The 84,754-nt window shown below is 59.6% G+C and carries 69 protein-coding genes and 5 pseudogenes; 45 read left to right on the top strand and 29 right to left on the bottom strand.

The window, feature by feature from the left end:
- Positions 1–116 precede the first annotated feature (116 nt).
- Positions 117–1,004 carry a LysR family transcriptional regulator gene (locus AC07OG_RS08670; protein WP_218423275.1) on the bottom strand — a complete coding sequence of 296 codons (888 nt, stop codon included), beginning with the start codon at positions 1,002–1,004 and terminating at the stop codon, positions 117–119.
- Between the two features lie 215 nt (positions 1,005–1,219).
- Between AC07OG_RS08670 and AC07OG_RS08665 the strand changes: the two genes are divergently transcribed.
- From AC07OG_RS08665 to AC07OG_RS08645, 5 genes are all read left to right on the top strand, one after another.
- A complete protein-coding gene (locus AC07OG_RS08665; RefSeq protein WP_060543660.1) occupies positions 1,220–1,918 on the top strand; it encodes a CoA transferase subunit A in 699 nt (232 codons plus the stop codon).
- Positions 1,919–1,954: 36 nt separating this feature from the next.
- Positions 1,955–2,620: a CoA transferase subunit B gene (locus AC07OG_RS08660; protein ID WP_060543661.1), complete on the top strand. Its 666-nt coding sequence runs from the start codon at positions 1,955–1,957 to the stop codon at positions 2,618–2,620.
- 11 nt (positions 2,621–2,631) lie between these two features.
- The gene (locus AC07OG_RS08655) at positions 2,632–3,813 is read left to right on the top strand and encodes an acetyl-CoA C-acetyltransferase (RefSeq protein WP_495066766.1); all 1,182 of its coding nucleotides are present in this window, start codon (positions 2,632–2,634) and stop codon (positions 3,811–3,813) included.
- A gap of 219 nt (positions 3,814–4,032) precedes the next feature.
- Positions 4,033–4,827 (top strand): hypothetical protein, encoded by a 795-nt coding sequence (locus AC07OG_RS08650; protein WP_495066765.1) that lies wholly within the window; start codon positions 4,033–4,035, stop codon positions 4,825–4,827.
- 92 nt (positions 4,828–4,919) lie between these two features.
- A complete protein-coding gene (locus AC07OG_RS08645; protein WP_060543664.1) occupies positions 4,920–5,486 on the top strand; it encodes a DcrB/PsbP domain-containing protein in 567 nt (188 codons plus the stop codon).
- Between the two features lie 3 nt (positions 5,487–5,489).
- On the opposite strand, the gene AC07OG_RS08640 is transcribed toward AC07OG_RS08645, so the two are convergent.
- From AC07OG_RS08640 to AC07OG_RS08625, 4 genes are all read right to left on the bottom strand, one after another.
- Positions 5,490–6,206 (bottom strand): alpha/beta hydrolase, encoded by a 717-nt coding sequence (locus AC07OG_RS08640; RefSeq protein WP_060543665.1) that lies wholly within the window; start codon positions 6,204–6,206, stop codon positions 5,490–5,492.
- A gap of 170 nt (positions 6,207–6,376) precedes the next feature.
- Complete coding sequence (locus tag AC07OG_RS08635; RefSeq protein ID WP_495066764.1) at positions 6,377–7,489, bottom strand: succinylglutamate desuccinylase/aspartoacylase family protein; 1,113 nt, start codon at positions 7,487–7,489, stop codon at positions 6,377–6,379.
- A 287-nt stretch (positions 7,490–7,776) separates the two neighbouring features.
- Positions 7,777–8,556 carry an ABC transporter substrate-binding protein gene (locus tag AC07OG_RS08630; RefSeq protein WP_060543667.1) on the bottom strand — a complete coding sequence of 260 codons (780 nt, stop codon included), beginning with the start codon at positions 8,554–8,556 and terminating at the stop codon, positions 7,777–7,779.
- A 316-nt stretch (positions 8,557–8,872) separates the two neighbouring features.
- Positions 8,873–9,307, bottom strand: coding sequence for a rhodanese-like domain-containing protein (locus AC07OG_RS08625; RefSeq protein WP_060543668.1), 435 nt, complete (start codon positions 9,305–9,307; stop codon positions 8,873–8,875).
- 102 nt (positions 9,308–9,409) lie between these two features.
- On the opposite strand from AC07OG_RS08625, the gene ftrA reads away from it, so the two are divergent.
- Complete coding sequence (ftrA, locus tag AC07OG_RS08620; protein ID WP_495066763.1) at positions 9,410–10,378, top strand: transcriptional regulator FtrA; 969 nt, start codon at positions 9,410–9,412, stop codon at positions 10,376–10,378.
- Positions 10,379–10,515: 137 nt separating this feature from the next.
- On the opposite strand, the gene cobF is transcribed toward ftrA, so the two are convergent.
- On the bottom strand, positions 10,516–11,271 hold the full coding sequence (gene cobF, locus AC07OG_RS08615) for a precorrin-6A synthase (deacetylating) (protein ID WP_495066762.1): 756 nt from the start codon (positions 11,269–11,271) through the stop codon (positions 10,516–10,518).
- On the bottom strand, positions 11,271–11,843 hold the full coding sequence (locus AC07OG_RS08610; protein ID WP_218423281.1) for a histidine phosphatase family protein: 573 nt from the start codon (positions 11,841–11,843) through the stop codon (positions 11,271–11,273). The genes cobF and AC07OG_RS08610 overlap by 1 nt, the downstream gene beginning before the upstream one ends.
- 467 nt (positions 11,844–12,310) lie before the next feature.
- Between AC07OG_RS08610 and AC07OG_RS08605 the strand changes: the two genes are divergently transcribed.
- The 3 genes from AC07OG_RS08605 (at position 12,311) to AC07OG_RS08595 (ending at position 15,474) form a co-directional block, all read left to right on the top strand.
- Entirely contained in the window at positions 12,311–13,327 is a 1,017-nt protein-coding gene (locus AC07OG_RS08605; protein ID WP_495066761.1) for an arginine N-succinyltransferase, read from the top strand.
- 49 nt (positions 13,328–13,376) lie between these two features.
- Entirely contained in the window at positions 13,377–14,411 is a 1,035-nt protein-coding gene (astA, locus tag AC07OG_RS08600; protein ID WP_060543673.1) for an arginine N-succinyltransferase, read from the top strand.
- Positions 14,412–14,604: 193 nt separating this feature from the next.
- Positions 14,605–15,474 (top strand): isocitrate lyase/PEP mutase family protein, encoded by an 870-nt coding sequence (locus AC07OG_RS08595; RefSeq protein WP_060543674.1) that lies wholly within the window; start codon positions 14,605–14,607, stop codon positions 15,472–15,474.
- A 151-nt stretch (positions 15,475–15,625) separates the two neighbouring features.
- Here AC07OG_RS08595 and AC07OG_RS08590 read toward each other — a convergent pair whose 3' ends face one another.
- Entirely contained in the window at positions 15,626–16,699 is a 1,074-nt protein-coding gene (locus tag AC07OG_RS08590; RefSeq protein ID WP_495066760.1) for a diguanylate cyclase, read from the bottom strand.
- Between the two features lie 260 nt (positions 16,700–16,959).
- Between AC07OG_RS08590 and AC07OG_RS08585 the strand changes: the two genes are divergently transcribed.
- The 3 genes from AC07OG_RS08585 (at position 16,960) to hglS (ending at position 20,880) form a co-directional block, all read left to right on the top strand.
- Positions 16,960–18,414 (top strand): flavin-containing monooxygenase, encoded by a 1,455-nt coding sequence (locus AC07OG_RS08585; protein ID WP_495066759.1) that lies wholly within the window; start codon positions 16,960–16,962, stop codon positions 18,412–18,414.
- A gap of 22 nt (positions 18,415–18,436) precedes the next feature.
- Complete coding sequence (locus tag AC07OG_RS08580; RefSeq protein WP_060543685.1) at positions 18,437–19,393, top strand: alpha/beta fold hydrolase; 957 nt, start codon at positions 18,437–18,439, stop codon at positions 19,391–19,393.
- 110 nt (positions 19,394–19,503) lie between these two features.
- Positions 19,504–20,880: a 2-oxoadipate dioxygenase/decarboxylase HglS gene (gene hglS / locus AC07OG_RS08575; protein WP_495066758.1), complete on the top strand. Its 1,377-nt coding sequence runs from the start codon at positions 19,504–19,506 to the stop codon at positions 20,878–20,880.
- 388 nt (positions 20,881–21,268) lie between these two features.
- Here the strand turns inward: hglS and AC07OG_RS08570 are convergent, their stop codons facing one another.
- The 5 genes from AC07OG_RS08570 to AC07OG_RS08550 all read right to left on the bottom strand — a co-directional run bounded on the left by AC07OG_RS08570 (position 21,269) and on the right by AC07OG_RS08550 (position 26,581).
- Positions 21,269–21,847, bottom strand: coding sequence for a hypothetical protein (locus AC07OG_RS08570; protein WP_060543687.1), 579 nt, complete (start codon positions 21,845–21,847; stop codon positions 21,269–21,271).
- 222 nt (positions 21,848–22,069) lie between these two features.
- A complete protein-coding gene (locus tag AC07OG_RS08565; protein ID WP_218423288.1) occupies positions 22,070–22,312 on the bottom strand; it encodes a hypothetical protein in 243 nt (80 codons plus the stop codon).
- A gap of 64 nt (positions 22,313–22,376) precedes the next feature.
- Positions 22,377–23,450 (bottom strand): lipocalin-like domain-containing protein, encoded by a 1,074-nt coding sequence (locus AC07OG_RS08560; RefSeq protein WP_495066757.1) that lies wholly within the window; start codon positions 23,448–23,450, stop codon positions 22,377–22,379.
- The gene (locus AC07OG_RS08555; RefSeq protein ID WP_495066910.1) at positions 23,440–25,911 is read right to left on the bottom strand and encodes an ABC transporter permease; all 2,472 of its coding nucleotides are present in this window, start codon (positions 25,909–25,911) and stop codon (positions 23,440–23,442) included. The genes AC07OG_RS08560 and AC07OG_RS08555 overlap by 11 nt, the downstream gene beginning before the upstream one ends.
- 1 nt (position 25,912) lies before the next feature.
- A complete protein-coding gene (locus AC07OG_RS08550) occupies positions 25,913–26,581 on the bottom strand; it encodes an ABC transporter ATP-binding protein (protein WP_218423290.1) in 669 nt (222 codons plus the stop codon).
- A gap of 467 nt (positions 26,582–27,048) precedes the next feature.
- On the opposite strand from AC07OG_RS08550, the gene AC07OG_RS08545 reads away from it, so the two are divergent.
- The 20 genes and pseudogenes from AC07OG_RS08545 (at position 27,049) to AC07OG_RS08450 (ending at position 49,942) form a co-directional block, all read left to right on the top strand.
- Entirely contained in the window at positions 27,049–28,989 is a 1,941-nt protein-coding gene (locus AC07OG_RS08545; protein WP_495066756.1) for an acyltransferase family protein, read from the top strand.
- 526 nt (positions 28,990–29,515) lie between these two features.
- Entirely contained in the window at positions 29,516–30,868 is a 1,353-nt protein-coding gene (locus AC07OG_RS08540) for a UDP-glucose dehydrogenase family protein (protein WP_495066755.1), read from the top strand.
- Entirely contained in the window at positions 30,865–31,869 is a 1,005-nt protein-coding gene (locus tag AC07OG_RS08535) for an NAD-dependent epimerase (RefSeq protein ID WP_218423293.1), read from the top strand. The genes AC07OG_RS08540 and AC07OG_RS08535 overlap by 4 nt, the downstream gene beginning before the upstream one ends.
- A 49-nt stretch (positions 31,870–31,918) precedes the next feature.
- Positions 31,919–32,665, top strand: a complete 747-nt coding sequence (locus tag AC07OG_RS08530) for a sugar transferase (protein WP_495066754.1) — start codon at positions 31,919–31,921, stop codon at positions 32,663–32,665.
- Positions 32,666–33,313: a CpsD/CapB family tyrosine-protein kinase gene (locus AC07OG_RS08525; protein WP_495066753.1), complete on the top strand. Its 648-nt coding sequence runs from the start codon at positions 32,666–32,668 to the stop codon at positions 33,311–33,313.
- 22 nt (positions 33,314–33,335) lie between these two features.
- Entirely contained in the window at positions 33,336–34,361 is a 1,026-nt protein-coding gene (locus AC07OG_RS08520; RefSeq protein WP_495066752.1) for a polysaccharide biosynthesis/export family protein, read from the top strand.
- A gap of 16 nt (positions 34,362–34,377) precedes the next feature.
- A complete protein-coding gene (locus tag AC07OG_RS08515; protein WP_495066751.1) occupies positions 34,378–35,970 on the top strand; it encodes a GumC family protein in 1,593 nt (530 codons plus the stop codon).
- A complete protein-coding gene (locus AC07OG_RS08510; RefSeq protein WP_495066750.1) occupies positions 35,967–37,061 on the top strand; it encodes a glycosyltransferase family 4 protein in 1,095 nt (364 codons plus the stop codon). Before AC07OG_RS08515 ends, AC07OG_RS08510 begins: the two co-directional genes overlap by 4 nt.
- Positions 37,058–38,425 carry an O-antigen ligase family protein gene (locus AC07OG_RS08505; RefSeq protein ID WP_495066749.1) on the top strand — a complete coding sequence of 456 codons (1,368 nt, stop codon included), beginning with the start codon at positions 37,058–37,060 and terminating at the stop codon, positions 38,423–38,425. The genes AC07OG_RS08510 and AC07OG_RS08505 overlap by 4 nt, the downstream gene beginning before the upstream one ends.
- Positions 38,422–39,390, top strand: a complete 969-nt coding sequence (locus AC07OG_RS08500) for a glycosyltransferase (RefSeq protein ID WP_495066748.1) — start codon at positions 38,422–38,424, stop codon at positions 39,388–39,390. The genes AC07OG_RS08505 and AC07OG_RS08500 overlap by 4 nt, the downstream gene beginning before the upstream one ends.
- Entirely contained in the window at positions 39,383–40,519 is a 1,137-nt protein-coding gene (locus AC07OG_RS08495; protein WP_495066747.1) for a glycosyltransferase, read from the top strand. Before AC07OG_RS08500 ends, AC07OG_RS08495 begins: the two co-directional genes overlap by 8 nt.
- Before the next feature lie 12 nt (positions 40,520–40,531).
- Positions 40,532–41,530: a polysaccharide deacetylase family protein gene (locus AC07OG_RS08490; protein ID WP_495066746.1), complete on the top strand. Its 999-nt coding sequence runs from the start codon at positions 40,532–40,534 to the stop codon at positions 41,528–41,530.
- Positions 41,527–42,831, top strand: a complete 1,305-nt coding sequence (locus AC07OG_RS08485; protein ID WP_495066745.1) for a lipopolysaccharide biosynthesis protein — start codon at positions 41,527–41,529, stop codon at positions 42,829–42,831. Before AC07OG_RS08490 ends, AC07OG_RS08485 begins: the two co-directional genes overlap by 4 nt.
- On the top strand, positions 42,828–44,747 hold the full coding sequence (locus AC07OG_RS08480; protein ID WP_495066744.1) for a hypothetical protein: 1,920 nt from the start codon (positions 42,828–42,830) through the stop codon (positions 44,745–44,747). Before AC07OG_RS08485 ends, AC07OG_RS08480 begins: the two co-directional genes overlap by 4 nt.
- An 84-nt stretch (positions 44,748–44,831) precedes the next feature.
- The gene (locus AC07OG_RS08475) at positions 44,832–45,518 is read left to right on the top strand and encodes a GNAT family N-acetyltransferase (RefSeq protein ID WP_218423305.1); all 687 of its coding nucleotides are present in this window, start codon (positions 44,832–44,834) and stop codon (positions 45,516–45,518) included.
- A gap of 4 nt (positions 45,519–45,522) precedes the next feature.
- Complete coding sequence (locus tag AC07OG_RS08470) at positions 45,523–46,695, top strand: GNAT family N-acetyltransferase (protein WP_495066743.1); 1,173 nt, start codon at positions 45,523–45,525, stop codon at positions 46,693–46,695.
- Between the two features lie 33 nt (positions 46,696–46,728).
- Positions 46,729–47,520, top strand: a complete 792-nt coding sequence (locus AC07OG_RS08465) for a ChbG/HpnK family deacetylase (RefSeq protein WP_495066742.1) — start codon at positions 46,729–46,731, stop codon at positions 47,518–47,520.
- A 219-nt stretch (positions 47,521–47,739) separates the two neighbouring features.
- Positions 47,740–48,426 (top strand): GNAT family N-acetyltransferase, encoded by a 687-nt coding sequence (locus AC07OG_RS08460; RefSeq protein ID WP_495066741.1) that lies wholly within the window; start codon positions 47,740–47,742, stop codon positions 48,424–48,426.
- 220 nt (positions 48,427–48,646) lie between these two features.
- Positions 48,647–49,213 (top strand): annotated as a pseudogene (locus tag AC07OG_RS08455) (pyridoxal-phosphate-dependent aminotransferase family protein); the annotation flags it as partial.
- A gap of 273 nt (positions 49,214–49,486) precedes the next feature.
- Positions 49,487–49,942 (top strand): GNAT family N-acetyltransferase, encoded by a 456-nt coding sequence (locus AC07OG_RS08450; RefSeq protein ID WP_495066740.1) that lies wholly within the window; start codon positions 49,487–49,489, stop codon positions 49,940–49,942.
- Positions 49,943–50,136: 194 nt separating this feature from the next.
- On the opposite strand, the pseudogene AC07OG_RS08445 reads toward AC07OG_RS08450, so the two are convergent.
- Positions 50,137–50,927, bottom strand: a pseudogene (locus AC07OG_RS08445) (transposase); the annotation flags it as partial.
- Positions 50,928–51,343: 416 nt separating this feature from the next.
- On the opposite strand from AC07OG_RS08445, the gene AC07OG_RS08440 reads away from it, so the two are divergent.
- On the top strand, positions 51,344–52,840 hold the full coding sequence (locus AC07OG_RS08440; RefSeq protein ID WP_495066739.1) for a Fic family protein: 1,497 nt from the start codon (positions 51,344–51,346) through the stop codon (positions 52,838–52,840).
- Between the two features lie 55 nt (positions 52,841–52,895).
- Positions 52,896–53,138, top strand: a complete 243-nt coding sequence (locus tag AC07OG_RS08435) for a hypothetical protein (RefSeq protein ID WP_495066738.1) — start codon at positions 52,896–52,898, stop codon at positions 53,136–53,138.
- Positions 53,139–53,216: 78 nt separating this feature from the next.
- Here the strand turns inward: AC07OG_RS08435 and AC07OG_RS08430 are convergent.
- A pseudogene (locus AC07OG_RS08430) lies at positions 53,217–53,402 on the bottom strand (MFS transporter); the annotation flags it as partial.
- 224 nt (positions 53,403–53,626) lie between these two features.
- Between AC07OG_RS08430 and AC07OG_RS08425 the strand changes: the two are divergent.
- Together AC07OG_RS08425 and AC07OG_RS08420 are read left to right on the top strand one after the other, a co-directional pair.
- A complete protein-coding gene (locus AC07OG_RS08425) occupies positions 53,627–54,196 on the top strand; it encodes a lipid-binding SYLF domain-containing protein (protein WP_060543696.1) in 570 nt (189 codons plus the stop codon).
- A gap of 387 nt (positions 54,197–54,583) precedes the next feature.
- Positions 54,584–54,976 carry a hypothetical protein gene (locus tag AC07OG_RS08420; protein WP_495066737.1) on the top strand — a complete coding sequence of 131 codons (393 nt, stop codon included), beginning with the start codon at positions 54,584–54,586 and terminating at the stop codon, positions 54,974–54,976.
- A 132-nt stretch (positions 54,977–55,108) separates the two neighbouring features.
- Here the strand turns inward: AC07OG_RS08420 and AC07OG_RS08415 are convergent, their stop codons facing one another.
- Positions 55,109–57,613 carry a bifunctional diguanylate cyclase/phosphodiesterase gene (locus AC07OG_RS08415; protein WP_495066736.1) on the bottom strand — a complete coding sequence of 835 codons (2,505 nt, stop codon included), beginning with the start codon at positions 57,611–57,613 and terminating at the stop codon, positions 55,109–55,111.
- Between the two features lie 548 nt (positions 57,614–58,161).
- On the opposite strand from AC07OG_RS08415, the gene AC07OG_RS08410 reads away from it, so the two are divergent.
- On the top strand, positions 58,162–58,707 hold the full coding sequence (locus tag AC07OG_RS08410; protein WP_495066735.1) for a DinB family protein: 546 nt from the start codon (positions 58,162–58,164) through the stop codon (positions 58,705–58,707).
- 97 nt (positions 58,708–58,804) lie between these two features.
- Positions 58,805–59,032 (top strand): annotated as a pseudogene (locus AC07OG_RS08405) (GNAT family N-acetyltransferase); the annotation flags it as partial.
- A gap of 206 nt (positions 59,033–59,238) precedes the next feature.
- On the opposite strand, the gene AC07OG_RS08400 reads toward AC07OG_RS08405, so the two are convergent.
- From AC07OG_RS08400 to AC07OG_RS08370, 7 genes are all read right to left on the bottom strand, one after another.
- Positions 59,239–60,477, bottom strand: a complete 1,239-nt coding sequence (locus AC07OG_RS08400; RefSeq protein WP_495066734.1) for a serine hydrolase domain-containing protein — start codon at positions 60,475–60,477, stop codon at positions 59,239–59,241.
- A 5-nt stretch (positions 60,478–60,482) separates the two neighbouring features.
- Positions 60,483–61,439: an ABC transporter ATP-binding protein gene (locus AC07OG_RS08395; protein WP_495066733.1), complete on the bottom strand. Its 957-nt coding sequence runs from the start codon at positions 61,437–61,439 to the stop codon at positions 60,483–60,485.
- A 24-nt stretch (positions 61,440–61,463) separates the two neighbouring features.
- Positions 61,464–62,495, bottom strand: a complete 1,032-nt coding sequence (locus AC07OG_RS08390) for an ABC transporter ATP-binding protein (protein WP_495066732.1) — start codon at positions 62,493–62,495, stop codon at positions 61,464–61,466.
- Positions 62,495–63,292 (bottom strand): ABC transporter permease, encoded by a 798-nt coding sequence (locus tag AC07OG_RS08385; RefSeq protein WP_495066731.1) that lies wholly within the window; start codon positions 63,290–63,292, stop codon positions 62,495–62,497. Before AC07OG_RS08385 ends, AC07OG_RS08390 begins: the two co-directional genes overlap by 1 nt.
- Before the next feature lie 83 nt (positions 63,293–63,375).
- A complete protein-coding gene (locus AC07OG_RS08380) occupies positions 63,376–64,392 on the bottom strand; it encodes an ABC transporter permease (protein ID WP_495066730.1) in 1,017 nt (338 codons plus the stop codon).
- Between the two features lie 184 nt (positions 64,393–64,576).
- Positions 64,577–66,127 carry an ABC transporter substrate-binding protein gene (locus tag AC07OG_RS08375; RefSeq protein WP_495066729.1) on the bottom strand — a complete coding sequence of 517 codons (1,551 nt, stop codon included), beginning with the start codon at positions 66,125–66,127 and terminating at the stop codon, positions 64,577–64,579.
- Between the two features lie 223 nt (positions 66,128–66,350).
- Complete coding sequence (locus AC07OG_RS08370) at positions 66,351–67,178, bottom strand: helix-turn-helix domain-containing protein (RefSeq protein WP_495066728.1); 828 nt, start codon at positions 67,176–67,178, stop codon at positions 66,351–66,353.
- Positions 67,179–67,849: 671 nt separating this feature from the next.
- Between AC07OG_RS08370 and AC07OG_RS08365 the strand changes: the two genes are divergently transcribed.
- Entirely contained in the window at positions 67,850–68,305 is a 456-nt protein-coding gene (locus AC07OG_RS08365) for a hypothetical protein (RefSeq protein WP_060543727.1), read from the top strand.
- 208 nt (positions 68,306–68,513) lie between these two features.
- Positions 68,514–68,690 (top strand): annotated as a pseudogene (locus AC07OG_RS08360) (addiction module antidote protein); the annotation flags it as partial.
- Here the strand turns inward: AC07OG_RS08360 and AC07OG_RS08355 are convergent.
- The gene (locus AC07OG_RS08355) at positions 68,675–69,517 is read right to left on the bottom strand and encodes a class I SAM-dependent methyltransferase (protein WP_495066727.1); all 843 of its coding nucleotides are present in this window, start codon (positions 69,515–69,517) and stop codon (positions 68,675–68,677) included. The pseudogene AC07OG_RS08360 and the gene AC07OG_RS08355 sit on opposite strands and share 16 nt — an antisense overlap.
- Positions 69,518–69,706: 189 nt before the next feature.
- Between AC07OG_RS08355 and AC07OG_RS08350 the strand changes: the two genes are divergently transcribed.
- The gene (locus AC07OG_RS08350) at positions 69,707–70,090 is read left to right on the top strand and encodes a hypothetical protein (RefSeq protein WP_495066726.1); all 384 of its coding nucleotides are present in this window, start codon (positions 69,707–69,709) and stop codon (positions 70,088–70,090) included.
- A 3-nt stretch (positions 70,091–70,093) separates the two neighbouring features.
- Here AC07OG_RS08350 and AC07OG_RS08345 read toward each other — a convergent pair whose 3' ends face one another.
- From AC07OG_RS08345 to AC07OG_RS08325, 5 genes are all read right to left on the bottom strand, one after another.
- Positions 70,094–71,524 carry a sigma-54-dependent transcriptional regulator gene (locus AC07OG_RS08345; RefSeq protein WP_495066725.1) on the bottom strand — a complete coding sequence of 477 codons (1,431 nt, stop codon included), beginning with the start codon at positions 71,522–71,524 and terminating at the stop codon, positions 70,094–70,096.
- Positions 71,493–72,986, bottom strand: coding sequence for a sensor histidine kinase (locus tag AC07OG_RS08340; RefSeq protein ID WP_495066724.1), 1,494 nt, complete (start codon positions 72,984–72,986; stop codon positions 71,493–71,495). The genes AC07OG_RS08345 and AC07OG_RS08340 overlap by 32 nt, the downstream gene beginning before the upstream one ends.
- 111 nt (positions 72,987–73,097) lie before the next feature.
- Positions 73,098–74,183: an SCO family protein gene (locus AC07OG_RS08335; RefSeq protein WP_495066723.1), complete on the bottom strand. Its 1,086-nt coding sequence runs from the start codon at positions 74,181–74,183 to the stop codon at positions 73,098–73,100.
- Positions 74,184–74,199: 16 nt separating this feature from the next.
- Entirely contained in the window at positions 74,200–77,007 is a 2,808-nt protein-coding gene (locus AC07OG_RS08330; protein WP_495066909.1) for a multicopper oxidase domain-containing protein, read from the bottom strand.
- Positions 77,008–77,194: 187 nt separating this feature from the next.
- Positions 77,195–78,640, bottom strand: coding sequence for a sensor histidine kinase (locus AC07OG_RS08325; RefSeq protein WP_495066722.1), 1,446 nt, complete (start codon positions 78,638–78,640; stop codon positions 77,195–77,197).
- Positions 78,641–78,909: 269 nt separating this feature from the next.
- Here AC07OG_RS08325 and AC07OG_RS08320 point away from each other — a divergent pair, with 269 nt between their 5' ends.
- Genes AC07OG_RS08320 through AC07OG_RS08305 form a run of 4 tightly spaced genes read left to right on the top strand, consistent with a single transcriptional unit; the run spans position 78,910 to position 84,524 of the window.
- The gene (locus tag AC07OG_RS08320) at positions 78,910–80,256 is read left to right on the top strand and encodes a hypothetical protein (RefSeq protein WP_495066721.1); all 1,347 of its coding nucleotides are present in this window, start codon (positions 78,910–78,912) and stop codon (positions 80,254–80,256) included.
- Between the two features lie 35 nt (positions 80,257–80,291).
- Positions 80,292–82,526 (top strand): Ig-like domain-containing protein, encoded by a 2,235-nt coding sequence (locus AC07OG_RS08315; protein ID WP_495066720.1) that lies wholly within the window; start codon positions 80,292–80,294, stop codon positions 82,524–82,526.
- Between the two features lie 60 nt (positions 82,527–82,586).
- Positions 82,587–83,048 carry a curlin gene (locus AC07OG_RS08310; protein ID WP_495066719.1) on the top strand — a complete coding sequence of 154 codons (462 nt, stop codon included), beginning with the start codon at positions 82,587–82,589 and terminating at the stop codon, positions 83,046–83,048.
- A 27-nt stretch (positions 83,049–83,075) separates the two neighbouring features.
- Positions 83,076–84,524, top strand: a complete 1,449-nt coding sequence (locus tag AC07OG_RS08305) for a curlin (RefSeq protein ID WP_495066718.1) — start codon at positions 83,076–83,078, stop codon at positions 84,522–84,524.
- The last annotated feature ends 230 nt before the right edge of the window (positions 84,525–84,754 follow it).

Genomic DNA, 84,754 nt, shown 5'->3' with positions numbered 1-84,754 from the left:
GGATACTTCCTCGAATCCATAATCGATGACATGTATCAGGTCGCATAATTTCCTGAGACAACTCGGTCGGCTCCCTCTCCCCCTGGGAGAGGGCTGGGGTGAGGGCTTTGCTTTAACTACAGCGCAAAATCCTCAGCCCTGAGCACATCAAACAACGCCTGCGCCGCCGCCGACAGCTCGCCGCCCGGCAAGGTCAACACCCCGATCGCCCGTTCCACCACCGGGTCGCTCAGGGTGATGCAACGTGCACCCAGCTCACGCATCTGCCCGGCACACAACGCCGGCACCGCGCTCACCCCCAGGCCACTGGCGACCATCCTGCCCACGGTCGCCAACTGATGGCTTTCAAATTCCACCGGCAGCTTCATCCCGCGCGCCTGCAAATGCTCCTCCAGCATCACCCGCAACGTCGAGGGGCGCTGCAGGGTAATGAACGGTTCCTTGAGCAAGGTCTGCCAGTCGATTTCATCGAGTTCGCAAAGCGCCGAGTCCAGCGGTACCACCGCGACGAAGCGGTCAATGTACAGTGGCGTGAACTGCAGCGAAGAGCTCTGGGTCGGTTCGAACGCCACCCCCAACTCAACCTGGCGATCGCGGACCATTTCCAGCACTTGTTCGTTGATCACGTCATTGACCGTGACGTTGACCTTTGGATAACGGGCCCGGAAGGTCTTGAGGATCGGCGGCAACAGGTTACCGGCAAACGACGGCATCGCCGCCAGGGTCACGCGACCGCGCTGGAGGGTAAAGCGCTGGCGCAGTTCATCCTCGGCATTGTCCCAATCGGCAATGAGCCGGCGTGCCAGCGGCACCAGCGCTTCGCCTTCGGCAGTGAGGGCGACGTTGCGCGTATTACGGGTGAACAAGCGTCCACCCAGCCCCTCTTCCAGCGCCTTGATGGTCAGGCTCAAGGCCGACTGCGACAAGTGCAGGCGCTCGCAGGCCACGGCGAAGCTCAAACTCTGGGCCACGGCCAGAAAGGCACGGATCTGCTTGACGGTCATGGTCGCTCTACTCCAGTGGTAAGCTGCAAGCTTGTAGCCGCAAGATGGTGCCAGCCGAGGGCTACGGGTGCGTTCGGATAGTTTGTTGATTTTTTCAACTATTGAGTTTTATCTATCAATTAACCTTAAAAATCAACTTAACAAATCAATCTCCCGGCGAGACACTTCAACCATTACGGCTAGCCAGCCGCCCACAAAGAATAAAAGAGGTGCATATGGCAGGTTTCGACAAGCGCGTGAGTTCCTACGAGGAAGCTCTGGCCGGTCTGGAAGACGGCATGACCGTCATCGCTGGCGGCTTCGGTATTTGCGGTATCCCGGAAAACCTGATCAACGAGATCAAACGCAAAGGTACCCGCGACCTCACCGTGGTTTCCAACAACTGCGGCATCGACGGTTTCGGCCTCGGCGTGCTGCTCGTAGACCGCCAGATCAGCAAGGTGGTGGCCTCCTACGTCGGCGAAAACAAGTTGTTCGAAGAGCAACTGCTCAGCGGCGAGATCGAAGTGGTCCTGACGCCCCAGGGCACCCTGGCGGAAAAAATGCGCGCAGGCGGCGCCGGCATCCCGGCCTTCTTCACCGCGACCGGCGTCGGCACCCCGGTGGCCGAAGGCAAGGAAGTTCGCGAATTCAATGGCCGCCAGTACCTGATGGAAGAATCCATCACCGGCGACTTCGCCATCGTCAAAGGCTGGAAAGCCGACCATTTCGGTAACGTTGTCTACCGCCACACCGCCCAGAACTTCAACCCGCTGGCCGCTACCGCCGGCAAGATCACCGTGGTCGAAGTCGAGGAAATTGTTGAACCCGGCGAGCTGGACCCGACCCAGATCCACACCCCTGGCATCTACGTCGACCGGGTCATCTGCGGCACGTTTGAAAAGCGCATCGAACAGCGCACCGTGCGTAAGTGATCCCCTGCCCCCGGACCGAATGAAGGAATAACAACAATGGCACTTTCCCGCGAACAAATGGCTCAACGCGTCGCCCGCGAAATGCAGGACGGCTTCTACGTGAACCTGGGCATCGGCATTCCGACCCTGGTCGCCAACTACATTCCCGAAGGCATGGAAGTCATGCTGCAGTCGGAAAACGGCCTGCTCGGCATGGGTCCGTTTCCGACTGAAGACCAGGTCGACGCCGACATGATCAACGCCGGCAAGCAGACCGTTACCGCACGCATCGGCGCATCGATTTTTTCTTCCGCCGAATCCTTCGCAATGATTCGCGGCGGCCATGTCGACCTGACCGTGCTGGGTGCCTTTGAAGTAGACGTGCAAGGCAACATCGCCTCGTGGATGATTCCCGGCAAACTGGTCAAGGGCATGGGCGGCGCCATGGACCTGGTAGCTGGTGCAGACAACATCATCGTCATCATGACCCACGCGTCCAAGGATGGTGAATCCAAGCTACTGGACCACTGCAGCCTGCCGCTGACCGGTGCCGGCTGCATCAAGCGCGTGCTGACCGACCTGGCTTACCTGGAAATCGAAAATGGCGCTTTTATCCTCAAGGAACGCGCGCCAGGCGTCAGCGTCGAAGAAATCGTCGCTAAAACCGCTGGTAAACTGATCGTGCCGGAGCACGTTCCGGAGATGCAGTTCGCTGCCCAGTGAGGAATCATTCCATGCAAGAAGTCGTCATTGTTGCCGCCACGCGTACCGCGATCGGCAGCTTCCAGGGTTCCCTGGCCAATGTGTCTGCGGTAGACCTGGGCGCTGCGGTGATCCGTCAGTTGCTGGCGCACACTGGCCTGGACCCCGCCGAAGTCGATGAAGTGATCATGGGCCAGGTGCTCACCGCCGGCGCCGGGCAAAACCCTGCGCGCCAGGCCGCGATCAAGGCCGGCCTGCCGTTCGCCGTGCCGGCCATGACCCTGAACAAGGTCTGCGGCTCGGGCCTCAAGGCCTTGCACCTGGGCGCCCAGGCCATTCGCTGCGGTGACGCAGAGGTGATCATCGCCGGTGGCCAGGAAAACATGAGCCTGTCCAACTACGTCATGCCCGGTGCCCGCACCGGCCTGCGCATGGGCAATGGGCAACTCGTCGACACCATGATCAGCGATGGCCTGTGGGATGCGTTCAACGATTACCACATGGGCATCACCGCCGAGAACCTGGTGGAAAAGTACAACCTGACCCGTGAGCAACAGGACGCCTTCGCGGCCGCCTCCCAGCAAAAAGCCGTGGCTGCCATTGAAGCCGGGCGCTTTGCCGAGGAAATCACGCCGATCCTGATTCCCCAGCGCAAGGGCGACCCTCTGTCCTTCGCCACCGACGAGCAGCCACGGGCCGGCACCACCGCCGAATCCCTGGGCAAGCTCAAGCCGGCCTTCAAGAAGGACGGTTCGGTGACCGCCGGCAACGCTTCGTCGCTCAACGATGGCGCCGCTGCAGTGATCCTGATGAGCGCGGACAAAGCCAAGGCCCTGGGCCTGCCGGTGCTGGCAAAGATCGCCGCCTACGCCAATGCCGGCGTCGATCCGGCCATCATGGGCATCGGCCCGGTTTCGGCGACCCGCCGTTGCCTGGACAAGGCCGGCTGGTCGATCGGCCAACTGGACCTGATCGAAGCCAACGAAGCCTTCGCCGCGCAATCGCTGGCGGTGGCCAAGGACCTGGAATGGGATCTGGACAAGGTCAACGTCAACGGTGGCGCTATCGCCCTCGGTCACCCGATCGGTGCGTCGGGCTGCCGGGTGCTGGTGACCTTGCTGCACGAAATGCTCAAGCGTGATGCCAAAAAAGGCCTTGCCACCCTGTGCATCGGTGGTGGTCAGGGCGTCGCCCTGGCGCTCGAAAGGGCGTAAGCCAACAGCGTTCAACAGACTGCGCGGGGACCCACGAAGAACCGCTGCAGCCTGGAAAAACACCCGGTGCGATTAACGTCGCACCGGGTTCTTTTTTTCTGCGACACAATGCGAAGCTGCTCCTCCTACCGGCACTTTAGAACTTTGTATACAACCCCTGAGAATCTATAGAGCAATCAGTGCTAACGTTACGGTTCCCAAAAGGCCGGAGACGTGCGCGTGTTGATCCTCAAACTGCTGGTGATCCCAGGTTTTCTGCTGCTGATTTCCCTTGCCGGCAAACGTTGGGGGCCCAGTGTTGCAGGCTGGTTATCGGGGTTGCCGGTGGTGGTCGGGCCGATTCTGTTCTTCCTCGCCATCGAACAAGGTGAAGTATTTGCCGCGCAATCGGCAATGGCCGCACTGTCGGCCATGTTCGCGATGATCGCCTTCTGCGTGACTTACGCCCAGGTTGCGCAACGGGCCGGGTGGCCGCTGGCCCTGGTGGTATCGCTGGCAGTCTGGGGCGCGGCGGCCATCGCGCTGTCGCTGATGCCCCCGTCCCTGGTGTTGTCCGTGTGCGCCGCCGCCACCGCGCTGCTCGCCGCGCCATACCTGTTCCCCGCCGCTCAGCCGTTGGGCAGCGGACCGGCGCCGAAATCCGACAAGCTGGTACTGCGCATGATTGCCGGCGCCGTGCTGACCCTGGTCGTGACCCTGCTTGCCAGCACCGTCGGCGAGCGCTGGAGCGGCCTGCTCGCGGTGTTCCCGGTGTTGGGCAGTGTAATGGCGGTGTTCTCCCAGCAAACCCGCGGCCCGGCGTTTACTGCCGCATTGCTGCGTGCCACCGCCACCGGGATGTATTCGTTCGCCGCGTTCTGCCTGGTACTGGCGCTGGCCTTGCCTAGCATGGGGCTCAACGCGTTCGTACTGGGTGTCGCCGTGTCGGTGGCCATGCTCGGCGTGACCCGGCGCTTGCTGGCGCGGCCGGTCGGCACGACCGCAGCCACGGATCGCACGGCAATCAAGCGCTGATCCGCATCGACCCGGACATCGGCGCTGGATGCATCAATCACTCCATGGGATGATTCGCGCCTCACCGCGCGCCCCACCCCTGGAGTCTTCCCATGTCACTGTTGAGTAAAAAAGCCCTGGTCCTGTTGCTGGCTGCCGTCACAGGTATAGGGGCTTTGAATGCGCAGGCCGCCAAGGCCGCGTCCAGCGACGCTCCGGCCCAGAAAGTCTCGATGCTTGGCGGCAAATTCACCTTCAATCTGCCCAAGGGTTTCATTACTACCGCACTGCCCGACAGCCCTACCGGCGCCAGCGGCACCATGTACAGCAACGAGGCCACCAAGACCGTGGTGATCGCCGCTGAAAACAATCTGCCCGAGGGTGTCAGCGTCAAGGACAACGACGGTAAATTCCTCGACGACACGCTGGCCGACTTCGACACCGCTCAACGCAAATCCCTGCCGGATTACAACAAGCTCAGTGAAAAAAGCATGACATTGAAAACCGGGCTGGGCCTGCGCCAGGTCGACGGCACCGCCACTCAGGGTGGCGGGCTGACGCTCAACACCACGCTGATGGCGGCGTCCGGTACGCGCATGGCAGTGGTTCAGGTGATTTCCCGTCCGCGCGACATGGCCGCCCACGAAACCCTGGTCAAGCAGCTCGTCAGCGGCAAATAGCAATCAAGGGTTGAGGCGCTGTAACCAGGCGCTCAAATCCTCTATCTCGGCGGCGCTGATGCTGTGACCGAGGCCCGGATAAGCGTGGAACTCAGGCTCCAGCGAGACGCTCTGCAACAGGCTTCTGGCCTCGGTACCATCACTGATGGGCAGGCGTTTGTCCTCCTCGCCATGCCCAATGAAGATCGCCAGCGACTGGCGTTTTTCATCCGGTTTGAGCTCGGACTTGAGCACCGGCAAAATGCGCCCGCCCAATGCTGCAATCCCGCCCACCGCCTCGGGGTGCCGCAAAGCCACTTCGTAGGACATGATTGCGCCCTGGCTGAAACCCACCAGGTACACCCGCTCAGGCTCGGTGTGATATTTCTTCGCCGCGCCTGAAATGAAGTCCAGCAACAGCTGACTGCTGTTCTTCAGATCATCGGTCTCACCGTCGTAGGCGCCTTCGCCTTTTTTGCGAAACCACTGATAACTGCCCTCTTCAATCACCATGGGTGCGCGTACCGACAGGTAGGTGTATTGCGCGGGTAAATCGTCCTTGATGCCAAACAGGTCCTGCTCGTTGCTGCCGTATCCGTGGAGAAAAATCACCAGGGGCTGATTCTGCGATTCGGCTGTGGTTTGTTCCAGGTACTTGAGCGCAAGATCTGACTGCAGCGGGGTTTGAGCGTGGACGGCGGCGGATGCCAGCAGCGTGAGCAGAGCGAGAAATTTCAACATAAGCCTTCCTTCACAGAGCGCAGGATTCGGTTCAGAGCCTAACACTTTTGTCGCTGCTCCATTCCCCCCTGTGGGAGCTGGCTTGCCAGCGATGGGGCCCTCACAGCCAACATCCATCGCGACGGGCAAGCCAGTTCCTAAAGGGGGGGATATCACACAGGGTTGCGGGATCAGTCGTTGATCAATTTCCCCACCCGAATCGGCTCGCGTCCGGCTACTTTTGCCTGCCAGATCCCCGGCTGGGTGTAGCGTCCACGGTCGATGGCAAACAACACGCCGCTGGTGCCGGCCCGCACCGTCGTGACCTTGTCGGTCAAGGGGTCGACCACTTCAAACAGTGCGTCGCCCTTCTCCACCCATTCCCCCGCCTCACGCAGGAAGCTGACCACGCCATGATGGGGGGCGAACAGGTACTCGGTGCCCTCGAACGGCATGCCTTCACAGCAGTCGCTCGGTGCCACTGGCCAGTCGCCGCCGATGAAGCCCTGTTCGGCGAGGAACCCGAGAATGGCCTCGCAATTGGCCAGGGCCTGGTCGACCCGGGTGTCGCCCATGCTGCCCAACTCGAGCGTGGTGGCGAGGTTGGCCGCCGGGATCGCTGCGTCAGGGTACGCCCTGGCCAAGCGCAACCATGGCGAGGAACAGGACTCGTCGAAAGAGCTGCCGCCGGAGTCTTCACAAAGCAAGGCCACCCCGGCTTTCAGGCGCGCGGCCAGGGATTGCCATTGCGGCCAGTGTTGCGGCAAGGCGTAGAGATGAATCGCCGCGTCGAAATCGCAATGCAGATCGAGGGTGATGTCGGCATCGCACGCATGGCGCAGCAACAGGCGGTGCATGGCTTCGAGTTGCGAAGCAGCGGCCGGCAAGCTGTCGAGGACCTGGCCCATGGCCTGGCGAATCAGGGCAATGTTGGCCTGTGCATCGGTGCCCAGGCGCTCGCCGAGCAACTCGGCGACCGGTGCACTGAGCTCGACGAACGAGCGGTTGAAGTTCTTGCCGCTGCCCAGCTCGAAGCGCCCCATGTGGCTGCCTTGAAGGTGCTGATCGAGGCCGATGGGATTAGCCACAGGGACCAGTTCGATCACGCCTTGCAATTGCCCCAGGCTTTCCAGCTCGGCCAGGCGTTTCTTCAGCTCCCAGGCCGTGCGCATGCCCGGCAACTCATCGGCATGCAGGCTGGCCTGGATGTAGACCTTGCGCGGGCCAGCGCCATAGCGAAACACGCTAAGGGTGCGCTCGGTTCCCAGGTGGCTCCAGGGCAGTGGATGGTCGATGCGTTGCATGGCTGAACTCCTGATGTCTGTACGGCGCAATGACCTGTGGGAGCGAGGCTTTTGTGGCGAGGGGGCTTGCCCCCGTTGGACTGCGCAGCAGTCCCATTCCCTAGCGGCTTCGTAGCTCAACGGGGGCAAGCCCCCTCGCCACAATAGCCCCGTCGCCAACAAGCCCTCTTGCCGAACAAGGCCACTTGCCACATTGGCTCGCGCCTACAGGTCTCTTAGCGCTGAAAATGATTGCACAAAAAAAATGGCAACCGCATCAACGGTTGCCATTTTTTTGAACGGCGCGATTACTCGCCGTAAACGTCAAACTTGAAGTACTTGTCTTGCACTTGCTTGTACTTGCCGTTGGCGCGGATTTCGGAGATGGCGGTGTTGAACTGCTCGGCCAGGGCGGTATCGCCCTTGCGCACCGCAATGCCGGCGCCGCCACCGAAGTATTTCGGATCGTTGTACTCAGGGCCAACGAAAGCGAAACCTTTACCGGCGTCGGTTTTCAGGAAACCGTCGTCCAGGTTGACCGAGTCGGCCATTAGCGCGTCGATGCGACCGGACACCATATCCAGGTTGGCTTCCTGCTGGGAACCGTAACGCACCAGGACAATGCCTGCCGGTTGCAGCACTTCGGTGGCGAAACGGTCATGGGTACTGGCGCGCAGTACGCCGACTTTCTTGCCCTTGAGTTCGGTCAGCGGGTCCTTGACGTCGGAACCTTCCTTCATCACGAAGCGCGCAGGGGTGTGGTAGTACTTGTTGGTGAAATCGACGTTCTTCTTGCGATCGTCGGTAATGGTCATGGACGACAGGATGGCGTCGATTTTCTTGACCTTGAGTGCCGGGATCAGGCCGTCGAATTCCTGCTCGACCCAAGTGCACTTCACTTTCATCTGCTCGCACAGGGCATCGCCGATGTCCACATCGAAACCGGTGAGTTTGCCGTCAGGGGTTTTCATCGAGAATGGCGGGTAACCGGCTTCGATACCGATGCGGATCGGCTTGGCGTCTTCGGCCACGGCGGTCAGGGACAACATCGACAGTGCCAGGGCACCGAACATCACTAGCTTTTTCATTTATAACTCCTGCGTGCGGAGGCTTTTATTGGCAGCTTTCGACTCTCAGCTTTCGAACGTCGCCTTGTGAGCGAAAATCGAAGTGGCCGGCAGTCTAGAGCGGCAACAGGAGGCTAAATTGCGTGCAAGCGACAAATACTTATGAAAATCGGCTTGTGTGATGCAGCATTCAAAAGTACGCGCCATGGCGGTGCAAAAGACTGTCAGATAATTTCCCGCTTTAAGCAAAAACTGCCCATTTTCGGGCAGTTCTGAGCGGCAACGTCAAAAGACCGTCCGCAGCTGCGGGAAGCCTTCTGATGATCTATGTGCTACCTCAACATTCGCATCCGATAACGGCTTTGGCAGATGGTTGCGCCGCAACATTCAACTCAAACCCCTCATCCAGCCACCCAGTCACCCCGCCGATCATCTCTTTGACGGGGTAGCCGAGTGCCGCCAGCTTCACCGCAGCCTTGTTCGCGCCGTTGCAGTGGGGCCCGGCGCAATAGACCACGAACAAGCTCGACTTCGAATAATTCGCCAGACTTTCGGCAGTAAGCTGGCGCCCCGGAATATTGATAGCTCCCGGTACATGACCCCGTTCGAACGCCAGCGGGCCACGTACGTCCACCAGGATGAAATCGACTTCGCCGGCCTCCTGACTGGCGTGGACGTCGGAACAATCGGTTTCGAACGTCAGGCGGTTGGTGAAGTGCATCAGGGCAATGGCCGATGGGGCGGCAGGTATCTCGCGGACCAGGCTGGGCATGGGGGGTGCTCCAAAGTGTCGGTGGGTGTGGGAAGACTTTATCTGCCTGCCACTTGCAGCTACAGTGGCGCACAAGACATCGACCGGGAACTTTCCGCCAATATGCAATCTGCCCCAGGACTCGTCGCGATTCTGGCCTACGACGGCCTCTGTACCTTCGAGTTCGGCATCGCCGTGGAGATCTTCGGCCTGTGCCGGCCGGAGTTCGACTTCCCGTGGTACGAGCACCGGATCGTCGCCGTCGATCAAGGCCCGATGCGTGCGATGGGCGGCATCCAGGTGCTGGCCGATGGCGGTATGGAACTGCTCACAGAGGCTCGCACCATTATCATTCCAGGCTGGCGCGATCGCAGCGCGGCGGTGCCCGAGGAACTACTCGACGCCCTGCGCCGGGCCCATGCCCGCGGCGCTCGATTGCTGTCGATCTGCTCCGGCGTGTTCGTGCTCGCGGCCAGCGGTCTGCTCGACGCCCATGGCGCTACCACCCATTGGCGCTATACCGATGAACTGGCCGAGCGCTTCCCCAATATTCTGGTGGACCCGGACGTGCTCTATGTCGATTCCGGCCAGTTGATCACCTCTGCCGGCAGCGCGGCGGGCATCGATGCCTGCCTGCATCTGGTGGCGCGGGATTTCGGCACCCAGGTCGCCAACTCGGTGGCGCGGCGACTGGTCATGTCGCCCCAGCGCAGCGGTGGCCAGGCGCAATTCATTCCAACCCCTGTAAGCCCTGCGCCGCGCAGCGATCTTTCCCGGGTCATGCAGTGGGCGCGCGAACGCCTGCATGAACCGCTGGAAGTCCGCGACCTGGCCAGCGAAGCGGCCATGAGTGAACGCACGTTCCTGCGCCGCTTCAGCGAAGCCAGCGGCCAGTCACCGAAGACCTGGTTGCAGCATGAGCGCTTGGGTCGCGCCCGCGAATTGCTCGAAAGCACCGACCAGAACACCGAGCAGATTGCCCAGCGCTGTGGTTATCGCTCGGTGGAAAGTTTCCGGGTGGCGTTTCGCAGTGTGGTCGGGGTGCCGCCATCGGTGTATCGGGAGCGGTTTGGGCACAAATCCTGTATTTGAGGTGACTTCAAGGACCCCCTTCGCGAGCAAGCCCGCTCCCACACTGGATCTGTGGCGAACACAACATTTGTGTGCAACGAAGATCCAGTGTGGGAGCGGGCTTGCTCGCGAAGGGGCCAGACTGACCACTGCGAAATTCAGGGCTTGCGCAGCAGATAAGTATCCATGATCCAGCCATTGGCCAGTCGGGCCGCCTTGCGCACCCGCTCGATTTCATCCGCCACATCCTTGAGTTTGCCACTGATAAGGATTTCGTCCGGCGTGCCCAGGTAAGCTCCCCAGAAAATCTCCGTCTCCTGATCCACCACCTGCCGGTAGGCATCCTGCGCATCGAGCATCACCACCAGGCTGTCGGCATCGCTCACCTGCCCTGCCGCCAGGCGCCGCCCCGTGGTGATCTCGACCGAGCGGCCGATCTGATTGAGCGCGACCTTGTGTTGCGCCGCCAGGGCCTGGACGCTGGTAATCCCGGGTATCACTTCGAACTCGAAAACACAGGCACCTGACGCCACAATCGCCTGCAGGATGCGAATCGTACTGTCGTACAACGCCGGGTCGCCCCAGACCAGAATACCTGCACACTGGTCATCAGCCAGTTCCTCGTTGATCAGGCGCTCGAAGGTTTTCTGCTTGCCAAGGTTAAGATCATCGACACTGGACCTGTAGTCCGGATCGCCGCGTTCGCGCTCAGGGCAGAGCGCTTCGACAAAACGGTATGGATGACCGCTGATATAGCGCTCGCAGATCTCCCGGCGCAGGTCCATCAGCTTGTGTTTGCGCTCGCCTTTGTCCATGAGAAAAAACACGTCGACCTGATTCAACGCCTTCACGGCCTGCATCGTGATGTAGTCGGGATGACCGGCGCCAATGCCGATCACCAATAGTCTTTTCATCAGTGCCTTTCCTCGGGATCGGTGCCGGGCAAGCGGAGCCGCCAGCGACCATGGAACCTCAACTCGACGGTCGCCAGCGGTTCGACGTCAATCTGATTGGCGCAGGCGCCCTGCAACACCTGAGTCAACGCCGCGCGAATGACAAAGGGGTGGGTGATGGCAACGATCCGTGCCGATTGCCCCTGCAAGGAAGTCAGCCAGGCGGCCACCCGCTCGCCGAGTTGAGCCACCGACTCGCCTCCATGGGGTGCCGACGCCGGGTCGTCGAGCCATTGCTGGAGTACCAGCGGTTCGGTTTTTTGCAAATCACCAATGCGCATGCCTTTCCAGCGTCCGAAATCACAATCCCTCAGCGCCTCGACAACCTGCGGGTCACGGCCAAACAAGCCAGCGGTTTGCCGTGTGCGCAGTTCCGGGCCGCACAGCAAAAGCGCTGCGTCATCGAACTGATGACGACGCGAGCCTTGAGCCCCTTGCCAATCCGGTTCCAAGGGTTCGTCCACAGGAAAACGCGCCAGTTTCTGTGCGACTGTTCGAGCGTGACACATCAGGGTCAAACGGGTCGCCTGCACAAAGATCACTCTATCCACGTGAAGGGAAACGGCATTGCACCATCATTGATTATGCAATTGTGCCGCAAGAAGGTCGTACCGGGTGTTTGCTTTTGCTGATCGACGCCGCTGCATTTCGCCCCATTTTCGGGCACGCGTAACCCGAGCGTAAATTAACTAGACAGGCAATACTCGATAATTAAATACTGTTTTCAACGGATTGTAGAAACGTACTTTCCCCTCATCCAGCAGGAGCCCGGATGCCCTATCTCAATGATTCGATCAGCAGTTCCACCACGCTATCGCCTCAACCTGAATATTCTGGCGTCCGCCAGGTTCAACGTCGTTAAACCCGGAAGCGTCTGACAAGAAAAAGAGCAGCGCCTGACAAACGTTCAGACGACTGCCGATTTAATGTGTGGAAAACCGACAGTGATAGTCGGGTTCGGCGGCTAGACCACCGAATCCATTGATACAGGAGTATCTCCATGCTGGTCTTGCGTCCCGTCGAACTGACCGACCTCCCCCAGTTGCAGCGTCTGGCTCGCGAAAGCCTCGTGGGCGTCACGTCGCTGCCCGACGATAGTGAACGGTTGCGCGAGAAGATTCTCGGCTCCCGTGCCTCTTTCGACCAGGACGTGCAGCATCAGGGCACGGAAAATTACCTGTTCGTGCTAGAAGACCTGACGACTCGGCGCCTGGCGGGCTGTTCGGAAATTCTCGCCACAGCCGGCCCCGGCGAGCCGTTCTACAGCCTGCGCAACCGCGACTTCACCAGCGCCTCGCGGGAGCTGAACATCGAGCACGGCGTCTCGGCGTTGTCGTTGTGCCAAGACCTCAGCGCTCACACCTTGCTGCGCGGTTTGCATATTGACCCACCGCTCTCGCGAACGGCGTATTGCGAATTGCTGTCGCGGGCGCGCCTGCTGTTCATCGCAGCCCACGCCCGGCGCTTTGCCGAGGCGGTGATTACCGAAATTGTCGGCTTCAGCGACGATCAGGGGCAATCGCCGTTCTGGGATGCCGTGGGCAAGCATTTCTTCGACCTGCCTTATGTGGAGGCCGAACGGTTGTGTGGCCTGGAGAGCCGGACGTTCCTCGCCGAATTGATGCCGCAATACCCGATTTATGTGCCCATGCTGCCTCAGGCCGCACAGGACTGTATCGGTAGAATCCACCCCGATGGCCAGGAAGCCTTCGATATCCTTGAGCGTGAAGGCTTCGAAACCAACAGCTATGTCGATCTTTTCGATGGCGGCCCGACGCTGTACGCGCGCACCGCGAATATCCGTTCCATCGCCCACAGCCAAAGGGGGATTGCTCAGCCTGGAACGATCATCGATGCCACGGGCACCTACCTTGTCAGCAATGAATCCCTGGGTGATTACCGGGCCATCGTCGCCGACCTGGGCCCCATCGCTGGCCAGTCGGTGACCCTCGATGCAGCCATGTGCGCAGCCTTGAAAGTCACCGCGGGCAGCCCGGTCCGCCTGATCGCCCTGTGAGCATGACCCGACAGGTACAACCACGCATTCATGAAGAAGGAACTGCAGCATGATTGTTCGCCCGGTTCAGATCACTGACCTGCCCGCCTTGCTGATGCTGGCGCGCCAGGCCGGCCCGGAATTGACCAGCCTGCAAGCCAGTGAAGAACGCGTGACCCACCGGGTTCGCTGGGCCCAGCGGACCTTCGCCGAACAGGTCGATCGTGCCGACGCCGATTACCTGTTCGTACTCGAAGACGACGAGCAGCAAATTCTCGGCGTCAGCGCCTTGACCGGCGGGATCGGGATGCGTGAGCCCTGGTACAACTACCGCGTCGGGTTGACGGTCAGCTCATCACCGGGCCTGGGCATCCAGCGTCAGATCCCGACCCTGTTCCCGAACAACGAAATGACCGGGCAATCGGAAATCAGCTCTTTATACTTGCGGCCCGATCAGCGCCACGGGACCAACGGCCGGCTGCTGGCACTGGGGCGCCTGTTGTTTGTCGCCGAATTTGCCCACCTGTTCGGCGATAAACTCATCGCCGAACTGCGCGGCTGCGCCGACGAACAAGGCTGCTCGCCGTTCTGGGACAGCCTGGGCCGGCATTTTTTCAAGATGGACTTCAAGCACGCCGATCACTTGTCGGGGCTGGGCAACAAGTCATTCATCGCCGAACTGATGCCCCGCCAGCCGCTCTATACCTGCCTGCTGACCGAACAGGCCCAGGCCGTCATCGGCAAGGTCCATCCGGACAACGCAGCGACATTGAAGATCCTCACCGACGAGGGTTTTACCCACCAGGGCTACATCGACATCTTCGACGCCGGCCCGGTTATCGAAGCCCCGGTTTCGGCTATCCGTACCGTGCGTGACAGTCAGGAGCTACTCCTGGCCGTGGGTTCAGTCGATGAACATTCGCCCCACTGGCTGATCCACAACCGCCGGCTGGAAAACTGCCGCATTACCACTGCCCCTGGCAGGCTGGCGGGCAACAGCCTGATGGTTGATCGCCAGACCGCCAAGCGCCTGCAACTGCAGCCTGGCGATTCGGTACGCGCAGTGCCGTTGCTCAACCAGCGCCAGCGAGCGGTGGCGGCATGATCGCCGCCCTGTAGTGATTGTCCAGATACGCGAAAGGCAAGACTCTCCTCTTGCCCGCTGTCACAACGGTCGGGCGCATTCGGTCGAGGCTTGCAAATTCGTCATCATGGTTGCCCCCCCCTCGTGATAGCCTTTTGTTCCTTCGGCGTTGACACTTTTGCTCAAGCCTTTCCATTCCATTGGTGGAACTCATATGTCCAGGCTTTCTCATCAAGATTTGCGCCGTAATTTTCGTCAACTGTTCGCGTCCAACACCTGCTACCACACCGCTTCGGTTTTCGACCCTATGTCGGCGCGCATCGCCGCCGATCTGGGCTTCGAAGTCGGGATCCTCGGTGGCTCGGTCGCGTCGTTGCAAGTACTTGGGGCACCCGACTTTGCCTTGATCACCCTCAGCGAATTCGCCGAGCAGGCCACCCGCATCGGCCGTGTCGCCCAACTACCGGTGATTGCCGACGCCGACCACGGTTATGGCAATGCACTCAATGTCATGCGCACCATTGTCGAGCTTGAACGCGCCGGTATCGCCGCCCTGACCATCGAAGACACCCTGCTGCCAGCCCAGTTCGGGCGTAAATCCACCGACCTGATCTCGGTAGCCGAAGGTGTCGGCAAGATCCGCGCCGCGCTGGAAGCCCGTGTCGACACGGAAATGGCGATCATCGCCCGCACCCACGCGGGGATCCTGCCGGTCCAGGAAATCATCAGCCGCACCCGGCAATATCAGGCGGCCGGTGCGGATGGCATTTGCATGGTTGGGGTAAAGGATTTCGATCACCTGGAGCAGATCGCCGAGCACCTGAGCGTGCCGCTGATGCTGGTGACCTACGGCAACCCATTGCTGCGCGATGACCAGCGCCTGGCGGAACTGGGTGTGCGCGTGACCATCGACGGCCACGGCGCCTACTTCGCGGCAATCAAGGCCACCTACGACTGCTTGCGTGAACAACGCCAGATCTTCACCCAGGCGTCGGACCTGAACGCGACCGAACTGACTCATACCTACACCCAGCCGGAAGAATATATCCGTTGGGCGAAGGAGTTCATGAGTGTGAAGGAATGACAGCCTGATGCAGGTGTAAACCGGTCAGCCGCCTTCGCGAGCAAGCCCGCTCCCACACTGGATCTTCGTTGCGCACAAATGTCGTGTTCGCCACAGATTCAGTGTGGGAGCGGGCTTGCTCGCGAAGGCGTCGGTTGCTACATCTGATCACTCACAGCAAATCCAGCAGTTCAGGCTCGGATTTGCCATCCCCACAGCAGATCACGCGGTTACGCCCGGTGGTCTTGGCTTCGTACAGCGCGTGATCGGCGTCGTTGAGCCAGAGGGTGGCGTCAGAATGCTGCGGGTCAAACGCCGCCAGCCCGATGCTCAGGCTGACCTTGAGGGCCGGATCCTGCTCATAGCCCAGTGTCGCAAAGCGATTGCGCAGGGCATCCATGACCGCCGCCGCACGGTCCAGTGGCAGGTCGGGAAGGATCACGCAGAACTCGTCACCACCGTAACGTCCGCCGACATCGGCCGCGCGCAGGTTCTGCCTGAGCATTTTGCCGAGCTGGCGCAATACGATGTCACCGGCCACATGGCCATAGGTGTCGTTGATGGCTTTGAAATGGTCGATGTCGATCAACGCGATGGCCCCGCCCTTGTGCTGGCGCTTGCAGCGCTGGAATTCGATTTCCAGCTGATCCTTCCAGGCACCGTGATTGAGCAGCCCGGTCAGGCTGTCAGTACGGCTCAGGGCCAGCAATTCGCGCTTCTGACGGCCGAGCGTGTGGGCTTGCCGAAAGCAGATCCAGCCCAGCAACAGCGGATAAAAACACAGCAAGGGTAAACAGGCGTAAAGCTGCAGCGGGCTGGTCGCCGGAATGAAGGCCGGGGCGAAAATCTGCAGGCCGACGCCAATCCCCAGCACCTGGGCTGCAGTGCCCGCCAGCAGAAAACGCAGGCCGCCAATGGCCACGTTGTTCATTGCCATCATGGAAATGGTGGTGGCGCTGGGCAGCGGGTTGAACTGCATCGCGGCAATCCAGAAACCACCCATGAAGGCATCTATCAGCAGATTGCGGTGCTCGGCGTGATAAGGCGCCCGGGCACGACGTGCCCATTGGTACGCCAGATGGGGCCAGAGCAGCGCATTGACCAGCATCACCCCCCAGGCCCAGGGTGGCGGGTCCAGCGGGTACATTGCCGCGCCCACGCACAGCAATCCAAGGAGAAGCCCGAGGGTTCGCGACGTATAGAGCCTCCTGGCCAGGGAAATTCCTTGTACTGCAGCTTTTGCCATGGGGCCTCTGTGCCACTGGACGGAACCGGATCACTGTGCCTCTTTCATGCTGGAGTTTATCAGGGCGAGGTTAAATAGCCATCACCGGCTGGCGGCCGCCCCCCCTGGGCACGAATGGCTAGCGCAGGCTGTGCTCTTTCGAGCGTTGGGGACGCTCAAAGCGCCAAAAGACAAGATCAAAAGATCCCAGCCTGCGACAGCGCCTACATCGGTCTATACATGAATGTGGAGTTGGGGAAAAAACAATAAAAAGGAAGACCATGCAGATCTTTCAAGTGTTGATCATCGGCAGCGGATTTGGCGGCCAGTGCGCAGCGATCAATTTGCTCAAGGCAGGCATCACCGATTTTCGCCTGCTGGAGCGGCGGGACTTCTTCGGTGGCACCTGGTGCCAGAACACCTATCCCGGCGCGGCGGTCGACGTACCCTCGCCCCTGTATTCGCTGTCGTTCGCGCCCTACCGCTGGACGCAGATGTTTGCCGGCCAAGCCGAACTGCACCGCTACACCCACCATGTGGCCAAGCAGTTCGGCCTGCAGGACAAGGTCGAACTGGGCGCCGATGTGCTGGGCGTCGAATGGGACGAGCAACAGCGCCACTGGACCGTGCACACCGCCGGCAAAGGCACGTTCTGCGCGCAATTTCTGATCAATGCCAGCGGGCCGCTGAGCCAACCGGTGATACCGCATTTCGACGGCCAGGAGCGATTTCAGGGCAAGACGTTTCATACCAACAACTGGGATCATTCCTACGACTATCGGCAAAAACGCGTGGCCATTGTCGGCAGTGGCGCCAGCGCGGCACAGGTGATCCCGGCGATTGCCCCGGACGTCGAGCACTTGCACGTCTTCCAGCGCACGCCGCACTGGGTATTACCCCGTGCTGACCGCACCTTCGGGCGCTTCCAGCGTTGGCTGCTCGGCCTCAAACCCGCCTACAAGCTGCTGCGCTGGATGATCTACTGGCAGTTCGAAACCCGGGTGATCGCCTTCAAATACTCGAAACCGGCCGTGCGCATGGTTCAGCAGCATGCCCTGCGCTTTATCAAGCGCCAGGTGCCGGACGCTGAACTGCGGCGCAAACTGACGCCGGACTACAGCATCGGCTGCAAACGGGTGATTGTTTCCAGCACTTTGTACCCGGCGCTGGGCCGCAACAATGTGACGCTGCACAGCCGCGAGCAAGGCATCGCCGCCCTCGACGAAACCGGCATCATCACTCGGGACGGCCAGCATATCGATGTCGATCTGATCGTCTGGTCCACTGGCTACGACGCCACCGACGGGGTGATTTCCTACCCGGTAACGGGAAAAAACCGCACCCGCCTCAAGGATGTCTGGGCGCAGTACCCGCGTGCCTACCTCGGCACCGCCCTGCCGGACTTTCCCAACCTGTTTATCGTGAGCGGCCCGAACACCGGGATTGGCCATACATCGGCGCTGTTCATCATCGAATCCCAGATGAACTACATCCTTGATTGCATTCGCACATTGCAAACCCGGGGTTTGCGCTCCATCGAAGTTCGCCCCGAGGCGGAACGTACCTACACTGAAATGATTCACCGGGAAATGGAGCGCACTGTATGGAAATCCGGTGGATGCCACAGTTGGTATCAAAGCAGGAGCGGTCATGTGATCGCCATGTTTCCGGGGTTCAGTTTCAGCTACCACCGCTTGACCCGAGCCCTGAAACCCGCCGATCACATTTTGTCCTGAGCACTGAAAAGGGAGACGCGTGATGCTTTTACTGGTCGTCGTTATCGCAGTTTTCGCGGCCTGGAGCTGGCTGACTTACCCGGCCATAGGCTACTGGCTTTATGACTTGAACATGGCGGCCGAGGCCAAGCTGTATCGGCTGCATAAAATCGTCGTGCCCATTGCCGAGATGACCGTTTCGACCTGGCAAGGGGGGCCCTATGAAGCTACCAGCAATGTCCTGATGCTCCACGGCTTCAGCGCCGACAAGAACATCTGGCTGCGCTTCGCCCGACACTTTGTCGGCAGCCACCGGGTGATTATCCCGGATATCGCCGGCCACGGCGAAACCGGTTTCAAGGCCGGCGGCGGCTACGACATTGCGCTGCAGGCCAAGCGCATGATCCAGTTGCTTGATGTCTGCGGGGTCGAGAAAGTCCATGTGATCGGCAATTCGATGGGCGGCTACCTGGCTGCCTGGCTGGCGGCGACGTACCCGGAGCGGATCGTTTCGCTCGCCCTGATCGACCCGGCCGGCGTGACCTCCCCGGAGCCGAGTGACCTGGAGCGGCATTTGGCCAAGGGCCACAACCCGTTTCTGATTCACTCACGCGAAGAGTTCCGCAGCTTCTACGCCATGACCATGGCCACGCCGCCATGGGTGCCCAAGGTGGTGCTCGACGCCATCGCCCAGCGCTACGAACAATCGCGCGATGAACTGGAGGAAATCTTCCGCGATTTTCGCGCCAGCCCGTCGATGGAACCCATGCTGCCCGACATTACCGCGCCGGCGCTGCTGCTGTGGGGACGCAAGGACCGGCTGATCGACGTCAGCAGCGTGGCGATCTGGAGCAAGGGTATCGCCGACCTGCGCGTACACATATGGGATGCCGTCGGCCACATGCCCATGGTCGAAGCGCCTTCCGGGACGGCGCATCTTTATCGCGAGTTTTTGGCATCGCTGCGTTCGGAGAGCCCGCAGGATCAACGACTGCACTGAGCATTCAGTCGTTTGCAGAATGAAGTTCGTCAGAAACTTCGTTTGTCGGCGTCGCTGAAGGCTGCGATCTTTTGCGCATACTTTACGTCACCGTGCCAGGAATCCTGTTCATGAACCAGCCAAGCTTCGTCAGCCCTGACCTGATCCGTCAACGCTTCTCCAAGGCGATGTCCGACATGTACCGCGAAGAAGTGCCGTTATACGGCGCGTTGATGGAACTGGTGGAGCAAACCAACCGCGGGGTGCTCGATAGCACCCCGGACATCGCGCGACAACTGCACAACACCGGTGAAATCGAACGCCTGGACCTGGAACGGCACGGGGCGATTCGCGTCGGTACCGCCGCCGAACTGGCCACCCTCGCCCGCCTGTTCGCGGTGATGGGCATGTTGCCGGTGGGCTATTACGACCTGACCCCGGCCGGGGTGCCGGTGCATTCCACGGCATTTCGCGCCGTGCATGAGGCGTCGTTGCAGGTCAGTCCGTTTCGCGTATTCACCTCGCTGCTGCGCCTGGAACTCATTGAAGACCCGCAGCTGCGGGCGTTCGCCCAGTCTGTACTCGACCAACGCTCGATCTTTACCCCGGCGGCACTCGCCCTCATCGAGCGGGCCGAAAACCAGGGAGGCCTGACCGAACAGGAGGCCGCAGACTTCGTCAAAGAGGCACTGGAAACCTTCCGCTGGCATCACAGCGCCACCGTCACCGGCGAACAGTATCAACAACTCAGTGCCCAGCATCGCTTGGTTGCCGACGTGGTGGCGTTCAAGGGCCCGCACATCAACCACCTCACGCCGCGCACCCTGGACATCGACATCGTCCAGACGCAGATGCCGGCCCACGGCATCACCCCCAAAGCGGTGATCGAAGGCCCACCTCGCCGGCAGTGCCCGATCCTGCTGCGCCAGACCAGTTTCAAAGCCCTGGACGAGCCCATCGCCTTCAACGATCAAGCCGATGCTCGCGGCAGCCACAGCGCCCGCTTCGGAGAAATAGAACAACGCGGCGTCGCCCTCACCCCCAAGGGCCGAGCGCTTTACGACCGCTTGCTCAATGCCGCCCGGGACGAACTCAAGGACTTCCCCAACGAAGCCAACGCCGCGCGCTACAACGCACTGATGGCGCAACATTTCAGTGAATTCCCCGACAGCTACGAAGGCATGCGCCAACAGGATCTGGCGTATTTCCGCTACTTCGTGACGGATAAAGGCCTGGCCGCAAGCGACCTCAAAACCTTGACTCTGGAGGCTTTGCTGGAGAACGGTTATCTGCGGATAGAACCCCTGGTGTACGAAGACTTCCTGCCGGTCAGTGCGGCGGGGATATTTCAGTCGAATCTGGGAGACTCGGCGCAAACCCATTATGGCGTGCACTCCAACCAGCAAGTGTTTGAAACGGCCCTGGGGCGTTCGACCATTGATGAACTGGGGTTGTATGCCGAAAGTCAGCGGCGATCGATCGAACAATGTTTCGCGTCGCTGAATTGATAGCGTTTGTAACTGCCATGGAGATCGCTGTCCCAAGGCACTGCAAAAACACGAAATGAAAAAAGGGCGATTTCAAAGTCGTCCCTTTATATGCCTGAACTTTCGATAATGTTTTTGAAGAAAAGGGTTCGCCCAGTGTATTGGCCTCGGCAATCCATGCACTGGTAAAGAGCCATGACACCGGGCGAACGAAAGTATCTTAGTAGAAGTCTCTAATCATGTCCGTGAAAATAAACATGAAATTTTCGACACACTCCGTAATAAAATGTTGATAGACATATTACATGGAGATAACTACTGCTAACTCACTGGATAGAACATCAAAGTTGATAGTTCCTGTACAAAAAACTGTACAAGAACTATCAAGCTATAAGCTAAGTCGCAAGGCTTAGTGCGAGGTGGTCACTTTCAGAATGTCGGTGTAGGTCACCAGGACGGTTTGCCCGACTTTCAAATCTTTCAGTTTCGCCTGAACCTCTGGCTTTTTGACATCAACGGTCTTGGTCTCGCCAGCCGGGTTTTCAAAAGTCACCTGGTTTTTCTTCACGTCAATCGCGGTGATTTTCAGCTGTACTTGCACCTGGCGGTAAGCTTCGCCGCCTGGACTGTCGCTGCCTGGTGCGGCGCGAACTTCTCCGGTTTTTTCAACGGTACCCGGCAGGCCTTTGTCGACATCGGTGTCAAAGTCGGCTACGACGGCGCTGGCGACCTCGATGTCGACTTTGTCGCCGGCTTTCAGTTTGTCGAGGTTTTTCGCCTTGTCGGTCAACTGCACGGGGAACTCATTACCGTCCGGTCCCTTAAGCACCACATGATGCTTGGCGGCATCAACCGAAACGACTGTGGTAGTGACCTTTTCAGCTACCACTACGGAAGACAGCGGAATATTTTCAGCAACCGCAGCGAAGCTGGTGGCAGACAGCAAGGTAGCGAGAGCGATGGCTTTGGTCAGTGCGTGACGTTTCATAAGGTGAACTTTCCCTGTGGTAAATGGCAACAAACCGCGCTGTACCTAGGTTCAACGCGGCGTGTGGGATGAGCATAGACGGTGTTTCGGGAGTTTTCGCTGTTTCTTGCGCGAGGGAGTCGCCACAGGGGTGTTTTCAGCGTTTTCCTTGCTTCAGGTCAGGTTAGTGGATCGCAGCGTACCGTTACCGTGTGGGATTTGACCAAGGCCCGAGGTATCTCCTCAGGCTTGAGGGTCATTCACTTGCTCGGTGACATTGATGGCGGGCGAATCTTTGTGGGACTGCTCGGCCTTGTCCTTAAGGGCCTGCCACTGTTCGAGGTCGATGGCGCCCTGCCCCAGCAAATCATCGGCCAGCCGTTGCAGTTCGCTGAAGTGCGCATCGGGGGATTGTTGCCAGTAGGCCCTGTCGTCGAACAGGCGCTGCCACGAGGCGAGGTCGGGTGGCTTGAGGTCGTCGCTCATGAAATGGGCTCCCGTGGGGTTCAATAGGGTAGAGATTGTGCGCAATGGGGAGTTCCGGGGAAAATCAGTGCCCCGTCATTTCCAGGTACCCCTGCCCTGCATGACTGCCACTGAGCCGCACCGGCCCCTCCCAATACGCAATGCGCAAATCCATCCAGGCATTCGGATTGAGCGCGGTAAGGGTGATATCGACGTGTTTTTCGGGAATGCTGATCGACCAGCGAATGGGCATCTTGCGTCCGGCCACCGTGGCGGTTTCTTGCGGCGTGAGATGGATGTCGCGGGCGCTCAATAGCTGTGTCTGGCCCTGGGCGTCGATCCAGGTGCCGGTGATGTATGGCTCACCGTCCTTTTGCCGCATGCGATAGAGCATCAGCTGTTCGCCGCCGGCCAGGTGCAGGGAAAACCAGTCCCAGCCAGTCTGGTTGGCCGTCAGCGGTTGGCTGCTCCATTCGCGGTCGAGCCAGGCCGGGCCGTTGACCTGGAAGGTTTTGCCGTCGATCTCCAGGGTGCCGCTGGCCTGGAAGAACGGCTGGCTGTAATAGTACGAGGCCTGGCCCTGTTCGGATTTCTGGCTGAATCCCTTGACCCCCTGCAGCACCAGAGGGAGCGTCGAGGTCAGCCGCAGTTCGTAGCTGAACCCCTTGTCACGGGCGCTGAGTCGCACATCGGCCAAGGGATTGTCGGCAGACGCCTGACTGCTCAAACTCCAGTCGTCGATCCACGCGATCAACGGATGCAGGCTGACCCCGGCCTGGCCCACGCCACCACGGGCGTAGCGTTGCGCGGCGTGATGCACCGTAGCCGAGGTCACCGCCGCGTGGCCGAACCAAATGGTCTGATTACTCCAGCCGCAGGTTTGTGGAGCGGCGCTCAGGGCGCTGCGAAACAGCGTCCATTGCGCACCGAACTCACGGCCCTGATCGTCCTTCAGGTTGGCGGTGACGTACCACCACTCGATGCGAAAACCTTCATGCGCGCCATGGTCCGCCGGAAAGCTGAACACTCGACCGGGCACTACCGGATTGAATGTGGCGGCCTGGTCGCCCAGCCCGGCGAAGCCTTTTTCCGGCGGCTGCACTTGATCGCAACCGCTGGCCAGCATTGCCAACAGCAGCAGGCCAATTCTAATCCTCATGGGCAAAGGTCCTCAGCAAGTCCGCCGGTTGCGTGCGGTACAAGCTGTACAGCGGCCACGCCGAAGCCAGCAGCGTCGCCATTATCGCCAGCCCCATCAACTGCAACAATTGCACCGGGTACACCCGCAACGGCAGGCGCCAGCCAAAAGCCTGCACGTTGATCACCGTATCCAGGCACCAGGCCAGGACGATGCCCAACGGCAATGCCAGGACCAGGGTCAGCAGCGCCAGCAACCAGGTTTGCCCCAGATTGAGCAGCATCAGTTGCCGACGCGTCACGCCCAGCGCCCAAAGTGGCGCCAGTTGCCCGAGACGGCTCTGGCTTTGGGTCAGCAGACTGATGAACAATGCTACCCCGGCCACGCACAGGGTCAGACTGTTGAGTGCAGCGGTAGCGGCGAAGGTGCGCTCGAAAACCTGGCTGGACCAGTCCTTGAGCCGCGCCTGATCGACAATGCGGCTGTCGTCCAGGTTGAAGCGCGCCTGCAGCGCGGTGACGAACACCGGGATCGCCGCCGGCTCGATACGCAGGTTGAAACGCTTGGGAGCAAGCTGCGGCCAGTGGCGCAGCAGGTGGTTGGCATTGACCAGGATGTGCCCCCCGGGATTGCCGTAATCGGCGTAGATGCCGACGATCCGTGGTGACCAGGATCCGTTTGGCGTCGGCAGCGTCAAGTGGTCGCCCAGATGCAGGCGCAGCCGCCGCGCCAGTTGTTCACTGAGCATCAGCGTATCGTCGCCGGCCAGATGATCCCAAGGCCGCTCGTCGAGGGTCTCCAATAGCGGCCAGTGCTGGCGATAGGTCGGGTGGTCGATCACGCCGAACACCTCTGCAGGCCAACCCTGCAACTGGATCGACACCTGCCAGTTGGGCAGCACCGCGGTCAGATGCGGCTGCTGTATGAGCCAGCTGTGCAGCTCCCGGGCCTGTGCCGGGTCCTGAGGGTTGAGGTACAGCTCGGCGGTCAGCCGCTGTTCGAGCCAGTCGCTGAAGGTCTGGCGAAAACCGCCGGTCATGCTGCCGGCGCCGATGTTCGCCGCCAATGCCAGCAGCAGCGCCATCAAGGCCAGGCTCAGGCTTGGCAATTGCTGACGGCAATCGGCGAGAAACCATTGCCCGAGCACCGAGCGACTGCGCTGCAACCCAAGGTTGAGCACGCTACTGAGCAGCACCGGCAATGCCAGCGCGGCCCCGATCAACAGTGCAGCCATCAACACGAAGCCGCTGACCAGGCTGTCGCCAAAAAACAGTGCCAGCACCGCGATCACTCCGGCCAGGCACGCCGCCCAGGCCTGGCGTCGCAACCATCGCGCATGAGCCTGATGCCACGCTTGCGGGGCGGCCAGGGCCAACAAGGGCAAACGCGCGGCGCGCAGCAGACTGCCCGCCCCGGCCAGCAAGGCACCCAACAGGCTCAGACCGATGCCGCTTAACCACCACAAGGGGCTCAGGTTCAACTGCCCCGCCACTTCGGCGCCGTACAACCCACGCAAACTGGCAGCGACGTCCGGCAACAGCATACCGGCCAGCAGGTAGCCGCTGACGACCCCAGCCACACCGCCGATCAAGGCCAGGGCGCCGAGTTCGACAGCGAGGCAGGTGATCAACATCCGCGCGCTGACGCCGCAGGCGCGCAAGGTCAGCAGCAGGCCCCGGCGTTGCTCCAGCGCCAGGCCGATCGCGGCATGCACGATGAACAGCCCGACCACGAACGACAGCACCCCCAGGGCATCGAGGTTGAGGTGGAAGCTTTCGGTCAGGCGCGCCAGATTGTTTTCTTCGCCGCCGGACCTGAACTGCAGTTGGCCTTTGAACGGTTCGGGCAGTGGCGCGTTGAAGTCCTTTGGCAGCAGCAGACGCGACAGCTGGCCCGGCCACTCCAGCACCTGTTGGGCGAAACCAATGTCCATCAGCAACAGGCCGGGGGCCATTTCAGCTTGGACCTGCAGGGGGGGCAATGCCTGGCCATTGGCAGCGACCGGGCGCTCGCCCTCATGCATGGCCAACGCCTGCAGGGTCTGCGGCGCAATCCAGGTGCGCCCCGGCGCACTGAAGAAACCAACGACTTGCTCGATGGCCAGAGCCTGTCCTGCCACCGCCGCCCCGCTCGGCAGCGACACCGGCTCGATGCCCATCAGCTGCAAACGCTGCTCCTCATGGCCCTTGAGCGTGACCCGGCCTTGCAGCAGTGGTGACACCGGCCACCCTGCGCGGCGCAGATCGACGAACAGTTGCTGGGAAAAGGTCCCGCCCCCCGGCGCGCTGAGGCTGGCCTGGGGTTCACCGCCGATCAACTGGCTGGCCCGGGCATAGCTGTCGCGCGCCTGGCTGTTGAGCGCCTGCACACCCGCCAGCAGACTGGTCGCCAGCCACAAACCGGTCAGCACGCTGAAAAACTGCACCGGATGCCGCCGCCAATGACTGAGCAGCGCCTGCAGGGTAACGCCGAAGATGCGCATATCAGTGTTCAGCCACAGCGGCCAGGCGACCACCGTGCAGCACCACCTTTTCCGCCAGGCGCGCCGCTACAGCGGGACTGTGGGTGACCATCAGCAGGGTCGTGGGACTGTCGTCGAGCAGCTCCAGCAGCAACGTCAACACCTCGGCACTGGTGGCTTCATCAAGGCTGCCGGTGGGTTCGTCGGCCAGCAACAGTTCAGGTTGCGAGGCCAGGGCGCGGCCCAGCGCTACCCGTTGCTGTTGACCGCCTGAGAGTTGTTCCGGGTAACGCTGCAGCAAGTCGCCCAGACCCAGGCGGTGTACCAGATGCGCTTGCCAGCGTGGGTTGTGGCGCCCCGCCAGACGCGCCTGAATTGCCAGATTGTCTTCGACGCGCAAGCTGCCGATCAGGTTGAATTGCTGGAACACCAGGCCGATCTGGCTGCGCCGCCAGTTCGCCAGTTGCCCTTCATTCATCTGTTCCAGCCGGTATTCGCCACTGCGAATGCTGCCGGAGTCGACCTGGTCGAGCCCGGCGATCAGGTGAAGCAAGGTGCTTTTGCCGCTGCCCGACTCGCCCATCAGCGCCAGGCTGCTGCCGGGCCTGAGCGTCAGGTCGACGCCTTGCAGCACCGGCAACGGCCCTTGGGCTGTGGCGTAGCTTTTGAAAACGCCGCGGACTTCTAGCATGGGATGACCCGTTCAATAAGCCTGGGCCAAGGATAGCGGCCCTGAATGGTTTTTGTCCGGTGACGCTTTTGCCAGCCCCTGACGACGGCGGCCCTGGCGATGAACGATGCGGTGCTGACCGTTGGGCACCCTATCCCCTGTGGGAGCTGGCTTGCCTGCGATGGCGGCCTGTCAGTCAGCAGTGATGTCGAATGTGCCGGCCTCATCGCGAGCAAGCCCGCTCCCACAGTTTGATCTTCGGTGAATGCCAAGCCTGTGCGCGCCACAGATCCCTTGAGCGAGCCTGCTCACGATGGCGGTGCCTGAGGTGGCCGGGAAATTAAGCGCGCCGATTCATGGCCGCTGATTTTGCGTACTGCCATTTTCCAGCTACAAATGACCAGTGGTGAAGTGTCCTGGATCCAGACAGTGAATGTCACGGGGGCGGACGTCGATGGATAGTTCCACTGAGAAGGATGGTCAGGCGCATGACTCAAGGCAAATACCGCTCCGACATCGACGGGCTGCGGGCTGTAGCGGTGATTGCGGTGTTCTTGCATCACCTGGGCAGCAGCTTGTTACCCGGCGGCTTCGTTGGCGTCGATATCTTCTTTGTGATCTCCGGGTTCCTGATCACCTCCCAGGTGTTTTCCGAAGTCAAACGCAATGCCTTCTCGCTGAAGGGCTTTTACCAGCGCCGCATCAACCGCATCGTTCCGGCGCTGGTCACAGTGTTGTTGGCGACAGTAATCCTGGGCGCCTTCATCCTGTCTCCGGTGGACCTGGTCCGGCTCAATGTCAGCGCCCTGCTCTCGCTGTTGGGTGTTTCCAACGTGTACATCTGGGTCAAGTACGGTAACTACTTCGCCGCCGATGCCAGTGAAGCGCCGCTGCTGCATACCTGGTCGCTGGGTATTGAAGAGCAGTTCTATGTGATCTGGCCGCTGTTCATCGTCTTGCTTTATCGCCTGGCGCCGCGCTACGTGCTGCCGGTGCTGGCCATTGGCGTGGTGGCTGCGGTGGGCGTTTCCGAATATGCCACCGGGGTCTTCGCGACGGCCGCCTACTACCTGCTGCCCACGCGCTTTTTCGAACTGATGCTGGGTGGATTGCTTGGGATCTATCTGCACCAGCCGCGAGTCATCGGCAAACTGGCGGCCCATGGTCTTGCCCTGGCGGGTTACCTGTTGATCGGCTTCTCGCTGTTTGCCCTGAACGCCAATTCCACCTTCCCCGGGTTCAACGCCCTGATTCCCTGCCTGGGCGCTGCCTTGCTGATTCTCGCGGGTAGCGGTGACCGGCATTCACGCCTGCTCACCAGCCGGCCGATGGTGTTCATCGGCCTGATTTCCTATTCGTTGTACCTGTGGCACTGGCCCTTGATTGCCTACCTGAACTACCTGGGCATCGCCATCGACCTGCCAGTGGCGACGCTGCTGATCGCCGCCTCGATCCTGCTCTCGTGGCTGTCCTGGCGATTTGTCGAGGTGCCTTTTCGGCGCAACGGGGCGACATGGCAGTTTTCCCGGGTGTTCACCCGCCGCTTTGCCCTGCCGGCCCTGGGGCTGGCCGCAGTGGCGGCGCTGAGTCTGCAGTTCAACGGTTTTCCACAACGCTTCGGTCCGGGGGTTTCGGCGCTTGAGGCCATGACCCTGAGCAAGCCCAGCGAGATTCGCAGCGGCTGTCACGTCCCCAATGCGCTGTACAACACAGCCCCCAACGACAACTGCCGCCTGGGCGCGAAAAAGGACAAGGTGGACGGCATCATGATCGGTGACTCGTTCGCCAATCACTTCACCGGCATGGTCGATATCCTGGCCAGACCGAACGACATCGCGCTCATGGATTACACCATGGATTCGTGCCCGCCCATCATCGGCTATACCGCCGACATGCCCCCGGTGTATGCCGCCCATTGTGCGAAACGCAATGAACGGGTGTTCAGCCTGATCGAGCAGAACCATTACCGCTATGTGGTGCTGGCAGCGATCTGGCCCAAGGATTCCAAGGCCCGCGACCTGGTCGAAGCCAGTATCAAGCGCGTGGTCGAGAACAGCGGCCAGGTGATTGTCATTCTGAGCAACCAGCACATTGAAAAGGCCGCGAGCTGCCCGATCCGTCGCCTGATGTTCAACTCCAAACGCAGTTGCGCGGTGCCCCAGAGTGCCTTGGCGCCCTATTGGGCGGACGTGCAGGCGAAGTTCCCGCAGGTACGATTTATCGATCCCAATCAGGTGATATGCCCGGCAGGCGTATGCAGCCCGATCATCCAGGGCAAGTTGTTGTACCTCGATGATTCGCATTTGAATGAAGTGGGGGCGCGCTTCATTGGCGACACCTTGCTCAGCCGGGGTTTCACCCTGCTGCACGACCCGGTGAAGGCGGCGCGTACCGCCGACGTGCGCCCAGCAGATGCCAGCGTCAATTGAGTCGACTGGCGCTCTCGGTGGGCGCCATCTCGACCTCAACGCAATCAGATCGAGGCGCACTTTGTGCCTGCCTCCACCCACTCTCGCGGCCAGAGGCCGACAGATTTTTCGCCCAGCTTCAATGGCCTGATCATTGTCTTTGCAATGACCAAAAACCTTAACCGCCAATAATTTGTCGGCCCGTTTTTGGCAGTAGCATTACGCCACCCAGGAACAACAACAACCGAACTATTTAGTAAGGCGCCAAAAAAACGGTGACTCAAATCTGACACACTCGACCAGCTACAACCCTTGAATATCCTCGCTTACGACCGTCCATCGATTAATTCAAAGGTCTCACAAGCCAGCAAAATCATGGCAAACCCAAGACCAGCAGGCGTTTAGTGGCACATAGCCCCAAACCTGGGGGAATGTCTTACCGATTTAACATGCCATTTTGCTGACGCACTTTCCCGAGGCTGGTCTATACCCCTTTTGGCACACATGTTTCCTCTCTCTTCTTCACCGTCTTGTGAGGCACGCCAAAATGGACGTGAGCGTTTTTGGTACGGGCTACGTCGGCCTGATACAAGCAGCGGCACTGGCCGATGTCGGACATCGGGTGCTATGTGTCGACATTGATCCGAACAAGATCAAGCAACTGCAACAAGCCGTACCGCCGATCAGTGAGCCGGGGCTGTCCAGCACGCTGGAGGAAAACATCAAGGCCGGCCGGTTGTTCTTCACCACCCAGGCCAGTGATGCGGTGGAGCACGCCGAGCTGATTTTCATTGCCGTCGGGACGCCCGCCGATGAAGACGGTTCAGCCGACCTCAGCCATGTGCTCAACGTGGCCAGGCAGATTGCCGACTACATGGAGGCCGACCGCACCCTGATCATCAAGTCCACCGTGCCGGTCGGCACCGCCGACCAGGTCAGTGCCACCGCCCTTCAGGAGTTGCAGCGCCGGGGCAAGAGCGGGTTGAAAGTACGGGTGGTCTCCAACCCGGAGTTTCTCAAGGAAGGCAGCGCCCTGGCCGATTGCATGCGCCCGGACCGCATCATCATCGGCACGGCTGACGATGAGGCCCGCAGCCAGATGGCCGAGCTCTACGCGCCGTTCTGCCGTAACCATGAAAAACTGATGTTCATGGACAACCGCAGCGCCGAGCTGACCAAGTACGCAGCGAACGCGATGCTGGCCACGCGCATCAGCTTCATGAACGAACTGGCCAACCTCACCGAACTGCTCGGGGCGGACATCGAATCGGTGCGCAAAGGCATCGGGTCGGACCCGCGCATCGGTTATCACTTCATCTACCCGGGTTGCGGCTTCGGTGGTTCGTGTTTCCCCAAGGATCTGCGCGCCCTGCTGCATACCGCAGAAAACAATGGCATGCCGCTCAAATTGCTGCGCAGTGTCACGGACGTCAACGACAGTCAGCGGCATATCCTGTTCAGCAAACTGCGGGCGAAATTTCCCGAGGGGCTCGCCGGCAAGTCCATTGCGGTCTGGGGGCTGGCCTTCAAACCCAACACCGATGACATGCGCGAAGCACCCAGCCGCTATCTGATGGAAGCACTGTGGGCCGAAGGTGCGAGCGTGCAGGCCTACGACCCGGAAGCCATGTCCGAATGCCGACGCCTCTACGGCTATCGCAATGACCTGCACCTGTGCGCCACCCGCGACGACACCCTGGAAGACGCCGACGCCCTGGTGATCTGCACCGAATGGAAAAACTTTCGCGTCGTCGACTTCGATCTGCTGGCGGGCAAACTGCGCTCACGAGTGATCGTCGACGGACGCAACCTGTACAACCCGGAACAAGTCGCGGCGGCAGGCCTGCATTACAGCGGCATTGGCTTGCGCCACATCGTCCCCGAGGCCGTACGCCCATGAAGATCCTCGTCACCGGAGCGGCCGGCTTCATTGGTGCCCATTGCGTATTGCGGTTGTTGCGCGACGGGCACCAGGTGTTCGGTCTCGACAACTTCAACGACTACTACGACCCGCAACTCAAGCACGATCGCGTGCGCTGGGTGCAGGAGCAGGCCGGCCCTTTCCAGCTCTCGACGATTGACCTGGCCGATGCCACGGCCATAGAGACTCTGTTTGCCCAGGAGCTACCCGAGGTGGTCATTCACCTGGGCGCCCAGGCGGGGGTGCGTTACTCCCTGGAAAACCCGCGAGCCTACGTCGACAGCAACCTGAGCGGGTTCCTCAACATCCTCGAAAGCTGCCGCAAGCACCCGGTCAGGCATTTGATCTACGCCTCGTCCAGTTCGGTGTACGGCGCCAACCAGCACACCCCGTACTCGGTGCAGGACAACGTCGATCACCCGCTGTCGCTGTACGCCGCAACCAAGAAATCCAACGAACTGATGGCCCACAGCTACAGCCACCTGTTCGGCATTCCTTGTACCGGCCTGCGTTTTTTCACCGTGTACGGTCCGTGGGGCCGCCCCGACATGTCGCCGATCCAGTTCGCCCGGGCGATTGCCGAAGGCCAGCCACTGAAGCTGTTCAACTACGGCGAGCACCAGCGCGACTTCACCTATATCGACGACATCATCGAGAGCATCGCCCGCTTGATCGACCGTGCGCCACAGGCCAATGCGCAATGGGACCGCGAGCTACCGGACCCGGCCACCAGCATGGCGCCCTGGCGGATCTACAACATCGGCGGCCAGCATCCGGTGGAACTGAAGGATTACCTGGCGCTAATGGAGAAACACTTGGGGCAAAAAGCCCAGGTCGAGTTGCTGCCCATGCAACCCGGCGACGTACTCAACACCTGCGCCGATGCCAGCGACCTGGCACGAGCGACCGGTTTCCAGCCGCAAATCGAGCTGGATGAGGGACTCGGGCGGTTCATCGCCTGGTTTCGCACTTACTACTGATAACTACCCATCGACCATGCTGCTCGCGGCGAAGACTGCGGAGGACCCTATGACTGGACATGAGAAAAGTGTGCCGCTAAATCAACTGCGCCCCGACAAGCGCCTGGATCCCGAGCAGCGCATGCGCATCGATGCCGCCATTCATATGCAGGGCCGTGGCTGGGTTACCGGTCGAGACGGTGGCCGCCCATGGACCTTGTCGCGCACCAATCGCGTGCTCGCCTGCCTCGGTGCGCTGTCGATCCTGTTGATCATTTCGCCCGTATTGCTCGGGCTGGCACTGGTCGTCAAATTCACCAGCCCGGGCCCGGTAATGTTCGTGCAAAAACGCACCGGTTACCGCGGCCGCATGTTCGGCATGTACAAGTTCCGCACCATGGTGGCCAATGCCGAGGAGCTCAAGGAGTCCCTGCGGCACTTGAACAAACACGGGGCCGACGCCATCGATTTCAAGATCGACAAGGACCCGCGCATCACCCGCATCGGCGGGTTCATGCGCCGTACCAGTCTCGACGAACTGCCCAACCTGTTCAACGTGGTCACCGGCGACATGCGCCTGGTAGGCCCCAGGCCGACGTCGTTCAACGCCTACCGCTACAAGGACAGTCATCTCGCTCGCCTGAGCATTTACCCCGGCATGACCGGCCTGTGGCAAATCTCCGGGCGCAGCAACATCGACTTCGACCAGCGCGTTGAGCTGGACCTCAGCTACATCGCCGAGCAGAGCCTGCTGCTTGATCTGAAGATTCTTTTGAAAACCCCCTTCAAAGTGTTCAGCGGACACGGAGCCAGTTAAATGGACGGTTCAATTGCCAAAAGTCTCAGCATTGCCAACCCGAGCGAGTCCAACCTGACTTCGGCCGTACTCGATCAAGATCTGCGGATCCTCTTTCTGACCGCCGCCAACCCCGGCACGGGTACCACCACCAGCGCCCTGGCGCTGGCCAGCCAGCTGGCGCAAATGAGCGGCGGCCTGGTGTTGCTGGTAGACGCGAGCCAGTCGGCGACCAACCTCACACAACAGTTGGGGCTGACCAGGGAGCTGGGGTTTCGCGACCTGCTGTTCAATGATCAGAGCCCACCGCTATTGCAGGACTGCGTGGTCAACGTGTCCAGCCTGCCCTTCCACATCCTGCCGTTTGGTCGTTACTCGCGCAGCACCGAACACCTGACGCCGGAGCGCCTGAGCCCGCTGTTCAATCAGCTTGGCAGTCAGTACCGCTTCGTGGTGATCGACGGCGACGCGGTGTATTCGGCCGCCGATACCCTGGTCATCAGTACACAGGTCGATGGCGTGGTGATGGTCGTGCGTTCTGAAGACACCCGCTGGGAAGTCGCCCAGGCGGCGGTCCAGCGCCTGAGCCAGGCCGGGGCGAAACTGGTCGGCAGCGTGTTCAACCGACGCAAGTACTACATGCCCAAGTGGCTGTACAAAAACCTGTAAGCAATCAGAAAAGGATGACGCCATGAACGCCAGAATGCTTGTCCTGCTGTTGCTGCCGCTTGCAGGTTGCTCCAGCACCTCCGATAACGCGCAAAGCATGCCGGTGCAGATTCTCACTGCCGCACCGGCCAATGCCCAGGCCACCGATGTACCCAAGGTCGAGCAAACCCTGCGCCCTCAGGATGTGCTGGACGTGATCTTCCACATCAGCACCAGTGGCTCGAATGCCTATCGCGTGCAGTCCGGCGACACCGTCGCGCTGAACTTCACTGCCGCCAGCCAGCTCAACGGCACCCAACTGGTGATGCCTGACGGCACCATCGAACTGCCCGGTGCCAACACCTCGGTGAAAATCGAAGGGCTGACCCGTGATGAAGCCCGTCAGGAGATCCAGCGCGCGTACGAGCGCAAACAGTTGTTCCAGCCCAACCGCAATCAGCTGTCGGTGGTCGTCACCACCCCGCTGACCAATGAGCAGAACCTCAGGTCCGTACTCAACCACCCCGGCACCGGCATGAGCCGTGAGATCACCGTGGGCACCGACGGCTACGCCAGCTTTCCGGAAATCGGTTCGGTGCCGCTGCAAGGCATGACCGTCAATCAGCTCGAAGACTTCCTCAACAAACGCTACGCCCAACTGCCCGGGCGGATGACCGTGGACGTGCTGCTCAAGTCCACCGCCGGAAACGAAATCTATGTACTGGGTGAAGTCGGGCAGCCGGGGTCCTACCCCATCCGCCGTCCGGTGTCGGTCCTCGAAGCCCTGACCATGGCACGTGGCTCCAACATCAAGGCACGCCTGGACTCGGTGATGATCATGCGGCGCAACGGAAATCAGGTGGTCGCGCACCGTTACGACGTGGGAAAAGCCTTGTCTGGCGACGCCACCCAGATCGCCTACCTGCAAGCCGACGACATGCTCTATGTGCCCAAGACCAAATTGGCCAGCGCCGGTGAGCTCGCACGGCAACTGGCAGACGTGGTGTTGTTCCAGGGCGTGGGCATGAGCTTCAGCTACCGCGTCGACAACAAAGACAGTGATGACTAACTCACAGGTGACCGTTATGAATCCAAAGGAAAACTACCTGCACGAGTTCTTCAGGATCTTCTTCGCCAACAAGCAGTTGGTGAAACGAGTCTTCCTGGTCTTTGCAGTGATCGCCCTGGTCTTGCCGCTGTTGCTCAAGCAGACCTTCGACATCACCGCCCAAGTGATTGTGCAATCCAAGAAACTCTCCCAGGGCGATGCCACTACCTCGCTCAATCAGGAGAATGCGTCCTTCATTCCACCTTCGTTGGCGGACATGGAAACCGAGAGCAATATCCTGCGCTCGCCAGCCTTGATCCGGCAGACCATCAGCCAGTTGCGCGACAAGGGGGAGTACGATCCCCCTGTCAGCGTGCTCAACAAGCTGGTACTTGAGCCGATCCAGCGTTTTGTGACCCACCCGATTCGCGAACACCTGGTCAATCCGGTGCGCAATATGCTCGGCCTGGAAACCGATCCGGTACGTGACACCCTGCTCGATGCCCTGACCCAGGAAGCGTCCGACGATCTGAAGATCGAGACCTTGCCTGGCTCCAACGTGATTTCCATCATCTACAGTTTCCCCGACCCGGCCCAAGGCACCCGGTTTGTCGCGGCGCTGCTGCAGAACTACCTGGTCAGTCGTCAGGAACTGCAGTCCATCGACCTGCCGCAGAGCTTCTACGAAACCAAGAAAACGCAGTACCAGACGCGCCTCGATGGCCTGGAAAACAATCGTCTGACGATGCTCGAAAGCATTGGCTCGTCCGATCCCCGGGAAGAAATCACCTTCCGCCTCAACGCCATCAACACCGAGGAACAAGCGCTGAACCTGTATCAGGATCGCCTGCTGCAGAGCCAACGCTGGCTCGACTACCTCAAGACCAACCTGGCCGCTGCCAGCAATGCCAGATTCAACGACTACACCTTCCCCTATACCTTCACCACCACCGTGGATAACGTGGCCTTCGAAGACCGTGAGGTGAAGCAACTGGGCGAGCAACTGACGACCCTGGTCAGCCGCTACATGAGCGACCTGGCGATCTTCCAGCCCAGCAGTGAACCGATGTTGCTGGCGCGTGAGCAAATCACCCGCACCCGCGCCCAGTTCCTCAAAGTGGTGAGCAACCGGATTCAGGAACGCACCAACGACCTGGCGGTTGTCAGCTCGGTGATCGACCAGAAAACCGCACGCATCGCCGAGTTCAAGAACCGCATCCACCAGTTGCAGGAAACCCAGAGCAAGCTGCGACAGATGGACACCGAGATCGACGCCCTGCACGCGGCGTTCTCCACCTACGCCCAGCGTTTTGCCGAAAGCAGCACCGCACGGGCACTGGACAACGACCTGTCTAACGCACGGGTCCTCAGCCCACCGTTTGAACCGACTGAAGCGGCGTTCCCCAAGCCGATGCTGATTATCCCGTTCGGCCTGTTCACCGGCTTGCTGTTGGCGATTGCCCTGGTCTACGTGCGTGAGTTCTTCGATCACCGCTTCAAGCATCCAGCGCAAATCACCCATGAACTGGGCCTGCCGGTGCTATTGGTGATCAACGAGCAGAACACCCTGCCAAGCAATCCGCACAAGAACTGGAGCGTTCCGGGCCTGCTGCATTGGGTGCGCAATTGAACGTGCCGCTCGGTACCCCTCGCGCCCTGCCGATCATTCACTTGCTCAGCAGCGGCGGCTTCTATGGGGCCGAGCGGATGCTGCTGGACCATTGCCTGGCAACGCCGGGACAGCACCAGGTGCTGTTTCTCGATGCGCCGCCGGAACTCGTCGCGCGCTTTCGCCAGGCCGGCGTCGATTGTCAGGGCTGCGCGGGTTTGGGTCAGTTGCTGGGGTATTTGCGCCAGCGGCGAGACCAGCGGCCGCTGATCAATACGCACAATTTCAAAGGGCTGTTGTTCGGCTGGGTCGGCGCCACGCTGTTGCGCCTGCCGCTGGTGATTACCCAACACGGCTTCACCCCGCGCAGTCGCAAGCAGAAGTTCTACACCTGGCTGAGCCTGCAACTGTGTCGCACCGCATCGGTGGACCGCGTGGTCTGCGTCGCCGAGAGCATCGCCGTGCTGCACCGCCAGGCCAATGTGCGCACGGAAAAACTGCAGGTCATTCCCAACGGCCTGCCGGCCGCCAACGAGCCGCCGCCAGCGGTCGGCGTACGCCAGCGCTGGCTGGCCGGGTACGTCGGACGATTGAGCAGTGAAAAAGGTCCGGACCTGTTTCTCGATGCATTGATCCCGTTGTGTCAGCAGTACCCGCAACTGGACGCCGTGATGCTCGGCGATGGCCCGGAGCGGCAAAGCCTGCAGGCGCGGATCGAAGCCGCCGGGTTGCGCGAACGCATTACGTTGCCGGGCTACCAGACCGAGATGCGCCAGTGGTGGCGGCAACTGGATGCGCTGGTGATCAGCTCGCGCACCGAAGGCACGCCGATGATTCTGCTCGAAGCGATGCAGGCCGGCGTGCCGGTGGTGGCGTTCGGGGTCGGTGGCATTCCCGACGTGCTGCAGGATCGGCACAACGGCTTGCTGGCGACGCCCACCGACAGCGTCGCCCTCGCCCGCCAGATCGACACGCTGCTGGCTGAGCCGGCCCTGGCCCGGCAACTGAGCGACAACGCCAGGCGCACCCAACTGGACCGTTACGACCTCAAGGCCCTGGCCGAACGCTGGTCGCAGCTTTATATCCGTACTGCACGGGAGGCACGCGCGTGATTTTTCCGCTCTCGATCGTCAGTTTGCTCGGTCTGGTCTGCCTCGCTTTGCTGGCCAGCCCTTATCCCTTTCTGGCGCCAGGAGCGGTGCTGGGCCTGGTGGGCGTTGCGCTGCTTTACCGCAAGCCGACCTGGGGCCTGTTGGGCATTGCCGCCATCCTGCCCTTTGAAGGCCTGTTCAAGGACAACGCCTTTTCCGGTTCCAAGTTCCTCGGCGCATCGCTGGTGCTGATCCTGATGCTGCAACTGGCGATGCACCAGATACCCTCCGAGCGTCTGCGCAGCAACATCTGGCGCTACCTGGTCGGCTTCATGACCCTGTACCTGCTGAGCTTGCTCAACACCGACAACATGGGCATCTCCCTTGGCCATCTGCGCGAACTGAGCGTGGGCGTGATTCTGTTTGTCATCACCCTGCTGATCGGGCGCGAGATGAATCTGGCCCTGTTCTCGCGGCTGGTGGTCGTCAGCATCGCCGTGACCTGTGCCATGGCGATATTCTCGGCCAAATATCAGGAAGCGGGGCGAGCTTCGGGCTTGCTCAAGGACCCGAACAACTTCGCCCTGTTGATTGCCTTCGCCGTGCCTTTGGCCCTGCTGCTGGTGATCCGCAGCCCAAACCTGTTGCAGCGGATTTTCTGGGGTGGCTGCACGCTCCTGCTGCTGGGCGGCATGACCAAGACCGATTCCCGTTCCGGCCTGGTGGTACTGTTCCTGAGCCTGATGATCGGCGCATGGCACTATCGCGCCTATTTGCCGCGCATCCGCCCGCGCCACCTGGGTTTCGCCATGCTGGGCCTGGCGATCGTGATTCCACTGGCGCTGTATGCGATGCCGGCCGGATACGTGGCGCGCATTCAATCGCTGAGCATCCTCAGTTCCGGCGCCAAGAGTCAGGACCCCTCCCTGGGACGTCGCTCTTCCTACATTGTGGTCGGCAGCGCGATGATCGCCGAGAACCCGCTGCTGGGCACCGGCCCCGGCACCTTCCCGCTGCACTATGCAACCACCGGCTACGCCAAGGCGTTTTCCAACACCGGCAAGCCCGAGGACCTGTACCGCCGCGCCCACAACACTTACCTGGAAATCTTCAGTGAACTGGGAATACCCGCCGGCCTGATGTTTGTAGGAATGTTGGGCCTGGGCTTGTACAACCTGGCCCGGGCCCGACGCGCCTGGATGCTGCGGCGCAATTGGGATCAGGCCAATGTGCTGACACACCTGGGCATGAGTTTCCTGTCGTTGACCTTGTTCCTGATGTTCCTCAGTGCGCCGAACCATAAGTACCTGTGGATCATGCTCGCGCTGACCAGCGTGCTGCGCACCAAAGCCGAAGAAGCACCATTGATGGAGGCCAGGGCATGAAGAGCATCAGTATCGTCATTCCGATGTACAACGAAGCGCGGCACATCAGCCGGACCCTGTTTGCCGCGCAACATGCCGCCGATGCTGCCGGCCTCAAGTGCGAGTTGATCGTGGTCGACAACGGCTCCACCGATCAGGGCCCACAGATCGCCCGCCAATTCGGCGCCGAGGTACTGGTGATGCCCGGGTTACTGATTGGCGCCCTGCGCAATCGCGGCGCAGCCATTGCCCGCAGCGAATGGCTGGCGTTCATCGATGCCGATATCGAAATGCCCGAGGACTGGCTGGTGCGACTCATCGAGCTCGAGGCCGATGGCCAGGCCGACGTGATCGGTCTGGACTTGCACACCCCGACCGAGGCCCCGTGGTTCGCCGATGCCTGGCAACGCCGCACAGCGCGCCCCGACGCCCAGCCGCTGCAGGTCGTGCAATGGTTGCCCACCTCCAACCTGCTGATGCGCCGTCGCTGGTTCGAAAAGGTCGGTGGCTTCAATGAACAGTTGCGTACCGGCGAAGACAAGGAACTGACCATGCGCCTGGCCGAGGCCGGCGCGCGCCTGCTCGCGGTCAACCAGAGTGTGGCGTTGCACTGGGGTTACGAAGCCAGCTGGCGCGAGTGGATGGGCAAGGAACTGTGGCGCCAGGGCAGCCATCTGCAATTGCTGCGTACCCATGGGGCGAGCCTGCGCCTGCTGCGCTTTCCGATGCTGTCGCTGGTGGTCTGGCTTTTGGATTTTTTGGCGATCTCCGCCCTGTTCGATGGCTTCCCTCATCACGCGCTGTTGATGGTGTTGGTGACCACCCTGCCGGCACTGGTCTTGAGTGTGCGCCAGAGCGCCAAACACCGTGACCTGTCCCTGACCCTGCAACTCTGGGGCCTGCACTGGGTGCGTCTGCACCTGGCCGGCGCCGCGTTCATCCTCAGCCTTTGTCATTGGAATGCCAGGAGGCCCGCCCGTGGCTGAACTCATTTTCTGGTTGTGCCTGCTGTTACCGGTGTATGCCTACCTCGGCTATCCGCTGCTGCTGACCTTGCTCGCGCCCCTGTATCCGGCGCCACGTCACGGCCCGGCACAACCGATGGACGTGAGCATCGTGATTGCCGCGCACAACGAAGCACGGCATATCGAAGCCAAGTTGCGCACCGTGCTCGCCCAGGATTATCAGGCGCGTTCGCTGCAGGTGATTCTGGCCAGCGATGGTTCGACCGACGACACCGTGGCCTGTGCCCGCAAAGTCATCGACCCGCGCATCAGCGTGCTCGACCTGCCACGCCAGGGCAAGACCACCACGCTCAACGCAGCGGTGACCCTGTGCAGCGGCGAGACTCTGGTGTTCACCGATGCCGACAACCAATGGTCGAACGACACCCTCGGTCACCTGCTCGCGCCCCTGGTCGATCCGCAAGTGGGCGCCTGCGCCGGGCACATGCTGATCCCCGTGACCGGCAAAGGCCTGAGCATCGGCGACAGCCTGTATCGGCACTACGAAGGCTGGCTGCGCAAGGTGGAAAACCGCACCGGCTGCATGGTTTCCGCCGATGGCGCCCTGCTCGCCTTGCGCCGCGAGTTGTTCCAGAACATCCCGGCGGAGGTCAACGACGATTTCTTTATCAGCACCTGCGCGCCGGCGGCGTCCAAACGCATTGTCTACGTGCCCGAAGCCCGGGTGACCGATCAGGGCGTCGACGAAGCCGACAAGCAGTTCCGTCGGCGCCAGCGGGTCACCGTCGGCGGCCTGCAAAGCCTGGCCCAGCGCCGGGAACTGCTGAACCCGTTCAAGCATGGCCTGTATGCGATCGCCCTGATCAGCCACAAGCTGATCCGGCGTCTGGCGCCGGTCCTCTTGCTGCCGTTGCTGCTGAGCAACTTTTGGTTGTGGGACGAGCATGCCTTCTATCGCCTGAGCCTGATCGCGCAACTGTGCGGTTACACGGTGGCCATCGCCGGCCTGCTGGATTCGCAACACCGTTTGCCCAAACCCTTTCGCCTCGCCGCGTTTGTCCTGGTGACGCTCGCCGGGATGAGTATCGGTCTGTGGCTATTCCTGCGTGGCCAGCGCTATGCCCAATGGAACCCCGAGCAAAATCGATGAGAGGCGCAAGCCATGGCGATTAAACAACTGCTCAAGCGCACCAGCGGCTGGCTGTACCTCAACTCCCCGGTGGGGCGCAATCAACTGCACGGCGCCGGGGTGATCCTGATGCTGCACCGGGTGCTGGCCGACGACAGCGCGGCCGAACTGCCCCATCGCAATGAGCTGTGCGTCGGGCCCAAGGCTTTCGAGCACCTGCTGGTGTGGCTGAAAAAACACTTCGACTGTGTGCCGCTGATGGACATCCTGCAGCCGGCGCTAGCCTCGCAACGGCCGAAAGTGACGCTGACTTTCGACGACGGCTGGCGTGACAACGCACTGCACGCCTTCCCGTTGCTGTACAAACACCAGGTACCGGCGAGCGTTTTTCTCTCCACCGATTTCATCGGCAGCCGCCAGCGGTTCTGGTGGGAAAGCGTTGGCGAAACCCTCTGGGGCAGCCATGGCGAACAGGCGCGCCTGCACCTGATCGAATGCCTGCAGAAGATGGGCCGGCCATTGCCGGGCCTGTACGATGATCCGGATAGGCAACGCCGCAGCCTGGCCCTGCTGCACTTTTTGCAGAACCTCAAAACCCTGTCACCCCTGGACCTCAATCGCCTGACCGACGAGTGCCCGCAGGAGTCCTTGCCCCAGGCGCTGGACTGGCAGCAGGTGCGTGCGCTGGAGGCGTCCGGCCTGGTGCGCTTCGGTCCGCACGGTGCCAGCCACGCGATCCTCACCGGGCTCGACGATCAACGTCTTGCGCAAGAATTGAGCCGCAGCCGCCAGGCGTTGATCAACGGGTGCAATCGGCCCTTGCCAGTCTACTGCTACCCCAATGGCGATAACGATGCGCGGGTGCGCCGGCAGGTGGCCGATCACGACTACCCGTTTGCCCTGGGTACCGGAACCGGAATCTACCGGGGCACCGAAGAACCGCTGAACCTGCCGCGTTTCGGCGTCAGCCAGCGCACTGCACGCAATCCTGAGCTGTTGTCCTGGCGCCTCTACCGTGGGGCCCGCCCATGAGTCGCAACCGTTACCTCAAACACCTGGCCCTGAGCATGGGCACCAAATTGGCGATGATTGCCCTGCGCCTGCTGCGCAATGTACTGCTGGCACGGATACTCGGCCCCAGCGAACGCGGGCTGTTTGCCTTGCTCAGCACCCTGCCCGACCTGATCAGCGCCGCCACCAGCGGCGGGCTGAATTCGGCGGTGGGTTTCCAGGCGGCCAAGCAACGGCCGATGGGTTTGCTGTTGAGCCAGGTATTGGTGTTCGGCTGTCTACTGGCGGGCTTGCTGACATTGCTGGTGGTTGCGCTGACGCGCGAGTTCGGTGCCGAACTGGAGATCACCACGCAACTGGGCCTGCTCGCCTGGCTGCTGTTGCTGGCCGTGCCGCTGACCGTGCTCAAGAGTGGCTTGCTGACCTTGCACAATGCCTCGGGCGGTGTGGTCGCCTTCAACGCCCTGCGCCTGATCGAGTCATTGACCCCGCTGCTGCTGTTTCTGGCGATGTTCTGGATGTGGAAAACCGCCGCCCTGGAAGCGGCATTGATCAGCTGGCTGGCGGGTATCAGCCTGGTGGTGATCGCCGGCTGGGTCTGGCTCAAGCGCGATCAACCGCTGACCCTGCAATGGGACCGCAGCAGCCAGAAGGAACTGCTGCGCTACAGCGCCCGCAGCCATCCCGATCTGTTGTTCCAGCAAGTGATCCTGCGCTCCGACTACCTGTTCATCGGCGCCTTGCTCGGCACCACCGCACTGGGCCATTACGCCATGGCCAGCGCCGCCGCCGAGTTGCTGCTGATTGTCCCGGAAGCGGTGACCACGCCGCTGATGAAACGCTTGCTGCAACAGGAAGAAGGCATCGAAAAAGTCACGCCCCTGGCCCTGCGCCTGACCGCCACGGTGATGCTCGGCGCCTGCCTGAGCATGGCTGTGATCGGGCAATGGCTGATCGTCACACTGTTCGGCGCGGCCTATCAACCGGCCTATCCGGCCTTGCTCGCGCTGCTGCCGGGCCTGCTCGGCCTGTGCTACGCGAGCATCCTGCGCCTGGACCTGCTGGGCAAGAACCGTCCCGGCACAATCTCGCTGTTGATGGGCATCGGCGCCCTGCTCAACCTGGCGCTGAATCTGCTGCTGATTCCGCTCTATGGCATCGTCGGCGCCGCCGCCGCATCGTCCATCGCCTATCTGGCGGTGACCGTTGCCCTGTTGGTGATGTATTGCCGGCTGAGCCAGGTACCGGTCTGGCAAACATTGATCATTCTGCCCAGCGACGTCGCGCCGATGCTGCAGATGCTGCAACGGAAATCGGCATGAGAGGCCTGCTGTTGCTGGTGAGCCTTGGCCTGGGCCTGGAGGTCCAGGCGGCGCCCATGCGTTGGGCCGACATCCGCGACGGCAGCCTGTACCTGCAAGCCGATCGCCCGGACATACTGAAAGTCGTGTGGGCGCCGGCGTGGCAGGCCGAGGCCAATGAAGAGCGCCTCTACCTGCTCGACGGCCAGGGCAAACTTGCGGGCGAGCGCAAGATCGCTGCCAGTGAAGTGCGCGGCAGCCAGAGCTGGCCCCTGGCACCGAGTGCCGCCAGTTACCGGCTGGAGGTTCCGGGCTACAGCTTCCGGCGCTATACCCTTGAACACGACGATCGCACAGTGGCGCTGTTCGCTCCGGCCAAGGTGCATTTCAGTGCCGAGCCCCGGGACGGCGACGAACTGTTTTTCAAGGTCGCGGCGGGCGAGCACGCGGTGCTGGCCGGCAAGTACCATGGCGGCGTCGGCGGTTTGCAGGCACAGCGGATCGGTGACGGCAAACAGTTGTCGCTGTCGCTCAAACCCTACCCCGCCTATTGGCAGTTCGACAAAGTCGAGCTGCCCGTGGCCCCGGTCGATCAGGTATGGCGCCTGCGCCTGCGCGGCAGCGGCAAGGTGGCGTTCTGGCTCGACGGTACCGCCAACCTGTTCGCGCAGAACCCACAGCAACTCAAGCCCCTGCGCGAAGACGACGGCCAGGTGCGGCTGACGCTCAGCCAGCAGGTAATCGGCACCACGCCGAACCTGGGCGTTGCCCTGCCGTACGTGCTCCCGCCGGCCTCCAGTTTCGCCGTGCTCGATGCCCTTCAGGTCAAGGCTGCCACCTATTACAGCCTGGTCGACATCATGGCGACGCGGCCGCACTACGAAGACAAATTCCGTCGGCTGTATCAGGACCGTTTCGGCATCACCCAGGACATCACCCTGCTGGCCGGCAGACAACGCCAGGCTGATCTGCGCGCCGACAACACCAGCAACGCCGGTCTCGACGCCTGGCTTGCAGCGACTCGTGCACTGGGTGGCAAGGGCACCCACTACATCGGTTTTGCCGATGAACCGAACCTCAACTACCCGGACTACGCCAGCTATCAGCGCATCTTCGACAGCATGGCCCGGCAAGTGCTCAGCAACCCGGAAAACGCCAAGGCCGGCGTACGCATCGCCATGCCGGCCAGCTCACGTTTCGTCAACGGCCCGTTCATCAACAACGCCGCCGACAAGCGCGGCATCGACTGGGCCCGGCGCCTGCTGGCCGAATCAGGCGACAAGATCGATGCCCTGGCCTGGCATGAATGGATGATTCGCGACCTGCTGGCCACCCGTGTCTATCGCGAAAGCGTGCGCCGCGCCGCGGACCTGGTGGGGCTCGACGCCCAGGGCCGGCCGCGCAAGGCCTTGCTGCTGGACCAGACCAACATGTCCAGCGGTGCCAGCCTGAGCCCTTACGATCAGGAAACCCACTACGCCTCTTTGTGGTGGGCCTCGGTCGTGATCAATTCGTCCCAGGACGGCTTGCTCGACATGCTCGCCTTCTTCCAGGCCGCCGATGAGCCGGAGTACCCCAAGGGCATGCTGCGCGTGCTCGGTGACAATCACTTCGAACTCAAGCCTGTGGGCCTCGCGCAGCAATTCATTGCGCAGCACTGGCTGCACGATGTGATGCGCCTGGAGAACGAATCCTTCGAAGTCGACGCCCTGGCCATGGCCACCGAGCTGCAACGCAGCCTGCTGGGCGTGAACAAAGGCGCACGCTTGCAGCGTGTGAGCCTGGCCGGCGTGGCGTGCCCGCTGACCAAAGGGGCCCTGCGCTATTTCGGCGCCGACAACCGCAGCCGCGACGCACCGTTCAACTGTCAGGACGGTCGCGTCAGCTTTGATCTGCCAGCAGAAACCCTGTTCGCCCTGAGCTGGAGCGCCCCATGAAGGTCATTGGTTGTTTTGCCGCGCAGCCGACAGCTCGCGCTTTGAGTCACTCCACTCACGGTCAACGCCGTCAGGAGTCAACACATGAATATTCTGCAAAAACTCAGCGAACACATCAGACAAAAAGGCCTGCGTGCCACCTTCAATAAAGTCTGGAAGCACTACGTGTTTTTCCACGAGGAGCTGCTGTGGATGGAGCGCGACCTGGTCAGCCCGGTACCGCCGCACAAACTTCGGGCCTACAAGCCGCTGCGCCTGGAAACCATCACCGCGCAAAACGCCGTGGCGTTCACCCGGCACTTCGGCGACCGCGTGGGCACCATGGCCGAACTGGCGCGCGAGGGCCATACCGGGCAAATGTACCTGGATGAGAACGGCGACACAGTGGCCTTTATCTGGGGCAGCAAGCGCGATTACCACGACCGCCACTACTACGGTTGCCTGTTCCCGGTGAAGCCCGGCGAGTTCTTCGAATTCGGCGGTGAACTGACCCGGGCCTATTGGGGCACCACGCTGTCGGTGGACTTGCAACTGGACCTGTGGAAAACCATGGCCGCACAGGGTTGCAACAAGGTGGTGGACGTCTGCGAGTCGCACAACATACCGGCCCTCAAGCTGCACATGCGCATGGGCTATCGCGAGCAAGGACGAATCATGAACGTCTACAGTCTGTTCGGTTGGCGCTTCTACCGTGAAACCCGTTACAGCGACTCACGCCTGGATGCCCTGCGCAAACCGGCACCCTCTCCCGTTACAGCCGAGGCGACCTGACCTTATGTCTGCACGATTCGAATGGCGCACTTCACTGTGTGCCCCCGACTTTCCGGCAGCGGCTTACGAAGCGTTGCGCTTGCGCGTAGCCGGGCACACGCCATTCAACACCCTGGCCTGGATGTGCGCCTCGCAACAGGCGCTCAGAACCGGGGAGCAGTTGCACGTGTTGCTCGCCTGGCAGGGCGATGAACTGCTGCTGTGCCTGCCATTGGTGGCGTCCGTTGAGCGCTTTGCGCGTTTGCCGTTTCGGGTCCTGCATCATCTGGGTTATCCACTGGCCGACCGCCTGGCACTGCTTTCGAGGCTGGACGGCGAATCATTGGCAAAAGCGCTGACGCAGATCCGCCAGCGCTTGCCCCACGCCTTGTTGCAACTCAATGAACTGCCCGGCCTCACGGGCGAGCAAAGCCCCCTCCAGGCATGGGTGGCGCGCAGTTCGACCGCTGAGCAACGCCTGAGTTGTCGGGTGCCGGTGCATCTGATCAGCGAGGCCGATCACCAGGAAGTCTCTGGCGATCCCCGCTACAAACTGCGCCGGGCGCGCAAACGCATCGCCGCCTGTGGCGCGCAAATCCGCCGCATCACCCCGGACGCGTCGACCATGGGGCCGCTGCTCGAGGCCATCGCCGAAGTCGAAGCGGTGAGCTGGAAAGGCGACGAAGGCGTGGGCATATTTTCCGATGAGCGCCATCGCCAGTGCATGCACCGCGCCTTCACCGCCCTCGCCGCCCAGGGCCTGGTGCGCGTGGTGCTGCTGGAACTGGAGGGGCGGTGCATCAGTTATCGCCTGGGTTTGCTGGAGCAGGGCCGGCTGTACGACTACAACCTGGCGTTCCTGCCGCAGTACGCTGATCTGGGCAGCGGTCGGGTGCTGCTCGAAGAATGGATTCACTGGGGCCTGGACGACCACTGGCAATGGATCGATGCCTCGCGGGTGAGCCTGGAAAATTCCAGCCACCAATTGCATGAGCGCATGACCGGGCTACTGCAACACTGGCGCTGGAGCTTCTATTCCTGGCGCCCCGGGGGACTCGCGCTGGGTCTGGCCCTGCGCTTCTGGCAACGTTTCAAGCCCTGGTTGCAACAGCGACGCGCCCGGCGTGCAGCAGCCGCGGCAGCGTCTCCGGCGCCCGTCACCACACCGGCAGTCAAAGTCGCAGCGCCTACCGAATAGCGGCACCTAACGAACAATTGATGGAGGGAGAACATGCCTCGACAAGTCATAGTCAACGCTGACGATTTCGGCCTCAGCGCCTGCGAAAATGCGGTGATCCTCGGCGCGTTCCAGGCCGGGATCATCAGCTCCGCCACCGCCATGGCCAACATGCCGGCGTTCGAAGCAGCTTGCGTGCTGGCCCGCCATCCTTTGCTCGAAGGACGCATCGGCTTGCACTTCAACCTGACCTACGGCAGCCCGCTGAGCCAGGCCATTGCGCAGCGGCCAGCCTTTTGCGACCGCACTGGGGTATTCGACCTCAACCTGCCGCGCAGCCGCCTCTGGCTTGGCCGCCAGGATCGCGAGGCAGTGCTGCAGGAGCTCGAGGCGCAATGGCAACGTTGCCTGGACAACGGCCTGCGCCCCAGCCATCTGGACTCCCATCAACACGTACACAACATCTGGCCGATCGGCGAAATCGTCGCGCGTTTCGCCGCCCGCCAGGGCGTGCCGGTGCGTCTGGCGCGCAATCTGGGACAAAACCTGAGCCTGCCCAAGCGCGTGTTCAAGGACTTGCTCAATCGGCGCCTGAACAGCCTCGCCGGGGCGACTGCCGACTACGTCTGCACCCCGGTGGATCTGCGCAACGGCGAGCCACCGCTCGACGGACTGCTGGAAATCGTTGCCCATCCCAACCAGCTCGGGGCGGACTTCGGCGATGCCTATCTGGAACCGGGAGAATCCCTCAGCGCGTTATTGGCGCAGCGCTTGCCGGGGGTGCCAAGGGTGGCCTATGACGTCGCCCGCAGCAGCGAAAGCGAAGCCGCGCAGGCAGTGCTCTAGTCATCGCCCAGCGCTTTTCACCGGCGATTCAGGTCATTGAAAACCTGCGAAAAACCCGCGGGGATGGTGGCTTTTCTGGCGCCGGAAAACCGCGTCAAGACTGAAACATAAGTTGATACAAATTGCTTTCAGTGGGGGTGCCATGCAATTGCCATTGGTGATCTATACCCATCAACAACCTTCACCACACACGACCCAGCCTTTGCAACGGAGGGCTTCATGAACGTACTCGACAAGCTTCGCGAACTCATCAAACGAAAGGGCCTGAGCCGCACGTTCAGCACGCTGTGGAAGCGCTATGTATTCTTCCACTGGGAGTTACTGTGGATGGAGCGCGACCTGGTCAGTCCGGTTGCGCCGCACAAATTGCGTCCCTACCCTGCCGTGCGCCGGGTCACCATCACACCGCAGAACGCCACGGCCTTTGCCAAGCACTTTGGCGACCGCGTCGACACCATGGCCGAACTGGCCGCTGAAGGCCATACCGGGCACATGTACCTGGATGACGAAGGCAACGCGATAGGCTTCATCTGGGGCAGCACCCGCGACTACCACGACCGTCACTACTACGGTTGCTGGTTCCCGGTGAAGGAAGGCGAGTTCTTCGAGTTCGGCGGCGAAATGATCCGCGCCTTTTTCGGCACCTGCCTGTCGGTGGACGTACAAGTGGCGCTCTGGGAAGCCATGGCCGCGCAGGGTTGCAACAAGGTGGTGGACGTCTGTGAAACCCACAACATTCCAGCGCTCAAACTGCACATCCGCATGGGCTATCAGGAACAGGGACGCGTGACCCACGTCTACGGCCTGTTCGGCCGCTGGCGCTTTTTCCGCGAAACCCGCTACACCGGCTCACGCCTGGAACCGCTGCGCAAACCGGGGCGGCCGGTGGTGACTGCGCCGGCTTGAAATTGATTCAGGGGGCCCCGGCAAGACCGCGTCGCCCCCTCCAGGTCAGGTGGCTGCATGCAAAATCCCGCGGCTCCCAAAATCACTGGTGGAGCTGCCGCAGGCTGCGATCTTTTGATCCTGGCTGCTTCATGTGAAATTGCATTCCACTAGACCACCCCTTTGCGTTCGACCTGAACAGTCAGTTGGATGCGTCAAGAACGACAGGTACTCGAGCAACGATCGGTCGCTCAACCACATGTCGCAGTCGTTTCAAGGCGTGATGAAGAACATTTCCACGACCTTGAAGCAGGTCTACAACGCCCAGGCGGTTGCAGTGGTCCCGGGCAGCGGCACGTTCGGCATGGAAGCGGTGGCGTGACAGTTTGCCACCGACCAGCAATGCCTGGTGATACGCAACGGCTGGTTCAGTTATCGCTGGAGCCAGATCCTCGAGATTGGCAACATCCCGGCGGCCACCACGGTGCTCAAAGCCCGTCCGGTCGACACGGGTCGCCAGGCTGCCTACGCCCCCCCCCTCTGGACGAAGTGCTGGCAGCCATTGCGGCTTCGAGGCCGCAGATTGTCTTCGCCCCCCACGTTGAAACCTCATCCGGGATCATCCTGCCCGACGAGTACCTGCGGGCCGTCGGCGACGCCGTGCATGCGGTGGGTGGCCTGTTCGTGCTGGATCATGCAGGCCTACGAACAGGGCGGACATGCCTACCACGCGACCATGCCCAGCGATTCCCTCGCGCGATTCAACGAAGTGATGAAAGAGACCCAAGCTTACGGTTTCGACAAGGTCTTCGACGGATATGACGCTGGTCGTCGGGATTTCGTGCCAGCCCCGTAAGGGAAGGCAGGCGCACGCTTCTAACGGACACGTGCGCCTTCAGCGTTATCAGAAAAGGCTTCCAACGAAGCCTTTCACGGGCGAATGATTGGCGAGTGCATGACTTGGATCGACCCAAAGCTGACTGTGGCGATAGGCAGAAATCGGCCAGAAGCAGCCCTTCATGCTAGCTAGTAGGGCCGCATCTCACTAGGATCAAGTAATCACATGGAAGGAGATGCTTGAATGGAATGCCTAATTCGAAACGCAATGTATGCGGATGCCCCAGCCATCAGTCGAGTCATCATTGGCACCCTTCGCGAGTCCAATGCCCAGGACTATTCATCCGAAATCATCGATCAAGTGGAGCTAAGTTTTTCTCCACAGGCGATCCTTCGTTTGTTGACGCAGCGTCAGGTGTTCGTAGCAATACTCGAAAGTCATGTCGTTGCAACGGCCAGTCTTGATCACGATGTTGTCCGAAGTGTGTTTGTCGAAACGGCCTATCAAGGGAAGGGCATCGGAAGACAGCTGATGACAATAATTCAATCCATCGCCATAGCCGGAGGACTCAACCTACTGCGTGTCCCATCATCTATCACCGCTGAAGGCTTTTATGCTTCGCTTGGCTTTAAAAAAATCCGAGATGTATTTCACGAGTCCGAGCGCACCATCATCATGTCGAAGACATTGGTTCAATAACTTTACTGCGTGCATTCAAATGACTGCTTTGGGCCGATTCTGTTGAAAAAGTCGAAATTTCAGACTGGAAGACATTAGGGTTGGCCGTCACTTCAGAACCCGTTCACCACGCTGGGTGGTTTTTGGGTTCTGCGTTGATCTTTGCAGCTTGGTCAGTGGGTTAATTTGAGGGTTTTTGCTGATTCCGGGCGTACCTATCCCGTGGCCGGTGGCCCTTGTGGGGTCAGTTTTGCCAGTCTTCTTAAATTCTGTACCGCAGCGGCCAAGGTAAATTCGTCGTTTGCACCGGTCATTCCTCGTAGCCTTAATCGATCCAGCTTCAGGATTCGTTTGAGGTGAGCGCTGATTCTTGAAGGCCCGCCACTCGCTACGCAGGGCGTGTCCCGTGGGGCAACGATATTCATGCACTTCTTCATTCCATTGAAAATCACTGATCGAGAGGCTCTCGTTCTTACGCTCGGTTTTGTCCAAAACCGGCACATGAGGCTCGATGTCTTTTTCGTCGACCATCCAGGCCAACATCGGTGCGGTTCCATAAGCGGTATCGCCGATGAGCCGATCCGGCTTGATATCGAAGTGCTCTTCGACCCGATTAATCATGGTCTTGGTGCTCTCAACCTCGGCGGTCGATGAGCTGGCGTCGGTTCCACATCCATGATCACGCCATGCTCGACATCAATCAGGTAGTTCGTCGAGTAAGCGAAGAACGCCGGGCCTCCTGGCGCTGCGGTCCAACGAGAAAGCGGATCAGTCTGCGACAGGCGCTTGGGCAGTGCTTCGGCCAAAGCTTCTTCATCCAGCGCTTCAAGGTACTCACGGACGGCGCGAGTACTAAGCGACGGATCGCTCCAGTTGATCTCTTCATTTCCGGGTACGCCACGTTGCCGACTGGCGTCCGCCGTGATGATGCTGGCGTCCACAGCAAAACCTTCGCCCTTGACCATGCGTCCATGCAGCGACGCAGCACTTCGTTGAACAGCCAGCGACAGCGGGCTAATCAGAAATAAAGTCTGTCGGGGACATGCCAAGCTATTGGTTAAAAATAGTTTTCCAATGCTCCGACACTTAGGTTGTGCACATCAACCCTGTGCAAGTTGCTCAGCCGAGCAGCCGAGCAGCCGAGAGTTGGGCCTGGGAGGACGCGAAACAAAACACGTCCCCGGCTCTGGTTTCGCTGATGAGCCTACCTTCAGGCTGCCACGCTGAGAGTCCGGAGCCGTAATACAGCCAACAGAACAACACACGATGACCACTACACAGATTCCCGGCGCGCCGAAAATCAGAAAGCCCCGAAATAGTGGTTACGCAGCCATTTTCGGTTAATATTTTCTGAGTGTTCGGCGCGTATTTTAAGAAAATCTTGGCTCGGTTAAAAAAATCTAGCCAACGACAGGGGAAAAAATGGGAAATCTAGTGGGTTACGCCCATTTGATCAATGCGATGGGGCTGAAGGCTATCGGGGTAAAGAAGCCGGCACTCGTTCAACCCGTCACCCGCATTGAGCGGATCAACGGCGCGCTTGCCGTGCCGCAAGCGGTTGCACCGGAGGCTGGGGATTTTCTCGCCCACATCATCTTTGCGCTCAAACATGAGGGCGTCAATCTCTCTATTTTGGCGCAGGCTCTGCCTCGCATTGAAGGTCAACTCCTTGTCGAGGCCATAACCCAATCTCCCAGCAGTGGCTATCTGCGCAAAGTCTGCTTCCTCTGGGAAGTCTACTCCGGCGCTTTACTGGACTACACGGACAAGCCTCGGGGCCCCGGCGTCCTCCTCTTTGATCCAGAGCGGTACATCACTGGCCCATCGGTGCGAAACAACCGCTGGCGCGTGGACTTCAATGGGCTGGGGACACTCCAATATTGCGCAACGGTAGAGCGCACGCCTGAGGTCCAGGCCCTGCTTGAATACGACATTCTAGGGCGTTCGAAAGAGTTCATTGCTTCCTTGCCTAAGGAAATGATGGATCGCGCCATCAACTGGGCGTACCTGAGCGAGACAGATTCCTCATTTGCGATTGAAAAGGAAGCACCAAGCCAGCAGAAGTCAGAGCGTTTCGTTCAGTTGCTGCGCCAGGCCCATGACCGCCAGCCGCTTACCGAAGACTACTTGGTCTCTCTGCAAAACAATGCAATTTCCCAACCGCTTGAATGGGCGGTGGCCTTCCGGCATGAACAAAACCACCTGACCAACTCCTTTAGAGGAGCGGCAGGGGTTACCTATATCCCCCCACCTCCAGACCTTTGCCGTGATCTGATGTTCGAACTCATGGCCTTCGCAAACCGTGCACCGATGGAGCTTGACCCGCTGGTGGCCGCCGGCATTGCCTCATTCGGGTTCGTGTTCTTGCATCCCTTCATGGATGGGAATGGCCGACTGTCGCGCTTCTTGATACACCAGGCATTGTGCTGCAGCGGTGCGCTGGAGAACGGTTTGTTACTCCCTGTCTCCGTTGCCATGAAGCGAGAGGAGCAACGCTACCTTGAAGCTCTGCAGAGCTTCTCGAAATCTGCCCGGCAATTCTGGGACGTTCGTTGGATAGATGCCGACAACATGTCGCTTAACTTCACCGGCGACCCAAGCCTCTATCGCTACTGGGATGCGACTGAATGTGTGGCCTTCACGCTGGAAATGGCCAAGCGGGCATTGGAAATTGAACTGAGGGAAGAAACCGAGTATCTGCAACGATACGACACGTTGCTCAAGGTGGTTAATGACAACTACGACGTGCGCGGCAGCCTCTTGAGCAAGCTGATAATGCAGTGCTTAGACCAGAATGGGGTCGTATCAAAGGGCCGGCGCAAGCAATACAACGGGTATATCCAAGAGGAGGTTTTCGACTTCCTGGAAGGTCACGCCCAGGCCCTTCTGGCAGAAGCCTACGCAGAGCCCGACGACTAATAGTCTAGCGACCGGGGCGGTTGAATGACCGGTGGCAGATCCCTTGGGTGAAGCCATGTCCATCTCAGTCCCGCCATCTCCACTAGCTTTCAAACTCCTCAGCTTTGAATTTGCCCAAAGCGTGCGGTCGTTCACCCACGTGGCCATCACTGGAATACCTCAAGTCTATGCATTTCTGCTCGCAGCCGGAGATTTCGCTTTGTTGCTCGCAGACTTCGCGGCCAATCGGGAAAGCGCCAAGGGAAGCCTGGCTGCCGTCCCGATAGACCATCCGATCTTTCTGGGCGTCGAAGCGTAGCTGCTGTTCAAGTCCCGCCGACCGCTGGCCCCTGCCCATGTTTTGGAATGACCAGGAGGCGCAACGCGGCTGACGAGTTCATACCGTCGTTTGCACGACCGCTGCCTCCCGGCCCTTGAACGCCAGGGAAAAACAGAAAAAGATCGCCAGCGCAAAGCCCGCAGGGAACAGCCAGATGCTCTTCCAGTCATGACTGCCGGCGGTGGCGGCATAGTAGTCGGTGACCTGCCCCGCAACCCAGAAACCGATCAGCATGCCCAGGCCGTTGTATGACTAGGATCGACCCAAAGCTGACTATGGCGACAGGCAGAAATCGGGCCAGAGCTGACTGTCGATTTCGTCTCAGAAACATGCATGTGAATAGCATTTGACCAACCGCTTAATAGGGTTAAAGTCTAAGTGAAAGATCGACCCCGTCAGTCTTTGATCCGCAACGGCGATCGCCACGCAAGTCCCTCAATGGCAGGTACAGAAACGGAATATTGCTCATGACCAAAAACCTTCGAATGATGGCAATGATTTCAATCCTCGCTTTCTCGGCGGGCTGCCAAATGCATCAACCCACTTCCGCCTCAGATGTGAAGGCTGCTAACGCGCAAATGAACCGCGACGCGAACGCGGCGTTACAGAGTTTGTATGCCAAAACGCCGCAAGCGCGCGCCCTCGCGCAGCGAGCCAAGGGTATTCTCGTTTTCCCTGAAGTGCTGAAAGCGGGCCTCATTGCCGGCGCACAGCATGGCGAAGGCGAGTTGATTGAGAACGGAAAAGTCACGGGGTATTACGCGACCACAGCAGCCTCATACGGCCTTCAGGCGGGCGTGCAGAAGTTTGGTTACGTGATGTTCTTCATGACCTATTCAGCGATGAACGATCTGAAAAATGTTAATGGATTTGAGGTCGGTGTGGGCCCAAGCATCGTGGTCGTAGATTCAGGCATGGCCAGGTCGTTGACTACTTCAACGGCTCAGTCCGATGTCTATGCGTTCATCTTTGATCAAAAGGGCTTAATGGCCGGGCTGGGATTGCAGGGTTCAAAAATTACCAAGCTGAATCGCTGAGGCCGTCTGCAAGTCCCTTCACAAAAAAAGGGACCACAAAAAAGCACAAACACAAAAAAGGGGACGGATTAATCTTCCCTTCCCTTCTTTTCCCTTTAAATTCCGTCCCCTTTTTCTCAGGGCGGATGTGTGGCGACAGCATGACTTGGATCGACCCAAAACTGACTGTGGCCACAGGCAGAAAACAGCCAGAAGCGGTCATCGAGACAGCAAATCTCAGCGCGTTGAATCCTGAGGCAACGTGATATTTAAACAGCGCCCCCTAGAACTTTTCCCTACATATCGGTCTATGTGGATAGGCACATTCGCTTGCATGCGCGAACCGGCAGACTTCCTGCAACCAGATGCCAACAGGTCCAATCGCTCAATCAGAGGTTGTCTTCGCTCATGAAATTCCCTGACCCACGGATGCTACTCCTCGGCCTCTTCGCGTTCGCGGCGGTGGGCTCAGCATCAGCTACACCGATGAAGCCTTCAACCCCTGTTTACACAACTGAAGTTGCAGCCGTTCAAGCTCAGGCCCAGGCTGCCAGCAACCCATGGCCGACCTTGGCCAGTATGGGCAACGCGCAGCCATTGCTCGCCCATGACGATCGGTACTGGCACGACGACCGTTGGCACGATCGTAGACATGACTGGCGCCGCGACGACTGGCGCAGGGATCAGTGGCGTAGAGAGCAGGCCCGCCGAGAAGCTGAACGCCATCGTGATTGGGATCGCCACCAGGACCGGGCCATGCGGCACCGTTACGAGGACGATCCCCGCTATTATCGTCGCTAATGCGAAGCCTCAAAAACTCGCTTTGACCGAAACCATGAAGTTGCGTGGATCGCCGTAGTAGTTCCCGAAGGACTCGGTGCCGATGGTGGCGTAGTAGCGCTTGTCAAACAGGTTATAGAAAAGGGGACGGATTTATTGTCCCTTCCCTTTACGAAAAATAAATCCGTCTTCTTTTTCTTCTTTTTCTTCTTTTTCTGCTTTTTCTGCTCTTTCCAAGTGCTTCCCACCCAACAGCATGGCTTCAAACTCGTTAGCCGGAACTGGTGGACTAAACAAATAGCCTTGCATTTGGTCACATTGATGCGCTTTCAAGAAATTCAGTTGAGCCCGTGTCTCTACCCCTTCAGCGACGACCGTCTGCTTGAGGTTGTGTCCCAGGGCTACGATCATTTGGGCAATCGCCGCATCTTCGGGATCTATGGTGATGTCCCTGATAAATGACCGATCAATCTTCAGACAGTCCACCGGGAAGCGTTTGAGATAACTGAGACTGGAGTATCCCGTTCCGAAATCATCCAAAGAGATTCTGACGCCTAAGGCTTTGATCTCTTGCAGTACCTTGAGTGCTGCGCCAGGATCCTTCATGACATCGCTTTCCGTGAGCTCCAACTCCAGCAGGCTCGGCGTCAGTCTCGAAGTCGCAAGGCATTTGGCAACGACGTCTCTGAGTTGGTTTGACTGAAGCTGGCGCGCCGCCACGTTCACGGAGACCAGAATGTCTGAGTACCCCATGTGGTGCCAACGGTGCGCCGTTTCGCAAGCCGACTGCAACACCCACTCTCCAATTGGGTTAATCAAACCTGTTTCTTCTGCCAAGGGGATAAATTCGGCAGGAGAAACAAGGCCCATGGTTGGATGTCTCCAGCGTATCAGTGCTTCGGCTCCGATGATTTTTCCAGTATTGAGATCACACCTGGGCTGGTAATAAACGACGAATTCATTTTGTTGAATGGCGCGACGTAGATCGGCTTCCATCTCAAGCCGCCTCTGGACGCGGTCGTGCATCTCTACCGAAAAAAACTCAATAGCGGCCCGCCCGGCATCCTTCGCTCGGTACATGGCGATGTCGGCATTCTTGATAAGCTCAATCGCTTTCGTACCATCTCTAGGGGCAAGCGTAACCCCAATGCTTGCTGAAATCGTGAGTCGACGCGCCGAAATCTCGTAGGGTTGGGAAATAATGCGCATAAGTTTTGAGACCAACTGCATCGCATCTTCATTCGTCTGGATGTCTGTCAATACGATGACAAATTCATCACCACCAAATCGGCCAACCGTATCGGCCTGTCGAACCTGTGACTTCAAACGATTGGCGACTTCGACCAGCAAGGCGTCACCCACGATATGGGTCAATGTATCGTTGACCACCTTGAAATGATCCAGATCCAGTAGAACAACAGCCGTCCAACGGCCGCAGCGTTGGGCCGAGTGAACTGCCTGTTCAATACGATCGTTAATCAGCAATCGATTGGCTAAACCCGTCAAGGAGTCATGAGTGGCTGCCAATTCAAGTTGTGTTAAATACTGTTGGTTGATCTCCTTTGATTCTTTCAAAGCAATAAACATGTTTTTGAATCTGAGACTCAAGCGTTGCAACTCTGGAATGCCACCTTCAGGCAGTACAATATTACTGGCTCCTGAGGCAATTCCCTGCGTCGCACGCTCCAATATCCTGATGGACTTGCGCAACGTTTGAGAGAAATACCAAGCTACGAAAGTACCCACTAAAAGACTGGCGCCAATCGCCAGAATATTCAGGATCAGCCCTCCCCGTAGCGGGGCAAGCAGTGTTTCTGCCGGAACAGATACTGCGACCGAGTATCCTGTCAGTTTCGAGCGATGCATTGCCGCTACCGACTGCTTTCCTTCAAGCGTCCTGCCTTCTCCAAAAAATTCTTCCGGGCCGTCCAACCAATCTAATAGGGTCGGAGCTACTTTTTTCCCGATTGACTGTTCTGGATTCAATGTTCGAGCAGCGATGACCCCAGTGGAGTCATAGATGACAGCGATCCATTCAGGGGGGAAGTTTTGCTTTAAAAGTAACTGGTTGATCTGTGTGCACAAAAAGCTGGCAGACAGGACATAAACGACTTTCCCATTTCGCTGGATGGGGACGTCGATGGCAATCACCTCTTTGCCTGATAGCTTACCAGTGAATATGGGCGTGATTTGCGGCTGGCCAGTCCTTGCCACCCTTTGTAACCGCTCTACAGAGCTGGAAACCGGCAGCGGAGTCCCGAAGGAGCTAAGCGTACTGAGCAACATATTCCCGTTGGTCTCAAACAAAATCAGACCATTGGTTGACGTTAGCTCGCGTTGGGATTCCTGGAGAATTCCGTAAAAATTCTTGAGGTTGTGTTCATCTATTTCGTTTGATGCCGTGGCAATCAGCTCCAGCCCATTCTGAACATGTAGCAACTGTTCATCCATCAGTTGGCTCATGGAGCGAACGCGACTCAGCAAGTCTTGGTAGGCCGCTGCGCGCTCTCGCTCAAATGAAATATAGGTGGTTACCACCAGGGCCAAAATGCCGGGCAGCAAAGCTAATAGAAGAGTTGTGTTGAGATTAAGTGACCAATTGGTAGTAAACCAAAGCCGTTGCCTGGAGTCGCCTGACGTTTTTGATTTACTTGGCATACGCGGATGACCTAGCTAAATTTTTGGCTGCTGACTCGTGGAGAACGGCTCCATGCCGAGGGAATAACACTCTTTTTCCGGTTTTGGTAGAGATTTATTAACAAGACTTGAAGCGGTCGAAATGTCAGCTTCTGCCAACACAACTTCAGGGGTCAACCAGGCATCCACCGATGAGCCAACAAGCCTTCGACTCACTCGTCCGCTGTGTCGGCAGACAGTGCTATGCTCGAAAAAATGACAGTCAGCTTTGAGTCGACTTCAGCCAGTCGCTACCGGCAGAAAACGGCCAAAAGCGGACATCGGGGTAGCGCAATTCAACGCACACCCACAGACTATTCATCAATCCATAACGCTGTTAAGGCAGTTTTTTGATACCCTCACCACTCGACACGACCATCTCCATTCCCCTTTCGCCGGGCTACACGCATGCTCCAAGCAAGAGACGCCACTCTATTGCGCCACTCTGAACACAAGGAAGCCCAGTACTAGACGGGGTTTCAAGATGAGTGTGGACCACTGATCAAATATTCACTCAAAGGATCAACACAATGAGCCGCACCGGCCATATCTGCTTGATGGCGACCTATAACGAGTGGATGAACGCAAAGATTTATGAGACAGCCAAAAGCCTGCCAGATGAAGAGCTTTCAGTTAATAGAAAAGCATTCTTTGGTTCTATTCTCGGGACGTTGAACCACTTAGTGGCCGGGGACACTATCTGGCTCAAGCGATTCGCTGAGCACCCGGCGAACTACTTGGCTCTGGAGCCGATTCGGCAGCTTCCTGCCCCCAAAAGCCTTGACCAGTTAACATTCTCAAATATCCGAGAACTTTCGGCACATCGAGTGTGGCTCGACAGGATCATTATCGAGTGGTCTTGCTCCATTACAGAGGCGAATTTAGACCACACCCTCAATTACACAAACATGACGGGAGTGCCCGCCGACAAGAACTTTTATGGCTTGGTCATGCATTTCTTCAACCACCAGACGCATCACCGTGGGCAAGTGACTACCTTATTTTCACAAGCGGGTGTCGACATAGGTAATACGGATCTGGTCGTCCTCATTCCATCCGAGCCTCGCACACAGTAGAAAATCCCAGCGCTGGAGCAGGTTTTGTCACATCAGATCGGGTCGGCTAAACAGTGCAGCCATCCGGAATGGTTGTCGAACCCGAGTGACGGCAAATGATCACGACGTTGTCCGAAGTGTGTTTGTCGAACCGGCCTATCAAGGGAAGGGCATCGGAAGACAGCTGATGACAAAAATTCAGTCCATCGCCATCGCCGGAGGGCTCAACCAACTGCGTGTCCCATCATCTATCACCGCTGAAGGCTTTTATGCTTCGCTTGGCTTTAAAAAAATCCGAGACGTATTTCACGGGTCCGAGCGCACCATCATCATGTCGAAGATATTGGTTCAATTACTTTACCGCGTGCATTCAAATGGCTGCTTTGGGTCAATTCTGTTGAAAAAGTCGGATTTTCAACAGAATCGGCCAAGAGCGGCCATTCGCCATGGATAGTGTCGTATCAAAATGTTCAGTACAACGAGGCTGCACATGGCACCTCTTCACCAAGGCCAGGAGGTGCCTGACAAGCCACGTTCATTCATACTCCCGCGTCAGCTGCGTTGCAGCTCTTCAACCACCGCGGCACAAGCACGGAAGGTATTCACCGTCCATTCTGGATTGATAAAGTCCGGCCAACTGGATAGTTTTACGATTGCCACTTCAGAAGCCGGATCCCAATAGATACTCTGCCCAAATACTCCGCGCGCCGAATAGATACCCTTTCCACTGTCCAATACCCAGCACTGATTACTATAGGCCGCACCCGGAAAGTGCTTGGTATAGTGGCCATAGAGGACTTCAAAAGCCGGTGTGGAACCACGGCCGCATGCACGCACAAACTCCTCAGGAACAATTTGCTCGCCGTTGAAACTTCCACCCTGCAGATACATCTGGGCAAAGCGCGCCAGATCACGCAGCGTGGCGCTCATCCCGCCATCGGCCAATGCAGTGCCAACACCATCCAGGGTGACGCTCGCGTCTTGTTCCGTGCCCAGCCTGGACCAGATCTCCCGACTCAGTAAAACGGGGAGGCGTTCGTCACAGGCCCGCTCACAGACCCAAGCCAACATATCGGTATCCACTGAGCGATACTCAAAGAACTGGCCATGTTCACGGTCTTTGCCCAGCGACTTCAACAAACCATAGATGCTATCAGGTGACTTGCTCTCCCCTCGTTCCCGCCAGCCTGACGCGATATCCAGCTGGATGTACTCGGCATCGAGGTCGGTGTAGTCCTCCCTGAATCTCACCCCTGTGCGCATATCGAGCAAATCCTGCACGCGTACATCGCCATAACCACTTGTCGAAAGCTCGGGTACATAGTGGCTGACCTGCGCGTGTGGGTCGATCCTGCCCTGACCAATCAGCCTGCCCACCAGGGCGCCAATGATGGTCTTGGACACGGACTGCAATAGGTGCAAGGTGTGCGGCTGCATACCGTTGAAATACTGCTCCGAAACCACCTTGCCTCGATGAAGCACCAAAAAACCATCGGTATAGCTATCGGTCAAGAAGGTCGCCAGATCGGTTTGCTCGCCATCAACCCGCTGGAAATGTATGTCGTCCAGTGAGCGTTCGTTGCGCTCGAGTTCGGTAACCGGTCCGGGACTGCGATGAATAGCGGCCACCGGAAACAGCTGGCTCATGTGCTGGAACGACCAGCGGTTATAGGGCGGACTGTCCCAGTTATGCTGGCCGACTTGCTTTTCCCTGGGAGGCGGGTAGCCCCGCATCAGCTTTAAGTCCTGATAACCAACGCCGGGGGCGGTCATGTCGTTTTTATTGTACATAGGGTTCAGCTCTCATCGTTCAGAGGGTGGTGGCAAGAAAAGCGGTGGCCATGAGCTTGGGTCTCGGCTGGCACCTCTCGGCGACAACGCTCACTGACCCGCGGGCAACGGGGCGCGAAGTGGCACCCGGCAGGCCGGTTCAAAGGGCTGGGGATCTCGCCACTCAGGGTTTGCAACTGGTCACGGCGTTCCGGGTCGATGGAGGGCACTGAATTGAGCAGCGCACGAGGGTAGGGATGACAAGGTCGGCCGAACACCTGCTCCACAGGCCCGGCCTCGACGATGCGCCCCAAGTACATCACCAGCACCTGCTGCGCCAGATACTCGACCGTCGCAAGGTCGTGACTGATAAACAGGTAGCTCAGGCCATTGTCGGTCTGCAGCGCCTTGAGCAGTTGCAGCACCTGGGCCTGGACCGACACGTCCAGCGCCGCGGTAGGCTCATCGAGGATCAGCAGTTTTGACTCCAGCGCCAGGGCCCGGGCGATAGCGATACGCTGCAACTGGCCACCGGAAAATTCATGGGGATAGCGCTCCATGTGCTCCTCGCCCATCCCCACATTTCTCAGCAGCGTGAGAATGCGCGCGTGCAAGGCGCTACCGCGCAAACCAAAGGCAACTTTCAGCGGCTCGGCAACAATCGCCTTAATCGTCATTTTCGGGTTCAGCGAGGCGTAGGGATTCTGGAACACCATACTCAAACTCCTGCCCCGAGCCCTGGCATCGGTGGGCAGCGGCCGGCCTTCGACCAGAATTTGCCCACTATCGGCTGGCAGCAGACCAAGCAAGGTCGCGGCCACCGTACTTTTGCCACAACCGGATTCCCCCACCAACGCGACCGTCTCACCTACCTGCACCTCCAGGCTGATGCGGTCGATGGCGGTCACCAGTCCGCTGCTGGTGGCGAAGGTCTTGTGCAGCTGATTAACGCTCAGCAGTGCGGGCTGTTTGTTGTTATTCATAGCCGTTTACCTTTCAAAGAAGCCTCACACCGTGACTAACGTGTTGTGGCAAGCTGCCCAGTGTCCATTGCTGATGGTCACCCTCGGCGCAGCCTGATGGCAGCGTCCGGTGGCCCGCTCACAGCGCGGATTGAAGGCGCAGCCTGCCGGCGGAGCCGCCATGTTCGGCACCTGCCCCGGGATGAAGTCCAGGGACTGTCGACCCTGTCCCAACTTGGGCACGGTCCCCATCAACTTGAGGGTGTAAGGATGTGCCGGTCGTTTGAACACCTGGCCCACCGGGCCGCTCTCCACGACTTCTCCGGCATACATCACCGCCACCCGGTCACAGAGCGAGGCCACGACACCCAGGTCGTGGGTGATAAACAGAATTGCCAACTCCTGCTCCCGTGCCAGCTTGCGCAGCAGGGCGATGATCTGAGCCTGCACCGTCACATCCAGCGCGGTAGTCGGCTCATCGGCGATCAGCAATTTCGGCCGACAGGCCAGCGCCATGGCGATCACCACCCGCTGCAGCTGACCGCCCGACATCTGGTGCGGATATTTGTTTAGCGCCAAATGGGGATCGGGCATGCTCACCGCTTCCAGCGCGCTCTGAGCCTCGGCACGGATTTGTGCCTTGCCAAGCGACCGATGGCAGCCGATCACATCGCACATCTGCCGCCCGACAGTGAAGAATGGATTGAGCGCCTTCATCGGATTCTGGAAGATCATCGCCGCACCACCACCCCGCAATGCGGCCAGCTGTGACTGCGACGCGCCATTGACCTCCTGTCCCGCCACCTTGATGCGCCCTTCCAGCCGGGCTGATTCCGGCATCAATCCCAGGCAGGACATCGCCGTCATGGACTTGCCCGAACCCGACTCACCCACCAGCCCAAGGATCTCGCCGCGCTTGACGGTCAGGTCGATGCCCCGTACGGCTTTGACGGTTTGGAACAAACCAGGGAAGGACACGGTCAGCCCTTCCACTTCTAGTACAAGGTCTTCAGCAGCATCGGTATGCGTAGCGACGAGAGGCTCAAGTGCAGGGTGTAACAAGGATTGTTCGATCATCAGCGAGTCCCCTTTTTCGGATCGAGCACATCGCGCAGACCATCACCCACCAGGTTGACGGCCAGCACCAGGACGAAAATCGCCAGCCCTGGAAACAGCACCGTCCAAGGACTCTCCAGAAACTGCGAGCGCGACGACGCAGCCATCAGCCCCCACTCGACCATGGGTGGCTTGGCCCCCAACCCGATAAAACTCAGCGAGGCGGCCGCAAGAATGGTGTAACCAAAGTCCATGGAGCCCTGCACGATCACAGGCGTGGTGGCATTGGGCAGGACGTGGCGCAGCAGGATACGGCCATGACTGACACCCATTGAACGGGCGGCTTGGATGTAGGTTTCTGACCGAACCCGTACTACCGCACCGCGCATGATCCTCGCGTACCAGGGAGACCAGGAGACAGCGAGCGCTAACATGGCGTTGGCCAAACCCGATCCCAGCGCAGCAGTGATAGCGATCGGCAACAACAGCGGCGGAAAGGCCAGGAACACATCTGAGAAACGCATAAGCAGCGTATCAACTCGACCACCGAAGTAACCGGAAGCAAGCCCAACCGGAATGCCGATCAGCATCGCAATCAGAGTCACGGTCACTCCGATGATCAGCGAGGTGCGTGCGCCGTAAAGCACCCGTGAAAGAATGTCGCGACCAAACTCGTCGGTGCCCATCCAGTGTGCCCAGTTGGGTGCCAGCAATTTCTGGGAAAAGACAATCTTGTTCGGTTCATAAGGCGCAAGCCAGGGGGCGAAGAGTGCCGCCAGGATGATCAGGAGCAATAACAGCGCGCCGAATACAAACAACTTGTTATCGCTGGCAAACGCCCGGGCCTTGATACGCCATGATGGGGCTCGCGAGTGCATGGACAAGGAAACGTGTTGGATACTCATTGGACTCGCAACCTCGGATCAACAAGGTGATACAAGAGATCAACGATCAGGTTGATCGACAGATACGCCGTGGCCAACACCAGTGTGGCTCCCATCACGGCGGGGAAATCATTCTGGGCAATCGAAAACACCACGAAGCCGCCCAGGCCGGGCCAATCGAAAACGAACTCAACGACTACCGCACCACCGAGTAGGTAACCGAAGGTCAGGCCCACCACGGTCAGGAGCGGAATCATTGTCGCCTTCAGGGCATAGGCGTAATGGATACGCCACTTGGGTACACCGTAAGAAACGGCCGTACGGATGTACTCCTCGGATAGCACCTCCACCATCATGTTGCGGGTGATCCGGGTGACAGTAGCCAAGGTCACGATGACCAGGGTGAGCACGGGTAACGTCAGGTGTTTGATGGCGCTCCACAGTGCTACGAAATTACCGGCCAGCAGAGTGTCGATCAGGTAAAAGCCTGTCACACGTTCAAAGGGGCTATCGAGAAGAATGGAAGCATCTATACGGCCTTGCAGGGGCAGCCAGTTGAGCTTGCCGTAGAACACCAACTGCAAGCCCATGGCCAAGATGAAAACGGGAAACGCCATCCCGGCAATGGACCCCGCTCGTGCCGCATTGTCGATCACTGAGTTCTGCCGCGCCGCGGAGATCACACCGATAGGAACGCCCAGCACCACCACCCAGAACATCGCCAGGAATGTCAGTTCAAAAGTCGCGCCAACCCGCCTGGTCACTTCCTCCAGCACCGGCCGCCCGGTGCGCAAACTGGTGCCAAAATCGCCCTGGAAGAGATCACCGAGGTAATTCAAATACTGGATCGGCATCGGCTTATCCAGCCCCAGCGCCGTGCGCGCGACAGCAATTTGCTCCGCCGTGGGGTGGTTCCCCAGCATCATCTCTACCGGCGAACCGGGAAGAGCCCGGCTCAGCGCGAAGGTGATGGTCAACACTCCCAGAAGAATGAAGAACATCATCATCAATCGCTGCGCTATAAACTTCGCCATTTGGTATACCCCTTGTGGCTAACTGAACTTGACTCTGAATTGTTGCGCCCAATATGGAGCCACCAAGGTTTATCAAACCTTGGTGAAGCAACCAGGAAAGTTGACTGACATGTCCGGTTTATCCAGTGGCGTGGCGAATCAAAGGTGACGCGGCGAATGCAACTTCACCTCGGAAAACTCACAACTAACGGCGCAAGCCATAGTAGAAGATCGCCTCATACGCAGGATTCAGGCTCCTCTGCATACCCTCGATGTCTTTGCGGGAGACGCGAATCTGCTGCAGGTCGGCGTACCAGATCGCAGGAGCGTCCTTGACCAGTTGCTGCTGTGCCTGCACGTACTTTTCAGTGGCCTGAGCCCGATCACTGCCTTCTAGTGCCGCGCCCTCTTCGATCAACTGGTCAAAGCTGGCGTTGCTGTAGTGCGAAAGATTGAACAGCGTCGTTTTCTCAGTATGGAACTCGCTGAACAGCCAATCGCTAGGGGTTGGATAAGCCGGCCACCAAGCCATGGACTGCATGTTGGGGGCGGTCTCCAGTTTCTTCGCCTTATCCCAGATTACGCCCCACTCGCCGGGGCGCAACTCCACCTCAATGCCGACCTGAGACGCCGTCGCCTGGAACAGTTCGGCCGCGTTGGCGTAGTCCGCCTTGCCACTGATGTACTGCATCGAGACCTTCCAGTCCTGCTTGGGAACTCCGGAGGCTTCGAGCAACTGGCGGGCTTTGTCAAGATCATAGGAGGCCATGGGCACGCTGGCATGCCCCCAGATACTGGTAGGTAGAGGCCCCTTCGGAACATTTCCGTAGCCATGCAAAACATCTTTGGTGACACTTTCATAGTCCCAGAGGTACTGCAGCGCCTGACGGAACGCCAGGTTGTCCGTCGGGTATTTTTGAGTATTGATCAGGAACTGGTAGTTCTTCCACGAAGGCGCGGTGGTCACGGTGATGGCGGGGTCTTGCCCCAGCAGCTTGAGCTGATCGAGCGGGATATCCCAGGCGACACCGGCCTCGCCATTTTTTATCATTTGCGTACGAGTAGCGGCTTCGGACACTACCTTGACGATGACCCGATCAAACTGCCCTTCTTTCCAGCCACCCCAGTAGTCATCGAACCGCTCAAGGACCACTTGCTGACCCTGCTCGACCTGCCCGAGCTTGTAGGGACCGGTACCGATGGCGTTGGGAGCCATCATCCAGTCATGCCCTTTATCCACCGCTGCCGGGGCAATGATGTAAGACGCATACTGACCTGCTGCGATCAAATTGGCCGGTGTGGGACTCTTGAACTTGAGCACTACCGTATCGTCAGCGAGGGCCTCGACGGTATCCAGACTTTTCCATACATACGCAGCGCCCTGTTTCAGCCCTTTGACGTAATCAATGGACTTTTTTACCGCTGCGGCATTAAAGGCCGAGCCGTCATGAAATTTAACGCCCTGCCGCAGCTTGAAGGTCCAAGTCTTGCCGTTGTCGCTACTTTCCCAGGACGTGGCGAGCCCGGGGGAAAACTCCTCCGCACTGCCTGGTGCGTTATATACCACTAGAGTCTCGTAGATATTGCCCAGCACCCGCACTTCTTCCGAAAAAGCCGAGGCCGGATCCCAATCCTTGAAAGAGGCTCTATCAGCGACAACCAAGGTATTGTTTGCCGCACACGCCAAACCACTGGTCAACGGCGCAGTAACGGACAACGCCATCACCCCCGCAATCAATGCTCTTTTAACATTCATCGGTGTTCCTCTTATTTTTATGATAGGCGTAGCGGATCACTTGTAAAAACAGGCACTTATTAAAGTGGAATGAATAAAGTGAATGGCCGTTAGCGAAACTGACTTTTGAGTGGTGTAAGCCATTATTGATCTGGTGCACGGCCAACTCAATTTCGCGAGCGAGAAGCAAATAACGCGCAATGACGCCCTAAAGCGTCACCTAGCGTCTATTTTTAAAAAAAGGCTAAAACAGCGGAGGGACAAGGTTGAACTCACCTTCTGATGGGCGTACCAGCAGCCGCGCCCTCACCTCGTCGGGAATCTCAGGGGCATCAATCGGAAAACAGCCGCAACTGGTGAGCGCGTTACGCAGGTCGATTAACTCACCCAGGTGCTCAAACACAATCTGGGCACCAAAAGGACGGCGGAAATTGTCACCCGAAACCCCCAGCACCAAGCCGTTGAGAAAACGGAAACGGCTGCGGTAGGAGGGATAAAGCGCCGACCAGATATAGCCCCGGGACGAGAGGTACTCGCGCTCGACGATGTAAATCAGATCCGATGAGGCAAAGCAGAACCCCCGATACTTATTGATACCGAAACTCTTTTGCTGACCATCACCCAACCTCATCCGCTCGTAGGTTTTACTCAGCATTTTGTTGCCAGAGCGGGTCAAGCGGGTAATCGACTTGATTACCTCCCCCGGCGCGGAAGGCGACATCAAATAGACAAAGTAGTAACCCTGGTACTTCGACAACGCCTGCGCGGAGCTCGGAAAAAAATCGGCTGGCACCGCACAGTCAAGCTCTCGCCCCGTGCGCTGTCTGTTGAGCAGAGCGCGGAAGGCCTCATGTTCGGTGAATATCTCCTCCTCATCTACCCCAAAAAAAGCGCAGATCTTGCGCAGGGTAAAGGATGAAGGAGTCGCCTGCGCCCCCAAATATTTATTGAACTGTTGGCGGTTGATATCAAGGGAGCGGCACACCTTCGCCACCGACTTATAATATCCGCAGAGAAGGCGCAAGTTTTGACTGAAGTCTTGCATCGACTGGGATGAACTGGAGCTCACCATAAAGAATATTCCTAACGCCGCAATTGGTAACACGCTGAACTAATCGTCGCTTGGGGTCACGGTTTCAAAAGCTGAGTGCAAGACAGTGGCGCAGAAACTCGGCATTGCCAACCCGTGATCGACGTGAACATTGAGCCCGACCATAGCGCCTGGATGGAGGTATATTCAACAAATACACAAACTTATCCAGCGATTCCTGGTGCATCGGAGGGATTACCATCGGTTTCATCGACCGGTTGAACCTACAGTCGAATGCTGCCTGTCGCCACCGGCAGCTATGGGTCAGGTGCAGCCCTTAGTGACAGGCAGAAATCGGCAAATTAGCTGCCTCGAATAGTTGTCTTCCATAGCAATCGGTCGATTTTTTGAACAGAAGCCCTAGTAAAATGTTGGCCCGCATCCCTGTGGGCGCTCAACAAGAACTAATGACTAGCAGTTGAAAAATCTCTGTGCCGCAAAAGATCTAACGCCTTCGCAAGTCTTCGACCGGCATTTCACTCCTACCCCCTCGACCAACAAAATCACCGATGCATCCCGGTGGAAGCTGTGTACGCAGTTTCGCTCCTGTACAGCGCGTGCGACTGCAGATCAGGCAGATCAGCTGTCTTGCGTCTAGCTTTACCTTGAACACTAAAGCCTCCATCCACAAGTCCACCAAGCAAAGGTTAGTTATGACTAAAAAAATCGATCTGACGATCACCCATGATTACCTCAATCCGTTTGCCTCGCCGGCCACCCCCAAGCTGAGCCCCGAACTGGTGGACTACCTGTCGGATAGCGCCTGGTACCACTCCGAGCTGTGCCTGCAGATTCGCTGCCCGCAAGATGAGCGAGAACGCCTGCAGCAAGCCATCAGCAATACCTTTGAGGAAAAGAGCGAACAACTCAGAGGGGATATTCGCAGCCAGCGGCTGGTAGCGCTGATACTCCTGGGCTTGGCACTAGCCTTGGCGCTGACAGGCACGGCTCTGGGCATTGAAGGCACGATCCCCGTGGGGGTCGTTACCGTCACCGCGTGGATGCTGCTGTGGCGCAGCGGAGAGATATTTTTTCTGGATATCCGCAGCGCTAACCGGCAGTTGCGTAAGTACCAACGCATCGCCAGCGCATCAAAGCAGTTTGATTGAGGTTGGATCGCTCCCACTACGTGTTGGAGTGCTGCCGTCTTCGCAACGCTGACAAATTCATCAGCCTCTGCCCCGTTTCCATGCTACTCGGTCCGCCGCACGCCACAGGGCCGGGAGAAATGCGCCAACGCGCATGCTTGCCCGCGACGGGGCCCTCGGGGGCAAACCTGCTTGTGTCTCGCTACGCGCATAGGCTCTGGGGGGATTCAAAGTCCAGGGCATGACACCGATAGCCAAAGAATCTGCAATGGGTCGCGAAAGCCTGTACAAGGCTTTCGCACCCGGTGCAAAGCCACGCTTCGACACGGTCCTGAAGGTCATTCATGCCTTGGGTATCGAGCTCTGCGCACAGCCCGGTCACTCGACCAGTCACTCAAATCTCTGATCGGTTTCCCCTACGCTGCCCCGCCCCTTCACCGCCACCCACGTAAAGCACAACGGCAACTGCGCCACCTGCTGCTGATAGCGGTCATAGGCCTCCTCGCGGTTGGAATGCGCATATTCCTTGAAGTGGCTGATCTGCAGCCCCGCCGCAATGGCGCCGCTGAACAGGTCGCCCAGGGTGTGGACGAACCAGTAGGACGGCGCGGACGGTTGTTCGACCTTGCCTTCGTAGACGATCGGTTCGTGCTGCACGAACGGCTCGCTGCGAAAATAGGAACTTGAGAGGCGAAACGGGTCAGCGGCCTCGGGATCGAACATTTCCAGGAACGGGTGAGTTTCGTACACCATCAGCGCGCCGCCCGGTTTCAGGGTTTGCGCGACGTGACGCAAGAATGCGCCAATGTCCGGCATCCAGTTGAGGACGCCGATGGTGATCAGCGCCACATCGAAACGCCCCTGCAGGTCGGCCGGTAAATGGTGGATGTCTGCTTCGATAAATTGCGGCGCATGGGGTGAACGCGACGCCAGTTCCCTTGCCTGTTCGAGGAAAGCCCCTGACTGGTCGACGCCGACCACGCTGCGGGCCCCCAGGGCAAACAGCGACAGGCTTTCGCGACCGTTGTTGCAGCCCAGTTGGACCAGGTCCTTGCCCGCGACCCCCACCTGCATCAGTAAACCGCTGAGGGTTTCATCCAGACAGGAAAAATTCGCCTGGCGCACCGCGTCTGCCAGGGCTGGCCAATCCGGGGAGTCTTTGTGATGGCGGGCGGAGTCGTTCCAGGCCTCGCGGTTGCTCGCGATGGCGGCTTCTTTTGTCGGCATTTCCATTGCACGCTCCAGGGTATGGCTTCGAATGAACGGCCGGAGTCTAGATCAACCCTGTAAACAAGCCCATGGGCTCCCCATGAGCAGTTTGTTGCGAACCTGTAAGTGACCCGCACCGGCGGCGGCCCCACGGGAGGGCTATAGTTAATGACCTTGGGGAAATGCATTGGAACCGCTTTCGCAGGTGCCGCCATGAAAAAAACCGATCTGACGCTGCTGCTCACCCTCTGCCTGATCGCCTCGCCGGGCGCCTACGCGGACGACAGTGCGATGCAAACCGACAGCGACAGCAGTGAATTCAATTATTACGGGACAGACCAACCCTTCGCCCACCCTTCCCCGGCTTCGCTGAGCACCATACCGCCGGGTTCATACATCCCGACCGAGCCGGGCAATTTCATCCCTGTTTCGAGCGAGCATGTGTTCTCCGACTCGCGCTTGCCGACAGTGGCCGATGCCACCGTTCGCGTGTTCATCCGCGCCTATGATCCGGAGCGCGGCATCTACGTGAACCAGGAAGTCGTCGATCCCTCATGCATGATGAGCTGCGGTCGACAGCCGCCCAGGCTGCAGTGACATCTACCACTGGCGCTTGTCCGGGCGCGCAAGGCCGAGTTTTTCGATGCGGTAACGCAGCATGTCGCGACTGAGCCCCAACAGGCGCGCCGACTTGGTGACGTTCCAGTCGGTCTTGTCGAGCATCTTGCGCACCATGTCGCGTTCCACTTCCGGCAGGTTCATCGACTCGCTGCCGTTGTAGGCCGGACGCTGGTCGTGATACTGCGCCACCTCTTGCTGCGCCAGGGGCTCGTCCACCAGGCTCAGGCAGACATTGAGTTGATGGGCGGCAATGGTGTCGCTTTGCGCGAGCAACACGGTCTGTTCGAGCATGTTGCGCAATTCGCGCACGTTGCCCGGCCAGCTGTAGCTGAGCAGCAGGGCTTCGGCGTGCTCGCTGAAATGCAGGTTCGGCTTGCCGTAGCGTTTGCCATGGGTGGCCAGAAAGTGCCTGGCCAGCAGCAGGATGTCGGCACCACGGGTGTACAGGCGCGGCACCTTGATCGAAATGATGCGCAGGCGGAAAAACAGGTCTCGGCGAAACTTGCCCTGCTGAACCATCTGTTCAAGATTGCAGTTGGTGGCGCTGATCACCCGTAGATCGACCTTGCGCTCCTTGACCGAGCCGACCCGGCGGATGGTCCGGTCTTCCAGCAGTTTCAGCAGTTTGGCTTGCAGCAGCAGGTCCATTTCACCGATTTCATCAAGGAACAGCGTGCCACCGTCGGCCGCTTCCACCAGCCCCAAGCGGCGGTCCTTGGCGTCGGTAAAGGCGCCCTTCTCGTGGCCGAACAGTTCCGACTCCACCAGATTGGACGGAATCGAGGCGCAGTTGAATTCAATGAACGGTCCTTTGCTGCGCGGGCCGTCAAAGTGCAAGGCCCGGGCCACCAACTCTTTGCCGGTGCCGGTCTCGCCTTCGACCAATACCGGCGGCAGATCACTGTTGGCCATTCGCCGTTCGGCGTCGAGCAACTGGGCAATGGTGCCCTTGAGGTACTGCATCGGCTCCGACTCGCCAATCAAAGCCTGCACCCCGGACTTCTGGGCTTCACGCTCCTGGTAGAACGACAGGGTGCGCTCCATTCGGTCGGTGGCCAGGGCCTTGTCCAGCAGCAGCTTGAGCTCCGGCAGGGCCACAGGTTTGGTGACGTAATGAAAGGCGCCCTCTTTCATCGCCACCACCGCGTCTTCGACGTTGCCGTAGCCGGTCATCATGATCACTTTCAGATCCGGCGCGCTGACGCGCAGCTTCTGGATCAGGTCGTGACCACTCATGCCGGGCAATGAGTTGTCGGTCAGTACCACATCTGGAACGAAAGACCTCAAATGCTCCAGTGCGTCTTCAGCCGAATGGCAGACAGTCACCTCGAAGGCCTTGCGCTCCAGGTAGGTCTGAATATTCTCGGCAAGGATTTCGTCATCCTCGACCAGCAGTACGCTGTGCTCCATATTCCCCTCCCGTTGCCACTTTGAAATTGAGACACACGCGGGTTCCTTCCTGCTCCTTGCTGGTCAGTTCGACCGAGCCTTCAAACCGCTCCATTATTCTTTTTACCAGTGCCAGGCCTACGCCCAGCCCGCCCTGTTTGGTGGTGAAAAACGGTTTAAAGACCATTTGCTGCTGCTGTCTGGACATACCCTTGCCAGTATCGGTCAGGGCCATGCGCAGCTGCCCTGGCGCAGGCGACTCGATATCGATCGTCAATACGCCGCCCTTGGGCATCGCTTCCAGTGCATTTGCAAACAGGCTATTGAGTATTTGCGTCAACAGCATCTGCTGGCTGACGATCGGTGGCACGCTTTTGGGGGTGAAGCGCACCTCGACCTGCGAGCGCTTGATCAACGACTCGAAGGCACTGAGGGTGTCGTCGATGACCAGCACCAGATCGACGGTTTCACAGTCGTCGTTCACCGGTCGCAGTGATACCAGCAGGTCGCGGACCCAGCGCGACATGCGGTCGACCTGGCTGATGATGTCGCCGATGTTTTTCTGCGCTGTCTGGCTGGCGATTTCCTGAGCCAGCTCGGCACTGGAACGGATGTTCGCCAGAGGATTACGCAAGCTGTGCGCCACTGCCGAGGACATCTCTCCCAGGGCGACAAAGGTTTCATTGGCGATCAACTGTTTTTGCTGGCTCTGCAACAGCATCGCCGCGTGCCGCACAATCCAGAACAGCCCTAGGTAAATCGCCGCCCCGCCGATCAGGGTGGCCAGCCAGATCGCCTTGAAGCCGCGCTGGATGCGTTCCACCAGATCCACGGGCTCCTTGTAGATCTCGACCATGGCAACCACTTTGCTTTTGTCGGCATTGAACATCGGGATGTAGTTCTCGATGAACAGGTATTCCGGCTCACGCAACAAACGCTGCTCGGGACGTCCCTCATCGATTTCGTGGTAACTGGTCGACACCGGCTCTTTCATCTCGAAGGCTTCGGCCAGTTCATCGTCTTCATCCTCGATGCGCGCGCCGATCAGTTCCGGGTTGGTCGACCAGACCACGGTGCGATCCTGGGCGTACACCGTTGCCAGCAGAATGTCCGGCAGGTGCTCCACATGATCGAGAAACTCGATGCGCGACGCGGCCCTGGAGCCCCGACCGACATCGGGATAGGCCTCGTCAAGGCGCGGGTCGAGCATCTCGCCCATGGTCCGGGTCGGGGGAATCCCGGCATGGCGGATTTCCGCTTCGCCGATGGCCTGGATGAATTGCGCAGTCAGCATCGAATCGCGCTCGATGCTTTCGTCCACCACAAAACGCGTGGAGATATAGCCCAGGCCCAGCGCCACGATGGCGATGATGAAAAAGCTGGCCAGGGAAAACCAGCGCAACAGATTGAACTGAGGCCGCCAGCCCTTGCTTTGTGGTGCCGGTGGCACCGGTATGATTTTTTGTTGTTCGAGTATTTGCATGGGCGGGTCCTGCTTCCTTGAAATCAAACCTTTTCAGCCATTTGCATCAGTGTAGGTAACATTGAGCAATTGACTGGCCAACGTATCTATTTCGACACTTCCACTTTTCAATCACTGCACCTGAGTCAGGTTCGACGGCGCAATCGGATTTGCCGGCTCGTCGGTACCGCTGACCAGTGGCGCTACCGATGGCTGCTGGCGCTCGGTTTCTTCCTGCAGGAACTCGATGATCGACTGAGCAGAAACCTGATCAAGGCGCAGGTTGGGCATCGGGATCTTGTTGAAACGCTCGAACAGCTCCATGGCAATCGGGTCTTTCTCGGCCAGCATGCGATCCGGTTCGCGAATCCAGCGGGTGAGCCAGGCCGGATCGCGCAGACGGGTCACGCCGATCAGGTCCGGGCCGATGCTGCGCATGCCTATGCCCTGACCGTCCAGCGGGCCCAGGCTGTGACAGGAGGCGCAACGGGTGCGAAACAGCTCTTCGCCATTGCTCGGCGGACGGATTTCGGGAGCGTCCGCGTAGCTTTCTCCCGTGCTGGCTTGCTTCCAGTTCTGCAAGGTGTTGGCCAGTTGATCGGCGATTATCCAGGGGTTCTCGAAGGGCGAGGCTTTCATCCAGCGCCCGGTGCTCTGGTTACCGACGATCAGGCTCAGGTTGTGGTCCTTGTTGCGGCCGTTGTCGACGCCTTCGATGAACAGCCCGAGCTTTTTGCGCAGATCGGTGATATCGGCAAATTCGCCGGTGAGGAACTGCCAGCCCGGCCCGATCTGAAAGCGTTGTGCATAGGCCTTGAGTACTTCAGGTGTATCGCTCAAAGGATCGATGCTGATGGAGTAGAAAAAGATGTCCTTGCCGACACGATCGCCCAGCAGCTTCTGCACCTGGCGCAGGCGCGCGGTTTCCAGTGGGCAGGAGTCGCTGCACGAAGTGAAGATGAAGTTGATCACCACCACTTTGCCTTTGATCAGATCATCGAAGAAACGCACCTGCTGACCGTCCTGGTTGGTCAGCAGAATATTGGGGAAGTAGTCGCCCCCCCACGGGGTGGCAGACTCGGACTCGGCTTCAACAGCCGGTTCAGGTGTCGACGGCGCGCGGTTGGCGAGCAGTAGCTGGCTGGCCAGCACACCCGCGGCCACCACTAGCACCAGGTGCATGCCCCAGGCTCGCGAGCGCAGTAAATGCGTGTTCATGTCGACACCTCCCGTTTCATTGCTTGACCGACACTTTCGGACCGTAGCCGTCACCGCTACGGAAGGTCGGCAACGCGGCGCTGGTGACGTAGTGCACACCATCCCAGCTTGGCAGTGGAGTCGGCATCAACTGGAACTGGCCGGGATGTTCGATATCCCAGCGCAGCAGCATCGAGTTGTCCTCATGCTGAGTGTTGTGACAGTGCTCCATGTAGGTCCCGGCGAATTCACGGAAATTGATCGCCATTTCCACGCTGTCCAGGCCGTCTTTTTCCGATCCGATGCGGTACACGTCCTTGCGTGCCCATTTTTCCCATTCAGGGGGTGCCTTGCCGCCGCGGCTGAGGATGATGCCCTCCTCGAAATGCACGTGCACCGGGTGGCTCCAGCCGGTACCACCGGCCTTGATGTTCCACACTTCCAGGGTGCCAAAACCTGCCGCCCCGGCGTCGGTGGGACCATTGGCCAGTTGGGTCGACGCATTCAGGCGACGAGGATCCATGTGAAAACCGAAGCCGCCATCGGTCTTGACCGTCCACGGTGCTTCATCAGTGCCGTCGGACCGCCCGAAGGTGAAGGTGCGATGGCGGGCCTTGGCCAGCAACGACTTATCGGCGGTGTTGTCGCGATGGATTTTCAGCGGGATCATCACCAGGCCTTCAGCCTTGCCCGGTTTGGCCGGTTCGTAGGCCACGGGGTCCATGGACAGGTCCTGGCCGGTGTAGGCCTTGACGTTGAGTTGCAACACCTTGCCCACTGCCGGGTCGCCCTTGTCCCACATCGGCCCCTTGCTGGTTTGCTTGATCACCGCTTTGTAGTTTTCCGATAGCACATCGGCCAGCGACACCGGCTCTTTCGGGCCCTTGCCGTCGTCATGCACCAGCAGATTGACGAAGAACACCTTGTCTCCCGGTTTGATGCCGTTTTTCGCGAAGTTGACGATGATGTCGAAACGCTCGGCAATGCCCTGGGTTGGCAGGATTGCGTTGTGATTCTGTTTATCGCCGTCGGCATCGAGGTCCATGCTGCCGTCGAACGGCACGCTGTGCTCCATGATGTTGCCGTCATTGGCAATCATGTGGAACGGCACCCGGGCATAGGACACACCCGAGCCTTTGGGCCCTTGGAACTCGCCACTACTGCCCTTGATTTCACGCACCAGCGCCAGTTTGAAGTACCGCGATACCGAACCGTTAAGCATGCGGAACCGGTAGCTGCGGGCGCGCACATCCAGGGCCGGCTTCCACTGCCAGTTGACCAGCATCTGGTCGCCAATGAAGCCGTCGGTGTTGAACGGGTTGAACCACAGCTGGCCGTTCTGATCCCAGGCCTTGTCGGCAAACACCAGGTTGACGTCATAGTCACGGTTGCCCCACGGCAAGGCGCTGCCGCTGGGGAAACGCAGGTTCACCCCGTCGTTCACCGATTCGTTACCGCGATCCAGGGCGCTGTAGTAGTTCATCATCGCCGCGTTGCCCTTGTAGACGTTCTGCGCGGTGAAATCGAGCATGTGGTCGTGGAACCAGTGGGTGCTCATGGTTTCGCGCCAGTCGCCACGAATTTTGATCGTGCCGTTCTCGCACGTCTTGCGGCTTGGGCTGTAGTCGTTGGTCCAGAGCGTTTCGCCTGGCGAACAAGGAAACGCCGCGCGTGGGTCATGGGCGTCGGTGTTGACGGTGTCGTAACCGGCCAGCTGGATCGGCCAGCGATAATCGTAATACTGCCCGGGGAAGAAGAAGGCGTTGGCATAGCCGTCGCTTTCCGCCGGCGCGTGACCGTTGTGCTCATGGGTGCTGATGGTGTGCAGGCCAAAGCCCATATTCGCCGCAGGATCGATAGGCAAGCCGTTGTAGTGGCGCATCAGCACCGGTTGGCCATAACGCACCATCAGCAGTTTTGGCGGCAAGGTGCCGTCGAAGGTCCACACCGAGTTGTGGTTCTGCACCGGCATGCTCGGGTGGAATCGCGGGTCGACGCCCTTTGAGGTGCCGTCCGTTGCCGGTACGCCGGCGACATTGTGATATAGGCCACCGGGGCCAAACTCACCCACGGCGTAGTGATGCATTTGTACGCTGTCGCGCAAACCACCGTTGAGCCGCGCACCGGTCTGCACGGTCTTGTAGGCGTTCTGCGGGTAGAACTCGTTCCAGCGCTGGTGCGACCAGCCTTTTCCTGGCGGACGGCCCTCGGCGGAAGAGCCGATATGACGGTTGAGGAAGTATTCGATCTGCGCCTGCCAGGGGTTGCGGTCGACCTCATTGGCATATTGGCTGGGGAACGGGGTCAGCCCCGGCTGGCGTAAAAATGCATCAAGGGCCGGGCCGGGTGGCGCACTGCTCGCAGCGCTGGTCGGGTCCTGTGCCGGTAACGGGCCGATGGCTGCCGGTGGAAACGGCAGCGGTGCGGATGGCGTGGTCGGATCGAGTTTTTCCGGCCCGAACTCTTCGAACAGCAGCAGCTGCTGAGTGAAGGGCTGAGCCCCGTACAACGGGCTCGGCTTGCCGTTGGTGGGGTAGTTGTAGCTGGTCTGCTGCGAGGGCGGCAGAGCGTTTTCCACCCGTGTCGAATCCCGCGAGCCTTTGACCCCATCGGGCAAATCGAAGGAATCTTCATTGGCCTCGGGCATGGTCAGGATGGCATTCAGCGCCGCCGGTTCATCGGCAGGTTCATCGTAATACGCCGAAGGGTCGGAAGGCTCCGGCTGTCGCTCATCATCTATTGGGCTGGCGCGTGGCGCCCCTATGCTTAGCGTCATCGAAACAGCGACGCCCAATGGCATCCACAATTTGGACCACCTGGAGGGGTACCGCGCACTTTTTTCCATCATCAGCCGCCTCGAAGTCGTGAAGGGGGGTGATGACGGTTTTGCAAGGACCTCGCCAGACTTGTAACTAATTTATGCGAATGTATTAATCCACCGAAAAACAATGGCTTATCAACATCAATGTGCCATGAGCGGAGAGCAAAACTGGGGATTGACACCCGCTAACGGGGAAAGTTCGCACCCAACTTCAGGGAACCCTCTTGAACGACAAACGCACAGCAGTGCCTTCGCCTTCACGACTGTCCAGGGCCACCGTACCGCCAAAACGCTCCATGATGCGTTTGACCAGCACCAGTCCGACCCCCAACCCGCCTTGCTTGGTGGTGAAGAACGGGCGGAACGCCATGCTTTGTTGTTCGTCGCTCATGCCCCTGCCGGTGTCAGTGACGACCACGCTGACACTTTGGGCATCGCCCGGCTCGATCTGAATGGTCAGCTTGCCGCCTTTGTCCATCGCTTCCATGGCGTTGGACAGCAGGCTGTTGAGAATCTGTGTCAGCAGCACGTGCTGGCTCAGGACCATCGGCGTCTGATCGGGCTCAAACTCCACGATGACTTTAGCCTTGGCGATCTGCTGTTCGTAGGCCAACAGGCTGTCATGCAAGGCCGCCACCAGGTTCACCGGTTCAGGCTCGTCATTGAGCGGACGCAGGGATTGAAGCAACTCACGTACCCACATCGACATGCGGTCGACTTGGCCGATGATGTCGCTGATGTTCTTGTGCGCCGGGCCCTCGTCGAACTCCAGCGCCAACTCGGCGCTGGAGCGAATGGTCGCTAACGGATTGCGCAGGCTGTGGGCCACCGCCGACGACATCTCGCCCAGGGCCACATAGGTTTCATTGGTGATCAATTGCTTCTGCTGCTGCGCCAGCAACGTCGCCGCCCGCCGTACGATCCAGTACAGGCCCAGGTAGATCAGGCCGCCGCCCAGGGCGGTGGCCAGCCAGATCAATACCAGGCCCCGCTCCATCCGATTGATCAGGTCCTGGGGCTCTTTATAGATCTCGACCATGGCCGTGACGGTCTTGCCATCAGCGTCGAACAGCGGGATGTAGTTTTCGATGAAGAGCAATTGCGGGGGTACCACGAACTTCTGCTCCAAGCGCGTCGTGTCGACATCGTGGTAGCTGCTCGACACTGCGGTCTTCGATGCGAAGGCCTGATTGAGGTCTTCATCGTTATTGATCGTTGTGCCCATCAAGGCCCGATTGGTCGACCAGATCACCATGCGGTCGGGGGCATAGATGCTGGCCAGGATCACGTCGGGCAAATGTTCGATATGGTCGAGGAACTCGCCCCGGGCACTGGCGCGGGCCAGCGGGTCGAGCTCGGGAAAGTCACGGTCCTTGCGCGGGTCCAGCAGCTCACCCATGGTCCGTACGTTAGGGATCGACACATGGCGCACCTCGGCCGAAGCAATCGCCTGGACGAACTGCGAGGTCAGCAAGGCATCGCGCTGCACGCTTTCGGTGATCACGAAGCGCGAAGACACCACTCCCAACGCCACCGCCACCGTGCCGATGACCGCCATGCTGATCAGAGAGTACCAGCGCAGCAGATCGAACGGATGCTTGCGCGAGCTCAGGCGAACCTTATTTTCAGTCGGCATTGCTTTGGCAAGCGTAGTCATTGGACGTGTTTCCCCGTAACCCCCCAATAGGTTTATAGCCCAATCATGCGGTTTTGCCCGACTTTGGGTCCTCCTTCGCCCCTCCCAATCCACCCCCAAATCTGGGGACAGTGGCCCTTTCCAGAAATAGCCGGCCTGCACGCGCCAGTTCTCCACGAGCCCATGAACCGGGCTCTGCGCGGCTGTTTTTGCACATTGGTATGGAAGTTGCCGACCACCCTGCCAACTGACCCGCCCAAGGGGCAGGAACTCTGATAGAGGGAATACTCATGCACCCTTTACTGTCCAAAACCACGATCGCTCTGGTCGTGTCCGCTCTGGCCCAAGGCGCCGCCCACGCGGCGCTGTTTGCTGTCGACCCCGGCCCCTACTTGCCTGCTAACGGCAGTTTCGCCTCGTGGTATCAGGACACCCATGGTCGGACCCTCGATCTTTGCCTATCCAAGGCTGTCAGTTCTCGTGTAGCAAGCGTTCCGGGTGCCCCGACCTACATGTGCAATCTGCTGCCGACTCCCGGCGTATTTGACGACGCGCAACCGATTGTCTTCCCGACCAATTTTCCCGACGAAGCGTTCTGGTTTACCGCCGATGGCGCCATCGTCGATGCGGCCAGGGGCATCGACCTGACCTACGTCTCGGCCATCGAGGCCGCATTCGCTGCCGAAGAACCCGTCGAGGGTGACCAGGTCAGTTTTGCCCGCATCCGCATTCGCGTCGACGTGCCCACCGCCGGCACCTACGTGATTACCCACCCCTACGGTGTCGAGGTATTCAACATCGACACCCCCGGGCGGCGCGCAATCAACATGACCCGGGACATCGGCATCGGCAGCCCGAAAACCTATGACGGAGCACTCAAGGGTGATATCGGCCCCTTCCTGCGCAGCGTCAATGGCCCCTACACCGAGACCAACCCGCTCACCGGCGCGGCCGAACAATTCGTCGGGGATCCGAACCTTTCGGAAGCCGTCACCGGCAGCCCGTTCAACACCAACTTCATACGCATTGAAGGGCCCAATGGCATCGACTTGCGCACCGACGTGTTCGCCGTCTCCGGCAAGCTGTCGACCGTGGTCCGGCCGACGCCGATCATCGCCGAGCGCAGCACCTACTCGCGCAAAGCCGGTGAAAGCGCACCAGTGGCCCAGCAGGATGTGTTCGTCATGGCCCCCCCTGCGCCGGCCACCGTGATCCTGGCCAGCAACAGCCCGGTACTGAACCTGACCGAGGCCAACTCCACCGGCCACTGGTATGCCCAGTCGCCGAGCAATCCGACATTGCCAAGCACGTTGCAAGTGACCGCCGACAATCACCTGGCCATCGCCAGCAGCACGCCGACCACCTTGCCTATGCCCCTGACTGACCTGGTGGTGATTTCAAGTGCCGAATACAAACTCAGCACCGGGCAAATCACCGTGATCGCCTCGACCAGCGATGAAACCTCGCCACCGGTGCTCACCGCCACCTCAGGCACTGGTGCCGCCATCGGCGCCTTGAGTGGTGACGGTGCGGTGAAAAGCCTCAGCACCGGCATCACACCGATTCCGCCAGCCAAGGTTCGGGTGACGTCATCCAATGGCGGCAGCGACACCGAAGAAGTGGTCATCGTGCAATGAACGCTCACATGCCCAGATCCTCATCAGGAGGCATCATGAACAATTGGCCACGCCTGGCGCTCAACGCCCTGGGATTGACTCTGTCGCTGTCCGGCAGCGCGTTCGCGCAACTGGCCGCCGTCGACCCGGGCCCCTATACCTTTGCCACGGGGAAATACCCCATGTGGTATCAGGACAACAACCTGCTGAAGATGGAACTGTGCCAGTCCCGGGCAGCCAGTTCGAGGGTACCGGCCAGCGTACCACCGGCCTACATGTGCACCTTGCTGGCGGAACCGGGCATCTACGACGACGCCCAGCCGATGATTTTCCCGGACAACTGGCCGCCGGAAGCGTTCTGGTTCCTCGCCGAGACCAGCATCAACAACAACGCGGCAGGCTATGGCATGGACGTCTACGTGGCCGGCATTGAAGCGGCATTCGCCTCGGAAAACCCTGTCGATGGCGACCAGCAAAGTTTCGCCAGGATCCGCCTGCGGGTGAACGTGCCCACCGCCGGCACCTACACCATCACCCACCCCTATGGTGTGGAAACGGTCAACGTCACGACCCCGGGACGCCGGGCCATCAATATCACCCGAGATATCGGCATCGGCGCGCCGGGCAATTTCAGCGGCGTCTTGACCGGTGCGATCGGGCCATTCCTTAAAAGTGTCAACGGCCCCTACACCGAAGTGAATCCGGACACCGGTGCCATCGAAACCTTCGTCGGCGATCCGAACCTCACTGAAGCGGTCACCGGCAGCCCGAACAACACCAACTTCGTGCGCATCCAGGGGCCGGCCGGGACCATCCAGACCAACCTGTTCACCCTGTCCGGCAAGGTGCACGACAACCGTGCGCAGACGCCGGTGGAAATCAGCCGTGCCTCCTACCGTCGTACCGCGGCGGGCGCCGGCGCCGGTACCCGGGTCGAAGTCTTCGCCAAAGCGGCCAACGGCTCGGCCCTGTGCTTCCGCGAATCCGTCGCCCTCGTCCCCGGACCGCCTCCAGCACCGTGCCAGACCACCATGGTGGGCGACAACACTGGACAGTTCTTCGCCCATCACTTGTTTACCGGCAGCGTGCCTCCGGTCGTTGTGGTGACCGCCACCAACCCGGCCGGTACCACTCGACCTACATCGGTGTCGAGCAAACTCTCGGACGTGGTGAAAATCCAGACCGCTCGCTACAACTGGAGCAATCACAGCCTGCTGATCGAAGCCACCTCCACTGATGAAGTGGTCGTACCAGACATGGTCGCCCAAGGCTACGGGCGCCTGTCGAAGAGCGGCACGCTGCAACGCTTGACCGTCTCCGACCTGCCTCAACCACCGGCTACTGTCACCATCAAGTCTGCCGCCGGCGGCAGTGATACCGAGCCGGTCGTGGTGCTCGGCACGGCGCCGGACTCTGGCGAGAACCAGCGGCCGATTGCTGTTGCCGATGTTGGCAGCACCACCTTTGGCGTGCCGGTCACCCTCAATCTGTTGGCCAACGACAGCGATCCGGACAACGACGCGCCACTGAGCGTTACGGCTCTGACGCAACCGGCCGCAGGCCAGGGCACCGTGGCATTGGCTGTCAACAATGTGATCTATACCCCGCCGGCCGTGGTCAGCGCACCGCTGACCACGACCTTCACCTACAAGGTCCAGGACGCAAAAGGTCTGGTCTCGACCGACGCGGCGACCGTGACCATCACCGTTGCGCCGAACCGGCCACCGGTGGCTGTCGCCGACGCTATCGCGACCCAGGGTGTACCGGTGACGATCAACGTGTTGGGTAACGATTCCGATCCGGAAGGCAACGTACCGCTGGTGGTCGCCAGCGTCACCCAGCCAGCGATAGGGCGCGGCACGGTCAGCACCAACGGCACGACCGTCACCTACACCCCACCGGCAGTGGTCCTGTTGCCGTTCACCACGACCTTCAGCTATATCGCCCGGGACAGCTTCGGCGCCCCGTCGGCACCGGCCACGGTCACGGTACAGGTCTCGCCACCACTGGTACTGGAAGTCTTCAACGTAACGGCGGCCACGGTCACCGCCCGTGCCGGCAACCGCTTTACCTGGAACTTCACCGGTACCTCGTCGACGATCCCCGGCAACACGGTCACCGTCCAGGTCACCACACCGGCCGGGCTGGTCACTCTGGGCACCGCCGGCGTGGCGATTACCGGGCGATGGACCCTGAACGTCACCAACTTGACCGCGCCATCGGTCAACCCGACGGCCACCATCCGTTCAACCCCGGGCTCGGTGCGCAACGTCTCCGTCACCGTGCAGTAAACGCTCGCCCCACTGGCCGGTTCAGCCAGTGGGGCAAGCCTTCGACTCAAGGACTTGACCATGAAAACGTCGACCGCCGCCCTGCTCTGCCTGCTTGTGCTCTACAGCGGCACAGGCGTGCGTGCCGATGACCTGATGGAAAACGACGACCTGGGCCCGGGTGGCGATCTCGGTGAGTTGCCACCACCGGTTGGCCAGCACGCGCTGATCGACCAGAACGGCCAGGCCAACATCGCCTTGTTGCAACAGAACGGCCAGTCATTGCTCGGCACCATCGTGCAGTCGGGCAGCAATCAGGAGGCTTACATCCTGCAACAAGGCAGCGACCTGATGGCAATGATCAATCAGCAAGGTTCGGGCAATAACGCCTCTATCACTCAGACCGGTAGCCACAACCGTGCGCAGATATCCCAGAACGGCAACAACAACGACGCCAGCATCGACCAGGCGGGTTCGGGGCTGCAAGGCGCCGTAACCCAGTCCGGGAACGGCATGAGCGTTTCGGTCAAACAATATCGCTAAAGCACTGCACCACTTGGAGGTCTCACCATGTTCAAACTGACGCCCCTTACCGCCGCCATCCTGGTCATTGTCAGTGCCCAGGCCTTGGCAGACGACAGTGTGTCCAACCAGACCCAACTCGGTGATGCCAACATCGCCAATGTGAAACAGACCCTGGCTCCGCTCAGCACCGCCAACCAGCAGCAAGACGGTGAAGGTAACGATGCGGCCAGCGTACAAGACACCGCCACCGGCACCATCAGCCAGAACCAGGTCGGCAGCTTCAACGCCGGCTACGCCGAGCAGTTGTTCGATAGCGGCAGCCAGATCATCCAGTTGCAGAACGGTACCTTCAACGGCACCCACGCCAGCCAGTCGATCGGCCTTGGCGCCAGCGAATCGCTGCAGCAACAGGACGGCAACGGCAACTTCTCGCTGGTCTACCAGGACAGCCAGGACGGCACATCCGCCAAGTCTTTCCAACAAGGTGACGCCAACGAAATCTACATTGAGCAAACAGTCAACGGCATCGCCAACACTGCGACAGTCACCCAGCTTGGCAATGAAAACTACGGTGCGGCCGAACAGGTGACGCAAAACGGTGGCCAGATCACGATCGACCAGACCGGCGACGGCAACTATGCCTACGGCGACCAGCGCAACGGTATAGGTGGCAACGTAAACATCAACCAGGCGGGCAACCTCAACGGCACCGAAGTCTGGCAAGAAACCCAGCTCGCCAGCCAGACCGCTATCAGGCAGCAGGGTGACAGCAACGAAACCGTGGTTGACCAGAGCTTCGGCGAAAACAACCTTACGACCGTGCTGCAAGTCGGCGACCTCAATGCCATTTATGCCGACCAGTTCGACTCGGTCGGCTCAACCGTGGCCCTGTACCAACAGGGCACCAGCAACGTCCACTTCACCTATCAGAGTGGCGACAGTCACGTGCTCACTGCCAACTCGGTGGGCACCGGCAACACGGTCCTGGCCAGCAACTGGAAGGGTGAACAAAAAGGCGGCCAGTTCGGCAGCAACCAGCGTGCGACCATCAATCAGAACGGCACCAACAACACCGCCAACTTCACCCAGAATGGCACCAGCAACCTCGTGACCACCAACCAGAACGGCACCGGCAACAAAACCACCATCAGCCAGGCAGATTCCTACAACGAGCTGTATTTCGACCAGAACGGCAGCGACAACATCCTCATCTCCGACCAGCGCGGAGACCTCAACCTGGCCATGGGCAGCACCACCGGCGATCGCAACACCAGCAGCTTCGATCAGTCGGGCAGCGGCAACCGTGCGTATACCGAGCAGCAGTACGGCAGCGACAACACAATCAGCGTCAAACAGGCTGACACCATGAACGTCGCCTATGTAACCCAGGGCGGTACCGGCAACACCACCAGCATCGACCAGAGCGGCATGACCCAGACGGCCACCGTGCAGCAGTTTGGTGCGGCTAACCAGGCGACGGTGTTGCAGCAATAAATGTGTGGCGCGAAAAAAACCGCGGCTCTTGATGGAGTGTCGCGGTTTTTTTATGGGGATGGTGTTCAGGGTCGGGGGGGGGGCAGAAAGGGATGGGTTGGATGTCAGACCGCCTTCGCTGGCAGGCCAGCTCCCACAATTGGATCCAGGTGTATCTGAGAGAGATTGGTCGGCTCGTAGGCCGCCATCGCTGGCAGGCCAGCTCCCACAATTAGTCCCCGGTGCATCTG

The organism is Pseudomonas sp. GW821-FHT09H03 (assembly GCF_059415945.1).
This window is presented reverse-complemented; position numbering and strand designations above follow the sequence as displayed.

What these genes read in the sequence shown, in the direction of transcription:
- AC07OG_RS08440 (WP_495066739.1), top strand. Translation starts at nt 51,344, where the DNA reads ATGGGAAATCTAGTGGGTTACGCCCATTTGATCAATGCGATGGGGCTG.
- AC07OG_RS08645 (WP_060543664.1), top strand. Translation starts at nt 4,920, where the DNA reads ATGTCACTGTTGAGTAAAAAAGCCCTGGTCCTGTTGCTGGCTGCCGTC.
- AC07OG_RS08485 (WP_495066745.1), top strand. Translation starts at nt 41,527, where the DNA reads ATGAGTCGCAACCGTTACCTCAAACACCTGGCCCTGAGCATGGGCACC.
- AC07OG_RS08375 (WP_495066729.1), bottom strand. Translation starts at nt 66,127, where the DNA reads ATGAATGTTAAAAGAGCATTGATTGCGGGGGTGATGGCGTTGTCCGTT.
- AC07OG_RS08415 (WP_495066736.1), bottom strand. Translation starts at nt 57,613, where the DNA reads ATGCCAAGTAAATCAAAAACGTCAGGCGACTCCAGGCAACGGCTTTGG.
- AC07OG_RS08420 (WP_495066737.1), top strand. Translation starts at nt 54,584, where the DNA reads ATGAAATTCCCTGACCCACGGATGCTACTCCTCGGCCTCTTCGCGTTC.
- AC07OG_RS08535 (WP_218423293.1), top strand. Translation starts at nt 30,865, where the DNA reads ATGAAGATCCTCGTCACCGGAGCGGCCGGCTTCATTGGTGCCCATTGC.
- AC07OG_RS08580 (WP_060543685.1), top strand. Translation starts at nt 18,437, where the DNA reads ATGCTTTTACTGGTCGTCGTTATCGCAGTTTTCGCGGCCTGGAGCTGG.
- AC07OG_RS08545 (WP_495066756.1), top strand. Translation starts at nt 27,049, where the DNA reads ATGACTCAAGGCAAATACCGCTCCGACATCGACGGGCTGCGGGCTGTA.
- cobF (WP_495066762.1), bottom strand. Translation starts at nt 11,271, where the DNA reads ATGAAAAGACTATTGGTGATCGGCATTGGCGCCGGTCATCCCGACTAC.
- AC07OG_RS08395 (WP_495066733.1), bottom strand. Translation starts at nt 61,439, where the DNA reads ATGAATAACAACAAACAGCCCGCACTGCTGAGCGTTAATCAGCTGCAC.
- AC07OG_RS08660 (WP_060543661.1), top strand. Translation starts at nt 1,955, where the DNA reads ATGGCACTTTCCCGCGAACAAATGGCTCAACGCGTCGCCCGCGAAATG.
- AC07OG_RS08590 (WP_495066760.1), bottom strand. Translation starts at nt 16,699, where the DNA reads ATGGCAAAAGCTGCAGTACAAGGAATTTCCCTGGCCAGGAGGCTCTAT.
- ftrA (WP_495066763.1), top strand. Translation starts at nt 9,410, where the DNA reads ATGCAATCTGCCCCAGGACTCGTCGCGATTCTGGCCTACGACGGCCTC.
- AC07OG_RS08630 (WP_060543667.1), bottom strand. Translation starts at nt 8,556, where the DNA reads ATGAAAAAGCTAGTGATGTTCGGTGCCCTGGCACTGTCGATGTTGTCC.
- AC07OG_RS08410 (WP_495066735.1), top strand. Translation starts at nt 58,162, where the DNA reads ATGAGCCGCACCGGCCATATCTGCTTGATGGCGACCTATAACGAGTGG.
- AC07OG_RS08525 (WP_495066753.1), top strand. Translation starts at nt 32,666, where the DNA reads ATGGACGGTTCAATTGCCAAAAGTCTCAGCATTGCCAACCCGAGCGAG.
- AC07OG_RS08345 (WP_495066725.1), bottom strand. Translation starts at nt 71,524, where the DNA reads ATGGAGCACAGCGTACTGCTGGTCGAGGATGACGAAATCCTTGCCGAG.
- AC07OG_RS08370 (WP_495066728.1), bottom strand. Translation starts at nt 67,178, where the DNA reads ATGGTGAGCTCCAGTTCATCCCAGTCGATGCAAGACTTCAGTCAAAAC.
- AC07OG_RS08350 (WP_495066726.1), top strand. Translation starts at nt 69,707, where the DNA reads ATGAAAAAAACCGATCTGACGCTGCTGCTCACCCTCTGCCTGATCGCC.
- AC07OG_RS08540 (WP_495066755.1), top strand. Translation starts at nt 29,516, where the DNA reads ATGGACGTGAGCGTTTTTGGTACGGGCTACGTCGGCCTGATACAAGCA.
- AC07OG_RS08315 (WP_495066720.1), top strand. Translation starts at nt 80,292, where the DNA reads ATGAACAATTGGCCACGCCTGGCGCTCAACGCCCTGGGATTGACTCTG.
- AC07OG_RS08555 (WP_495066910.1), bottom strand. Translation starts at nt 25,911, where the DNA reads ATGCGCATCTTCGGCGTTACCCTGCAGGCGCTGCTCAGTCATTGGCGG.
- AC07OG_RS08335 (WP_495066723.1), bottom strand. Translation starts at nt 74,183, where the DNA reads ATGAACACGCATTTACTGCGCTCGCGAGCCTGGGGCATGCACCTGGTG.
- AC07OG_RS08475 (WP_218423305.1), top strand. Translation starts at nt 44,832, where the DNA reads ATGAATATTCTGCAAAAACTCAGCGAACACATCAGACAAAAAGGCCTG.
- AC07OG_RS08585 (WP_495066759.1), top strand. Translation starts at nt 16,960, where the DNA reads ATGCAGATCTTTCAAGTGTTGATCATCGGCAGCGGATTTGGCGGCCAG.
- AC07OG_RS08520 (WP_495066752.1), top strand. Translation starts at nt 33,336, where the DNA reads ATGAACGCCAGAATGCTTGTCCTGCTGTTGCTGCCGCTTGCAGGTTGC.
- AC07OG_RS08325 (WP_495066722.1), bottom strand. Translation starts at nt 78,640, where the DNA reads ATGACTACGCTTGCCAAAGCAATGCCGACTGAAAATAAGGTTCGCCTG.
- AC07OG_RS08355 (WP_495066727.1), bottom strand. Translation starts at nt 69,517, where the DNA reads ATGGAAATGCCGACAAAAGAAGCCGCCATCGCGAGCAACCGCGAGGCC.
- AC07OG_RS08465 (WP_495066742.1), top strand. Translation starts at nt 46,729, where the DNA reads ATGCCTCGACAAGTCATAGTCAACGCTGACGATTTCGGCCTCAGCGCC.
- AC07OG_RS08655 (WP_495066766.1), top strand. Translation starts at nt 2,632, where the DNA reads ATGCAAGAAGTCGTCATTGTTGCCGCCACGCGTACCGCGATCGGCAGC.
- AC07OG_RS08330 (WP_495066909.1), bottom strand. Translation starts at nt 77,007, where the DNA reads ATGGAAAAAAGTGCGCGGTACCCCTCCAGGTGGTCCAAATTGTGGATG.
- AC07OG_RS08365 (WP_060543727.1), top strand. Translation starts at nt 67,850, where the DNA reads ATGACTAAAAAAATCGATCTGACGATCACCCATGATTACCTCAATCCG.
- AC07OG_RS08670 (WP_218423275.1), bottom strand. Translation starts at nt 1,004, where the DNA reads ATGACCGTCAAGCAGATCCGTGCCTTTCTGGCCGTGGCCCAGAGTTTG.
- AC07OG_RS08470 (WP_495066743.1), top strand. Translation starts at nt 45,523, where the DNA reads ATGTCTGCACGATTCGAATGGCGCACTTCACTGTGTGCCCCCGACTTT.
- AC07OG_RS08665 (WP_060543660.1), top strand. Translation starts at nt 1,220, where the DNA reads ATGGCAGGTTTCGACAAGCGCGTGAGTTCCTACGAGGAAGCTCTGGCC.
- AC07OG_RS08305 (WP_495066718.1), top strand. Translation starts at nt 83,076, where the DNA reads ATGTTCAAACTGACGCCCCTTACCGCCGCCATCCTGGTCATTGTCAGT.
- AC07OG_RS08570 (WP_060543687.1), bottom strand. Translation starts at nt 21,847, where the DNA reads ATGAAACGTCACGCACTGACCAAAGCCATCGCTCTCGCTACCTTGCTG.
- AC07OG_RS08310 (WP_495066719.1), top strand. Translation starts at nt 82,587, where the DNA reads ATGAAAACGTCGACCGCCGCCCTGCTCTGCCTGCTTGTGCTCTACAGC.
- AC07OG_RS08530 (WP_495066754.1), top strand. Translation starts at nt 31,919, where the DNA reads ATGACTGGACATGAGAAAAGTGTGCCGCTAAATCAACTGCGCCCCGAC.
- AC07OG_RS08550 (WP_218423290.1), bottom strand. Translation starts at nt 26,581, where the DNA reads ATGCTAGAAGTCCGCGGCGTTTTCAAAAGCTACGCCACAGCCCAAGGG.
- AC07OG_RS08320 (WP_495066721.1), top strand. Translation starts at nt 78,910, where the DNA reads ATGCACCCTTTACTGTCCAAAACCACGATCGCTCTGGTCGTGTCCGCT.
- AC07OG_RS08500 (WP_495066748.1), top strand. Translation starts at nt 38,422, where the DNA reads ATGAAGAGCATCAGTATCGTCATTCCGATGTACAACGAAGCGCGGCAC.
- AC07OG_RS08340 (WP_495066724.1), bottom strand. Translation starts at nt 72,986, where the DNA reads ATGCAAATACTCGAACAACAAAAAATCATACCGGTGCCACCGGCACCA.
- AC07OG_RS08515 (WP_495066751.1), top strand. Translation starts at nt 34,378, where the DNA reads ATGAATCCAAAGGAAAACTACCTGCACGAGTTCTTCAGGATCTTCTTC.
- AC07OG_RS08435 (WP_495066738.1), top strand. Translation starts at nt 52,896, where the DNA reads ATGTCCATCTCAGTCCCGCCATCTCCACTAGCTTTCAAACTCCTCAGC.
- AC07OG_RS08625 (WP_060543668.1), bottom strand. Translation starts at nt 9,307, where the DNA reads ATGCCCAGCCTGGTCCGCGAGATACCTGCCGCCCCATCGGCCATTGCC.
- AC07OG_RS08450 (WP_495066740.1), top strand. Translation starts at nt 49,487, where the DNA reads ATGGAATGCCTAATTCGAAACGCAATGTATGCGGATGCCCCAGCCATC.
- AC07OG_RS08460 (WP_495066741.1), top strand. Translation starts at nt 47,740, where the DNA reads ATGAACGTACTCGACAAGCTTCGCGAACTCATCAAACGAAAGGGCCTG.
- AC07OG_RS08635 (WP_495066764.1), bottom strand. Translation starts at nt 7,489, where the DNA reads ATGCAACGCATCGACCATCCACTGCCCTGGAGCCACCTGGGAACCGAG.
- AC07OG_RS08595 (WP_060543674.1), top strand. Translation starts at nt 14,605, where the DNA reads ATGTCCAGGCTTTCTCATCAAGATTTGCGCCGTAATTTTCGTCAACTG.
- AC07OG_RS08380 (WP_495066730.1), bottom strand. Translation starts at nt 64,392, where the DNA reads ATGGCGAAGTTTATAGCGCAGCGATTGATGATGATGTTCTTCATTCTT.
- AC07OG_RS08425 (WP_060543696.1), top strand. Translation starts at nt 53,627, where the DNA reads ATGACCAAAAACCTTCGAATGATGGCAATGATTTCAATCCTCGCTTTC.
- AC07OG_RS08400 (WP_495066734.1), bottom strand. Translation starts at nt 60,477, where the DNA reads ATGTACAATAAAAACGACATGACCGCCCCCGGCGTTGGTTATCAGGAC.
- AC07OG_RS08640 (WP_060543665.1), bottom strand. Translation starts at nt 6,206, where the DNA reads ATGTTGAAATTTCTCGCTCTGCTCACGCTGCTGGCATCCGCCGCCGTC.
- AC07OG_RS08490 (WP_495066746.1), top strand. Translation starts at nt 40,532, where the DNA reads ATGGCGATTAAACAACTGCTCAAGCGCACCAGCGGCTGGCTGTACCTC.
- AC07OG_RS08560 (WP_495066757.1), bottom strand. Translation starts at nt 23,450, where the DNA reads ATGAGGATTAGAATTGGCCTGCTGCTGTTGGCAATGCTGGCCAGCGGT.
- AC07OG_RS08390 (WP_495066732.1), bottom strand. Translation starts at nt 62,495, where the DNA reads ATGATCGAACAATCCTTGTTACACCCTGCACTTGAGCCTCTCGTCGCT.
- AC07OG_RS08605 (WP_495066761.1), top strand. Translation starts at nt 12,311, where the DNA reads ATGCTGGTCTTGCGTCCCGTCGAACTGACCGACCTCCCCCAGTTGCAG.
- AC07OG_RS08480 (WP_495066744.1), top strand. Translation starts at nt 42,828, where the DNA reads ATGAGAGGCCTGCTGTTGCTGGTGAGCCTTGGCCTGGGCCTGGAGGTC.
- astA (WP_060543673.1), top strand. Translation starts at nt 13,377, where the DNA reads ATGATTGTTCGCCCGGTTCAGATCACTGACCTGCCCGCCTTGCTGATG.
- hglS (WP_495066758.1), top strand. Translation starts at nt 19,504, where the DNA reads ATGAACCAGCCAAGCTTCGTCAGCCCTGACCTGATCCGTCAACGCTTC.
- AC07OG_RS08565 (WP_218423288.1), bottom strand. Translation starts at nt 22,312, where the DNA reads ATGAGCGACGACCTCAAGCCACCCGACCTCGCCTCGTGGCAGCGCCTG.